This window comes from Marinomonas posidonica IVIA-Po-181, from assembly GCF_000214215.1.
GTDB lineage: Bacteria > Pseudomonadota > Gammaproteobacteria > Pseudomonadales > Marinomonadaceae > Marinomonas > Marinomonas posidonica.
On record NC_015559.1, the window covers coordinates 2,360,552 to 2,475,894 of the forward strand.

Below are 115,343 nucleotides of genomic sequence, written 5' to 3' on the forward strand. Positions count from 1 at the left end.
CAATAATCGCCCATAACGCCAAACTTAACTTCACTGATCTAGGTAAGGCAACCGCAACAATGTCACCCGATTGCACTCCTAATGATTGCAGTTTTTTAGCTAAGATAACGACTTCAAAACGCGCTTGTAAATAAGTTAACTGACAGTTTTCATCGGACAAACACGCCCTTTCTGGAGTCTCTAAGGCTTGCCTTATCAGTGCGTCTCTAAGCGTCAATTGAGGCAAAATTTTGGACGTTTCATTCAAACCTGTGATGACATTTTTTTCGCTTGGCAAACACAAATCCAATGCATGTTGCGGCTCAGTAGAATCCTTCAATAACGATTTCAATAGCCACTCAAATCGTGCGATTAGCGCCTGTATTTCTTCACCGCCTCGGTACTCAAACAGCAAATCCAATCGCTCGCTCGGCAACGCAAGCACCGTCAGCGGATAATGAGTAAACCCTCGATTGTAAACCTCGTTTAGTGATAGCCCTTGATAATTTTTATCAAACAAACTCGCCTGTTCAGGGAAGTTTTCGACCACAAGCAAGGTGTCAAATAAGTTATTATGTCCGCCTAACCTCTGTATCTCGGCTAAACCTAATCCATCGTATTCTAATAAGGCTATCTGTTCATTTTGCACCTGCTGCATTTGCTGCCAAAGGGTTAACTCTGGTTGCAATTGAACACGAACAGGGACGGTGTTACTGAACAAGCCTATGTGCTCTTCAATGCCTGTGACGCCACCAAAACGTCCAGATATTGGTGTACCAAACACCACATCAGAACGGCCAGTCATGGTAAATAACAGGTTAGCCCAAAGTGTTTGTAAGACACTGTTTAAAGTCAGGCCTTTACTTTGGAATATCGCTTTCAACTCGCTGAATTCAGCCTTTTCCATTGTTAATGTGTGTGTTGTCACCATGCCAGATGGCGGCGTTTCCGCATACAACAAGGTTGGTAATGCATCCTTCATGGCGTCTTTCCAGGCGACTCGCATAGCCTGCTTGTCTCGTGCCATTAATTGTTCAACCACCCATGCATAGGGAACCGATGTAGTCGCAAGCTTAATCTCTTCACTGCCATATGCGGTGACCAAATCACGCAACATAATCGGCGTTGACCAACCATCGACGACCAGATGATGCGCATTCAAAAATACATAATGCTGATGCTCTGACATGGTAACCAAGACAGCATTCAATAAAGGAATACCGGCCGATTGAAAGGACATAAAATCTCGACTCAATTCACCTTCCTCAATGGTTTTCAATTGTGTTTGCTGAGATTCCGTATCTTGATCACTCAAATCCACCACTTGCAGTGGCCACCAATTCTTTCGCTCACTACGGCGACGCCAAGGCAAAATTTGCAGCGCAGTATCGCCTTGAGAAAAATCAAATAAGGCACCAAGCTGTGGGTGCTTTTCAATAACCGCACCCAAGGACTCTTTTAAACGCGCTATATTCATTTTTCCCGAAAAGGATAACCGTGCTAATGAACTGTAACCTGCATCGTCAGCATGAGAATCTTGCTCAAATTGAGCATGAAACAACAAGCCTTCCTGCAAAGGCAACGCTGGCAATATGGTTTGCAAAGCACCATATTGACTACGAAGACTGTCAAGGTTTTGTTCTGTCAGCGCTAAGCCTTTCAAATCTTCTGTAACCATAGTATCGGCCGCAATCGCTTGATGTTTTTCTGCAAAACGTGCCATTTCCTTCGAAACATCAGCCAACCTATTCAATAGTGCTTCTACTTCTTGCGGGACAACTTGCTTTACATCGTGCCCAATATGAACCGCCAACTTTGATACACCCTGACTCTCTTTAATAAAAACATTGAATTCCAAAGTATAGGTGGGTGCCAATCGAGTCGATTGATGCACTTCGAAGGTATCTTTAAAGTACTGATCACCTCGCAATAGTAAGAGATCATTTTGCTGAAAGCGGCCAAGGTAATTAAAAAGAATCTGTGGTGACGAAGCCTTTTCTTGTTGAGCAAATGTGTCTCGCCATTCGTTATCTAAATAACGTAGCACGCCATACCCCACCCCCTCATCCGGCACATTCATCAAGGTACGACGTACCAATTGAACGACAGCTTCGAAAGGCACATCCTCTGTATTGAACCTGTTTAATTTAGACAATAAGGTCTTTTTACCTGTCATACGGACAGGGTATTCGGCCGTAAACCAACCCAAGGTACGTGTCAGATCAAGCTCACCGACTTCGGCTCGTCCATGAGACTCCAACATGATTGGGATATCCGTGGCTTGATATTGCTGAGCAAGTGCCAGGTACAGCACACTCAACAGTGCCTCTTGAGGTTGACATTGATACTGCGTCGGCAAGGTTTCTAGTAGCAAGGTCGAAATTGTTTCATCTAACGTTATTCGTTGATGTCCACGTTCCCTTGACGTCTCTCTGGGAAACAGTGATTGACCTTGTAATTGTGTTAACCAGTATTGACTTTGAGACTGCCAGCGAGCGGCTTGTTCCTGCAAGGTTGCTTGCCAGTCCAATAGCGTAGTAGAGCATGCTTGAAGCTTATGATTAGGGTTATTCAGAAGAAGGGATAACTCTGAAAAGATAATCCGCCACGATACCCCGTCGACAATCGTATGATGCAAAGCAATAATGGCAGCTTTCTGCTGCCCAGACTGCAAATAGCCAACACGCATAGCAGGAAACGTTTGGTTTGGTTTTACCTTGGATTGAACCTCTATGAGCTTTTCAAAAGCATGATCGGTTAATAATGGTAAAGGCCCATCATCGACAAAAGTCTGAATAGAGACAGTATGTTGACCTGCTATTCCGACATCAAGGTAGGACGAATTGACTTGTGAACTCAAAATACCATGAGCCGTCACCAGTTCAGCCACAACCTGTTCAAATTGAAATGGCGTCATGGTGTCTGGTAATGCGAAGCAAACGGCCTGAAAGTACGCTAAGTCTAATCCACCAGCACTCTTCATCCACTGATAGATAGGCAATTCAGACACATGGCCAGACTGAATACTTGGATTTCGTTTTCTGTTATCTAAAGGTGAAAGACACATGGCCATGACACTAATAATTCGGCTTTCAAACACGTCTTTTGCTCGTAACGAATAACCATTTTTACGAGCAAGGCTGCCGAGCGACATTGCCACAATACTGTCACCACCTAGCGCAAAAAAGTCATCGTCAGCATAAACCCTATCTAGATTTAACACTTGCTGAACTAACTGACACAGCAAAGCCTCTTTTTCACCTTTAGGCGCTAACCCTTCACGCCCCATAGACACAGGATCTGGTAATACCGTTCGGTCTACCTTGCCATTGGTATTCAATGGAAAACGTTCTAACACCGTCAGTGTGGCTGGCACCATGTAAGCTGGTAGCAGGTTAGATAAAGACAGTATGAGTTCATGTTCTAAAGATTTATCAGTAAAATCTATCAAACTAAAAAACAGCTTATCCACTACCACATACGCATCTAAACGATGGGTACTGCCTTGCTTTTTGGCAAGAACAATACTGCTTTTCACCCCATCTAGTGAATTCAGCGCGACTTCCACTTCACCCGGTTCAACTCGATGGCCACGTATTTGAACTTGATGATCGGTTCGGCCAATAAACTCCACCAAACCATTCTCTAACCACCTAGCCAAATCCCCCGTTCGATACATTCTTTCGCCACCCATAAATGGATTGGCGATAAATCGAGTTGAGGTCAATGACGGCTGATTTAAATACCCATGAGCAAGGCCTGGCCCTGAAACATAAAGCTCACCGGGAATGCCTATCGCAACAGGCGATAGACTAGAATCCAAAATATAGGCTTGAGTATTAGCAATGGGACGACCAATAATGACTTTTTCGCAATCATTCACAGACGCCCCTAAACTATCTACCGTATTTTCTGTTGGGCCATAATAGTTTCTTACCTTTAATTCAGGGTGGTTACGTGCTTGCTCCCACACCTTAGAAGAAGCGGCTTCTCCCCCCACATACACCAACTCGGGAAAGTGCTTTCCAGAGTCCGTCGCACCAATATCGAAAAGTTGCGCCAACACAGACGGCGGAAGATCGGTTGCGTGTATTTTATGCTGTTCACAATACTGTTGAATCAGTTCTGGGTCTTTACACACCTCTTCCTCAACAATATGCAAGGTGTGGCCGAAACAAAGCCAATACAGAATATCCCAGCTCGTATCGAATGAAAAAGAGGCCGTCAGCATCACATTCACTCGGGTTAATTGATCGGCTAAATCTTTTCCATCTCGCAACCAATGCGCAAGCGCTAAATTGAGCAATCCCTGATGGGAAATCACCACCCCCTTGGCTCTGCCGGTGGAGCCCGAAGTGTACATAATGTAAGCCACATCACTTGCTGAAGGGAGGTCAAACACCGCCATTAATGGATCTTTCTGATTCAAAAATTGAACAAAACGATCATCATCAACAGATACCACAGAGGTGATGTCTGGCACCTTAAAACCGAAACCTTCACTGGCGATTAAGACTTGCGGAGCAGAGTCTTCTAGCATCCAATTAATGCGTTCTTTCGGGTACGTAGGATCTATTGGCAAATAGTGCGCACCAAGCCCCATCGCCGCAAACATGGCAAACACCATGCGCTCATCTCTAGGTAACGCAAGCCCAACACAGGAACCTTTAACAACACCGTAATCAGCCAGTACTTGCATCCATTGTGCAATGTTCTGATGCAATTCACCGAATTGCACTTCTCGCCCCTGAACTACCAAGGCTGTTGTCGCTGCTAACCCAGGATGCTTATTTCCATAAAAACACTCAATCAAACTTGAATAAGAATGATCTAACACCTGCTCCGGAGAAACGACAACCCCACTTTGCCAACCTTGAATATCCGTTTCTTCTGATAAAACTAATGCTGACACCATATTCAAACGAGCACTGGGTGATGAAAGTAGATGCTGAGCAAATTGCTCAAATCGATCTACATGTATTTGCAGTGTCTCTAAGTCATATTTATGATCATTCGCCACCCACTCGATACAGAGATCACCTTTCTCAAAATGCATCCCAAAATCCAGATCTTCAACAGGTCCTGCAGCAAGGTGCTCTATCTTAGCGTTAGCATTTCCAAACGACAGATCATAGTCAAACAAACGTAGATTGAGAGTAGGCCCATATAACGCCTCCCCCACTCGACTAAGATCACGAGCAATTTGCTCGCCATTGTATTTTTGATGTTTTCGTATTTTTTTCAAATCTTGCTTGATACGCAGCGCAAGATCAAAAACATTGTCATCCAAACGCCCATCAACAATCATGGGCACGACATTGACAACAGGACCTAGCGAATTCAATGCAGCACTACCAACTCGCCCCATAAATGGAAATCCAACCGGCACTCGCCATTGACCACTGACACGAATCAAATAAGCTGACACTAAGCCCAAGGCCAAGTCAGCCGAAGTTAACTTTGAAAATGGAGATAAATTTAAACAAGACTGTAGTGCTTCGGCACGAACACGAGAATTTAACCTAATTAATCTTTGCGGTGATGGGTCTGCCTTCTCATTTTGCGAACTCGCCGTATTCGACAAGCTCATGACATGCGGTAAATCAGCACAATAAGATTGCCAAAATGCACCATCTAACCGATATTTTTCTGATGCTTTATATTGCTGTTCTTCCCTTACTACGTCATAGAATGATCGATAAGATGATTCAGCTATTTCTTTACCCTCGATAAGCGACTGATAAATACTCGCTACTCTTGCCGTAAACATATTAAAGCTGAATCCATCTAGCATGATGTGGTGAAAGCGCTGATACCAAACATAATGCTGAGCGGAGACTTTAACAAGAATTTGTCGAACCAGTGGTTTTTCAGAGGACAGTCTCAATTCAGCCTCCAAGTCCTCCTTAATTAACAGATTCATTGCCGATTCGCCGTGATCATCGTTCGATAAATCCAACCATTCTGGCGTAATACAAAAATTGCACTGATTCAGCGTTTGCGTTGGAATGCCTGCTTTCTCTTGATAAATAGCATTGATCGTATCCGCTTCTTTCAAACCCATTTCAATCGATTTCAGTAAATGACCTTCGTCTATAGAGCCATTAATGTGAACCTTATGAGCAATCGTAAAAACATTACACTGTGAAGAGATCTGATCAGCAAGCCAAATACCGGTTTGCACATCGGTAAGGTTTATAGAGTCAGTATTAAGGGTGCTGGGGTAATTAATTGGTTGTGCTGTATTGTTTTCCATATAAGACTTCTCTAAACACAATTAGCAGGAGTAGAAAGAGCTTGAGGACGAATGTCTGTCCAATTTTTTTCAATATACTCTAGACACTCGATACGAGAAGCGGGTCCATACGCAGAATGCCACCCTTTCGGTATGGTTTTAAAAACTGGCCATAAACTGTGTTGCTGCAAGGCATTTATTAAGACTAAAAACGCCAATGAATCATCATCAAATGGATTAATGGTTTCATTATTCATTTTTTACTCCCTATTCAATTCATTAAAATTAAGACGTTGCTGGTATTAAATGTCGTAAACCATCAATAAGACTTGAGCGCCATGAAAGCCAATCATGGCCACCGTAAACCTTGTCGTAATGCACGACACCTCCTCTTTGTTTTATCGCGTTACACATAACGTCATTGTAAAAATGCATATCGCCTTCACCGACCCCCACTGTCATAAAAACTTTTAAATGGGCCACTCCAAAGCGGTTTTGTAGGATCTGGTCTGCCAAGCTATTGACTACAATGTCATTAGATTCATTCGCTCTAGAATCACGCATTCGCTCTTCTTCCGGCCACCAGAATGATCCTGAAAGACTAATAACTTTTGAAAAATAATCCGGAAATACCAATCCGGCATAGAGTGCTGAAAGCCCTCCTAGGCTCTGACCAGCAACCACATAACTTGAAATAGATCGGCTAGAATTCGACAGCTGAATTTGAACGAGTGGAAATAAATTGTTTACCATCGCTTGCCAAAAAGAGTGATCACAGCCCAACTCTTTCCAACGAGTCTTACCATCAATAGAAGGAATTAAAAGATAATGTGCTGGCGCTATTGCTTTCGTCTCTGTCAAATATTGAAGCACTGAGAGCGTGCCACTGGCGGCACTCCATTTCTGCCCATCCAATAAAATCACCAATGGCGCATCACCTATCGCGGTAGAGAAAAGCCAACACGTCCGCTGATTTTCAAGCATTTCTTCTGCCCAATCCACGGTATGGACTTGATCGACTGGAATCGCTTTAAGACGTCCCTGCTCCCACTCTTTCCAACCCTCTTCCTTTTCTGCATAAGGGAGATGTAAAGGAGAACTCATCCCCCAGCCAGAAACCAAAGTAGGCAACAAATTTAAGTCGTCTGCTATTTGGTTACCTGCCACTTCCATCCACCATTTACGTTGTGATTCACGAGAATCTAACTGTGATTCTCGTGCCACCTCTGGTAACTGATGTTGTTTGATCGGAATAAAGGAGTAACTGCCACGCCATCTTGAATCCACTTCCAGTTGGCCTAACCAAACATCCGTTTCAGGCACGCGATGAAGACATTTTGGATACCAACTATGATGATCCGTTAAGGAATTCACATCCAATAGAACACTGGCGGTTGTGGATGTATGTTCATTCCCTTGAGGGTCTTGCCAGATAAAAAGTACCAGACTGGTCGATTCATTTATCGATTTTATAAAGGGGGTTCCACTACGCTGAATCACTTCCCACCACGCTTGACTTCCTGCCTGATGGTGAGCAATACCAATCCTGTCCAGCAATGTATAAAGCTCTGTTTTATCGGACAACTCGCCCTCCCTGTTTTAATAAAAAGAAAAGAAACATTAATATTTTTCAACAATAGTATTGCGAAGCATTCTCATTATCAATAACATTAACAAAATCTTTACTTAATCAATGAAAATAAGGAATAGCATGTCTCTCTCTAAGAATTCATCCACTCGCCATCCAAGTCATTTATCCGCCGTGGCTGTCGCTGTCATCAGTATTAACGCCGCTTTAATGTCAGCAAATTCATTCGCTGAAGACACAACACAGCTAGAAACATTGATTGTAACGGGTGAAAAGATTGATAAGGACATCAAGGATACGACCACCGCTGTGACTATCATCAGTGGCGAAGACATAGAAAAAGGTGATGTAAAGACTGCTAACGAAGTAGCCACAAAAACACCCAACGTAACTGGCGCTGGATTTGGTTCATTGAATATTCGTGGCGTTAGTGGGAACGGTGCTGCAACAGGTGGTTATGCTCTATTAACTGGCGCCCGTTCTCGAGTATCTACTGTCATTGATGGAACAACACAAGATTGGTCTGGTTATAATTTCACACCAAGCGGTGTATGGGATTCAGAGCAAGTTGAAGTACTGCGTGGACCACAATCAACCACTCAAGGCACTAGCTCCATGGCTGGCGCGGTTATCATTAAAACAAATGATCCAACTTTCGAACAAGAAAGTAAAATACGTGTCGGAATAGATAGATACAAAAATGGCAATCTAAATACCAATGCCGCAGCAATGAATTCAGGCCCAATTAATGAAGACCTCGCCTATCGCGTTGCCGTAGATGGGTCTAAAGGCGAAGGCTGGATGAACTACGCCCAAACAACTACAGAATTAGACGATAGCCCAGACGTTAATGACTCTAAAAGCCTAAACCTTCGCGGCAAGTTGTTATGGGAACCGGCTAATAATCCAAAATTAAGCTCTAAATTCACAGTAGAACATCATAAATATGAAGGTGAATATTTAAATTGGGCAAACGATTTCGATACTCAAACTCAAACATTGCTTTATAGAGATAGCGACGGCAATTCAGAAAATACTCGCCTACAAGACTCCGAAGTTAATATTATTGCAGCAGACATTGATTACGAACTATCTGAAGCGCTTAGCAACTCGCTTCACATTAGCTATTCAGAAGCAGATATTCATTTTGATCAGTACCCGAATGATACAGTTGTAGACATCAAAAAAGAGACATTTACTCTTGAAAACAGGGTTTTATTTACCCCAACAGATTCGAATTTATCTGGTGTAATTGGTGTATTTGCCTCATCTAAAGATAACAATATAGATGTAGAAGACGCTTTATTTAATATAGGTACAACCACAACTTCTGCTCTTTATGGTGAGGGAACATATACATTAAATCAAAAAACAAAATTAGTAACCGGTCTGCGAATTGAACACGAAAAAGTGGAACGAAATTCAGGCTATGATTACGATAACAGCAACATTGAACAAAACTTCAGTGACACCTACACCTTACCCAAAATAGGCATAATTTATGCTGCAACAGAAGCGACCACTTTAAATGCCTCTGTTCGTAAAGGCTACAGCCCTGGTGGTGTTGGTTTCACCTGGGATAGCAATCGCGACATTTATACCTATGACAGTGAAGAAGTTACGACCTATGAAGCCGGCACCAAAACTCGCCTTCAGAATGGATCAACCCTTAATACCAGCATTTTTTATAACGACTACACTGGCTATCAAGCTTTTATTGATGCTACTTACATTGACAACATAGAATCGGCACACACTTATGGAATTGAAGTTGAAGCGCTTACATGGGCGACGGAAAACTTAGAATTACGCAGTTCCATCGGCTTATTACAAAGCGAAGTTGATAGTTATACCAGCTATGAGGGCAACGAACTTCCAAGCGCTCCGGAAATGAACTTAAGCCTAGGTTTCACACAATATGTTGGTGACAACTGGTCTTTCGGTGCAGACGCTACCTATGTCGGAAAATATTATTCAGACCTAGATAACACAGAAGACTATAAAGCAGGTGATTATACTATACTGAATGCTAATATGGATTACGAAATTGGTAACCTATTAGTCAGTGGTTATATTAAAAATCTAACAGATGAAGATATCGTATATGTTACCAATGGTTCAGGATCACGAGCGGCCGTTGGCCAAACTCGCACTATCGGCCTAAGCGCGACTTACCGTATGTAGTTCGCTTAACGCCATTAATTGTATTAGCTCAAACAAAAAAGGCGAATCAGGCATGATTCGTCTTTTTTGTTTGCTTTCTTTTATTATTGGTTAACGCACTCGCCAAAAAGCATTTCTTGCTTATAACAAACGTCCAATCATTCCCCATACCTTACCAATAAGCAACAGACAATAAATTGGCATTCTGTATTCGAAACGTCGCTTTCACCAAAAAACCAGCAGGTACAGAGTCACTTAATGTCACTTTAGTTCGGACAATACAGCGATCCCCTTCAAGCTCGACTAATTCGGCGTCTAGAAAATCGAAATATCGCTTAACGCTTGGATAAAGTGCTTTGTAGACACTTTCCTTTAAAGAAAAAAGAATTAAAGCAGCCATGCTCTCATCAAAGCCCACCTTTTTAAGCAGGTCATATTCTTTTGATTCACCAATCAACCCCCTATCATAAAGTTGCGTCGAACATTGAACCTTCTCAATATCGATGCCGATACCCTTGATCGCCAACTCAGCAGGTTCAATAACGATCGCCACCGCTTCATTATCTGTGTGAGAAATACTCCCGATGTAATGTATCGGCCAGATTGGCGCACCATCATTGCCACGAATAACATCAAATAATGGAAAATTCTGAGTGGATTGAGCAAGTTGAACCGCAAGTCGACCTGCTAGATAAGTCTCTTTTCGCTTTGAGCGCCAACGAGGATATTCATTGGGCTTTTTAATGTTAAACGTATGCTCATTGGCAATCAGATTACCTTGCTCAAAACACACATGATGAATGAGAACATCACCCAATTCTTTAAAATGAACACAAGTTTGATTATTATTTTTCACTTAGTTACTGCCAATAAAAAATGCCCAACATAACAAATATATTGGGCATTTCAATCTGTTTTTGAAGAACCTTGTTAAACGTTCAAGGTTGCGCCGCCGTCAACAACCACATCTTGCATGGTGATATGGTTTGCCATTGATGATGCAAAGAACAAAACCACTTGAGCAATGTCACTTGGGGCAGCAATTTTCCCCAAAGGAATCCCCAACTTATATTGTTCAGGAAAACCTTTAATGGTATTTGCTTCAGCCTTCTCATCCTGCCAAAGCTGACGTTGCATTGGCGTATCCGTTGAACCAGGACACACCAAGTTACAACGTACACCATAAGGTGCCAGCTCTAACCCCGCTGTATGACTAATTGAACTCAAGGCGGCCTTTGAAGCACAATAGGCCATCATGTTTGTTCTTGGTACTTTTGCCGCATTTGAACTGACCGTGACAATGGCACCATGTCTTTGCTGCTTAAAACGTGCCATGGTGTGTTTAATCATTAAAAATGCACCACCCGCATTGACATTAATGCAGTCAGAAAAGTCTTGCCAGCTTGTCTCTTCCACACTTGCCATTCGCAGAATACCGGCCGCATTGACTAACACATCTAGTACCGGATGCTTTAACAATGCATGGTCAACAAGGCTTTTCACCCTTTGCTCATCACTGATGTCCAAAGTGATGCATTCAAACTCATAAGACGTTTCATCAAACGCAAGGTCAAAACCAATGACATTGGCTCCAAGACTTAGAAATTGATTGGCAACCTCCAACCCAATGCCTCGTCCAGCGCCCGTCACCCAAACCGTTTTCCCAGCAAAATCAAGTAGACTCATTCGACTAAGTCCACCTGTTTCGTTGTCATTTTGGTTTGCAGTAGATCCCACCACGCATTTAAAGTCGCCGCCGATGCCAACTCTTGGAAGGAAATCTCGACCCCCATTTCTTTCCATTGAGAAACCAAATTCATAATTTGAATCGAATCCAAACCATAATCAATCAACTCATCATCAGCCTGAAAATCGTCAAGATCCTCTTCATCTAATAAGCTTAGAATTTGTGTTTTAAATTGCTCGTAATGCAAACCACTCGTGCTAACACTGGTCGCAAGCAAAACCTCGTTGGTGGAAATGACTCTTCCCGCTCTTCCAGCGGTGTAAGTCAAGGCTTGGTAATGCTCACTTTCACTAAAGTCCGCCAATGCATCCCCTATCATAAAGGGTTGAATATCACGCATAAAAGCATCAACGGCAGTCATCATACAGCCAATATGAGCGTATATTCCGCCAATTAACAGCTGATCTCGCCCCCAGTTTGACATCAACTCTTGCAAGTTAGAACGGTGAAAAGCACTGTATCGCCATTTCACTAGCACCGTGTCTTGTTCACCTGGGGTCAATTCATCAACAACCTGCTGTAATTCCGGAAAATCATTTAAGCCACTTCCCCACATATCATTCAGTAATGCCCTGTCTTCTGGCTTCTGATCTTTCGGCTGTGCGGTATAAACAACAGGGATACCATGCGCATGACAATACGCCTTAATGGCCGATAAATTTTGTTTTAAGGTTTTTATTAATTCAGAATCCGCATCATAGAAACGCAAAAAATACGCTTGCATGTCATGAATTAAAAAAACGGCTCTGTTTGGTTCTAACGCCCATGTCACTTTTTGCTGCGGAAAGTGATCTGCCGTTGGCATGGGATAAGACGGTATTGTTGGAATGCTCATATTGATTCTCCTATGACACATTATTTAACTGAAGACGCTGACGAATAACCTCTCGCAACACAACTTTATTAGGCTTTCCTACTGGCGTGATAGGTAAAGCGTCGATAAATTCAAAACGATCTGGCACCTTATAATCCGCAATACCAAAGCCTCTTAAGTACTTTCTCAGTTGCACACTTTTTAGCTTTGATGAGTTATATCTAGGCACAACAAAGGCACAGATTTTTTCTCCCATAACCTGATCCGGCATGGCAACAAGCGCACTGTGCAGAATATGCTCATGCTTGAGTAATAGATTTTCTATTTCTTCCGCCGCTATCTTTTCACCACCACGATTAATTTGATCTTTATCTCGGCCAACAACAGTTAAATACCCTTTCTCATTTTGGCTAACCAAATCCCCTGTATGATAAAAACCTTCACTATCAAACACTTTGGCATTATGTTCTGGCGCCTTGTAATAACCTCGAATCGTGTAAGGCCCACGTGTCACCAACTCTCCTTCTTCACCTGGAGCCACTTGTTGACCGTTAACCCCTATCACTTTCACTTCATCCATCGAACACATAGGGTAACCCTGTGTTTTAACGATGCTTTCAAAATCATCATCTAATCTCGTGTAGTTCACTAACCCTTCGGCCATGCCTAAAATTTGTTGTAACTGACACCCTAATTTTTCAGGCACCTGCCTAGCGATACTTTCACTTAATTTAGCGCCTCCCACCTGAACCAAAGATAAGGACGCTAACGAGGGCTTCCGATCCACGGCAACTTGCATCCAAAGAGCCAATGCGGGTGGCACTAATGCCACAACCTTGACCTGATGACGCTCAATTAAATCAAAACAAACATTGGCCTCCGGATTAGGCGCCATCACTAGGCAACCACCAGCATGAAAAACACCGAAAGCCCCTGGCGAGCTCATGGGAAAATTATGAGCACAAGGTAAAGCACACAAATAAACAGTCGATGAAGAGAATTCACAAATTTCAACACTGCGTCTTATGCTAAAAAAGTAATCATTGTGCGTTCTGGGGATCAATTTTGGCGTCCCTGTACTACCACCTGAAAGCTGAAAAAAAGCCACTTGATCGGCGGCATTAGGATGTTCAACCAAGTTGGGAGATGAGATGGCCATCGCCTCAACTAATGATGCTCCCCAGCTACCTTCTGCTAATAAAATGTGCTTCAGACTAGGGTCTTGCTGCTGAAGCTTTAGCCAATATTGATCATTTTCGAATAATTTGTGTTGCTGGCTAGCAATGACAATGCTTGGTTGAATTTGCTTAACATAAGCCGACAGCTCATTTTCATTGTGGCTAAACAAGGCATTAACAGGCACAATTCCGAGCCGTATCAGTGCAAAAAAGACAACATAGAACTCGGCAACATTGGGCAATTGCACCAATGCCGTATCCCCCTTTTTAAGACCTAAGCGGTGTAAATAGCCTGCTAAATTCTGAGATTTTTGACATAAGTCAGCGTAGGTAAATTGACGCTCACCACACAAAATCGCGACACTCTCTTTGGGGGCATGATCGATCAAGTCAGTCAATGGACGATCCGTCCAATACCCTTTTTGTCGATAAATTTCTGCAAACTCGTTTGGCCAAGCCGTAAATTCAATCGTCATTGTTAAAATCCTTTATGCCAAAAGCATTAATCATGGTTTGCATTTTCGCACTGGTTTCCCGCCATTCACTTTCAGCGCATGAGTCAGGTACAACACCCGCCCCAGCGAATAGCCTCACCTTGTTACTGGCTACTTCAGCGCACCGTATAGCAATGGCCCATTCGCCATTTCCCTGGGCATCACACCAGCCAACCAAACCACTAAAGAAATCTCTTTGATGCGGTTCTAATGCCGCAATATGGTCATGTGCCAAACCTGTTGGCGTGCCACACATTGCCGGTGTAGGATGAAGCTGTTTAATCACATCAAAAATACTAAGCGATGAATCGATTGCTAACATGGCTTCAATTTCTGTCGATAAGTGCCACATAGTCGGCGTTGAAATGAGACTTGGCTGAACCTCTAATTTCATTGATTCGACCATGGGAATAAGCGCACTTCGAATCGCATCCACAACAATACGATGTTCATATTGATCCTTCTCAGATTGATTCAATGCCTGCGCTACTCGCTTATCTTCTTGCGGGTCTTTACAACGCTTAGCCGAACCCGCTAAAGGGTTAGAGAAAAGTATATTGCCCTCTTTTCTGATTAACAGCTCAGGGCTCGCGCCAATCAGAATGCCGGTATCAAGCGGCACACTAAAATGATAAGCATTGGGATTTTGCCCCATGATATTGGTTAACAATCGAGGTATGTCTACCGACTTATCCAGGCTCATTTCTAAGGTTTTGGACAATACGATTTTCTTTAAATCATCATGACGAAGCGTTATTAAGGCCTCCTCAATCATTGCCACAAAGTCATTATGATCTGGGGTAAAAGCGTGGTGGGTAATATGATGTGAGAAATCTTTATCTTTAAACGCAGGAAAATTAGCGGAAAAAGGCTTAACTCTCTCAGACCATTTAGGCGCGAAAAGTTGACAGGGTTGATCCAAATCAAATGGAATCGCACCCACTAATATTGGGTTATCAACCCCTTTGACTTTTTCAGCGTCAAAGACATTTTGCACATCATGCCGAAATGTAGCCGCAGATAATGGTGTGACCAGTTTTTGACTGACCCCTCTGGCTCGCACCAAATTTTGACTGGAATTGAATAAAAATAAATCGGTTTTATGCTGGTCTGATGACAACAATAACTCAGTATCATAATCATAGTCCGGGAAAGCAACGTCCATAAGAGCCTCCAATAATGAGAATCATTCCTACACATTTTGGCGAATGATAATCAATTGCATTTTATTAAGCCAGCAATTCTATGTAAAAAATCTGCAAGCAAAGATCGTTTGCTCAAGAAGCGTCATACAGCTTTCAATAACACCATCAAAATAGTATGAATAATTATCAATTTTATATTTGCAATGAATAGCGCTTGAAAAAAAATCGCGTTTGCGTAATATTCGCATGCGTAAATCATTCTCATAAATAAGGATCTCATTAATGAAGCTAGGTTCCCTTCTTGCCATGGCTCTTGGAATGTCCATTTTAACTGGTGCAGCCCAAGCAAAAGTAACCGTTATCGATGACGTATTAGGACGACAAGTCGAAGTCGACGTACCTGCCAAACGTGTTGTTCTCGGATTTTATGCCGAAGATTATATGGCGATAGGCACTGAAAAAGCCTTCGACCATGTCGTTGGCTTATCTCGCGATACCTGGGAAGGCTGGCGCCCTGCAAGCTGGAATCTATACACCAATTACCGTCCATCTCTAAAGGACATTCCAGACGTAGGCGAAGTCGAAGCTCAAACCTTTTCCATTGAAAAAGTATTGAGCCTTAAACCGAGTGTGGTCTTATTATCAGATTGGCAATACAAAGGTCTTGGCATGGACGTTGACCGTCTAGAAGAAGCCGGCATCCCTATTGTCGTTGTGGATTACAATGCACAAACCTTACAGCGCCATTTAAAAAGCACTCACATAATTGGCACCTTAACTGGCCAAGAGAAGCGTGCGAATCAAATTGCAAATGAGTACCAAGCGACCATTGACGCTACGTTATCTCGTATTCAAGCCGCCAACTTAGCAAAGCCTCGTGCTTATGTTGAATTTGGTAACAAGGGACCAAGTCAGTACAGCTTCACCTACGGCAAAAACATGTGGGGCGCTATGGTAACCATGTTGCAAGGGGATAATATTGCTGCGCCATTTGTTGAATGGTGGGGACCGATGAATCCAGAACAAGTTCTTGCTTCTAAACCACAGGTTGTGTTCATTGCTGGTACCGAATCTGGTGTCAAAGGTGACGCTATGCCGATGGGACAAGGTATCGAACGGACAATGGCAAAACAGCGCCTTGAAGGCTTTACCAATCGCCCTGGTTGGGCGCAAATGCCAGCGGTAGAAAATGGTCAAGTGTATGGTATCTACCAAGGCGCTTCGCGTACTATCCTAGACGCTTCAATGGCTCAGTTTATCGCCAAAGCCATGTACCCAAGCTTATTTAAGGATGTGAATCCAGAACAAGCGTACTTGGATTTCTATAAAAAATACTTACCTGTGACCCCTACAGGTACTTTTACCGTTCAAATTTCGGAGTAATATACCGCCTACACAGTTGAAGTCGGTATTCTAAATATGCAGTCATCAGATTTACTTTCTGATGCTATCTCAAACCAGCGACGTTCAGAACAACGTCGCTGGTTTGTTATTAGTATCCTATCCGTGGTGTTATTGACCTCCTTTATTTTGGATGTGGCCACTGGCCCTTCTCTTTTAAACATCAAAGACGTTGCAAACGCATTGCTTCATTTAATTGGCTTTAATACAGAAGTAGACCCAACCACTAAGGTCATTGTCGCCAACCTCAGATTACCCATCGCTATCATGGCTGTCATTGTTGGTGGTGTATTAGGTGTCGGCGGTGCTGAGATGCAAACCCTGTTGAATAATCCCATGGCCAGCCCATATACACTTGGCATGGCTGCAGCCGCAGGCTTCGGGGCCGCATTGACGCTTTATGTCGGCTCGTTAGGATTAAGTGCCAATGTGGCTGTACCACTTGGGGCGTTTATTTGTTGCATGTTAGCTGCGGCGTTTCTCTTTGCTCTAGCCACTATGCGTCACATCAGTTCTGGGCAACTGATCTTAGCAGGGATTGCGCTACTTTTTTTATTCCAGTCATTACTATCATTAGTGCAGTTCATATCCTCACCAGAGCTAAGTCAGCAAATTTTATTCTGGCTGTTTGGCAGTTTATCAAAAGCTTCTTGGAGCAACCTCGCCATAGTCGGCAGCATTACCTTAATATGCATGGTATTTCTCATGAAAGATGCTTGGCAGTTAACCGCCTTAAGATTGGGAGAAGAACGAGCAAAAAGTTTGGGTGTTAATGTCAGTCGATTAAGATTAAAAACGCTCTTCATTGTCGCCTTAATGACAGCTACTGTGACCAGTTTTGTCGGTATTATCGGTTTTATTGGCATTGTCGCGCCCAACATCGCCAAAATTCTGGTTGGCGAAGACCAACGCTTTTTTCTGCCTTTATCTTTTTTAATTGGCGCTTTTTTATTATCCAGTGCGTCGGTGCTTTCTAAGGTCATTGTTCCAGGGGCTTTATTCCCGATCGGGATAGTCACCGCGATCATAGGTGTGCCTTTCTTCTTTTGGCTGATTTTAGGGAAAAGGCGCTAAATTATGTTGCAAGTTAACAATCTCAATGTGTCTTTGGACACACTGGTACTCGCCAATAATATGTCATTCGCTCTCCAGCCAGGCAAAGTGAATGTCATCATTGGCCCAAACGGCACCGGAAAAAGTACGCTTCTGAAAACCCTGTTTGGCGACATTCAAGCCCAGTCTGGCGACATCTCGTTTTTTGACCAAACACTTCATTCGAAACAATTATCCCAATGGCGTAAGCAGTTTGGTTACATGCCCCAAGACATTCGCCTTGATGTTGAGCTGAGCGTGTTAGAAGTGGTTTTGCTTGGACAATTGGATGCCTTAAGTTTACGACTAGACGATTCACTCATAGAACAAGCGCTTAGCGCCTTGGAGACCATTGGTTTATTGCATTTAGCAAACCGCTCCGTGAATAAGCTCAGTGGTGGACAATGCCAGATGATTTTATTTGCTCAAGCGCTAATGAGGAACCCTAAAATCCTCATGTTGGATGAACCAGTGAGTGCCCTGGATCTGCATTTCCAACATGTCCTTTTAGATCATTTAGACCAGCAAACCAAACAGCAGGGCTGGGTTACCTTAATGGTACTACATGACTTAAATTTAGCGGCTCAATATGCCGATAACCTATTGGTCTTAAAAGACGGTCATGTGGTTGAAAGTGGTCATCCTAGTGATATCCTTACCCCACAACTCGTAGAGCAGGTATATGGAGTAAAAGCTGAGATATCAAAGGATTCACAAGGCATTCCATTTGTTCGCACTATTCGACAAGACAAACAAGCAAAAACATCCTCAGCTAAAAGCAAACAAACCAATGCAAACCCAGACCACACCATATCGTCCAAAGGAGTTGAACGTGTTTTCTAAACCTCTAATGTTGCTGTTATTGACTAGCCTAAGCAGTCTAGCTTTCGCAAAAGAATGGCAAGTACAAATGCTTAATTACGGTGCCGCGAATGAAGGCGGGATGATTTTCCAACCAGCCTATATCCATGCCGACATTGGCGATACGGTGACCTTTATTCCGACTCACTCAGGACACAATGCTCAATCCTATGTTGTCCCAAAAGAGGCGAAAAAATGGAAAACGCCGCTGGATAAAGAATACACTTTAAGGCTTGATCAAGAAGGCATCCACCTTTATTATTGCACGCCCCATTTAATGATGGGGATGGTTGGTATCATCCAAGTAGGCGAAGCCAAAAACTTAAGTGTGGTTCAACAAAAAGCGCCTAGGTTACGCTCCAAAATGGCGTTAAAGCCAGCACGCATCGATGACTTACTGGCCATGATTCAGGCACCTTAATCTCAATAAGAGTTACATGCTATTTAAGCACTTTATTAACGATTTTAACCTGCTGTCTCCAGCAGGTCGCGTCTTAGTCATTAATGGCTTTACCTTCAATCTTGGCTTTTACATGCTACTGCCCTACTTGGCAGACCATCTTGAACAGGATATAGGTCTTACTGGTTGGTATGTTGGTGCCATTATTGGCTTACGAGTACTCAGTCAGCAAGGTCTGTTTTTAGTGGGCGGCACGCTAGGCGATCGATTTGGGTATAAACGCTTAATATTAATGGGATGTGCTGTACGAATCCTGGGGTTTGCGCTATTAGGATTAGCGCAGAGTATGCCCGCTCTGCTATTGGGAGCATTTTGTTCTGGCTTTGCTGGTGCATTATTTACCCCCAGTAGCCAAGCCTATCTGGCCTCTGAACACCCTCATCAAAACCAAAGACAAAAAGTCTTCGCGCTACAGAGCCTGACCTCAGAAGCTGGCATGCTTCTCGGGCCACTACTTGGATTAGCTTTACTAAGGGTGGATTTTTCGCTCGTTGGCATCCTATCTGCCAGCTTATTCAGTTTACTCTTCATCATTCAATGGCGTTATTTACCAGAACTTGAATCACAGCAGAAAAACACCAACAAAAGTCCTGTTTTTTGGCGACAATGGTCCAGCATGCTAAGTCATAAAGCCTTCATGCTGTTTGTCTTTTGCTCCTCTGTCTATCAGTTATTATTCCACCAACTGTATATTGCAATTCCCCATGAAGTGCGCGTTATCACTCAAGACGTCACCATCATCACTTGGGTATTTGCCACCTCCTCCATTACCGGTGTTCTGATGCAAATGCCCGTCAGCCGTTTCGTTACAAAACATCTTGGAACCGCAAAAGGCATGGGGCTTGGTATGACCATCATGGGTGCCAGTTATTTATGGCTGAACCTAACCATTCCAGATGCTCCCGCTCTCCCCTTCATAATCTGCGCACTCTTTTTTAGTTTGGGCTCTATGTTGGTTTTCCCCTTACTCGGTGCTCATGTGCCAACCTTTTGTGAAGCAAAAGAATTGGGCAGTCATTATGGGTTATATTCTTGCATTGGCGGTATTTATGCCTTCTTAGGAAATATCTCAACAGGCTGGCTACTTGGCACAACAACGCTCTCCCACAACTGGATCTGGGCGGGTCTAGCAGGCTTTGGAATCGTTTCAGGGTTATTGCTTTATAACCAGGTTAAACAGTCACAGGCCCAAACGGCTTAATATTTTGAGCAGAGTCACGATATTACGAGTTCAGTCGTCATCAGGTCTTTAGACTTTCATTAGATTATGCCTATTGGCTTAAAGACTCCCTACAATCAACAAGATTATCTAAAAGCCAGCACCAACACAGTTTTCAAATAAAAAAAGCGAGGTCAACATCACCAGACATTGACCTCGCTTTTTCAGTTCTGAGCCAACTTAATGTTCAAGTTCATTCAGTAATTGGGCGTTAATAACGCAATTGCTCAAGGCCACAAAATGGATCAATGGCCGCCTCATGGTTCCACTCAAGTTGACCTGTAATGCCCTCTACCACCGCCTGTTGCACACTTTGAAGTGGACTATAAGCGTTAATATATACAGGCATATTCGGCGCATCGTATAAATGGTAAGGGTGACCAAAAGAGACCATTACTGCTGGTAAATCCACCCAAGGCCGATACATGGCATTGCCAAAACCATCGTGTAAACGCATCCAATCGATATAAATGTGAGATTTCACTAACATGGATTCGTCCGCAATGAGATACAACACCCAATCATACTCTTGAGGATCCAACTTCATTCCACTCGTAAACACGGTGACCTCAAACCCAGCCTTGGTGAGCATATCAGGCACGGCTAACGGAATAGGGTCAGGTACAAAGGTATGGCGGATACCAGTTGAAATCACCAGAACACGCTTTTTCTCATTGTGATCAATCGGTAATAGCTTGTTTCTATTTTTCACCAAATGCGGTGTACGACGATTCAACTCCGTTATCTTATCAGCATAGTCCGATGCCAATAAGGACTGAAATGCTTTTACTGTCAGTGTTTCCGCCGCTTGATGCAAACCCAATGAGGCTTTCATCCCTAAGACTCTGACCACTGCTTGCTCTAAACGTTGTTCAGATAAACGCCCTTCGCGTACTGCTTTAAGCATGTATGCGTAATCTTCCAAAGGCTCCTTACAAAACAGCAACATGTCACAGCCGTTTTCAATGGTATCGGCAACCACATTGGCTCTGTGATCCCAACTACTCACACCAGCCATCACAGAGGCATCAGACACAATCAAACCATTGAATCCTAGCTCGTCACGCAGCAATTGTTGATTTAACAATTTGCTGACACTGGCGGGACGCCACCACTCTTCCGGCGAGTCTTCAAACTGCTTAACGTACTCAGGTAATGCAATGTGAGCAGACATGATGGACATCACACCTTGGTCAATCATGCGTCGATACAATCTGCCATAGTGGGTATCCCACTCCGCTTTGCTAAGAGGGTTCACTGTGGTCACTAAATGCTGATCACGATCATCATAACCTTCTCCTGGCCAATGTTTTGCAGTCGCGGCAATACCATGTTGCTGGAAGGTATTAATGTTGGCCGCCCCCATATTTTCAACAATGTCTAAATCACTGCCGTAGGAGCGGGTTCCAACCACCGCACTGCGAAAAGTAGCATTGATGTCAACAACAGGCGTAAATGACCAATTAATGCCCAGCAACTTTGCTTCCTGAGCAATCACTTGTGTGCAATAGTTCACCGCTTGAGTCTCTTTTAGCCCTGCCAAACCAAGCTGGTTAGGCACTTGAGCACCAAACGGAAAACTCATTCCACCGCCTTCTAAATCCGCACTGACTAATAAAGGCAAATCCGTACAGGATTTCAACTGGTTCATGGTGTTGATTTCCGTGTCCAAATCAAATCCCACAAACTTAGTAATGGCACCGGGTTGAATGGATTTAACCAAGGCCAACTCGGCGTCCGAGTTCTCTCTAATCATTAAATTAAAAAGCTGCCCCACTTTCTGCTCTAAAGAGAGTCCTTCAAACGTCTTCTTTACCCATTCAACTTGGTTTGACTCTAGATTAAATGGGGCTTTTTTTAGATCTTCATACATATCAAATTAACCCTTATGTCCATCTGCATTCGCTTTACGGGCTTTTCTTAACCCCTCTTGCATAGTGACTTCCACCTCAGCATTAATGGGATAAAAGAATGCAATCACGACAATACATGCTGCTCCAAAAGCCGGTAATAAACTCATAAAGATGGTAATCATATTTTTTGCAGCATCGGTTTGCTCAACACCAGCTTGATAACCTGCATAGCTCAATCCTGCACCGACAATGGCACCGCTTAATCCCATTCCGAATTTATGAGAAAACGTCGCGGAGCTGGTCGACAAACCAACGACTCGACGACCCGATTTCCATTCAACGTAATCAGCCGTGTCCGCTACCACCCCCCAAAGACAGGATGCGGCCACGCCTTTGGTCAATTGATTGAAAAAGATAATCACGTATATCATGGTCAAATTAGCGGGATCCACCCAATACAAGCTACCAATAAAGCACATGCTCGAAAGAGCCGCAGCCATGATCAAACTGCGTTTCGCAAAACGCTTAACAAGCTGGGACATAATAATGGCACCAACAATCATGCCCAGAGTCGCACAGGTAAAGAAGGTACCTGCCGCACTCACGTCGCCCACATTGTAAGTGAAGTAGTACATACCTACGGCAAATGGCATCAAACCGAAAGTAAACATGGGCACACCCATTAAAATAGTGATCCACCAAGCTCGATTTTTCACCACCACCGCAAAGTCTTGTTTCACCGAAGAAGATTGCTTCACCATTGGAACGCGTTCTTTAACACGAGCAAAGCACAACCAAAACATCACCACCATGATGGCGCTTAACAGCATCATGGTGTATTGAAAGCCTTGTTGCTGATCTTCACCACCAAAGAATGTTACCAAGGGCAAAGTACCTGCGTTCACTAATAGCGCGCCACTGAAGGCCAATACCATTCTAAAGGACGCCATCTGGCCACGTTCGACTGGACTATCAGACATAGTGGCAGGAAGAGAAGAATATGGAATGTTAATGGCGGTATAGAGCGTCATTAATAGGATATACGTGGCAAACGCCCAGATGACCTTGTTTGACTCGCTCAAATCTGGCGTCGTAAATGTCAGAATAGCGACAATGGCTAACGGAATAGGAACATACAAAAGATAGGGGCGAAATTTACCAAATCGACTGCGAGTACGATCACCAATCATCCCCATAATTGGGTCTGATACTGCATCCCACATTCGCGTCACAAAGAACAAGGTGCCGACAACGGCGGCAGAAATACCAAAGACATCCGTATAAAAGAACATCAAATAGGTACCCACAGCAGTAAACACTACGTTACTGGCTAAGTCACCAAAGCCATAACTGACCTTATCGAAAAACGATAACTGTTTCATAATCACCTCTTTTATTTATTGTTATTTGGTCATTATGAGAATTATAAAAAAGAGCGCTATCCGATTTTTGACCTAGCCACTAGCCGATTTTTGACCTGCTCCCCTAATTAGCAATATGAAAACGCAGGTCATAAATACAAATATTGTTTGTTTAACCAAGGTAGGATCTTCTGCTTTAGCACGCCCAGATCAACTCCCGCATACGCTTCTCCAAACTGCACCAAATTGACATTTTGGCGGGTTAAACGAAACTCTGTTGGCGTACAGTTATATTCACGACGAAAGGCTGTATTAAAGGCCTTAACAGAAGGAAAACCATGATCGAAAGCGATGTCCGAAACGGATTTTTGCCCCTTTTGAGCTAAGTCCGTTAAGCTCTTTTCGAGACGATATAGGGTCAGATAACGCAGAAAAGTTTCCCCCACTTTGGCTTTAAAATAACGGCTTAAATAGGCTTCAGTCATGCCTTTTTCAGTGGCCAATAAAGATAACGAGAGATGTTCACGATAACGAGATGTGATCTGACTTAATAAATCATGAATCAACACCGCGGATTCGATGGATTCGGGTTGTAATTGCTCAGCTTGAGGGAAATATCGAGCCAGAATTAACGTCAGTTTTGATAAGTATACCTTTTGCGCCATCTGCCAATGTTCAGCTCGATGGTGAGACTCCCACCAAAGATGAGACAGTAGTTCTTTAATCTCGTTTGCCAAGCCTTTTTGAACCAGATTCCAATCATCAAACATTAATGTCGCGACAGAGACCTGTTCGAACTCATGCTGCAAACAAATGACCAGATTATCGTCGTCCAGCGTTTGGGTTGCATGGGGTAAGCCTTTATTAATAAATAACAGCTCACCTTCCTTGAGCATAATAACATCGTCCAATACTTGAACCCGTATACGCCCTTTTACCACCCACAAACACTCATGAGCATCATGGTGATGCAATTCACATTGAGTCACGCAATGGGCAAAGATGCGAGCATCTTCTTCTAATATCTCTGCTCGATTAGATAAATACATGGCAAGGTCAACTTCCTAATTTGCGACTTCACTCTCCTGCCACGCATCATAAGCAAGTTATTGACAAATGTCACAACGAAAAAAGCCCCGCAAATGCGAGGCTTCGATTCAATCAATGAATGATTAAGTACGTTTCATTGCAAATAAACCATAGCCAACGACAACAAGGAAACAAGCCGCTGGCACAACATATGACACGGTTGCATTGTAAGTATCAATGGTGGCACCCTGAACCAATGGCATAATCGCACCACCTAGGATCGCCATAACCAAACCCGCTGAACCGAACTTAGTGTCATTGCCTAAACCATTTAATGCCACCCCATAAATAGTAGGGAACATCAAAGACAAACAGGCTGAAATCGAAACAATGGCCCAAACACCGGACACATCAGGGGTCATCACAGCGTATAGGCAAAGCATCGTCCCAGCCGCCGCCAGAATGCTTAACAACACAGCAGGACGACAGAAGCCCATCAACCAAGTCATCACAAATCGAGAAATCAAAAAGATGATCAAGCTGTACTGCAAGTAATCCGCCGCACTGGCTTCGGTACCGCCAATTGCTTCTTGTACGTATTGAATGGTAAAGGTCCAAGTACAGGTTTGTGCTGCCACGTTAAAAAATTGTGCCACCACACCCCAACGATATTGGGGGTTAGACATCAAACGGCGGAAGGTCGCCGCAAAATCAATGTTAGTAGCATCTTCACGATAGCCGGCACCAGAAGCATTGGCTTTTGGCACTCGAATAAAGTACACCAATACCCAAATCAGCATCAGTACAAATGCCATACCAACATAAGGTGTCATCACGCCGGTTAGCTCTTCTGCTTGAATGCTTTGTAGCATGTCAGGTGTCATGCTGGCTCTTTGTTCTGCTGTTGCTGTATTCAATTTAGGCAAAATCAGTGTTGCCGCTAAGAAAACACCAATGTTGGTACCGACTGGATTAAATGCCTGAGCCAAGTTCAAACGACGTGTTGCTGTCTCTTCTGGTCCCATTGCCATGACAAATGGATTCGCCGACGTTTCCAAAATAGACATACCAGCAGCCATGATAAACAAAGCGGCTAAGAAAAAGCCGTAGGTCATAGAAACACTAGCAGGGTAAAAAGCGAATGCCCCAAGGATCGCCAAGCCTAAACCACTCAATACACCCGCTTTATAAGAATAACGTGCGTTAATGAACGCGGCTGGAATCGCTAAACAAAAATAAGCGCCATAATAAGCAAACTGAACTAATGCCGACTCAAAGGTACTCATTGTAAAGATCTTACTGAATACTTTAACCAAGGGGTCTGTCATGTTGGCGGCTACGCCCCATGCTGCAAAGCAAGTAATCAATAGAATGAAGGCCAATTTCATATTGCCGTAAACAAACTGGTTAGAAGTGTTTTCTTGGTTCACTGAATTTTGATTTTTCATAAAGCAACAACATCTGTAATTATAGTTGGATGACATGCTGCATAAAGAAGACCGAAATCGCTTCCGCAACAGTCAGACATTGATAATGATTTTCAACGGGTAAAACTCCGCCTAATTCTCTAATTAAAGGTGTTCTTTACGACATCCATTAATCACACAATAAAGCGACGTTTAATACTCGTCATCTCAGAATTTGGGGCAGGATCCTACCACCAAGTTTTACCAAAAATTACCTTATTGATCGAAACCCGCTCAAATCACGCCCAATTAACCTTTTCTTACCCATTTCATTAACATTAATGAAATATTCATGACAAAGAATTCATTTAATCAGTATTTTCATGCATAGAAAACGACAGGCTCGGTGCATTAAAATTGCCTTCATAAGCGTGCTAACATACCCTCTTTGTATTGACGACAGCGCTTCCGATTAAGCCCTGTATTGACCTGCAAACCAATGCTTTAGCAGGCCCTTCTCACTCAGTTAGGCGCAAACAAACATGACCACAAGCAACACCAAAAAACGCTACCCTCGTCCCGCCATTAGTCTAATAGCGACAGACATACCTAAATACGGTATTGATGTCTTTATAGGAGGGTCTCAAGGCGCGGCTGACAAGGCTTTTCATCAACAACACAATATCAAGGTAATCTTTAATTGTGCGGTGAATTTGGATATCGATCTGGCGACCAACACTGACCCAAAGCATCAATCATCACTGCTTAACTTCGGCTCAGGCCATGTGCGTTATTATAAAATTGGGTTAATTGACGGGCCAGGAAACCCAGCAGCCATGCTACTAGCTGGCTATCACTTAATGCGCTCATCTTTGCTGCAAACCATGCCTGAAAAAGCGTCTTATCCTGTCAAAGAAAAAGGCAACATACTGGTTCATTGTCGTGGCGGTCGTAGTCGCTCTGTGGCGTTAGTTGCGTTATTTCTGCACTTGGAATTCCCAGAGCAATTTCCAAGCTTAGACGCAGCCATTAATCTGATTCGAGAAAAGCGTGAATTGCATCCTGATGAGTGGTTTGAAACCCCAAAAGCCAGCTTAATTGAAGCCACACGACGCGCCGCTGAAATGGAACACTGCTTACGCCAAGCAGGGTTTGGTTCCTCATCCTGAATGTAAAATCCGTACTTTCCTGTCATTAAAATCAAGCGATTTTGTTATTTGCATCTCTTACCGCGCCCCTTACCCTTTGAATAAACAAAAATAAGAGGACGATCAGATGCAAGGTAAAGTGCAAATCAAGGTTCGAGGGTTTCATCTTGATATTTTTCAACACGTTAACAATGCTCGTTATTTGGAATTTTTAGAAGAAGGTCGCTGGGCATTTTTCGATGAATTTAACATTGGTGACGACCTGCTCAAACAAGGCATCATCTGGGCCATCGTCAACATTAATATCGACTTTAAGGCTGAAGCAAGCTTTGGGGATGTGTTGGAGATCGACACTCAATTCACCAAACTCGGCAACCGCAGCATTACCATGAAACAACGCATTGTAAACATCGCTAATGACAAACTGGTTGTTGAAGCTGACGTTACCTACGTGTGCTTTTCAAAAGAACACAATGGGGCCATTCCATTGCCAGACGACTACCGCAAAAAAATTGCACAAGCCATTGGTTGAAGCCTTGAAAAGGCTAAGTTGACGAGCGAACACTCAGGTTGGATGACGTTCGCTTTTCCTCGCGAACGCATAAAAAAACCCTTTGATCGCTCAAATGGGCTTTGCTATTGATGCTCATCGCACTTGGATCATTTTCACCAAGTCAATTTGACTTTCTCACCTGTGTCAAAGGATCTTTGTGCCGCGTCGGCCAAAATTTGAGCACGGCGACCGTCCTCAAAACTGGGGGATACCGGTCGTTTCGCCAAGACATTCTCAATGAACGCCGTTAGCTGTAGGTTATAAGCCGCGCCATAGCGATCAGTAAAGAAGTTAAACAATGGATCTTTCACACCTGTCGTATCCGTGTTGTAACGCACGACCGAGGTGGGTGTTTGATTGTCAGAAATCACCATACCTTCCGAACCAAACACTTCGACGCGTTGATCATAACCATAGCTTGCACGACGGGAACCATTGATGTGAATTAGGCGACCAGATTGGCTCCTCATATTGATCATGACACTATCAACGTCACCAATTTCAGTGATTTTTTCGTCCACCAAGGCACTACCAAAAGCTTGGATTTCAACGACTTCTTCAGCCAGAATAAAACGTGCCATGTCAAAATCATGAATGATCATGTCACGGAAAATACCACCAGAAGACTTCAGATACTCAACAGGTGCCATACCTGGGTCGCGGCTGCTGATGATGACTTGCTCTAGTTTTCCGACACTTCCGTCATGAGCCGCTTTTGCTGCTGTACTATGGCTTGGATCGAAACGACGGTTAAAACCAATTTGAATCGGCACATCGCAATCTTTGATCTCTTCCATACAAGCATTAACGGTAGCTGTATTCAAATCAATCGGCTTCTCACAGAGAATTGCTTTACCCGCTTTCGCCGCTTTGATAATCAGCTCCACATGCGTGTCTGTGCTGGTCGCAATCAACACCGCATCCACTTCTGGGTCCGCCAACGCATCGTCTACACTCTCCGCGACTTTGGCTCCTGTGGCTTTTGCGACTTCCTGTGCGGCCGGAGCATGCACATCATAAACGTATTTCAAATTTGAATGTACGAACGCCTGAAGGTTTTGCGCATGCATCTTGCCAATACGACCCGCACCAAATAAAGCAAAATTCAACATTGTGAAATCCTTATGTTATTTTTATTCAATCAACCATTGGTTACTTTTTTATCCCGTTCTATGATCCACTCATGGTCGGGGTCATTATGAAAGATCCAGTTACGACTGGGGCCGGCCATGACATTCAAATAGTAAGACTGATAGCCGTGAGGAACACCCACAGGATGGTAGCCCTCTGGCACCATAACCAAGTCCCCATCTTCCACCGCCATGGTTTCATCAATACTGCGATCATCTGTATAGACGCGCTGGAAAGCAAAACCTTGAGGCGGATCTATTTTGTGATAATAGGTTTCTTCCAACTGCGTTTCCGCTGGTGCTGCGTCAGTGTCGTGTTTGTGAGGCGGATAACTTGACCAGCCACCACTTGGAGTAATCACTTCACACACCAACAAACTGTCGGCAGGCTCATTACCAAACAAAATGTTGCACACGTGTCGAGTATTACTAGCGACGCCGCGGGTTTCGTACTGACACTGTTCAGGGCGAATCAACTTAGCCGCATGGCCACCCTTGCCTGGCGCTTTACAAAACGCCACTTCCACATCGGTCAACGCCTCAATACAAATTTCATCTTGAGCAGGCGCATACACCGCATAAGGGGCTTTTTGATCAAACACACTCATGCGATCGCCTATATCGTGCCAAGATGCTTGTTGTGTCTTAGCATTCGCTTTACCACTTAAAATGACCGCGCAGACTTCATCATCTTCCGTAGCAAGGGTGACCGTTTCACCTACGTTAAGCTGATGCGCCTCAAAGCCGACGTATTGCCAATTGGCACTGACTGGTGTCACTAACTGGGTTTGTGACTGTCCAGCTAGTTGGCGCTTTTTACTGAGTAAACGTGACATAGTGCTTCACCTCGAAAAACATTACTTCATGGTTGGCATAGAGAATTAGTGAATTGAACATAATGCCCCTCTCTTAAAATGGTCAATTTGCTAAACGGAACGCCCCATAAGGCGCGCTCCATTTTTCACATCGTATTTGTTTAAATCTTGAAACCAACTTGTTCTAAGTGACTCGACAAGTACTGATATCCCATGGTCGCGTAGGTCAATGGATGCGCAATCGCAGGATCCTGCTCCGCCTCCACGACAATCCAACCTTGATAATTGACCGCGTTTAACACGTCAAAAATCGGTGTGTAATCAATGCAGCCATCACCAGGTACGGTATAAACACCATCCAATACAGCGTTTAGAAACGCACTATCCCGATTTAAATTTTCTCGTAAAATGGTAGGACGGACATCTTTACAATGAACATGAACAATGCGTTTTGCGTGTTTCTTTGCCATTTCCAAAGGGTTACCACCCGCAAAGGTGATGTGCCCTGTATCCAATAAAAGCCCCACATTGTCGCTCGTCATGGCCATTAACTTGTCCACTTCTTCGGCCGTTTCAATCACGGTTCCCATATGGTGGTGGTAGGCTAATTTAACCCCCTGCTCCGCCATATAATCCGCCACTTGGGTGATACGCTGCGCGTATTCCGCCCATTGCGCTTCTGTCATACCGGGTCGCTGAGATAATGGCACTGACTGATCCCCGTGGATGCAATTAGTCACTTCGGCAAACACCATGACCTTGGCACCAAGGGTTTTCAATAAGGTCAAATGGTCTTGCATGGCGGCAATTTCTTCTTCCGCACTGCGCTTCATTAATCGCGCGCTGTACCAGCCAGAAACCAGATCCAAATCATGCTCTTTCAAAATGGGCCCGAGCACGGCAGGGTCTCGTGGAAATTTATTACCTAATTCGACGCCACTGTAGCCAGCTTGACGCGCTTCCGTCAGACACACTTCAAGAGGTGTATCGGCGCCTAAAGATGGCAGATCATCGTTGGTCCAAGTCAACGGATTAATGCCAATTCGAACCTTAGAAGCCGTGACTGCATTGTTATTTTTATTCATTTGATTACTTCCCGATTTGATTGCTTCCCAAACTGTCGCAATGAATTAATAAGGCTGTTTCCGCTTCGCTTCTTGATAGCCTTGATGTGCCTCCCACACCTGTTGTCGGCTAGATACTTCTGGCACAGCCACATCCCACCATGCACCACCCTCTTCCGTGCTAGGCATAGGATCCGTATCAATGGCGATCAGATAGGTTTTCTGACTGGCTCGAGCACGTTGTAATGCGGTTTCTAATTCGGCCAAACAAGCGACCTGCTCAGAGTCAGCCCCCAAGGCTTTGGCATGCGCCGCAAAATCAGTTTTTGGCGCCCCCGCTTCGACCGTATGACAGTCTTGTAGCAGGTTGTTAAAAGGTTCACCACCACAAGCATTTTGTAAACGATTGATGCAGGCATAACCACGATTATCCAAAACCACTATCGTGAGTTTTAGACCCAGCATTACCGACGTGGCGATTTCGGAATTCAGCATTAAATAACTACCGTCGCCTACCATAATGATGACATCTCGCTCTGGCGTGGCCATTTTTACGCCCAAACCACCAGCAATTTCATACCCCATGCAAGAAAATCCGTACTCTAGGTGATAACCCAAGTCATCTGAGGTACGCCACAATTTATGCAATTCTCCGGGTAGACCTCCTGCCGCTTGTACTATCGTCGTATTGGCTTGCGCTTGACGGTTAATCACCCCAATGACATTGGCATCGGTAGGCAAATAAGCCGAATCATTGGCTTGTGATGGCAAAGCTGTGGCCTTATCCACTGCAGCCAACCAAGCGTTATTCCATTTTGTAACCTGCGTTTGCCAAGCCGAATCGCTGTGCCATTGCGTCAACTGTGATTCAAGTTCCTGCAAGGTGGTTTTCGCGTCACCCACCAAGGGCAAAGCATTGTGCTTTTCGGCATCAAAGGGCGCACTATTGAGGCTCAACAAGGTACAATCTGGATTGGCAAACAAGGTACGTGATGCGGACGTAAAATCTTGCAAACGTGTCCCCACCGCCATCACCAAATCCGCTTCTTGCGCGGCAGCGTTGGCGGCACTGGAACCGGTTACTCCAACCGCCCCCAAATGCCACGGGTGATCCCAAGGCAAAGCTCCCTTACCGGCTTGAGTTTCACACGCTGGTATACAGTGCGTTTCCACAAAAGCTTGGATTTCTGGTAAAGCTTGGCTGTAATGCACGCCTCCCCCTAACACCATCAAGGGTTTCTTAGCTTGCTTAAGCGCCTCAATGGCCTCAGACAATTGTTGCAAGTCAGCGCGATTACGACGCAGACCATGTACCTTCTTAGTAAAAAAACTAACAGGATAATCGTACGCCATGGTCTGAACATCTTGTGGCAACGCCAGAGTGGCTGGGCCACAAGAAATGGGATCCAGCATGGTATTGATTGCCACGGGCAAACTGGTGATTAACTGTTCTGGCCGATTCATACGATCAAAGTAACGTGACACAGGACGAAAACAGTCATTCACTGACATGCTTGGATCATTAAAATGCTCCACCTGCTGAAGCACAGGATCTGGTGTTCGCGTCGCAAACACATCTCCAGGCAGTAACAACACTGGCAAACGATTCGCCATCGCCAACCCTGCGGCTGTCACCATGTTTAGAGCCCCCGGTCCAATCGACGTAGTGCAAGCCATTATCCGCTGACGTCTGTACTGTTTAGCAAAAGCACAGGCCGCCAATGCCATGCCTTGTTCGTTATGAGCACGAAAGGTGGTAAATTCCTCTTTCACTTGCGCTAATGCTTCACCGATGCCCGCCACATTACCGTGACCAAAAATCGCCCAAGCACCACCGAATAACGGCACTTCTTCACCGTCAATCAAGGTGTACTGCGCTTGCAAATGCTTTACCAAGGCCTGTGCCATGGTCAAACGAATTGTTTCCATTTTTTGCCTCCGTTAACAGGCGATTAAAGTGACTTTCCCGCTTCATTACGCTGACGCCAGTATTCGCTCATCTCAAGATAGTTACTCTTCACTTGAGCCACAAACTCGGCATCGTTAATGTCGTTTCTTAACCATGCCTTAGTGGGCGCCGAGAAAATCGTGCGGCCAATGGCAAACCCTTTACACACATCCTGACCGGCAGCGGCATTAAAGCCTGCTTTTAGCTCTTCTACCGGCGCATCCAACCCCAGTAGCACGACACCGCGACAATAAGGTGCACGTGCCTTGATGATGTCATCAATGTTTTGCCAAGCGGCTTTACTCGGTGAAGGTAACTTCCACCAATCGGGAAACACACCTAAATTGTAGAATCGTTCAATTGAACGAGACAAAGTCTCATCATCAAGATTCGAACCGGCCGGCGGAATAATTTCCAGTAAAAGTTCGTGGCCAGTGGTACAGCAAGCACGATAAAGATCCATGACTTTCTGTTCTTGCTCACTGCGCAAATTCACTTCGTCATCAGGGTGATAAAACACCAAGCATTTCACTATGTGATTGGCAGGCCATGTGGCAATCGCTTGACCCACATTGTTGCCTAACTCAAAGCGCAAGGGACGGCTGCTCGGCATCTCCACTGGGCGAGCAATCCAGTGATCTTTGCTGGTTATGTCATTCAAGACATCTTGTGCAAACGTGCCATCGGCTAAAATACCCGTGCCGCCAACCGTTTCGCCCAAGGTTTGTGAACCCTCACAAGCCGCCTGTAAAATCAGTTCTTTGGCTCTGCTAACACGCGAAATGGGCGCCCCAGCTTCACGACACATATCGACAAATTGACGTCTGTGATCAAATGCCAAAATACACATGTCTTGCCAATCTTTGCCTTCCCCTTGGCGTTCTATGCGCTGGGTGGTCACTCGATGCAGATAATTCAATACAGGGTCCAAATCAGGACGTGAAATGTCATCACGGTGAATCAGGTAATAATCCAATTCTTCCAGACTCGGCATGGCGGGCGCACAACCATGACGCGATACCACAATCGCCCCACATGCATTAGCATAATCACAAGCGTTTTCAGTACTTTCTTGATTGATCCAAGCTCGCAAATAACCACTCAAGAAAGCATCCCCCGCCCCCAATACATTGAGCACATCTACGGTCACGCCATAACGAGTAATGCCTTCATCCAAAGTATCCGGAATCTCACCTTTAAACACAGAACATCCCAAAGCACCGCGTTTCACGACGAGCTCAGCCGTCGAGACCTGACGAATTTGTTTCAAACACTCGATGGTATCTTCACAACCACCCGCAATGTGAAACTCCTCCTCAGTGCCAACAATCAAATCACACAAGGGTAGAATTGACATAATATGCTGCGTAACCGCTTCATCTGAGACAAAGCGATTCTCTCCTTCACCTCGGCCTGTTAAGCCCCAAAGCACAGGTCGATAGTCAATATCGATAATCACTTTGGTGTCATTGGCTTTAGCGTATTCAATGGCTTTACGAGCCGTTTTGTCCGTCGACTCTGTCGAAAAATGAGTGCCCGTAATCAGCAAGGCTTTTGCTGAGGCAATAAAGTCCTCATCAAAGTCCTCTTCTGAGATCGCCATATCGGCGCAATTTTCACGATAAAAAATAAGTGGGAAAGTATCTTGATCTTTAATGCCCAGTAATACCAAGCCAGTAAGGCGGTCCTGATCCGTGACCACATGCGAAACATCGACGCCAACACGTGATAATTCACTGCGAACAAAACGTCCCATATGCTCATCACCAACACGCGTTAACATGGCAGATTTCAGGCCCATTCTAGCGGCACCAAACGCGATATTGGCAGAAGAGCCGCCAAGGTATTTTTTGAAGCTGTTAACATCCTCAAGTGGTGCGCCGATCTGTTCCGAATATAAATCGACTGCCGCACGGCCTAAACAAATGACATCCAAAGTCTTAATTTTCATTACTGATCCCCATCATATTGTTCAATCTTGACCCAAGCATTCCTTCGATGTGATTCAATGACCTGATCCAAAATCACATTCACTTGAGTGGCCGCTCTAAAATCAGGCCATAATCTCCGTTTATTCACTAACCCTTCATACAAATCTCGAATCTCCACGGCTTTCATATCATTAAAGCCAAGCCCATGCCCTGCTGACACACAAAAAGCCTTGTAGTCAGGGTGCTCTGGTCCAACCAGAATACGTTTAAATCCCTGTCTATCTGGTTTATCGCCCGCTAAGTACAATGAAAACTCCGATAACCTTTCTTGATCGAATACGAGACTGCCTTTGGTACCGGTAATCTCAAATGACAAGCCATTTTTGCGTCCCCAAGCCACTCGAGAGGTTTCAAGCGTTCCCTGAGCACCATTCGCAAAGCGCACCATCATATGGGCTTGGTCCTCATTTTCGACCATTCCCATGTCTCTTCCTGACCTGTCATTGGAATCCATTAGCGGACGTTGCTTGTGCACAATTTTTACATCAGCACAGAGCTCTGTGATCGGTCCCATTAGGTGTAATGCCAGTTGCACTAGGTGCGATGCGAGATCATTTAAAGCACCACTACCAGCAAATTCTTGCTGTAAACGCCAACTAAAAGGTAGGTCGGCTTGCGCCAAGTAATCTTCATTAAACACACCTCGAAAATGCACCAGGTCGCCAATGTCGCCTTGTTCAATAAGCTGCTTAATAAATTGTAATGTGGGGTTTTTGATGTAGTTAAAACCAACCAGTGTACTGACACCGGCTAGAGACGCGGCTTCTGTCATGCGTTTCGCGTCAGCTGAGTTCAATGCCAAAGGCTTCTCACTGTAAACATGCTTGCCTGCGGCAATGGCAGCCAAAGCAATGTCTTTATGGAGAAAATTAGGAGCACAAATGTCGATCACGTCAATATCGGAGTCATTGATCATATCTCGCCAATCCCCCGTTGAACGACGAAAACCAAGTTCAAGGGCTTTTTGTTTGGCCAATTCTGGGGTTGCATCTGCCAACATGTCGCAAATAAGAGATTCAGAAGAAATCTCAAATGCGGCCATAGCATTTCGATATGCGATCGCATGAGCTTTGCCCATGTAACCTGAACCGACCATGCCAATTCGTAACGGTTTTGACATTGTTTATCACCTCTTCAAATCGACTGGACACAAACCGCCCCAGTTTTCTTCGATGCCTGTCTGACCCGTGAAGAGACACTTAATGGAATAGACAGAATCCGTGCATCAAAGACATTATTGTTTTTATTTTCTTATGCATTCACTTCAACAACAGAACAATAATAGAATATTTATTTCAAAAAATTCAACAAATAAAAAATATATTTTAATATTCACGTCAAATACACCTCTTTAGGAAAAATGACATTAACTCTTTATAAAACAATTGATTATGAAAACCACCAAAATGAAACATGAAAATCATGAAATTTGATTTTTTAGAATGTAAGTTCTAAGATCACTCAGATAATCATAAACACACCCGTGACATCACCCACGATTAGGAGCGACCTTGTCTGCACCAAACACCCTTGAACAACTTCAACAAACCATCAGTCGAAACTATGAAGGTTTAAGCAAACGTCTCCAACAGGTCGCACGATTCCTATTAGAACACCCTAATACAGTGGCGTTAGAAACGGTTGCCAGCCTAGCTGAGCAATGTGGTGTACCGCCTTCTACTCTAGTCCGTTTTGCCGCCGCCTTTGAATACAATGGTTTTAGTGAAATGCAGAACTTGTTTCGCCAATCATTAGTCGAGCAAACTTCTATTTCGAATTACAGTGAACGCGTCAAAATGAATCAAAACGCCACAGGCGCTGACATTCATGCTGATCAAATTCTAAGTGAATTCAGCCAACGCAACGCATTTTCCATGAGTCACATGCCCCATCAATTTTCACCTGAGATGCTCAGTTCGGCTGTGGATTTATTAGAAAATGCGGAAAACATTTACCTGATTGGGCTACGCCGCGCATTTCCCATTTCCAGCTATTTTGCTTATAGCTTGAGGCATTTAAATAAAACGACTCACCTCATAGACGGTGGCGGAGGCATGTTGGTTGAGCAAGCCAGTAATATTCGTAAAGACGATGTGATCATTGCCACAACCTTCAGCCCATATGCTCAAGAAACTGTGACGGTCAGTGAATACGCTTATGCTGCGGGGGCCAAGGTCATCGCCATTACCGACAGTAAGATCAGCCCTTTGGCCGGCATGTCGGATGTCTGTTTTGATATAAAAGAAGCTGAGGTGTTGGGGTTCCGCTCACTAACGTCTTCGATGACACTAGCGCAAACCTTATTAGTGTCACTTGCGTATCGACTTAATGCCGATGGACAAATGGGCGATACCAAACAAATTGCTTGGAACCACTAACCAATTTGCTTAATGATATTGGACTGACCTTGCGGCGAGGCATCCCGTTTTAAAACCCAGAAAAGGTAGCTCACCACCAGTAAATTGAATATCAGAATGAGCCAGTTCTGAAGGCTAGAATCTTGATAAATCGCATACAGCTCTAATGGGATGTACAAACATCCACTGATAAAAGCAAACCATTCCGTCCAGCGCAAACGGTTCCACAGCCCGTATGCCATGACAAACCGTAAACTGGCGTAGAGCAAGGCAACCAAGGTCACCATAGAAAGATTCTTATCTGACAGGCTCTCAGCCATGCCAATCAACCACTGAACATAATGCCCTTGCTGAGAAATAGACCAATGCGTCATTTGCTCTAATACAAGTTGATGCAAGTTTCGTCCTGATACAACATTCACCAGACAAGCTAGGCCTAAAGCCAATACGCCTTTGATGCCTTCCATTAAGGCCAGTGCGTTTAAACCTTCAAATTTCATCACATCAGCTTCGTTTAAAAAATATCAGCCTAAGACGCCAACATGACAATACTATGATTTGTATGCACTTTTATAAAAAAAGCCAAACACCTTTCCGAGTTTGGCTGATTGAGCACCTTCCTTGTTTTAAAGACAAAAGATCAACTGGCAAGCATCAAGGTTTTCCATGCCAGCATAGACTTATCTGCCATCGCTTTGGTCGTCATTAAATAGCTTTGATAACCCTGTGTAGGAAACACCGTATCCGTTGAATTCGTTGTGTCTGGGGCACCGTGTCCGGAATAGACCGCTTCATTCACCATAATGTCCTGCGCTAATGCATCGTCAAAACCCACTTGTGTCGTCAGCATAGTGTCTGACGTGGTGATGGTAAGATGAATGTGTACCGCACGACTTACATACCAACCAGGGAAGCAGGTCTCAAAATACACAAAACCATTTTGATCGGTTATTTGCACACCACGGAACCAATCATTGGCTTGATAGGTCTCATCACCGTTTGTACAGAAGTCGACCATTTGCATATCACTGCCACTGTAAACACCTAACGGATCACAATGCCAAATATCCACTTTCGCCCCGACTACTGGTTGACAGTCTTCATCCACCACTTTGAACCATAAGCGAACAGGCAAACCATCACGGCCTGCTGAAATATCTTTGCGAAAACGCGTGCGTGAATAACATGGTCCTTCTGTCGTACGCTCACTGACAAGACAAACATTCTCCTGATTGTCTTGTCTCAGAGGGTTTAAATACACCAAATTTGGGTCCATTGCCTGCGTGCCGCCAGTCAGCCATTTGGCATTAGCCGTCGCTTTGCCAGCCAAGAGTTCTCGTGACGGTGGCGTGCCTGGCATACCATTCGGTGGTGGCATACCGCCCGCACCATTGGGTGGCGGCATACCGCCCTCTCCCATAGGTGGACGACCAGGTCTGTGCATGCCTGAACTACGCTCAGATGAAGTACTTGCACATCCCAACAAGCCGATGAAAGGTAAGGTTAGCAAACTGCCTGTCGCATATTTGAGTACCTTGCGACGTGATATATCAGACGCAACAGAAGGTTTTTTAGCCATAATTCTACTCCCTAGGATAATGGCGCATAACATATCGCGATTCATCGTCTGAAGGTATTTTCTATACAGTTTTTTACATTGCTAAGCGCATTGCTTATGCCATAAAAAGCCTCGCGACTTTGCAGAAGCGAGGCTGTTGTTGGGTAACACAAAGGAAAGACAGCGCATGGTACACGCTGATTCCTAGGAGATTAAGCTAGATCAAAGCGATCTAGTTCCATCACTTTTGTCCATGCTGCTACGAAATCTTTCACAAAATCACCTTGTGAATCAGAGCAAGCATACACTTCAGCGATAGCTCGAAGTTGCGAATTTGATCCAAAGACCAAATCAGCACGAGTCGCAGTCCATTTAATGGCACCCGTATGGCGATCACGACCTTCAAATGCCATTTCATCTTCCGATGTTGGCAACCATTGAGTACCCATATCCAATAAGTTGATAAAGAAATCATTTGTTAGCCTTGCTGTGTTATCACTGAAAACACCGTCGGAGGATCCCCCAACATTGGCTCCCAACATACGAAGACCACCCACCAAAACCGTCATTTCTGGTGCCGATAAAGTCAACAACTGGGCTCTGTCTAACAACATTTCTTCTGATGATATTGTGAACTTAGCTTTCTGGTAATTTCTAAAACCATCGACCACTGGCTCCAATACAGAAAAAGAGTCAATGTCCGTTTGTTGCTGAGTAGCGTCACCACGACCGGGCGTAAACGGTACTTGAATATCATAACCTGCCGCTTTGGCGCCTTGCTCCACACCAACCGAGCCCGCTAAAACAATCAGATCAGCCATTGAAATCTGTTTACCACTGCTCTGCGCTTGATTGAATTTCGCTTGAATTGCTTCTAGCTTCGTCAAAACCAATGCCAACTGCTCAGGTTGATTAACGGCCCAATCTTTTTGTGGCGCTAAACGAATACGAGCGCCATTGGCTCCTCCTCGCATGTCAGAACCACGGTAAGTAGAAGCGGATGCCCAAGCCGTTGACACCATTTGCGAAACACTCAAACCGGACTCGGCAATGTTCGCTTTTAATATTGTAATATCATCGGCATCAATCACAGACTGGGTGCTTTCTGAAATAGGGTCTTGCCAAATCAACTCTTCTTTTGGCACTAAAGGTCCTAAATAACGCTCAACTGGCCCCATATCTCGGTGAGTCAACTTGTACCAAGCTCTTGCAAACGCATCCGCTAATTGATCGGGGTTTTCATGGAAGCGTTTTGAGATTTCAGCATAAATAGGGTCTACTTTTAATGCCATATCAGCCGTCGACATCATAGGCGCATGTCGTCTGCTCGCATCATGAGCATCTGGCACGGCGTCAGCTAGAGCACCGGCTTTGGGCTTCCATTGTGTGGCTCCTGCAGGACTCGTGGTTAATTCCCAATCATATCCTAGCAAGGTATCAAAGTATCCGTTGTCCCATTGAATAGGGTTTGGTGTCCAAGCACCTTCTAAACCACTTGAAATGGTATCAACGCCATGTCCAGCACCTTGACTGTTACGCCATCCGAAACCTTGTTCTGCCATCCCTGCGGCTTCTGGATCGACACCAACTTGAGCCGCATCACCTGCTCCATGGGTTTTACCAAAGGTATGCCCCCCCGCAACCAAGGCAACCGTTTCTTCATCGTTCATTGCCATACGAGCAAAGGTATCACGAATATCATGTGCTGATGCTAATGCATCAGGCTGACCATTTGGTCCTTCAGGGTTAACGTAAATCAGACCCATTTGGACGGCAGCAAGTGGGTTTTCTAGTTCACGATCTCCCGTGTAACGCTCGTCATCAAGCCAAGTTGTTTCGGTACCCCAGTAGATATCATCTTCTGGTTCCCACACATCCACTCGACCACCAGCAAAACCAAAGGTTTTGAATCCCATCGACTCTAAAGCACAGTTACCGGCTAGAATCATCAAATCGGCCCAAGAAATTTTACGGCCATATTTCTGTTTAATCGGCCAAAGTAAACGACGAGCCTTATCCAAGTTAACATTATCTGGCCAGCTGTTCAGTGGGGCAAAGCGCTGTGTTCCTGAGGTTGCACCACCACGACCGTCTGCCGTACGGTATGTACCTGCACTGTGCCATGCCATGCGGATAAAGAAAGGGCCATAATGCCCGTAATCGGCTGGCCACCAATCTTGAGAATCCGTCATTAAGGCATACAAATCTTGGCGCACAGCGTCCAAATCTAAACTATTGAAGGCTGCTGCGTAGTCAAAATCCCCCATTGGATTCGATTTTTTTGAATGTTGATGCAGTACTTTTATATTTAATTGGTTAGGCCACCAATCTTTATTGGAGGTACCGCGTCCAGCAGACTGTGTTGCACCAACGGCACCATGATTAAAAGGACATTTGCTTTCGTTCGACATAACCTTCTCCTGCTTGATATGTTCATCGGCATTGACTGACTCAAAGCCATATTGTTTCTTTATATTATTGGAGTAGAGATTGACTCTCTGTTAGGTATATTTATAAGACTATTGATAAATAACATCTAATAAATAAAAACTAACTCTCTGATAGTCTATGAGCAGACTTACCACTAAACTGGCCATAATTTAGTGCATTCAGTGAATCGTTTTTGTTCTTCTCATCAGCAAGATAGAACACAATGATACAAAGTGCATAACCCTAGGGAAGGTGCGAATAAGTCTTCTGAACGTCAGCCTTATCAGAGAAACTGCCTATCACTCTTAACACAGCGCGGCCGTTTCTCTGAAAGACCCGAAGGGCATGGGCTAAGCTCTCTTTATTCTTTGTTAAGCTTGTTGCCAATAGACTGTATTGGACGGCGAAACTTGCCTCGAATAAAAGAGCGTTATTCCCACGCTGCCCCCGACAGAGATGTAGAGGATTAGAGCAACGCAGGAGCGGTTGCCGAGGAACACGTTACCGTAGCCAGTGAACTTGTTCGTTCCTTCCCTAGCAGTCGATTTTTAGGTATTTCACCAACAAGTCATGATAGGTGAAAATTTAACCAAAACTGGTTCATAAGTTGCTTTGTAAATTAAGTAGACCTCACACGCAAAGTCAGAAAATAACGAAAGGAGAGAGTAATGAATCAATCTGATTATCCGTTGACAGAAGTTCCGCTAAAAGCACGTCGAGGGTTATTACCCATGACATTTCTATTACTTGGCTTCACTTTCTTTACCGCCACCATGTGGGCTGGCGGTACGTTAGGTAAGGCTTTTTCCTTCTCAGAACTGATACTGGTTGTTTTTGTTGGCAACCTATTGCTTGGGGTCTATGCATCCTTATTGGCCTTCATTGCTTTTAAAAGCGGTTTAAATAGTGTGCTTATGGGGCGCTTTTGTTTTGGTGAGATCGGCAGCAAATTAGCAGATTTTATTTTAGGATTTACGCAAATTGGCTGGTATGCATGGGGCACCGCCACGCTGGCCATTGTGTTAGTCAAGGTCACCGGCCTCCCTGAGGTTTGGCAAACCCCATTAATGGTTCTGTTTGGTATGGCTTTTTGTATTACCGCCATGATTGGCTTTAAAGGTATGGAGATACTGTCTCGTATCTCAGTCCCATTAATGCTGTTGTTCATTCTGATCAGTCTATACACAGGCTTAGTTGATGTGGGTGGTGTCGCAAATTTATTCGGCATGACCCCAAGCACTCAGCTGAACATTACCGCCGCGATGACCATCGTCATAGGCACCTTTGTCAGTGGTGCAACTCAAGCCACTAATTGGAGCCGCTTTGCGAACAGCAGCAAGGTGGCCATTTGGGCGACCATGGCCGCGTTTTTTATTGGTAATGGGTTAATGGTATTCACTGGCGCATTGGGGACCCTAATCTATCAACAAGCCGATATTGTTGATGTTATGTTGGCACAAGGGTTTGTGGTGTTAGCCGTGTTGATGCTGTTTCTCAACATTTGGACGACTCAAGACAATACCATTTACAACTTTGCTGTGGCTGGCTGCAATTTACTGAGAACCGATAAACGTCGCACTGTCACCTTGGTTGGCGCCGCGATTGGTACGGTACTGGCGGTATTTGGTATGTACCATTACCTCATCCCATTCCTTGTACTGTTGGGCACCTTTATTCCACCCATTGGCGGAGTCATCATGGCCGATTTCTGGGTACGCCACAAAGGACAATATCCATCATTGGAATCGGTTACCCTGCCCGCTTTTCATTGGCAAGGTCTGCTGGCCTATGCCATCGCATCGACGGCTGCTTATTCGTCTCCCATTCTGCCTCCTATTGTTGGCGTCATTAGCGCCATATCCATTTACGCTGTGTTAACCTTGATCACTCAAGGTCAATCTAAAGCCGCCATGAATAACCAATAAGAATGACAAGACCCCTTAATGGGGTCTTAACTGACAAAATGGGCTCCTAGATAGAGCAAATACGCTGTTACCATCATCCTATTGATGGGCTGATAGATAATCACTGCCACAACACGTGACTAAGGACTTTTATGCAGATCATCAATGCGCGTTTACGCCAACGACCAGAACTATTTTCCATTCAAATTGAACAGGGTGTGTTTCACAAAATTGAAGTACAACGTCAAGTAATCAAGGCCACAGCACAACAAATTGATGCCGAACAGAATTTAGTCTGCGCCCCTTTTGTTGAACCCCACATACATCTGGATGCGGCTCTTACCGCTGGCGAGCCTGAGTGGAACCAAAGCGGCACATTATTCGAAGGCATAGAACGTTGGCGACAGCGTAAACCCATGCTGGATGAAGCGGACATTCGCCGCCGCGTATTAGCCACCATTGAATTGCTGGTACAGAATGGCGTTCAGGCGATTCGTACTCATGCGGATACGACCGACCCTACGCTAATTGGCATAAAAACACTGTGTGCCATTCGAGATGAACTGAAAGACAAAATAGACATACAAGTCGTGGCCTTTCCTCAGGATGGCATGTTGTCTTATCCAAATGGGCTGGCGTTAATGGAGCAAGCACTTGAAATTGGTGCCGATGTTGTGGGCGGCATTCCTCATTTTGAATACACCCGAGAATTGGGCGAAGAATCGGTTAAAACCATCATCTCTTTAGCGCGTAAATATGATCGTTTAATCGATGTTCATTGCGATGAAATTGATGACCCTAATTCACGTTTTTTAGAGTTTCTTGCCTACCAAGCGCTACGCTTCGATATGGGAGACAAGGTCACAGCCAGTCACACAACGGCCATGCATTCCTATGACAACGCCTACTGCTCAAAACTCTTCCGATTACTTAAAAATTCCAGCATCAATTTCATTTCTTGTCCGACAGAAAGCATTCACCTTCAAGGTCGTTTTGACACCTTCCCCAAACGTCGAGGCGTCACCAGAGTAAAAGAACTATTAGAAGCCGGCATGAATGTCTGTTTAGGGCAAGATTCCATTTTTGACCCTTGGTATTCATTAGGCAACGGAAAATTATTGCGAACATTGGATTTTGCTCTGCACATCTGCCAAATGATGGGCTATCAGGACTATCGTCAAGCGCTCGATTTGATTACGGATAACAGTGCCAAAACCCTATGCTTAGAAAACTATGGCATCAAAGAAGGCCACCCGGCTAACTTTATTTTGTTAGAAGGCGAAGACGATTACAGCGTCATTCGACGTCAAGGAGAAGTTCTATTATCCATTCGTGAAGGCAAAATCATCATGCAACGACAAGCATCAAAAATAGTAACATTGGATTATCTGATGGATTAAAACAACTCATTACTCATGGCTAAAGAATTGTATAAGCCTTTATTTTTACTAAAATTTACAAATTAAATGAATACAAATTTGGCGTAATACTTCCCTGTTAACCTAGACTATTTTTCGTACAGTCTAAATTTGAAAGTAAAGGGAATCACAATGCGTATTCATTCAATTCGACTAAAAGTTATGATGCCTATCATATCTCTTGCCCTCATTTTAGTGGCGTTATTTCTATTCATGATGTTTATGAGTAATTTTCAAAAACACTCAATGATGGTGCAAACAGAGCATTACTTCGAAGCGATTTCTGAAGTTCTCAATGCCGACCGTGATATATATCAAGCTCGTTTGGCACAAGAGAAATTATATGCAAACGATGGTAACCGAGAAGAAAACTTACAAGATTATGAAGACAACGCCCAGCAAGTTTATGATCGTTTTCAGTTGTATCTAAAACATCTCGAAGACGAGCCAGATGAATTAACCAAGCCTTTCGACACGTTTGAAGCTCTTTATAATCAATGGCTGTCTGCCAGCAATCAATTGGTCGTTACATCACGGGCTCAGGTTACCATCTCACAAGAGTTCCTAGAGCTTGATGAGAAATTCATGGTCATCCGAAACATGTTGGATGAAGCAGGTGAAAATCTAAGAGATCACACTCATGCAATGGAAGAAAAGCATGGCGCTGATCTGGATTTGCAGAATTATATTGAAGCAATAGGCGAAGTACTAAATGCCGACAGGGATCTATATCAGGCGAGACTGAGTCAGCAAAAAATCATTAATGGCGTTGGTAACTTTGAAGAAAACAAACAATTTTTCCGTGAAAATACCCAACAAGCCTTACAGCGTTTCAATACCTACCGTAGCGTTTTAGTCAAAGAGCCTTTTCTCACCAACCCATATCGTGAATTCGATACCTTATTTAATGAGTGGTTACAAGCAAGTGAGACACTTATTGACTCTCCTAATATTGAAACCAAAATTATGCTCTCAGACAGTTTTATGGTAGCGGACAAGACATTTACCGACATTCGAAACCTGCTAGATAATGCCGGCGAAGCGGTCAGAAATTACTCTAGAACGGTTGAAGATGCCACCCAAGAGAAGGTTAAGTTTTACCAAGATATTGCCATGGTTGTCATTGTCATCGCCTTTTTAATTGCCATGGGATTTGGCTACTTCATCCCGCTTAAATTAACAAGAAATATCACGAACATGACCCAGCGCATAAAAGAGATTGCAGAAGGCGATGGTGATTTAACCCAAAAAATTAATTCAGCCTCAAAAGATGAATTAGGAGATTTAGCAGGGGAATTCGATGGGTTTGTGGAACAACTTCGCCTGATTATTGCCAGCATTCATAAACAATCTACCTCACTAGGTAAAATGACTCATGATTTAAAAAGCGCATCAGACGATACCACTCAAATCACCAATACCCTAGCCAACGTTTCGGATTCTATTGTCAGTGCGGGTCACGAAATGAATATGGCCAATCAGCAGATGGAAGATGTCGCTACCGAAACCGCCGCGGAAGCCACAACGTCAACCAACCTGATTCAACAAGGCATTGGAGCCGTCAAAACCTCTCACGATGCGATTGCTGGTTTGATCGGCGATATAGAGGAATCATTAACAAGGGCCAAGGAACTAGAAGAAAGCTCGGAAGCCATTGCATCGGTACTGGAAGTGATTCGCAATATTGCCGAACAAACCAATCTCTTAGCATTGAATGCCGCCATTGAAGCCGCTCGCGCTGGGGAACAAGGAAGAGGCTTTGCCGTGGTTGCCGATGAAGTTCGTACCCTTGCTACCCGTACCCAAGACAGTACCGACGAAATAGAAACCACCATCGATCAACTAAAAGTCAATGTCAAAAAATCCTTGAGTGTCACACAAAGCAGCCGTTCTAATGTGAACAACACGGCCTCTAACTTTGATGAGGTCATTCAAACCTTTGATTCTTTAAAAGAGTCTTTTGATAAGGTTCAAAACATGGCCGCTCAAACCGCACAAGCCACACAGGAGCAATCCACCGTTGCGAATAGCATTAACGAGAATCTCGTGTCATTAAAAGAACAAACAGAAAAAGCGGAAGACATTTCCTCTCTCGTCAGAAACCAGTCAGAGCAAATTTCCAAACTTTATCAGGGGCTCAATAAACAAGTTGGCAGCTTTAAAGTCTAGCCTTCTACCCCATTGCACGACGGACAAGTTGCTGTGGTTTTCCAGCCGCGAACGCCACAGCATTGTCAAAAGCAGCGTTGAAATACAATTCATAGCTGTTTTGCTCAACATAACCAAGATGAGGCGAGCACAATACATTTGGTAAGGTTAACAGGGGTTCATTGTTTTTGTTGGCAGGCTCTTGTTCGTACACATCAAGCGCGGCTTGTTTAGTGGGTGTGGTTGATAACACATCGTATAGAGCACCAGACTCAACCAATTCAGCCCGACTGATATTGACAAACAAGGCGTCGGATTTCATCCTCGCTAAATCGGCTTTTGTGACACAATGCTTAGTAGCATCATGCAAACGCAGATGCAGTGACACTATGTCAGCGGTTTGGAAAAACTCCGCTTTGGTCTGAGCCGCCAACAAGCCGTCGTCTAACGCTTTTTGGCGTGACGATTCACTGCCCCATACCATCACTTGCATGCCAAACACCTTACCAAATTGAGCAATCCTCTGACCGATTTTTCCATAGCCCCAAATACCTAACATTTTGCCATTGAGCACACGCCCTAAGCCCAGCTCTTTGGAAGATTGCCAAACACCCTGCTGGAGTTGACTCACATAAGTCGGTATACGGCGACTCGCTGCCATAATCAACGCCCAACAGAGCTCGGCAGGGGCAACAGGAGAGCCGACACCTTCCGCCACTTCGACGCCATACTGGTGACACAATGCTGGGTCTAAATGATTGCTGACCTTGCCTGTCTGACTAATGAGTTTCAAATTAGGCAAACGCGACAACAGTGTTTCGGTAATAGGCGTTCGCTCACGAATCAACACTAAGATATCCACATCGATCAATTTCGCGACCAACTCGTCTTCATTGAAGGTGTCATTGAAAACCACCACCTGATGATCTTTTAACAAGGCGAAACAGGCCAGATGTTTCACACTGTCTTGATAGTCATCCAATACGGCCATCTTCATACTTAACTCCTTGGTACAAATGTGAACAGACATTTTAATTGGTTATCATGATACAGAAACGCTATAGAGTCACGATGGCGGACCCGTTTACAGGCCAAAAAAAGCCCCACTCAAGGTGGGGCAAAAGACAGAAGTTAGAGATAGATCTTATCGAAGTAGCATTCGATAAGTTATCAGCATCACACTCGCTCGAAGACGGTTGCGATGCCCTGCCCCATGCCGATGCACATGGTAGCAAGCCCGAGTGTTGCGTCTTTATCACGCATCACGTTAAGCAGAGTAGTGGAAATACGTGTACCCGAGCACCCTAGAGGGTGCCCAAGGGCAATCGCACCACCGTTTAGATTGACTTTATCATCAACCAAATCAATCAATTTAAGGTCTTTCAAGACAGGGATAGACTGGGCGGCAAAGGCTTCATTCAATTCCACCATATCGATATCATCGATGGTCAAACCAGCGCGCTTCAGTGCTTTTTTAGTCGCTGGTACTGGGCCATAACCCATGATCGCCGGATCACAACCCGCCACCGCCATGCTACGTACTTTGGCAATTGGCGTTAGACCCAAGTCTTGTGCTTTTTGTGCGGACATCATCAACATAGCCGATGCCCCATCCGACAAAGCGGAAGAAGTACCCGCGGTTACCGTACCCACTTTCGGCATGAATACAGGCTTCAACCCGCCAAGAGATTCCATCGAGGTTTCTGGACGGATCACCTCATCTACCTCGACTAAGATTTTATTGCCATCCGCGTCATGACCTTCAATGGCGACAAGCTCATTGTCAAAACGTCCTTGCAAGGTGGCCTCGTGCGCCAATCGATGTGAACGGACCGCAAATGCATCTTGCGCTTCGCGGCTCACACCGTGCATTTTACCCAACATTTCCGCTGTCACACCCATCATCATGGACGCTTTCGCCATGTGCTTAGACAGAGCCGGGTTCACATCGACACCATGCATCATGCCAACATGACCCATGTGCTCAACACCCCCCACAACAAACACATCACCTTGGCCCGTCATAATCGCTTGAGCCGCCGTGTGAATTGCAGACATTGATGAACCACACAAACGGTTAACAGTTTGTGCCGCTGACGTAATCGGCAAACCCGCTAACAAAGATACCGCTCGGGCCATGTTAAAACCTTGCTCTAGGGTCTGGTTGACACACCCCCAAATTAAATCTTCAACGTCTTTTGGGTCCACGTTAGGGTTACGCTTGAACAAAGCTTTTACTAAGCCTGCAGATAAATTTTCAGCTCGCACATTACGAAATACACCATTTTTGGATTTACCCATAGGTGATCGAACTGCGTCGATGATGACGACATCGTTTGGATTCAGTTTCATGGAAATTCTCCTCTATCCTTTGGGCAATTAAGCGCTGTAGTAAGTTTCGTTGTTTTTCGCCATTTCACGCATGTTTGCGGTTGGCTCGTACAACTTACCTAAGTGGCTGTATTTATCTGCAAGGTCACAAAATGCTTGCAGTCCCATTTGATCCAAGTAGTGCATAGCACCACCCAAGTATGGAGGGAACCCGATACCATAAATTAAGCCCATGTCCGCTTCTGCGGCAGAGGACACAATGTTTTCTTCTACACAACGAACCGTTTCAATACACAGCGGAATCATCATGCGAGCAATAATATCTTCTTCTGTTAACTCAGTTTTTGAGGCCACGATTGGGGCCAACAAAGCATTAATGTCATCGTTAAAGATTTTCTTTGGTTTGCCTTTACGGTCCGGCTCATAGGTGTAGAAACCTTTGCTATTTTTCTGACCGAATCGCTCAAGTTCAAACAAACGATCAACCGCATTCTTACCGTCATGTTTCATACGATCAGGGAAGCCTTCTGCCATCACTTGATCTGCATGAAAAGCAGTATCCACTCCAACGACGTCCAACAGATATGCAGGGCCCATAGGCCAACCGAAACGCTCCATTGTCTTATCGACAACTTGGAAATCGGCCCCTTCCTGCATCATCAAAGAGAATCCAGCGAAGTAAGGGAATAAGACACGGTTCACAAGGAAACCAGGGCAATCATTAACCACTACTGGGGTTTTCCCCATGGCTTGCGCGTAAGCAACTGTCTGAGCGATTGCTTTATCGCTGGTTTTTTCACCGCGAATCACTTCCACTAACGGCATACGGTGAACTGGGTTAAAGAAGTGCATGCCACAGAAGTTTTCTGGGCGTTTAAGATCCTTCGCTAATTCAGTAATGGAAATGGTCGACGTGTTCGAGGTCAAAATAGCCTCATCCGTAATCTTGGATTCCACTTCGGCCAACACAGATTTCTTGATGTTGACGTTTTCGACAACCGCTTCCACCACCAAATCAACCTGTTCAAATTCACCATAGCTTAACGCTGGCACGATGCCATTCATGGCTTTAAAGGCTTTGTCAGCCGTCAGGCGACCACGTTCTACTTGACCATTGAAAAGTTTATTGGCTTCGCTCAAACCAAGATCAAGAGCATCTTGGCGAATGTCTTTCATGATAATGGGCGTACCTTTCGAAGCGGATTGATACGCCACACCGCCTCCCATGATACCGGCACCCAACACGGCGGCTTGCTTAACCGGTGTGGCATGTTTCGAGACCTTGCCAGCCACTTTCTTAATGGCTTGATCGCTCAAGAATAGAGTCACCAAAGATTTCGCAACAGGCCCTTTAGCCAACTTGATAAAGCCTTTGATTTCAATCTCAAGGGCTTTTTCCATGCTTTGGCTAATGCCTTTCTCAATGGTTTTAATGGCTGCCATTGGCGCTGGATAATGCTTACCAGCTTTTGCTCCGACCACCCCACGAACCGATTCGAAAATCATCATTTTCTCGATTGGGGTAAATTCCATCGGCGCACGCAATTCATCACGACGCGCTTTGTAATCCAGTTTGCCCTCTATCACCTGCTGTACTAGGTGACGAGCAGACGCCTGTACTTTATCTGCAGCAACGACCGCATCAACAGCACCGTCTTTGAGAGCGTCAGCACTGCGTTTTTGAGCACCGCCACAAATCCACTCACATGCGTTATCCACCCCAATTAGACGTGGTAAACGAACCGTACCACCCCAACCTGGGTAAATACCTAACTGAGTTTCAGGAAGACCGATTTTCGCGGAATCGGCCATCACACGATAGTCACAGGACAGCACCAACTCCATACCGCCCCCTAACGCGATGCCATTGATGGCGGCAACCGTTGGGCAAGCTAAATTTGAGATATCATTAAAGATGTTATGAACATCACGCAATTTGTCAGTCAAATCGTCATCGTTCAACTTAAACCAAGAAGTAAATTCTGTGATGTCCGCGCCCACCACGAAAACGTCTTTTGCACTGGCAAACACCACGCCTTTTAGATCATCTATCTGCTTAACTGTATCAACCGCAGTTGCCAATTCACTCAATGTCAGACTGTTAAATTTATTAACCGACTCACCGGCTAAATCCAGAGTGACCGTAGCCACACCGGCATCATCGACTGCAACCTTGACTGCTTGTCCTTCGAAAATCATGCTGGTCTCCAATTATTTTTATTATGACCACGAGGCGCAGCGCACCTCATAGCCCGATTTAATACGTTACCTATGGCGCCAATGCTTATAGGTTAGTTTCTAGTTCAGGAACGGCTTCAAATAAATCGGCCACCAGACCGTAATCCGCCACCTGAAAAATTGGCGCTTCTTCGTCTTTATTGATCGCGACAATGACTTTCGAGTCTTTCATGCCCGCCAAATGCTGAATCGCACCGGAAATACCCACAGCAATGTATAGGTCTGGCGCGACCGTTTTACCCGTTTGACCAACTTGCAAGTCATTGGGTACAAAGCCAGCATCAACCGCCGCACGAGAGGCACCAACGGCGGCGCCAAGTTTGTCAGCAACCCCATCAAGTAGCTTGAAGTTATCGCCATTCCCCATGCCTCGACCACCAGAAATCACCACTTTCGCAGCGGTTAACTCAGGACGATCAGACTCGGCTAATTCTTCTTTTACAAAACGACTTTTGTCTGCGGCAATAACCTGAGACAGTACTTCTCGTTCAGCACTGCCACCTTCAGCTGCGACCGCATCAAACCCAGTCGCACGAACTGTCATGACTTTGACGGAATCAGACGATTTAACCGTGGCGATGGCATTACCTGCATATATAGGACGAACGAAAGTATCTGCCGATTCCACTTTAATCACATCCGACAACTGAGCCACATCAAGCAAGGCGGCAACACGAGGTAAGGTATTTTTGCCCGTTGTTGTCGCTGGCGCCAAGATGTGCGTGTAACCGGCTGCCACTTCAACGATTAATTTAGACGTGTTTTCCGCCAATTGGTGCTCATAAACTTGATTGTCTGCAACCAAGACATTTGCCACACCTGCTACCGCAGCCGCTTGTTCAACCACAGTCTGGCATTCAAACCCTGCGACTAAAATATGTACGTCCCCACCAATTTGCGAAGCCGCTGATACCGTATTCAATGTAGCTGGCTTCAAAGATTGATTGTCGTGTTCTGCGATCACTAAAATACTCATGACACCACCTTCGCTTCATTCTTCAGTTTGTCGACCAACTCAGAGACAGAGCCCACTTTGATACCGCCCGCTCGTTCTGCTGGCGGTGTCACAGAAACCACACTGACATTAGACACAAGCTCAATGCCTAAATCCGCAGGCGTTTTAACATCCAACGGCTTTCTTTTTGCTTTCATAATATTTGGCAGTGAAGCAAAACGTGGCTCATTCAAGCGTAAATCTGTCGTCACTACAGCAGGCAAGGTAACCGCCAATGTTTGTAGACCACCGTCAATTTCACGAGTAACTTGCGCCTCACCGTTTTCAATCACCACCTCAGATGCGAAAGTCGCTTGTGGATAATCCAATAGTGCCGCTAACATTTGACCGGTCTGATTATTATCAGAATCGATCGCTTGCTTACCCATAATAATCAAATCCGCTTCTTCTTGTTGCGCCACTTTAGACAATAGCTTGGCAACAGAAAGTGAATCTACATCCTCTTCAGCTTCCACTTGAATCGCACGATCAGCACCCAGTGCTAAAGCTGTTCGTAACGTTTCTTGGCAAGCTTTCGAACCGATAGAAACCGCCACAACTTCCGTTGCAATTCCTTTCTCTTTCAGGCGAATGGCTTCTTCCACGGCAATTTCACAGAAGGGATTCATAGACATTTTGACATTTGTCAGATCGACCGCTGTATGGTCGGCTTTGACACGAACTTTGACGTTGTAGTCAATGACTCGTTTAACAGATACTAGGATTTTCATAAGTCCCTCATATTTATTATTTTCTTGCTATCTATAGTAGTTTGAGAGCAATTTTCATCAATAACAAAAAAGCGCCAGTTAACTAACAAAAATATTCAAGAGGATAATTTTAAAGCGTTTCCAGTTGTTTACGCCCTTTGAGTTTAGACCGAATTTAGCAAAACAAATGGCAAATACTGTAGAAACAAAAAAGCCCCACCAAAAGGTGAGGCTCATAGACACACAAATAACCGTTTATTTATTGCGCGATAAGAAAGATGAGAACGCTTGATAAGCTTCTTTTGATTTTAATCTATCCTTGAAAATCCGTCCTTCTCGCATCAAAGCCATTTGCACATTATCTTGCGCTTTATGCTTAAGCAAGTCTTTACTAAGAGACACGGCTTCCACTGGTAACGCGGCAATTTTCTGGACATAGCGTTGCGCCACTTTAAAGGCTTCACCAGGTTCACATAAATGATTGATCAAGCCCATAGCTTTGGCTTCTTCAGACTCAACAAAATCCCCTAAGATCAAAATTTCAAAGGCTTTTTGGTGTCCAACTAATTGTGGCAAAAGATAACTTGATGCCGCCTCAGGCACCAACCCCAACTGCACAAATGGAAATTGCAATTTAGCATGCCGTGACGCCACCACCATATCACAATGCAATAACATGGTAGCGCCGACACCGACAGCTCGTCCTTCAACCCCGGCAATTAAAGGTTTTTGATAACGCGTCAACATTTGCAAAAACGCCATAATGGCTTCCATCTTATCTGGTGTTTGTGCAATGTGAAGAAACTCATTAATGTCATTACCCGAGGAAAAATCTGGACCAGCCCCATAAATCATGCTGGCTTTTATCTCAGCATTGCTCTGAGCAGACTGCAAAGCGTGCGTTAATGCTTGATACATCTCAAGGGTAATGGCGTTTTTCTTATCCACTCGATTTAAACAGATGTATTGAATACCGGATTCAATGCTTTCAGTAACAAATTCACTCATGACTGAACCTCCTCAGAAGGCAATGTTAACACTTGTTCATCTACAAGCTTTTGCACCATAGGGCCATCATCTGACCAACCCTGACATGTATTAACCAATTGCTTAACAGCCATGGGCACTTTACTTGGGTATTTTTCACTGAGTGGTTGCCACATAGTTTGAAAAGCCGTTGTCGCCGCAACAGGAAACAATTCAAGCACATGAGTACAGCCCACTTTGCCATTAAAGGTTTGTTTCAACCAACGATTCCAACCTGCACCAATGCGAGTGCCTTTAATCACATCAAAGCTTGGCACTGCCCCACCACAACCGGGAAAAGGAAACGCATCCATCGACACTGAGACGTCTTTTATTAAAAAGCTGTCGTCCAATGTCAAACGAACACTGATATCATGAAATGGACTACCCTGTAGCACAATACTGCCATCAAATTCACGGAAAACGTCTTGGGTTTTGAGGTCTTGCATATTCGCCTCAACCTCCCATAAACCATCATCACGTAAAAAACCAAAAGACTCGATACGACGTCGATGTACTAACTGGCGTTTCATCTGCGTCATGGTTCTCTCCTAGGAAAGACAATTGGAAAGGCTTTGACGGTGACTTTCTATTAGAGCTTGTAAACTATTAGAACTTGCAAACAGACACTAATAAAAAGTCCGAATCCAAAAACACAGATTTAAATGTGTTCTTGTGCGCGAATTTACCCACAAAGATTTCGAGGAAAATACGCACTCAACCGTCAAAGGTAGCTAAATTAGCTTGCCATTTCTTCTTCTCGAAGGGCGCGGCGCAATACTTTACCGACATTGGTTTTCGGCAGCTCGGTACGTACTTCAATGTGTTTCGGCACCTTGTAAGCAGCTAAATGCTCTTTGCAGAACACTCGCAGGGCATTAATGTCAATCGACTCACCAGCTTTCATCACCACATAGGCTTTCACCGCCTCACCTGTTTTATCATCTGGCACACCAATCGCAGCGGATTCCAAGATAGCGGGATGAGACGAAATACAATCTTCGACTTCGGTTGGGTAAACGTTAAAACCAGACACTATGATCATGTCTTTGGCACGGTCCACAATCTGCAAGTAACCATCTTCATGCTGCATCGCAATGTCGCCGGTAATCAAGAAACCATCTTCGGTCATCACTTCACGTGTTGCTTCTTCGCGATTCCAATAGCCCTTCATCACCTGAGGTCCACGCACGCACAACATACCAGATTCACCTTGTGGTAAAGCTTCGCCATTGTCACCTTGAATCTTGATATCAGTCTCACCAACAGGCAAACCGATCGTGCCAATTCGCTCTTCTCCAATTGGGTTAAATGACACAACCGGTGAGGTTTCTGTCAAACCATAACCTTCCACCACTTGGCAACCTGTCATACGCTTCCATTCATCGGCAGCAGCATGCGTCAGAGGCATACCACCAGAACAGGTAAGTTTCAGATTAGAAAAGTCCAAAGCACGGAAATCATCACGATTACACAGACCAACAAAAAGCGTGTTAAGCCCAACAAAACCTGTAAATTTCCACTTCTTAAGCTCAGACACAAACCCAGGTAAATCACGCGGATTGGGGATCAATACACTGTGGGCACCGCTCTGTAACAAGGTCAAGCCATGAATCAAAAAGGCGTAAATATGATACAAAGGCAAAGGGGCAATATAGGTCTCAACTCGCTCCTCAACGATCGACTCTAAGCGCGAACCCAGCTGATACATGTTGGCGATGAGGTTGGCGTTGGTTAACATCGCGCCTTTCGCAACCCCTGTGGTACCACCGGTATATTGCAGAACCGCAATGTGTTGCGGCGTCACCGGCACTTTTGAAACTGGTTTACCATGACCTTTCGCCAACACCTCATTCAATGAGAGCGCGGATGGAATATCGTAAGCTGGAACCATTTTTTTGACGTATTTAACAATGGAATTCACCAACACCCGCTTAATCGGTGAATGTAAATCGGCAATTTCGGTAATGATGACGTGCTTGATAGAGGTTTTTGCAAGAATTTTTTCAACGTTGCTTGCCACATTGGCACACAAAACTAAGGCTTTCACACCCGCATCATTAAACTGGTGTTCTAGTTCTTTTGGCGTGTATAAAGGATTGGTGTTTACCACAACCAAACCCGCTTTCATTGCGCCAAATAGCACAATTGGGTATTGGATGATGTTAGGTAATTGGATGGCAATTCGATCACCAGGAGACAAGTCGGTATCGTTTTGCAGATACGCCGCGAACGCATCCGACTTTTCATTCAACTCTCGGTAAGTAATGGTGCGACCGACACTTGTGAAAGCGGGTAAGTCCGAATATTTATCAACCGCTAGGGCCAATACATCGGTGAGGCCTTGATAGCCATTAGGATTAAGCGAGTCTGGTAAATAACTACCTGGCACTTTCTCGTTATCTGCGTTGTTATCTAGAGAAGTATCCATTGTCATAAAAAGCTCCAGTTGTTTTTTTTATGTTGGAGAGTAATCAAATGCAAAAGCCCAACTACAGTCTAGCAGTTGAGCCTTAAGAAGGTTCCGCAAAGTTTCGACTTACTGAGGAAATATTTGCGTCAACTTAGTGGCTAGCATGATGTCTCCATCTGCACGAATTTTACCCTGCATAAAGGCTTGCATGCCATCTAATTCACCACTCATTACATCTTTCAGAGTTTCCAGATCCATGCTCAAGGTCACGGTTGGATCGTCATGTTCGCCTTCACCCATTTCACACTTTCCATCTTCAACACTTAAGTGATAGTTGTCCGCATCATCTAAGTCAAATTGAAAGACCGCTTCCATATCATCCGCTTCATCCGCATCAAAACGGCCCAACATGGAATCAAAAACAGCTTTAGCTTCGCTCATAACACACCTCGTTCAACATTCTATTTATCAGGCGCACCACACTTCATGGTGCGCCATTTTGTTATTCATTAAGCATTTAGGAATAAGAAATTATCTTCTTCCATCGCCAGTAGATTGTCAGCACCTGACAACATGGCTTCAGCATGCGCTTTGGTACGTGGCAAAATACGTTCGTAGTAGAAGGTCGCCGTTTGCAATTTTGCGGTGTAGAAACCCACCTCGTCCGTACCTTCTGCTAGTTTGGTTCTCGCTGTAACAGCCATACGCGCCCAGAAGTAAGCTAAAACAACGTAACCAGAGAACATTAAATAATCCACTGACGCGGCCCCCACTTCTTCTTTGTTACGCATCGCTTTCATACCAATCTTCATGGTGACATCACCCCACTCACTGTTGAGTTTATCCAATGCCGTGATGTAAGACTTAAAGCGTTTGTCACCTTTGTGCTCTTTACAGAACTTATGAACTATCTTAGTAAATCGACGAAGAGTTGCACCTTGAGTCATCAAAACTTTTCGACCTAAAAGATCCAACGCCTGAATACCGGTTGTGCCTTCATAAAGCATAGAGATACGGCAATCACGTACATTTTGCTCCATCCCCCATTCAGCAATAAAACCATGACCACCGAACACTTGTAGACCCTGGTTAGCCGCCTCGAAACCCGTTTCCGTTAGGAAGGCTTTCGCAATCGGCGTCAACAAAGACATTAGTTCATCGGCTTCCGCTTTTTCGTCGTCGGTACCATGTTTGGTGCTATCAACCAACATAGAACAGTAATGAATCAACGCTCGTCCACCTTCTGCGAAGGCTTTCTGAGTTAACAGCATACGACGTACATCTGGGTGAACAATAATCGGATCAGCCGCTTTTTCCGGCGCTTTAGGGCCAGACAAAGAACGCATTTGCAAACGATCTTTAGCATAGGCTACGGAATTCTGTAGCGCCCATTCAGAATGTGCCAAACCTTGCATGGCCGTACCAAGACGAGCCGTATTCATAAAGGTAAACATGCAGTTCAGGCCACGGTTTGGTGGCCCAATTAGGAAACCGGTCGCTCCATCAAAGTTCATCACACAAGTGGCATTACCATGAATCCCCATTTTGTGTTCAATGGAACCACAAGATACTTGGTTTTTATCGGCTTTCTCGCCAGATGCATCAACATTGAATTTCGGCACGATGAATAAAGAGATACCTTTCGTGCCGGCAGGTGCATCAGGCAAACGAGCCAATACAATATGGACTATATTGTCTGCCATATCGTGCTCACCCGCTGAGATAAAGATTTTTGTGCCACTGATGGCGTAACTGCCATCTTCTTTTGGTTCCGCTTTGGTTTTCAACATGCCAAGATCTGTACCACAATGTGGTTCAGTCAAACACATGGTACCTGTCCATTCACCTGATACCAGTTTGCTTAAATAGGTTTGTCTTTGCTCTTCTGTGCCATGTTGCTCAATGGTATTCATCGCACCATGACTCAAGCCTGGGTACATGCCCCAAGACCAGTTCGCTGTGGCAATCATTTCCGTTACCAACATACCTAAAGAATCAGGCAAACCTTGACCACCCATGTCTTCAGGGTGAGACAAAGATGGCCAACCACCTTCAACGTATTGCTGGTATGCTTCTTTGAAACCTTCTGGTGTGGTGACGTCACCATCATTGAATTGACAACCTTGCTGATCACCAACACGGTTTAAAGGAGAGAGAACACGCTCCGCAAACTTAGCACCTTCTTCAAGAATCGCTGACACCATATCCGGCGTCGCCTCTTCGGCACCAGGCAATTTTGCGTAATGTCCGTAAATATCCAGAACTTCTTCTGTCACAAATTTGATGTCGCGCAAGGGCGCTTTATATTCAGGCATGGCCTATGACCTCTTATTGTTTTTGTTGGAACAGTTCCAAAATGAACTCTTTCTATACTAGAAAGAGTCGTCTATAACGCCCATTCTCTCAATAACAAAAGATGCCAAAGTTAATGACAAAATACACCAAGTCATGATTTGTGGATTATTCCTATCTTATCAAACAGGCTTACAACCCATAAAAAATTAAAATAAACAGATAATTTTCAATAGGTTAAAGACACCTCCCAGTAATAAAAGAACGAACATTCAAAGTAAAAAGCAATAGAGAGAGTCTCCGCCCCAACACTAACATTGATCACCACACCTTACCGCCACTCGATACTTTGTTATCGGTTTATCATCAGTGTCATCCCATAAAAACAACGAATGAAGGAATAAGGAAACACCAAGATGAAACTTTCCCCCACTACTCTATACTGTAAAATTCGCGTATTAAGGAAGGTGCGAATAAGCCTTCTGAACGTCAGTCTTATCAGAGAAACTGTCTATCAAGGCAAGAGTGAGCAGGAAGGTAAATACCTTCCCTAGATGGTGACCTGAAGTTCAGCAGACTTATTCGTATCCCCCTTCACCTTAAAGACAGATCAGACATGCTATGAACACCTTAAAACACAGTACTCTAACCTTATTAGCCACGCTTGGATTACAGGCAGAAGCGGCTTCCGTTTGGAAAGTATCCAATGCGACCAACAGCCTCTATTTAGGTGGAACGATTCATGTGTTAAGTGCCTCAGATTATCCATTGCCAGTGGCTTATGACCAAGCTTACACGGCATCCGATCAGGTCGTATTTGAAACTGACATAATGGCATTAAGCCAACCCAGTTTTCAGCAAAAACTTCAATATACAATGACCTATTCTGATGACACAAAAATTCACCATGTTCTAGACAAGCCAACCTATCTCAACCTCTTTCAATATCTCCAATCAAGAGGCATTCAAAGCGAAACCATTGAACATTTTAAACCCAGCGGCCTCTCTCTTTTACTCAGTATGCAAGAATTACAGCGACTTGGTATGAACAGTATAGGGGTCGATGCGTTTTATGCCGAAAAAGCCCAACAGGATAATAAAATACAAGCTTGGCTAGAAACACCGGACGAGCAAATTCGCATTCTCAGCAGCCTCAATCAAATTGACCCAAATGACTTGATCAATTACACCCTTGAGGACATAGGAGGCATGGCAGAATCACTGCAAGCTCTAAAACAAAGCTGGCGCGATGGTCACTTAGAGAAACTTGCGAAACTGGAATTGATCGAACTTCAACAAGATTATCCTGCCATTTATCACACCCTCATAACCGAACGAAATCGGGGTTGGCTAACTCAGATAGAACACCTGATCAGCACACCGGAAACTGAATTTATCATGGTCGGCGCTTTGCATTTAGCAGGACCTGACAGCCTATTATTGAGCTTAAGAAATAAAGGCTATCGGATCGAACAGCTCTGACTATCCGCAACAGAAGGAATAAGATTGTATCCCGCTGCAGGGTTAGGGATAATAACCGTTTAAAATAAAAACTGTGGACCGCAACAACTATGACAGCCAATAACAAAAAGCCGATCTTAATCGCCGGAGGCGGCATTGGCGGCTTAAGCCTTGCCCTAACACTTCACCAAATTGGCGTACCTTGCCTAGTACTTGAATCCGTGGCGGAACTCAAACCACTCGGCGTCGGCATTAACATACAGCCCAACGCCGTACGTGAACTCTATGACATGGGCTTAGATCAAAGTTTACTGGATACCATAGGTATACCAACAAAAGAATGGGCCCTAGTAGGATTAAACGGCAAACAAGTCTACAGCGAGCCACGAGGCATCGAGGCTGGATATCATTGGCCTCAATACTCAGTGCATAGAGGCGAACTGCAAATGTTGCTCTATCGCTCAGTGCTAGAACGATTGGGTGAAGACGCTGTCCTAACGGGACATAAAGTAACGTCTTATCAAAATACCCAAGACGGCGTGGTTGCTACTATTAGCACGTCTTCTGGTGAACAAATTGAAATGGAAGGCGCCCTATTAATCGCCGCGGATGGTCTACACTCTGCCGTCAGAGCTCAAATGTATCCGCAACAACCGCCCATACATTGGGGCGGCGCAGTAATGTGGCGCGGAACCACTCAGGCCAAACCAATCCGAACTGGTGCTTCTTTCGTTGGTTTGGGAACACACCACCACCGCGTTGTCTTTTACCCCATCACGCCCGCCGACCCCATTACCGGACTGGCAACCATTAATTGGATTGCCGAAGTGACCATGGACAATTCTGAGGGTTGGACCAGTGGGGATTGGAATAAGAAAGTCGAATTGCAAGACTTTATCCATCACTTCGAGGGTTGGGATTATGATTGGGTGGACATTCAGGGACTATTACGTGGCGCTAAAGAAGTATTTGAATACCCAATGATCGACAGAGACCCAGTACCGAGTTGGGTCGATCAACACGTCGTATTAATGGGCGATGCCGCACACATCATGTACCCAACAGGCTCAAATGGTGCCAGCCAAGCCATTGTTGATGCGCGTGAACTCGGCGCTTCCATCTTACAATTTGGTGTCACCCCTGCTGCGTTAAGTGATTTCAATGACCGTTTGTGTGCTGATATTTCAGCCGTCGTTTTGCGTAACCGTGGCGCTGGCCCATTTGTCATTCTGAATGAGCTAGACAAGCGTTGTGCAGGTCACTTCGATAATATAGAAGACGTCTTCCCTGCCGCAGAACGCCAAGAACTGATGGCGAAATACAAAGCCGCCGCAGGTTACGCCATGGAAGCCCTTAACACAGCGCCACCAACCATTAACTTAAGCCAAAAAGCGTCTTAATCTAGGAGCCTAATACATCATGCTGCAGCATCATGTTTTCATCAAATATCAAGAAGGTACCAGCGCGGAACACATCGACACCTTTCAACAGAAAATGTTGGCATTAAAAGATTGTATTGCCGAAATTCAGCAATTAGAAATTGGCGTTGATGAACTTCACCAAGCTCGTAGTTGGGATCTGATTCTAAACATGCAATTTCAGTCCATTGAAGATTTACAAGTCTATCAAAAGCACCCTGAGCACCAAGCGGTTATGGCGTTTAATGGCCCTAAAGTAGCTGAAGTGGGTGCCATCGACTTCCATAAATAGTCTTTTACCTCTTGTGCAGCCAATATTTTTTCAATATTGACTGCACAAGTCGGCCTTATTTTTTTATACTAGCGCCGTTTTCAAACCCTCAAATCTATAAACTACAATTAAGGCAAATCAATGCTTGAACGTTTATTTCAACTAAAAGCACATAATACAAGCGTGCGTAACGAAGTCGTTGGCGGTATTACCACCTTCCTAACCATGGCTTACATTATCTTTGTAAACCCATCAATTCTAGCGCAAGCTGGCATGGACCAAGGCGCCGTTTTCGTGGCTACCTGTCTGGCGGCGGCGATTGGCTGTCTGATCATGGGCCTATATGCAAACTACCCCATCGCGATGGCACCTGGCATGGGGCTAAACGCGTTCTTCACTTATGGTGTTGTGTTAGGCATGGGATACTCTTGGGAACAAGCACTGGGTGCCGTCTTCCTATCAGGTGTGTTATTCATCATCATCAGTATATTCCGAATTCGTGAATGGGTGATCAATGCGATTCCGTCTTCACTAAAACTCGGCATTGCGGCTGGTATTGGCCTTTTCTTAGCGATGATCGCTTTGCAAAACTCTGGCATCATCATCAAAAACCCAGCAACAATGGTTTCCTTGGGTGACCTCGCCTCACCATCGGCTATTTATGGTCTACTTGGCTTCTTCGTAATCTGTGCTTTGTCCTACTTAAATGTCACTGGTGCGGTCATGATTGGCATTTTGCTGGTGACCATCTTATCCATGCTGTTCGGCCAAAACGAATTTGGTGGATTAGTTTCTGCTCCACCATCCATTGCGCCAACTTTCCTAGCGATGGACATTGAAGGCGCATTCCAAATCAGCATGTTAAGTGTGATTTTCGCTTTCTTCTTCGTCGATCTTTTTGACACATCAGGCACACTCATTGGCGTTGGTCAACGTGGTGGACTGCTAAACAAAGATGGTAATCTACCCCGTCTAAAGAAAGCCCTATTGGCTGACTCAACGGCCACAGTCGCTGGTGCTGCTTTGGGTACATCATCCACAACCAGTTACATTGAAAGTGCATCTGGTGTCGCCGCTGGTGGCCGTACAGGCCTTACTGCTGTTGTGGTCGCGGCACTCTTCCTACTGAGCTTATTCTTTGCTCCTTTAGCAGGCTCAATTCCAGCCTATGCAACGGCAGGGGCTTTAATGTACGTTGCTGTGCTTATGACAAGCAGTCTCGCGCACGTTGAATGGGATGACATTTCTGAGGCGGCTCCAGTTCTAATCGCAGCCTTCACTATGCCACTCACCTACTCCATCGCTGACGGCATTGCTTTGTCTTTCATCAGTTACGCTGTGATCAAGTTACTATCCGGTCAAGGCAAGCAAGTCAGCTTGGCCGTGTATGCACTGGCTGCTTTGTTTATCGCTAAGTTTTTTATCTTCGTATAAAGCTAACGACGACATACAAAAATGGGAAGCCAATTGGCTTCCCATTTTTTGTTTCGAAGCATGAATAAAGCCCTAAGCCAGCGGCAACACCACTTCAATCAATAAACCACCCAATTCACTGCGTTCTGCATTGATACGGCCATTATGCTGACGTACTGCATTTTCAGTGATAGCCAGCCCTAATCCAGTTCCACCAGAATGACGATCACGAGCTGTCGACACCCGATAAAAAGGACGAAAAATGGAGCTCAGCTCTTCTTCAGATACCCCTTCACCATCGTCTTCAACACGTATGGTGACTTCTCCAGCCTCAACCCATATGGACACTTGGATTTGATGTTGACCATAACAAATTGCGTTACGAATAATATTTTCTAGGGCACTCATTAACAGCTGCGGATAACAATATATTTCTTGTTTCGGTATGTCTGGCAGTATCATCTGTTTATTCATCTGTTGAGCTTCAAATTGGCAGTCAGCAAACAGGTCTTCCAACAAACTGGACAAAGGCTGACACTCCCGAGTTAAGTGACTGTCTACTTGTAAACTCGACAATTCCAGTAACTTACCAATCATCTGCTCTAGACGCTGAGCTTCAAGGTCAATGCGATTTAGCTCATTGCTCTCCCCCTGTTTACGTGAAGCCAAGGCTTGTGCCATACGCAAACGAGCCAATGGTGATCTTAGCTCATGAGAAATATCCGATAACAGCCGTTGTTGACGACGGATCATCATGTTCACCGCTTCCACCATCTGATTAAAGCTGGCACCCGCTTGACGGAACTCGCTGGTCCCCTTTTCAAGCTCAGGGTCCATTTCAAACACACCTTGCGACACACGCTTGGCGGCTTCTTCCAATCGCCTTGCAGGTTGGCTCAAAGCCCAGGCTAACCAAAGAAGGAATGGCGTACTCACCAACATCACCACTAATAACAAACGAATGGGGTGATCAAACAACTGCAATAAAAAGTGTGGCGGCTCGTGCCATTTTGTCGCAATGATTAAGAAGTAGTCTTGCCCCGCTAGATAGATAGGCAGTGGCCCTGTAAACATGGTTTTGCCATACAAACGCTGACGCGGCACTTCAGGGTTATCAATACTGGAGACAAAGTTTCGTAGCGACCTAAACATAAATTCGGGACGCTTATCCTGCGCGATAATGCGGCCATCTAAGTCCGTTAAAAATAGACGAAGACGACGATCGTCCTTGTCTTTTTCTCTCGATGGACGTTCTTCAAAAGCTTTTAATATAGGTTCGAGCGTATCAGCAAACGCAAAATTCTCTTCCACCCGGTCACGTACTTTCAGCATGACATCATGATGGTGCGGCGAAATAGCTCGGCTATTTCTGGGGTCAAAACTTGGTAATGACAAAACCACCATAACAATCAAAAACATGGTAAACCAAAAAATGGCAAAGATGCGCCCATACAAGCTGGTGATTTTCGGTAAACGCATTAATCCCCCTCGACAAACAAATAACCACGGCCGCGCAAGGTTTTAATTCTAGCTTTACCATTTGCCCAATCAGGCAGCTTTTTACGTAGATTAGAAACATGCATATCAACCGCACGGTCAAACGCCGATAATCGCTTGCTTAATACTTCTAAACTCAGATCCTCTTTGGTTAACACCTGCCCTGGGTGTTGTACAAAGTAATGTAACAGGGCGAATTCAGTGCTTGTTAGATCCAATAACTGCCCAGCACAGTAGGCTTCTAAGCGGCCAGGAAATAGTTTTAAGTCATGGAACAAAACCCCATCCAGAGTTTTTTCAGAGCTGGGAGCCATCTGAGTTCGGCGCAAAATAGCGCGGATTCGAGCCAGTAATTCTCGCTCACTAAAAGGCTTAGGCAAATAATCGTCCGCACCTAATTCCAACCCCACCACGCGGTCGATCTCGTCTCCTTTGGCGGTCAACATTAGTACCGGCACATCCCACTTTTCTCGCAACTGTTTTAAGGTGTCAACACCATTTAGTTTAGGCATCATGACATCCAACAGAACCAGATCCACAGCCTCACTCATCGCCGCTAATCCAGCCAAACCGTCATAAGCGGTCGATACCTGAAAATTTTCAAACGACAACACCTCTTTAAGCAAATCACTTAATTCAACATCGTCATCAATAATTAAAATATGTGTCATATTATTCTCAAACCTTACTGATCCTAAAGTCTATTTTACGTTGAAACCTTGTTGAGATTTTATCTTTTACGATACTTTACCATGCTTAGACCGCGCTTTACCTAGTAGATCCTATTCTAGGGAAGGTATGAACAAGTCCACTGGCTACGGCAACGTGCTCCTCGGCAACCGCTCATGCGTTGCCCTACTACACCACATCCTTGTGGTTATGCGTTGCTCTAATCCCCTACATCCATGTAGGGGTCAGCGTGTAGATGACTCACCTTTATTCGAGGCAGGTTTCACCGTCCAATATTAAATATATTGGCAACAAGCTTAACAAAGAATACAGAGAGTTTAGCTCACGCCTTTCGGATCTTTCCTACCCCCATGCAGTCGAACGCTGCCATGCGAGTAACATTTAATTATATTGAGGATCAGACTATGACATTCAGCAAAAAACTTATCATCGCTTCCCTTGTTTTACCCTTAACCCTAGGTGCAACAAGCAGCTTTGCTCATGGTGATAAAGACCGTAAAGGCCCACGTGGACCACAACAAGAATGCCGTATGGGGGATTTTGACCGCGGTATGATGAAAGAATTGGCACTAACAGACAACCAAAAAGAACAACTAAAAGAGCTGCGCAAAGCCAACCACGATAGCATGAAAGCTGAGTTTAAAAAAGCACCTAAGCCTGATATGGACGCTCGCGAAGCACACATGAAAGCGCTAAAAGACTTGATGATGGCAGACAATTTCAACTCTGCAAAAGCGACTGAGCTGGCACAAGAGATGAGCGAAAAACGCATTGAGCGTCAAGTAAACATGCTGAGCCAACAGCACAAAATGCTCAGTGTATTAACGGCCGATCAAAAGGCAAAATTCTTTGAGCTGCAACAAGAGCGCGCGCAAGACTGCGCAGACAAGCCTCGCAAAGGCAAACGTCATTAATCCCAACTTTTAAGCATAAGAAAGGCAGCATCCGCTGCCTTTCTTATCTTCGAACATCAGGCCATGATGCTTATTTAGTGACGCTTCCAAATACGCGCAACAGCACGATCACTGCCCAATAATCCGACCACTTCACACACCAAACCAGTACCACAGAACAATACAATTGGAATCATGCCAGCGAATTGTCCCGTTATAAAAGTAACATAAATCGAAATAGCACCAATCACCAGGCACAACGCCCCTAAAGTAATTAACACTTTACGGTGAGATGGTTTGTAATCATACGCCCCTTCACCAACCTCAAAGAGGTTTAAAATAGGTGAACACAACTTTTCCAATACCGCCTTCATCACAAAATCCCAATCTCTTAATCAATATTATGCACCTCGTATCATCAATGAAAAGAAACAAACTGTCATTAAAATAAAACCAAATTCTGATTAAACTTATGCGATGAATAGCCGATAAGTACTTTACATAAATTAACAATTCTCATTTATTAGGATGGAGAAGATGATGAAGAAAGTGTTACTAACAGGCCTGACAGCGACGGCGTGCTTTTTATCAACTAATGTTTTAGCTGAGTCTTTGTTTACTTTTATTGAGTACAGTAAAGGTACGGTAGATGTTGATTCTTCTGATGACGAATACACTTCCCTTTCTGGTGCATTTGAAACCTCTGGCGGCCCTTACGTGGCATTCGAATCAACTGAATATGGCAGTCTAGATGTGATGGCCGTTGGGGCGGGTGTGTATTCAAGTGTTGGCAGTCAATCCAACCTATTTGGTCAATTACAATATGTTGAAGTGGATCTTGGGAGCACTGAAGAAACAGGCTTCCGTTTAACGGCAGGTCTTCGCACCACCATCTCAGATCGCGTGGAATTAGAAGGCAAGGTCAAATACGATGATGTCTTCTCTGAGACCGATTCCAGTTTTGCGGTTGCAGCTCGCTACTATGTGACAAAAAACTTTTCCATTGCCGCCAACTATGACACAGCTGAAATTGCTGATTATAACTTCGATGCCATGTTTGTATCACTGCGCTTAAGTTTCTAAAAGTAAGGTTTCAAAGAAAAAGTATTTATAAGCTAAACGTAAAAACGCCCGATGGCATACACTCATCAGGCGTTTTTTGTATCACAGCTAACTGGCTTAAACGACTTTTGTTAACCAGTTATTCTTGTCTTCCGCTTTCCCCCATTGAATATCATTCAATGCCTGACGCAGTTTTTGAGCAATCGGACCCGGTTCACCATTTCCGACAGTGTAATCTTTGCCATTATGAATGAATGTCCCAACAGACGTTAATACTGCTGCAGTACCAGATAGCACGGCTTCGACTTCTGGCTTAGCGGCACGTTCCAATAGCTCATCAACCGTAATATCACGCTCAGATATTGTCATACCCAAGTCTTTCGCTAGCGTCAAAATAGAAGAACGTGTCACACCATGTAAGAAGCACGTGTCCAAACCTTTGGTGATGATTTCATTACCGTCAATCAACAAAAAGTTAGCGGCTCCCGTTTCCTGAACATCCCCATTTGGACAAAACAAGATTTGATCCGCTTGTACCGATTCTTGTGCTTGGAAAATCGGCCCGAGTGCACTGGCATAGTTAGCACCGCTTTTTACCATCCCCATGTGGGGTGCACAACGCATACCCGTTTCTTCAAGCAGCAAGCGTAGCGCTTTTGCGCCACCGGTAAAATAGTCGCCAACAGGCGATAACAAAACATACAACATAGAGGTCGCCGTTGGTGCAGCCGCTTTACCAATGGCCGCTTCCGTACCAATATGAGTTGGACGAATGTACATAGAACCAGGAGGTGTTGGCACATCCTCAGCGTATTCTGCTACCACATCCAAAATCATTTTCGACACCGCCGCCTCATCCAATTCCGGCAAAGATAACAAACGGCTACTTTGCGCCAAACGTTTGACGTTTTGGTCCATTCGAAATACATGCACACTGCCGTCTTCATGGCGAAATGCCTTCAAACCTTCAAAGCAGGTACTAGAGTAATGTAAGACGTGCGCACCTGGATGCAATTGAATGCTGTCCGCCGCTACTATGCTTGCTTCACTCCACTGATTATTTTCGAATGTCGCTAATGCCATCTTAGGCATAAAAACGCTACCAAAAGCCGCCATTACTGTTTCCTAATTTAGTTGAAAAAAGATGAATTACTTGAGCTAAACAAGCCACAGAACGAGCCTTTTTTAGCATGACTGATTCCGTCCACAAATATTAAAACGGAACACAGTTTGAAGAAAGCAAATCTGAGGTCAGGAAGGAAATAAAATGAAATTCTCAATATTTTTTGCCATATTGGTTACAGAAAAGCCAACCACTGACTTAATACCAAGACCAATCCTAATAAATTGACAAACACACTGCCCCAAAATACCAGCATAAACCGTTTCTTACTCAGCTTGTGGCGAAATACCCCTTGCGCCATTAACGCCCCTATCCAGCCGCCCAACACAGACAGTAAATGCAAAGTAGACTCTTGCACTCGCCAGTGACCTCGTATTGCGGCGTATTTATCAAAACCGTAAGCTAAAATAGCCAGAAGGCTGAAAAAACCATACCAAGCCACAACCAAGCTAAACATTATAATTGTGCTCGAATGGCTTCCATTCGTTTGCGATTCACCCCCATGTCCGAATAACCGACTCTGGAAGCAGAACGAATATGAATGCTCGTTAAGTTGGGGGAATCCTCTAAAAAATAGAACTCGACATCATCAACAAAGCGAAACACGGCCGACGTAAATTCAGCGTGTAGATAATTTTTTTCATCAGTAACCAAGTTGACGCGTTTGGTTTTCTCTAGGATGGCCAGAACAGCCTCCCGCGCGTTAACCAAATCACCAGTAAACAACAAGGGATCAATGTAATGTTGCCTGTCTTCTGCTTGACTACTGACACAATTTGGCTTGTTTGAACACACTGCAAGTTGGCCATTATTAACCCCTAACTTCGTCATGATAACGCCCCTCTTTTGTGGTCATGAAATCGCCTTCTAACCACCATAATTTTCAGTAAAAGACAGCAAACTAATCAAGCGGATGACACCAACTCAGTTAGCAGCAACGTCCAGATCAACAAAACATCTATCATGCCTGCCCAGAACAACAGCATACGATGAAACACATTGTTATAGGTTAAATGCACCAAGGCTTGTAGGGCGCGTAATAGAACAAACAACCAGGCCAATAGCAGCGCAATTGCACTGTTCAGTTGAAGGCTCACAAAAAGCACGCCTACCACGTAAAAAAGTACCGGCACTTCAAACAGATTGTTAAAACAGCGAGTAGTATTCATCACATAATCAGGCGCGGTCTGACCAGACATGGCGCGGTAATACTTGATCTTCACCTGCCCTGTTAACACACTCCTAACCCGTGCCGTGACAGCAACAATACCAACCAAAAATGTCAATAACACCAAAGCAAACATGACATAGATCATTTAGGACAGCCTCTTATAAATGAAATGCTGGACGTCAACTCAGCCCAATCAATTCAGCTTACTCAATAGCGATATAGATCTCGATTTCGCGGTCACTTTTATAACATTCAAAATCCGTTGTAAAAGCACGTTTATAAGCACAGTGATCGGAACTAAAATAGCGCCAAACCTCGCCCCATAAATCAATCACCGCTTTTGGCATTTCACCTGAGCCACGAAAGACCAGATAAGATCCTGCGACAATCGAATAATCCTTCACTTCTGCCACATCACCTTGAGCCAAACTATCCGTACAGGCCACCACATCAAACCAACCATTATGATCAGACTCATAATGAGTATACAAACCAAATACCTGAGCATTGGACGATAACTTGGGCATTAACTGACTGTAAAAGCGCCCCCACAAATCACCAATTTTGGCGGTTTCAGGCTGCATTTCATCCACATTTCGGGTACGCACCCCAATGCCGCGAACGGCCATTTCTTCAATTACGCTAACGTCCATTTGTCTGTCCTCAGTCCTTAACCTTTACTAAATAAAATTAAAAAAATCATACCCGTTAAACCGATGTGATACTAAAGCATTTACTGTTTATAGCGTTATTCGACTATCAAAAACGGGATATCTGTCACACCATAATCTATGTCGTATTGACTTAAGATTGTCGTAAGCTGACCTCTATGATGGGTTCCATGATTGAATAAATGAGAAACCAATAACCATGCAGGGCGAGTTCTTGTTGACTGATCCACTTTACTGGTAAACGTAAAATCGCTGGCTAACCATTCATGCTCAACCGTAGCAGACCAGTCCAAGAGTTTTTGATCCCACTCCTTTCGAGCTTGCCAAAGGTCATAATAATCTGAATAGAGTTCTTGACCAATGTCTGGTATTTCATTTTCCTTCTGAAGGAAACGTGAAAGCCACGCTATGTCCCCAAATAAAAGATGGTTCAAGGTTCCGTGAATCGATTTAAAAAAGAGCTTATTGTCTTCTTTTCTTTCGTTATCCGATAATTTTTCACAAGCGGAATACAATTGCTGATTCATTAAGGAATGATAGACGGCTAACTTTTGACAATATTCTTGAGAAATCATAATGCGCCTTACTAAAACATAACAGTTAGTGAGAACAAGCGTATTTGACCAAGCTGACAATTAAAAAATGATCATTCGCCCTACTTCTTTAAGAATAACAAGATCATCACTCTTTATACTAGAGAAGGTTAAGATGCGAATGCCTTATCAGAAAAACGGCCTATCAAGCTATCAAGGCAAGAGAAGCAGGAATGTTAATACCGCATCTTGAAAGAAGAGAAGAGAAAGCAAAATCACGGCTCTGTTTTAAGGAAGGTGCGAACAAGTCCTCTAGCCTCGGCAACCGCTCCTGCGTTGCCCTACTGCACCACATCCCTGTGGTTATGCATTGCCCCAATAACCTACCTCCATATAGGTATCAGCATGTGGATAAAAGCCTGTTTTTCGAGGCGAGTGCCGAATGTGAATAGCTGGCCTATTGTCGAGGTGCTCAACAAAGAAGACAGGCTTTTAGAGCTTGCCCTATGGGTCTTCCAGAGAAAACGTCTACTGCGTTGCGACTCTTTGAAAGGTACCTACATTCCTTCAGGGTCGCGCCTTATTTGACGATTTCTCTGAAAGACTGAGGCTTAGTAGACTTATTCGTACCTTCCTTAACCACTTCGAATAATACATCACTCTTAACGAAGAGAAGACGTTTCGTTGGAAGAAACGAAAAAGACCTACACGAAGGTAGGTCATGAGGGCAACACTGATCCAATATGCCTAGTCTTTAATAGACTATAAGCAAATTGCTTTCTACGCTGCGCGGGTTTTAATACGATTAACCAGTATATGAACCAACAAAAGCAATAAAATGATTGCAGGAATGCCATTCGCGATGGTTTCGTAGACAGTATGAAAATACAATGCCCCAAGCATGATGATTGCTAAACCACTCGCCGCATAAAGACGTAGTTTTTTGAACCAAATGCCAATCGCACCCGCTAGCTCACACGCTCCAATAAAATAACCAAACCAAGCTGGTAAGCCCATTAATGCAAAGGACAAATGCATTTGCTCAACACCTGCAAGCTTTGCCGCACCTGCCGCGCCAAATGCAAACGTACACAAAGCCAACGATACATAGACTAAATAATTCATTACTTTTTTGTTCATAACGTCTCCGATTCACCTAAACCAAAACTAAGCCATTGCTTAACGATAAGCGGTAGATTAAAGTAGTCAAATCCAAAAAAATATTGAATAAATTCTATATAGACATAAATTTTTAGTTTACCAGTTAGAGTAAAGTATGAAGCTTGATCAGCTCAAAATGTTTGTCACCGTGGCTAAACTAGGCTCTTTGAGCCAAGCAAGCGCGCGCCTACACAAGACTCAGCCAGCCATTAGTCAAAGCATTCGCCAGTTAGAAAAAGGCTTTAATTTACCTTTATTTAATCGCTCAGGTTATCGTTTAGAATTAACGGAAGCGGGAAAGACTCTGTATCAGAAAGCGTCCAACCTATTAGACGAGGCGTCGAATTTACAACAAGCCGCTGACCACATCGCCCTCGGAAATGAATTAAGCATTACCATTGCCATTGAAGCCTCTTTTGATTTAAAAGGCATTTTACCCCTGCTAGAAAACTTACAAAGGCAATTCCCAAACACTCAAATCATCATAGAACAGGAATATCTAAGCGGAGCCTTAGAGGCCCTTCAAAATGAAACGGCTACTCTCTGTATCACACCATCAATCGACCTCTTAGAAACGGAATTAAAAACAGAAAAACATCGATTAACAGGCGGCTTCTTAGTCAATGTGGCTTCGCCTAAACTGATCAACCGAAATGACACACTTAAAAACCGCCAAGACCTTTTAAAAGAATGCCAAATTATCGTAAAAGACTCTGGAAGTGCCTCTAAAAACCTAGAATGGGGAGTCATAGAAGGGCAAAATAGATGGTATGTGAACGATTACCACACTAAAAAGATGTTAATCGAAAATGGCATGGGCTGGGGGAAACTCCCGAGCTACTTAGTTGAAGATAGTCTAAGAAATGGCACTTTAATTATGCTTTCCCTGAATGACATCCAAAACAAAACCCCCATGGACTATTTCATTATGAAAGATAAATCAAAACCCTTAGGACCCGTTGCGCAAGCCACTTGGGAACAGTTCGAACGCTATTCGTTTGATTGATGCCGTCCTGATGAGCACAGCCATTCCTTAGACAAATTTCTAGCTATCTCGCCTGTCAGCAATGTAATTATTTGCTTCCTTAGCCGCTTTCAAAAATGATTTAATGATTGGCTGCGGCTTTCCTAAAAAAGCCGATCGCTCAGGCTGAAATGCTGTCCCAATAAAAAAATGATTACACCTCAGCTCCAAAGAACGTGGATCACCATTATCATCAAAACCGGTAAACTGCATACCACCTCCAGCAAAAATATCTAGGGAAGGTGCGAATAAGCTTTTCTTAGCAGTTAAACGAATCTCTTCTAAAATTTACCATCTACCTGATACTGACACATATCTCGATACGCATTACATTGGTAACTCGACAAAGAATAATCAGCAGGATCTTTCACCATATTTTTTATATCATGCTTCAACCAACCCTCTGATAAATCGAGGGATATTTCTCCCCAAGTTGGTCGCATTTTATTAAGAATAAAGTTTATTGGTATGTTTCTTAGCATGACTTCTATTTCACCGCTTATTATCTGAATATGCGAATTATTTCTATCCTGTTATATTCTTTTAGTTCTAAATTACCTCACATTAGACCTTTATCAATAAATAACTTACCTGCACTTTTTCTGGCATAAGTACTTTCGTACTAAAAGGATAGAACAAACTCATTGAATGACAGTCAATGAAAATAATATTTTCTATATCTATAGATATTATTTCCTTATTCATAACAATCTGTTCATTTATAGTGCACACCTTAATATATTAAGATCATCAAAACTCACAAATTAAAACCTTCTATTATCTCGATAGTTTCTTTCTTCTGTTCTTTATCACGCCCAACCGTAAGATGAAATGATGTTCGCTTTGAAAACTCATTTAATCTTATAGGAGGTGAATAATGAGTACAGCTAACCCCTTGAATGAAGAAAACGCTCTCTCTAGCGAATCCATAAATGAGCCACCTCAAACAGCAAAGACTTTTATTGCAAAACACCATGACCACTCAAGTCTGGATACTTGGTTTACTAACTTACTAAGCAAAGCTGACATCACAGTCAACGGACCTAATCCTTGGGATCCACAACTGCATAACCCGAACCTTTGGAGTAGAGTATTAAAACAAGGTTCCTTAGGGTTGGGTGAAGCCTATATGGATGGATGGTGGGACTGCCAACAAATTGACGAATTTATTCGACGTATTATCAACGCGGAATTAGACAAAATCATTACTGGTCGTTGGACTCTGATAAGACATTGGTTAAAAGCCACATTATTTAATCGCCAATCCGTAAAACGTGCCTATCAGGTTGGCGAACAACATTATGATGTCGGTAACGATCTCTATCAAGCCATGCTTGACGAGAGCATGGCTTATTCCTGCGGTTACTGGAAAGAAGCTGATACCCTTCATCAGGCACAGCTTAATAAATTACGTCTAATCTGCGAAAAAGCACAATTAAACAAAGCAGAATCCGTTGTTGAAATTGGTTGCGGTTGGGGCAGCTTTGCGGAGATTGCCGCCAGAGAATATGAGGTCAATGTTACTGGTGTAACCATATCGAAAGAACAAGAGAAACTTGCAAAGGAACGCTGTAAAGGACTGCCTGTCGATATTAAATTGATGGATTATCGCAGTTTAGAAGGGCAATACGACAAAGCCGTTTCAATTGGTATGTTTGAACACGTAGGTCCCAAAAATTACGGTACCTATATGCAAACAGCCCATAATCTCATAAAAGAGGATGGTATTTTCGTATTACACACCATAGGCAGCGACAAAAGTGCCACAGGAACCGACCCTTGGATAGACAAATACATTTTTCCTAACGGCGTTATTCCTACACTAACCCAAATAAGTGAATCAGCCGAGCCTTATTTCGTGATCGAAGACGTTCATAATTTTGGGCAAGACTACGCCACCACACTGCTTGCATGGCATAGCAATTTTGAAAAAGCTTGGCCGCAACTGCAAAACCAATACAGTGAGCGATTTTATAGAATGTGGACATATTATCTGAAAGTCTGCGCTGCAGCGTTCCAAAGTCGCTCACTGCAGCTATATCAAGTCGTATTGAGAAAACGTCTTACACCACTAGAAAGATACCACAGCCCTCGATGAGACTGCTGGTATCATTGTAATTAGAACACTCTAAATTCACATAATAAACACGACGGAGCATGGAAGCTCCTTTCTTGTTAGCTTGCTGTCTGGTGATGACGAAATGGAATAAAGGGGAATAAAGGGGTCAGACCCCTTTGAATCCTTCGACACTGTCAAGAACACGATTTATGTATATTGATTATTAACACCATGCATTTCTAATAGCTTAAGTGGCATCTCAATACTTTTTTTAGGCTCTTTTTCATAAAGAGGGAAAATACAGCGTTTTCAATCTCTCATTCCCTACCACTTAACTAACATTAAAACTCATGTATTGAACATCGAAAGGGAGGTGCTGAAAGCCTCTTATCTCACCTTCGACAAAACCAAGCTTCAGATACCAGTTCTTGAGTTTTATATGATTTGCAATAACCCCAATACTGACTCTTTGAATGTTCTTTAACTTAGCGTACTTGAAAATATGCCTTACAAGCTCTTCCCCTACCCCATTTTGACGATATTCAGGTAATACAGAAAGGCGATTTAAGTAGGCTACGCCAGGCTTTGGATTTTCAAAAGCAACACATCCAACACCAACAGCGCCATTTTTATATATAAAATATTCTTCTCCTCGCTCAAAATCGGACAACACCCAATCTTCCTTGCAAAAAGAAGGATGTTTGGGGTTATTGGCGAGGTTCAATCCAAATTCTTCCGCGACATCTTTATTTGATCTAGAGATAATGTCTGCAATCACTCTAGCATCATCAATGGTCGCCTCACCTATACTCATTTGCTCTCCCTATCTTGTTACATAATGACGTGAACAACCGGTTTCTTTATTCGGAATGATGAAACTGCACTAAGCCTATTGTTCCATCCATAATAAAACAAACGTCACACCTACTGATGATTTCTTATCAGCTCTTTTAGTAAACATAGTCGTTTTCATATCATCCTTAAAAACGAATCTATATGATTAATACCGCTAACGCTTCTTATGTTAAGGCAACTCACTGACTTTCTTGGACATATTGAAACCTGTAATCTCAAAACCGACCTTTTTATATAACTTAAGCGCACGATCATTATGGTACGCCACTCTAAGTTTTATTTGGTTAATGCCAATAGCCTGTAGCTGAGTTTCCAGTGCTAAAATGGATTCAGTGCCATAACCTAAACCTCGATATTCACTGAAAATAAAGAAGTCATAAACGAAGGTAGAGTTATCACTAATGTTTACGCAGTGCCAAAGGTAACCCACAAGCTTACATTCACCATCGACTTCTGCCTCAATACATAACAATGAATGCGCATTGTCTTCCAATCCGTTGGGGAAACTCCGATGCAGATCTTTCTTGGCTAATTCGACTGAAACTTCTAACGAATGCCCATAATTCTTAGCAATTTCCTGACTATAATCATCAATAAAATATTGACTGTAAGCTGGGAATTCCTCTTGGCGCATATCTCTAAGTAGGATCATATTTATCCTTATTCTCTGTCGCTCAACTCAGCGACAATGTCGTTAATCATGGCTCTGACAATTGGCTTTTGTGCTGATGACGGTTTCCAAACCAAATACAGCATGGCGTTATCTTGCTCAGTCAGTGAGGCCTGCCAATTGGGTAATAACTCAACCAAGTTGCCATTTTTAAGATCCTCTTCAATGAAAAGCTTACTCACCAAGGTGATGCCTTGGTGCGCTTTAGCCCACATCAACAAGGGGGTTCCACCTTCTGACGAAAGCGTTGGGTCAATGCGAATTTTTCGATGTTCTGAGCCCTTTTTGAAATGCCACCAAGTGTATTGGCGAGATCGATAAAAAGCCAAACAAGCGTGGAATTTCAAATCCTCTGGCGATTCAAGTGGCGCCGACTGTTGAAGATAAGACGGTGAGGCAACAAGAACATTTGGCATATTTCTTAGCGGTCGAAAAAGCAAACTTGAGTCATCAGGACGCCCATATCGAATGGCCAAATCAAATGGACCTTTATGAAGATCAGACAAATTATTATCCAGACTGATCGCAATCTTGGTCTCTGGGTGTTTCGCTCTAAATTGAGCAATAAGCGGTACAAGAACGCCTCGCCCTACGGTGTCAAATGTGGCGATACCCAAACTGCCATCAACCCTAGCATCGTCTTTTACGAAGCTGTGCTTGGCGGTATCAACAGACTGCAAGATTTGTTTACATTGATTATAAAACTGCTCCCCATCTGGCGTCAGGTCCAGCCGACGAGTCGAGCGAATCAGCAATTTGGTTTTCACTTCATGCTCAAGTTGATTGACCTTTCTGGTGATGGAACTCGGCTTTTTCCCTAACGACTCCGCCGCCGCGCTAAATGAGCCTAATTCAACCACTCGCACAAATTGCTCCATAGCCTCAAACACAACACCTATCCTCAGTTTATCAGTGTAAAACAGTATTCCTTATTGTTGCGCGTAACGCAAAAATAGAAATTCGATCTAGGCAGTTTATGCATTGATAAAAAATCCGCACCATGTCCCTATTCACTTTAAATGCATAGGAACGAATTATGAGTGTATTCAACCTAATCGAGAAAAGACGTTCAATTAAGCATTTTGATCCAGACCATAAAATGTCGGACCAAGCCTTCCATAAACTCATCAACGCATCGATTCTGGCACCCACTTCCTTCAACATTCAGCATTGGCGCTTTGTCCGCGTGGTCGATAGCCAACAGCGGCAAAAAATTCAGCATGCAGCGTGGAACCAAGAACAAATCAGTTCCGCGTCTGAACTCGTCATCATAGTCGCGAATACCCAAGCTTGGTCCGACAACCCGAGAAGATACTGGAAGAATACCCCAAATGAAGTTCAAGACATGCTGGTGTCCATGCTAGAAAACTTCTATCAGGACAAAGCATGGCTACAAAGAGACGAAGCCATTCGATCCGGTGCCATGGCAGGGCAGAACCTAATGCTGGCCGCCGAAGAAATGGGCTACAACACCAGCCCAATGATCGGCATCGAATTCGACAAGGTGGCCGATCTCATTAAACTGCCGAAAGACCATGTCATCGTCATGATGCTGGCCATCGGCAAAGGTACCAAACCCGCACAGCCACGTGGTGGACAACTTCCGGTAGAAGAACTGGTGATCGAAGACGCGTTTTAAAAGAGTTTGGAAGAAGTAAAGGGACTGGGGCAGATAAGATGATTAGTCTGCTTCCAATCCCTATTTTCATAAAATCCGTTAATAATTGGGGGCAGAGTAAAATTAAACCACTAGGATTAACAACACCGTTATTTTTTACGCTAAGCCTTTATTGGCAGTTAAACGAATACCTTCTAATAATTTACCATCTACCTGATACTGACACATATCTCGATACGCATTACACCACTCTTCTTTTGTTTCTCCCAATGGTTGGTAGAGTTCATGGGGTATCAGTAGATCACTATTGATACCTAAACCGTTGCATTGATAGCTCGACCAAGAATAATCTGCAGGATCTTTCACCATATCCGCCCTAACTGGGTTGAGCTCAATATAAGGGTACAAATGGAAAAGGTAGTCTTGATTTTGTACTAAGCAAGATCGAAAACGCCCTTCCCATAAGGAACCAGTTCGCTGATAGGTATAATTAAAATATCGAACGTATTGTCTGCCCAGCAACGGCATCATTTTTGAAACGCAAGTCGTACTTGATATGACTGGCTTTGAGAGGTGGGTGTCTTGGTAAATTTGTTGGAAATTTATATTCTTAAACATCAACAATTCACTAGTCTATATTATTAAATAAAAACTCCAATGTTAGGGTGAGGTCATTCCCTTAAAGCCAGTTGATTTTGCAGAATCTAAAAATACCTTCATCCAATCATCTGCTTTTATATCATCACTCTCCTCCCCGCTTAGGATCGTATCGATCCCTAATGTCAAAGAATTACCCGCTACATCTTTTACATAGTCTGCTGTAGCGTTTGGCGCCCGAACCCTAGATAAAAATATATTACTCATAATATTACTCCCAACATCAATAACAACCCCTTTCGCGGTATCTGCATCAGACGTTAGAAAAGCTTCTGCGGCCCCCTTTACAACATCTGCAGCTGTAGAGGCGCTCACAAAAACGGTACTAAGTATATCGGTACCAATTTTAGCGTGCGCGTCATAGTAAGCATCAGTTTTTATAATCGCCTTAGCCTCAGAATACACTTTCGCACTTTTTGGCTTATTTCTATCAGTACTAAATGTGAGATGGTCCCACAAACTTGGACTATATCTATCTATTGCACTTTCTTTTGCCTCTGAGCCAGCTGGCAACGCAAATGGAATCTGATAATCTAGAATAGCATTCTCCCATTTTGGGGTATTAGAAAACTCAAGGGCTAACATCTTTTTAACTGTCTTTACGTCCCCATCATATTTTTTCATATTTTCATTCACAAAAGCCTCTAAGTAAAAGCCTAGTTCCTCTAACTCCTTACTAGACATACTATCAGGGTCGTTCTGATACTTATTTTTTAACTCATCACTTCGTTGATGAACGAATTGAAGATCGACATAACGCTGAGCATTATTCGACTCATGTAAATTTTCAGCAGCAGCTATGGTTTCCTCTTCTGAGTAAGGACCTAAGAAATTATTATCCACCGCATTCTCGGCTAGTTGCCCTGTACTCACGGTATCCGCGCCATTGCCTGTAGTGGCACCAACAGCGGTGGACGCCGCGCCAATGACGGCGGTAAGGGTTTGTTTTTGTTCGGCGGTCAGATCATTTGGATCACTGCTGCCATACAGCCATTGAGCTAAGGCTGGAGCGGCGGCTTCTGATCCGGCGGCCGCAATGCCTGCGGTAGTGGCATCATTGCCTCCTTCTGCGGCGACGGCGGCGGCGAGAATGCCATGTGCTAAGACGTGAGCCGTTTCTTGTCCAGCATTCAGCTGACCATTGTCATTCTCAGCGGCCAACCCTTTGAAGTATTGCCCTATGCCATAAGCAACAGTAGGCGACGCGGCCGCAGCCAATTGACCTGAGACGCTGTCCGTCGGAGCGGTCAAGCCGGCACCAATGGTGCTGGCTAATAAGCCATAAGCCGTCAAAGCTTTACTTTGATCCTCGTATTCCTCTGGACTCATCTGATCTTTGTTTTTCTCTAATGCTTCTTGCTTGGACAGGATCATGCCTTTGATCTGAGAGACAGTCCCATCAAAGTTTTTCTTCGCATCACGTTCGCTGTTCACCAGCGCTTCCACTTCCGCTTGGTTAAAGTTGTTTTGCAAAGCGCCGCTGTTGAGGTCTGCGTTGTCAGTATTGGTGGTGGTTTTCACGTCAGCCACGGCGGCGGCGACGCTTTTGCCTGTTAGCTCGGTTTGTTGGTCCTCATCGGTAATGACAAGGCTCGCAGTGTTAATGCCACTTTGGGTGGTACTCTTTCGATGGTCGCTAATCGAGCCATAGCCCATATTTTTAGAGAAATTGACTTTAGATTCTGCATTTCCTGCGCCACCACTAGTGTCTGAGGCGCTAAGGCTCATGTCGATACCAAAAGACGAACCACCAAATTCAGCGTGGTTTTCTAGGTCACGTTGGGTCAGAGTGCCCGTACTAAAACGGTTATTGCCCGCTTCTTCTGCGGCATCGGTTGAGGTAATGAGACCACCAACTAGGTTGGTGTTGCCCGCGACATTAATTTGATATCCCTGATCCCCTGAGGTGATGCTGCTTTGTTGGGTCACACTGGCATAATCGGAATGGGTTTTAGAACGGTTGTAGTTAATACCTCCGGTGAGTGTGTCGGTGGTTGTTACAGTTTGGTCTGGGCCTGTGCTAGTGCTACTGCCCATACTAAGGGAGAGACCGCCCCCTTCGCTTTTACTGGTGCTTTTAGCGGTATCTTGCAGGCTAATGACGTCCAGCTCTTGGGTATTAATGGCGACTTTATCACCATGAAGGTTACCGCCCTCTAGAGTGAGTTTTTCACTGTTACTCTTTAGTGAACCAGCGCTTAAACTACTATTGGTGTATTGTGTACTCTGGCTATGACTGCTGCTTTTGCTGGTATTCACGCCAGCGGATCCAGAAACACTCCCCATATCAAAACCACTACTAAAATCACCGCCCAAACCAACAGTAACACTGGCACTCACGCCTTTACTCGTGCTGCTGGTTTCTTCTGTGTAAGTGTTTTTACCGGCTTTGATGTCGATGTTTTTCGCGTTGGCTTCTAATGTGCCTTGCGCCGCAATCGCGGAGCCTTCTACGGTGAGGTTATTATCGCTGTTCAATGAGGCGTTATTGCCAACACGAATGCTTGAGCCATTCCAAGTGCCTTGGGTGGCAGTGAGACTACTGCTGCTTTCTTGTATGCTCGCGCCTGCGGAGGCGGTAAATCCCATAGTCCCTGAATTGGCAGCGGCACTGGCAATGGCCGTTACCACAGCAAGCTCGGCCGTTTTAACCGACTTTTTGGCCATTTTCAATTTGATGTCATAAGCATCTAAATCGCCTTTTGGCATTTTGCCGTCTTCAACTTGTTGCTTCGCCTCGTCATACGCTCTTTGGGCTTTTCTCTCTTGTGACTTGGCGTAATCTAATGTTTCCCCTGCTGTATAGGCATCCGCATACGCGTTTCGAATCCCAACCGTCAGTGTCTCAACTTTCTTTTTATTGGTCTGCGTCGTTATGGTTTCATCCTCACGACCGCCCACCAAGATATTGTCGGCTTTGATATTGGCGTCGTTCTGGACCGTCACGTCACTGGCAATAATCCCGACGTTTTTCTTCGCGGTAATGTTGAGGTTGCCCACTTGGACATTAGAACCACGCCAAGTGTTAGATTGCGTGGTGGTTTCTTTGGTTAGATCAACAACAGACACTTCGGCGACGGTCAGTTCTAGTCCTTCTGGTGGCTTTTCCTCTTTTTCCTTTTCTTCTGCACTATCATCGTCATTTGACGCACTGTCTTGCTCGCTATTTTTCGCCAGCATAGGACTGGCTTCGACAGAAACCGCTTCGTTTCCAACATTAGAGCCATCTCCCGAGGCAACCGTTGTGGTGGTATAAGATTCCGTCACGATCACTTGATTTTGCGCCGCATCAAAGGTGACATTGTTTGCACTGATGTTGGCCGTGTCCGCGACCGAAATGTCGGTCCCGATAAACGTGACGTCTTGTAACGCATCAATATTGAGATCATTAGACGCTAACGTAGAGGTTTGATGTGTTTTAGAGTCGGTTCGTTTCGAGCGGGCTTCGCCAATTTTTATTTGAACGCCGTCCCCGCCCCCAATAGAAGAAACAACAGAACCGACAACCGCAATCCCTTTCGCAAGGTCTTTCAACACGCCACGGTAACTTGAGGAAGATTCATCCCATTCGCTGCTTTGCAAGACTTTCGTGCCAACCGTGATGTTCCCTGCTTGTTCGCCGTCGGCGTTCACGTATTGCCCTTGGGCGTTCTGCGTTACCGCCTCGGTGCCAATGGACAAGGTATCATTGGCTGCCAGAGTCGATCCTTCTAAGGTGATGTTGCTGCCGCTGTTTAAGCTGACATTGCCAGCGCCAATAAGATCACTGGTGACCGCCGTTTGTTTGATCGCGCCTTGGTCTTTGGTTTTGACTTTAAAAGTGCCTTTTTTCTGTTCCTGGTAACGGTTGGACGTTTGATCTACGGCACTCAGCAGCTGGATATCACCGCCCGCTTGCAAGCTAATGTTGCCATCCGCGCTGGCTTTGGAACCCGACAACACCAGATCATTCCCGCTGGAGATGCTTATGTTTCCAGCAGAAGCGAGGTTGGTGCCTTGATTGGACAGGCTTTCCGACGTCGTGGTCGTGGTGGAACGTTTAGACCCAAACATACCTGACTTTTTCTTCTTCACTTGCTCATAGGATGAGTTGCGCGCCGTCTCCGTGGCCAACACCACATCGCCGCCTGCGACTAATGCAATGCCCTCATCACCGCTCAAGTTAGAGCCTTTGGAGATGATGTCGTTCTGGCTTACCAGAGTCAAAGCACCGCCAGCAATCAAATCCGTGCCGATGATGCTTTCATTATGACTGCGTTTTTCAGTGGAATTACCACCGCCGCCCACAAAGCTGTGGTTATCCTTGGTGTCTTTTACTGCTAATAGATCGATGTTGTCAGCGGATAAGGTCAGATCTTCTTGCGCATTCAGCTGAGCGCCTTCACTGGTTAACGTGTTACCCGCGCTGAGCTGGATGTTAGCGCCAGCCAAGCTGTTGACTTGGTGATTAACAGAAGCTTTGCTTGTTTGGCGCTGATCACTACTTTGTGAATAACTTGAGCTGTCAGCCACACTACTCAATACTAAATCGTTACCGGCACTGATGCTTAAGGTATCTTCGGCACTTAATTGAGACGCTTCACTGGTAACGTCATTGCCTGCAATAAGTTGAATGTTGTTGGCAGATAGTGTGTTTGTTTGATGTTGTGTCGTGGCTTGCTGATAATAGTTTCCAACACCTTCAGTCTCAGTCACCGCTATGCTGGAAAGCGTCAGGTCATTACCCGCTTGTAATGATAGTTGCTCTTCAGCATTAAGGTCATTGGCTATTAAATTAATGTCATTGCCAGCGTTCAAGATAACATTACTACCTTTTAAACTGGCCGTTTGACCCACTAAGGTTTTCGTACCAAAAACCGACTGAACCTCTTCTTGTTGGGTCTCACTGGAGATATCACCGCCAGCCGCCAAACTGAGCGTGCCCTTGGACTGCATACTGCCTGAGTTACTGATGTCGCCTGTCGCTTTCAGGTTGGCACTTGCACCAGCACTAATAGCACCACTGTTGGTAAGATTATCACCACTTAGGGATAAGTTGGATTTAGCAACGATACTGCCAGAGTTAGCAAGATCACCGTCTACTTGGATGTCTATATTATTGGCCGCGACTAAGGCTCCATCCGGCCTTAAGGTCATATCAGTGGAATTGGAAAAATAAACTTTAGGCACTAACACATCTTGCGGGCCAGATGGTGTTTGTACCGTCTCGGTGACCATCCAAACGATCGGCTGTTTCAATTTAGCGACTTGACCATCGGTGAGTTCAACCCCTGTACTCAATTTAAGGTCTTTATATTCCTTTAAGGCATTATTCATCAAGGTGGCATAAGTCGACTCAATATCTACTTGATCAGGCAAACTTTGAAGTCCTGTATAAGACAGAATCTGATCACGAACTAATTGTTGTTCTAAAAAACCATCCCCAAGACGAGAGGCGGTTTTGCCGGTTCTACCTTGGCCATCGCCTATCGTCTTATTCAACAAGTAATCGGAGGAAATGAAGGTCTTATAGTTAGTAAATAATGAATTGGTTTCAATTAGATAACCTGAATCAGGCCGTTGGGAGGAAGCAAACTGCGCACTTCGAATGAAGTCTTCTACCGAAAGATCGCCAAAGATGGCGTTTTGACGCTGTTCTATGATTTCCGAACGACTCAGTTCTTTCGATACCGTATCGGCAGAACCAACATTCTGCAAACTGCCGCCTTTGCCTGTGAGGTTTTCTCCGGCACTAATAATAGAAGACTCGAGTAAAATATCATTAGTATTGCTTGCTTTATAAGGTTTTGAACTGCTTTCAATTATATCGGAGACATATTTATAACTAGTGCTTCTATTACCTCCATCAATATCTTTTTTTTCCCTAACCCCAAAAGAAAATGGTGAATAACGCTTTTCAGTTTCTTCCTCCCCTAAATCAGTAACAGTTTGTATTAAAATAAGCGGTATATTCTTTTGCTCTCCTGTAATATTTACATCAATAATGCCATTTATTACGGACGCGTTATTTTCTAAATCACCGATAATATCGATGATACCGGACGAATAGATTTCGCCTTCTGAAGAGATAGACCGAATATAAGGCGTTACAATTGTTCTCTCGAAGTCATAATGCTTTTGGCCGACTAATCTAACATTACTATTATCTTTAAATCTATTAACAGCTGATTCATATTTATATCCAGTTTGAGATGTCCGCCCGGCATAATAATAAGAGACTCCTTCATGCTTTTTTTTAGATCCCCCCCCCTCACGAATCACATAAACCTTACCGGACTCCGTTTTATCCTTGGTCTCAGTTCGATAACCAATCTCCCACGAGGTTCTTTTATTAATTAATTTACTCGCATCAATGGTTAAATCCCCGCCACGAGCTTCAATACTGGCCGAGCTGTTGGTCAAGTTTCCTTTTGCATACAATTTGCCACCGCCCAAGCTAAACAAGGACGCCCCGTCGTAGTTATTGAGGTTACTATTAGACGAGAGATCGAGGTGTTTATTGGCCAGAATCAAGCCACTGCTGCCCTTATTTAATAGGCTATTGGTATTCAAGGTAACCCGATTAGCCCCAATAGATCCGTAGTTAGTGAGGTTACCTAGGGTCAGGTTGAGAGTGCCATTTTGTGCGGTAATCAACCCAGTGCTGGCATTGGTCAAGCTACCAGAACGAGGATTCGATGCCTCATCCGTGCTTTGAGTGGTGTGAATGTTGTTTTGCGCTTCTATTTTGGCGTTGTTATTGGTTAACGCACCATGCCAGTCTAGGGTGATACTGTCGTTCGCTCGTATCAACGCGTTTTCGGTATTTTTTAGGTTTTGACTGGATAAGCTGATGTCTTGTGCCGATTCGATGTTCGCGCCGGTGTTGATCAAGTCGGTAGCGGCGGCAATGGTCAGGGTATTATTAGCACTCAGGCTGGCCCCATTGGTATTACTCACCTTACCTTGTGTCGCGGTGAGGGTCAGATCGCCCGTTGCCGCCATCTTACTGGTGCTCTTGTCATTATGAATGGCCGTTGCTGTGACCTTCACCTGCTGCCCCTTCAAGGCACCATGGTTGTTCAGTGGTCCGGTAGCGGAAAACACACCGTCACCATCCAAGCTGCCAACCTGGATGTCTAAAGTGCCGTTTTCGGCCAACATTAGGCTGTTGGCCGTGTTGCTAAAGCCTTTGAATAACAAGGTCGTGTTATTGACGGCTTCAAGGGTACTGTCCGTGTTGGTCAGTTTTCCCTCCGTCTCTAAGGTCATGTTGCTGTCGGCGTGAACTAAAGCGCCGTCTTTATTTGTAACGTCACCTGTGATGTTGAGATCGAGTTTGTCCGTTGAGTAGACTTTCCCGTTTGCTGTGCTGTTGGTCAGAGCATTGGCGTTAACAATGATGCCTTTGCCCGCTAAGATGCCTTGGTTATCCACTTGCCCTGTCGTGAGAGTCAAGGCGCCATTTTGTGTTGAGAGGCTCCCTGTATTGGTGAGGCTTTGTGCTTCGATGTTCAAGGTCTCTAAGGACTCAATGGCCCCGGTGAGGTTGGTCAGCTGCCCTTGTGCTGTTATGGTTAATTGATCATCGGACGCGATGGTAGCGCCATCCTGATTGGTTAGGTCCCCCGTGGTGGTGAGCGTCAATTGATCCACAGCGAAAATCTGGCTGCTTTCCCCAGTATTGTTTAGGGTGCTGGTGTCGACCTTAAGTGTCTTCCCTGCGACTGTGCCTTGGTTCTCAAAATGGTGGCTGGTTAGGCCCACGTCTCCGTTTTGACTAAGCAGTTTGGCACCATCAAGATTCTGTAAGGTTTGTGTTTTCAGGGTTATCGCACTGGTGGCTTGGATGGAGGCATCCGCCCCCTTGTTGGTCATTTCTTCTGTACTGTCTATGGTGAGACGATTGGCCAGAATGGCCCCTGTGTTCTCGATGTTATTGGCCTGAATCTTAACCGCATCAGCACTTAAGGTGGCACTGTGAACAAGGTTGCCTTGGGTATCCAACACCATGTCGTCGACGGCTTTGACTTCACCGCCCAAATTGACCCCTAAGCCTTTTTCGGTGCCAATCAAGCGAATGCGGTTGGCGTACATGCCGCCAATCGCAGCAACGTCCAACGCGAATTCTTCCCGTTCCCCATTGGATCGAGCGGTGACGGACTTGTCTTGGTAGTTAATGCGGTTGTCACCGGTAATGATGGTGACGTTATCGGCCCAGAGTTTGGCATTGAGTTTGACACTGCGCGCCAAGATATCCAATTCGTCCGTGTTGGTATCGTTTAGCCCCTGACCGGTAATGGCGATGTCGCCACGGGACACATCAAAGCCCGACAAGCCACCCGCACCATCAAACAAGGCTTGCCCTGTGGTCAAGGTGCCACGGGTAGTATTGATGAAACCACAGCCATTACAGGTGATGCCATTTTGGTTGGCGATGATCAGCTCTGCGGACTTCCCTGCGATTTCCATGTAGCCGTTCAAGGCACTGCGACTGTTGCCGGTCACTTCATTGAGAATGATGCTGGCGCTCTTGCCCCCTAAACGGGCATTGCCGTCTATGTAACCAGCGAGTTCGGTTTTGGCGATGTCGGTGGCGTTGTTAAAGATCAGACCTTTGCTTTCGACATTGAGTGTTTCATATTCGTTACGAGACACCCCTTTTGAAGAAGGCGCATTGATGTTGACGATTGGAATGCCGCTGGCTGAAGTATCAAATGCTGGTGCATGTGCGCTGTTTGAGGCAGCAGTCGCACCCTGTGCCAACAAGACACCAGGCGCAGACAAGTAAGCCGACAACATAATCTGAGCGATGTATTTTTGGTTTCGTCGGCAAGACGACAAAAGTGAAACATGAGAAGAGGATGAAACAAGCTTTAGGGGCCGTGTTTTATAAGAAGCACGGCGAACAGGCTTTTTTGGCCATGGAACAACATCAGAAATGCAATGTTTGATGACTCGCCGTAACGTCAACATAAATCTCTTCCCTAAGTTTATACTTTCTTTCAATACAGTATGATTTCAGCAACATCAACCATGTTATCTGCTCAAAATTGAGCAGATAACATGGCACTGACTTTATAATCATGCGCTTTAACGTATGGAAATTTCGATAAGGCTCAGCAACAGAGATTGATCTCCCTCACCTGCAAAGAGGGGAAGACGAGCAAGGCTAAAAAATACTATGCACTTGGTCAAATGACAAAAATCCGCTTTTTTACCTAAAAGCCCACATTACTTACTTTAACTTACAGTATTTTACATAAAAATAGGAAGAGAACAATTTCTATTATGAAATTAAAAGTAATACTTATAGTTTTTACCTTTGTAACATTTGAGCCCGAACCAAACACATTTCCTCACAATGTGTGGCGTGAGCAAAGGTAAATGACCATTAGAATTCGGCTAACCGTCTTTTACCTTTGCCCTGCCAGACATTATTTTTCAGGAATAGAAAAGCCCTAAATGCCTCGTTAAATACAATTACTTAGCTGGGTGCCATACGTGCAATTTGGACTTGCGCATGCGATCTTTTTCGGCAGCAGTAGCCCCCCAATTTCCGTTATAGACCTTGCCTTCCCAATCCCCATAAGCAGGGTTCGGTAAAACGATAAACCTGGTACCAAATAGCGCCTTATTCTTTTCTACCGCCGCATCACTCTCGGCAAGGCTTTTGGTTCTAAAGTCATTGGAGAAATCATTCAGGTTATCCCCCATGAACAGGGCAATATCATAGTTTTTCGCCACAGCGTCACGGCGCGGCTCTTTATTACTGGTATCGGTTCTTAGCATCAAATGTTTGTCATCTACATTAGGAAAGCCCAGCGCCTTTAGGTTTTTACGTGTGCCCTCTAGCCCCACTATTTTTCGGTTGGTTACGTAAAATACCTCGGCGCCCTTGCTTGCCACGTAATTCAGAAAATCCGTCGCGCCCGGCATGGCCTTCGCATCTGCGGCTGCCATCCACTTGCTCCAGGTTTTACTTGAATAACCAAAATCCTTACCAATTAACCAGGCTTGATAATCGCTGTTGTCGATGACCGTTTCATCAGCATCCACCACCACAGCCACTTTTTTATTGCCTTTATGCTTATCAAGATAATGATCAAACTGCATTTTAGCCAAGTTAAAAGCTTGATAAGACATGGCTTTATATTCAGCCGATGCCTGCATCCACAAGGTCGACATCACCAACTGTTCATTTAAATCTTTGGTGTTGTAATCTGAGTCGTGTGCTAAGGCTGGCAGGGAAACACTGCCCGCTAATAGGACAGTAGATAGCATAACAGTACGAAAATTCGTAAAAAACATGCAAAACTCCTTGGTTATATGAATCTTTCGAGAAATAGATAACGCCTCAAAAAAATACACCTTATCGCAAAATCTGTCTTCATCTTTACACTTATCAAAAGGCACTTTATAGGCTCCAAACAACCAACCTCGACAAAAGAAGTTTACCTTTTGGATCAATCAAAAAGCCCGATGAGAGATTAAAAAAATTGGAGGATTACTAGAAAAAAGTGAAAGGCTTGCTCAATGGCAAGCGGCTTATGTTAAAAGCGGTTTATTTTAAAAGCACCTTATAGAGCCTCAGCCCATCTTGGTGCTGGATGCCATTTTCAAAAATGGGCTCAGGATAGTGAAGTAAGAAGTAGTCTTTCAGTACGGCGTCCACGCGAAAACCAAGACGCTGGTAAAATGTCAGTTGGTGGCCAAATGTGCCAGTGCAAAGCACTACATGCTTGATTCCCTTACTCGCTAGTTGAGATAGAACAAAGGTTAACAGGGCTGTACCAACACCTTGACCTTGATACTCTGGATACACGGAAATATTGCATATTTCAGCAAGATGATCGGCTTGAGGTTGAGGCTTCACCACACACGCAGCCAATAGGCGTTCATTATCGGATGCCGTAAAGCACCATGATTCCGATAAATAGGATGAAACACTCGCTTCTGAAGGATCGGCTTCAAGCAATAAATTAAGCGGAATCTGGCGGCGTTTAACTTCGATGCATTCCATTTTATCCCCCAAACTCAAACACACATGAGTCAGGCTAAAACATGATGATTAGGTGAAAAGCGGTTTAATTGTGCTCTTACCCTTTTATTTACCCCATTTCATGATATATGTATCTATCCGAAGAATGATTATCAACTACACTCAGTAACAGCCTCATCAAGATTTGAACTGCGTGAGTAAAAATCAATGCATTACCTAAGGACAGTGTAAGCAAGTCTACCAGTCATGCAATGAGTAGCGGGTGAATAAGGCTTCATTGTTTGAGGCAAGTTCCTATGTCTAATATGACTATATTGGCAGGGAAGATAACAAGAAATAAAGACAACTTAGGCCATTTTTTGGGGTCTTTATTAAACAAAAAACATGAACATTGTTACGGAGGATTTATGTTTTGGACCGATTATAAGGTATCTCATCTGCCCCCTTTGATGACCCAAAAATGGGATGACATACACACGCCCACTCAGCTCATCCGCAGCATGTTTATTTTGCTGTCTATCTTGGGCAGTGCCATTCTAATTTTTTCCGCCATCACCATTTACTTGGTCTCAAAAACCTACATTCTTGATCGGGCTGAAGCCGAAGCCATCAGCATGAGCCGGTCCTTTACCAACAACCACTATGAATTATTATTAGCTAATGAAAATGCCCAAATTGATATTAGCAACATATCAGAAGACAAATTAGACACTTCATTTCACCAAACATTAGACCCCTTCCATATGATCAAGGTAAAGGTCTTTACACCCGATAGAACCATTGCCTACAGCACAGACAAAACCGTTATCGGCACCATGAATATTGGCAATGAATCCCTTGAAAAAGCATTAACAGGTATACATGTTTCTAAAATGTACAACAAAGAAAGCGAGATGGATTTAGCCTTTGAGAAACATTTTGATATCGATGTGGTTGCGACTTACACCGCCATTTATAACCAATCAGGGCAGATCGCTGGAGCCATTGAAATCTATCAAGATGTCACTCGTTTCCGCGATGACATAAACTTTGCCGTGCTGACTGGCACCCTTATTGTCCTTACCAACCTATTAATTATTTTTTTCATCGCCTATCGATTAATGAAACTTCCTTTGTCGGCCCTGAAAATAGCCCATAATAAATTACAAAAAATGGCAACAAAAGACGGGTTAACGCAGATAAATAACCGCTCTCAAGCCCTATCATTTTTTGAGAAAGAAATAGAACGCTTGAATCAGTTTGGCGGCAAGCTCAGCATTCTTTTAATGGATTTGGATAAGTTTAAATCCGTTAATGATACCTATGGACACCCCGCTGGGGATGAAGTGATCAAACAGACCGCAAAAGCCATTCGAGCAAGCCTGCGCCAAGGAGATTGTGTGGGCCGTTATGGAGGCGAAGAGTTTATCGTTATCTTACCGAATGCAGATGAAAAGCAAGCCTTCGATGTGGCTGAGCGAATCCGTAACGCCATCGAAAACCTTAAGATAGTCTACGATGAAAACACCATTCCAGTTTCAATCAGTGCAGGAATAACGGAGGTGTTCCCAACAGCAGAGGAAGAGGAGCCGGATAGCTTTATTAAGCAAGCCGATATTGCCCTATATGAAGCCAAAGCAAGAGGTCGAAATTGTGCCATCCGGTCCTCTCTTTTAGAGTAAGGTTACGATATAATTTCGAACCTTATTTAAATCATCAAAACGCTCTGTTTTATTTAGCAATACAGGGCGTTTGTCGTGTTAGAGCCACCCATTTTCAATACCACTCCCCCATTCGATGCGTGTTGTTAACAAGATTGCTTGTCAAACAAAATACAACTTATGCTGTTATGGCGCAAAAAGCGATCATCAGCAGACCAAAGCCAATAAGTTAAGGTTAAAAGAACAATGCTTTCTCAATGAGGTGTTTCACTTCTGATAAGGCCTCTTCACTGTCCACAAGGCATTCAATCTTAGATTGCTTGACTTTATCTTGGCGAACAAAATGCTGCTCTGTTTGGGTGATATTACACTCAATGGTGTTGTCGGCATCCAGCTTAAGTCGCCCTTTAAGCCGCCAAAAACCTGAGTGGTTTTTCAGTACAGTGGCAAGGTTTTCTAAAGCAGCTTGTTGAAACAGAACGTCTCCTGCAATCACCCAGCCTATGCTACAAAGCGTTTGATCGCGCTTTTCAAAGACGGTGACCTTGTCATGCTGGATGATGTTGACATCATGCTGATGATCGTGGATATAACCATTTTCATGCTCATGACTGTCTTTATGCTCATGGCTGTCTTTATGCTCATGGCTGTCTTCATGCTCATGGCGGCTTTCATGGTGATGATGTGAATGGTCATGTGCATTGACGTTAATGGAGCCGACCCTTGAATAATCGAGCCACGACAATGAAATCTTACCCTGCACAGAGAAAGCGTATTTTTTCGGATCTTTGAGCTGCGCGACGAAAGCAAGAAATTGATCTTGCTGAGCCTCCGTGTATTGGTCAGCTTTTGACGCGATAAGCACATCGGCTTAGTCGATCTGGTCAAAGAATGCCGGATGGCCTAAGTATCTTGGATCTTGCAGGTTGCGAACATCCAACAAGCAAACTGAGGCTTTGACATCCAGCACACCATGGTAATGTTCGGCTTGTAGTTGCGCCATGATTTGCGCGGGATGGCCAATGCCTGTGGGTTCGATGAGAATGCGATCAGGATTCACCTGTTTAATGAGTGCGTTCAAACCTGTGCTAAACGCCGCCGAAGTCACGCAACATAAACAACCGCCCGGCACTTCTTTGATGCTAGCGCCACTGTCTGCCAGTAACACTCCGTCTATGCCCACTTCACCAAATTCATTGACCAATACCGCCCAGTGCTCACCAGCAGGCACCTTGCTAAGAAGATGGCGAATGAGCGTGGTTTTACCGGCGCCTAAAAATCCGCTAATGATGTTCACTGGAATGTTTTGATAGGTCATGGCGTTTGCTTAGGAATAAATAACCTTTATTGCGATTTATCGCCACTGATGCGACTGCCAACCGCGGATTTCTGATCCTTGTATTTGGCGTTGTCACGTTTGTTGTAAGGACGCTCGGCAGGGCCAGACAAGGTTTCAAAGTTGATCGCCCCTATGGTCATGCCTGGACTCAAGGCAATCGGCAATTTACCCCCATTGAGAAACTCCAATACAATACCGCCACTCCAACCTGGATCAATACGATGAGCCGTCACGTGCACCATGAGACCCAAGCGTGCTAAGGAAGAACGGCCGTCTAACCAACCGACCAAGTCGTCTGGAATTGTGACCGACTCTTTGGTCACGCCTAATACCAATTCACCCGGATGGATGAAAAACGGCTGACCGTCGTCTACCAGAATTTCATCACTCATCACAGACTCAATGACTTTACCTAGATCATCTTTGGAACTGCTCAGGTCAAGATAAGGCGCTGGGTGACCTTGAAACACACGAAATGAATTGCCCAAACGCAAGTCCACCGACACGCCACTGATCACGCTGTTGTCTGGGCGTGGTTCAATCACTATGTCGCCTTGGTCTAGGGCTTTGATTATATCTCGGTCACACAAACGCATGTTACTTCCTCAATCGTCGCTCATGCCAATGGTTGGCATGACAAATTGCTGTTCTTGTTGGTGGGCAAGGGTAGCACCCAACTGACGAGCAATCGACTGATAAATGCCTGTCACCTCGCTGTCGGGGGAATTTACCACAATCGGCTTACCTAAATCACTCTGTTCACGGATCGATAAACTCAATGGCAGCTTGCCCAACACATTCACACCGTACTCTTTTGCCAAGCTGGCACCGCCCTCATCACCAAAGATGGCTTCATGATGACCACAGTTAGAGCAAATGTGCGTTGACATGTTTTCCACCACACCCAAGACCGGAATCTTCACCTTATTGAACATTTCAATGCCACGACGGGCATCCAACAAGGCAATGTCTTGTGGTGTGGTAACAATCACAGAACCTGCCACTGGCACTTTTTGCGACAAGGTCAGCTGGATGTCGCCAGTGCCCGGTGGCATGTCGACAAACAAGTAATCCAAGTCATCCCAATCGGTCTGGGTAAGAATTTGCATCAAAGCACCAGTGACCATAGGACCACGCCATGCTACTGGCGTGTCTTTGGTAGTCAGAAAGGCCATCGACATAACTTGCACACCATGAGCGCTCGGTGGAATAAAGAATTTTTCATCACGTACTTGTGGGCGAGTGCCATCGGCGAAGCCCAACATCATGCCCTGGCTTGGACCATAAATATCCGCGTCCAGAATGCCGACTCGCGCCCCTTCGCGCGCCATGGCCAAAGCCAAATTTACAGTGGTGGTGGATTTCCCCACCCCACCTTTACCCGACGCCACCGCAATCACGTTCTTCACGCCCTTTAAACCAGGCAAGTTAGCTTGTGTCGCGTGTTGTTCGATAGTGTGTTCTATGTCTAAGGTGAGTTCACGAGGGTCGTTTAACGCTTCTTTAATTCGGACTTCCAACGAAGCTTGCTCTTGCGCCGCCGCATAAGGTAACGCTAAGTGAACATGCAATCGGCTGTCGTCGGCGGTGATCTGCCAAACATCACCATAAGCTTGCTGGGTATTGTCATCGATCAGCTTGGCCAGAATAGACATTAGCGTCTGTTGATGGTCGGCTTGGTTTGGCATATTGGCTCCTAACAGCATAGGCAAAAATTGGCTTTTCGATCTAACAGAAAGGCGCAATTCGAAATTAAGTGAGTCTAGGGAAGATAAGGGCAAATCGTGGAAAAGCAAGGCTTAGACTTGCACAGAATAAGTGGCGACTTATAATGTCGCCTTTCAACATGCTATCCCTTATTTAGACTAGGGCTTTTTTCGTCCTTCACGTCTATCCATCATGTCTAAATAAGAGATAGAATATTCGACCTTTTTTAATCCAATAGGCTTATCAAAAATGGCACAAACGCAACGTAAAATACTCGTCACCAGCGCCCTACCTTATGCTAATGGTCCAATCCATTTGGGTCATATGCTGGAACACATCCAAACTGACATCTGGGTGCGTTTTCAGAAAATGCGCGGTCACTTGTGTACAGCGGTTTGTGCGGACGATGCTCATGGCACCGCCATCATGATCAAGGCCGAACAACAAGGCATCACTTCAGAAGAGTTGATTGACGGTGTGCGCAAAGAGCACATGGCGGACTTTAATGACTTCTTGATTGGTTACGATAACTATTACTCAACTCACTCAGACGAAAACCGCGAGATCTCCACCAGTATTTATAAAGCGTTGCGTGATAACGGCAAAATTTCAGTGCGTTCCATCGTGCAAGCCTATGATCCAGAAAAAGAAATGTTTCTTGCAGATCGTTTCATCAAGGGCACCTGCCCTAAGTGTAAAGCAGAAGATCAATACGGCGACAACTGTGAGGTCTGTTCTGCGACTTACACGCCAATGGAAATGATCAACCCTCGCTCTGTTTATTCTGGTGCGACGCCGATTGAAAAAGACTCTGAGCATTATTTCTTCAAATTGCCAGATTTCCAAGATTTCCTAGCAGAATGGACGCGCAGCGGCACCTTGCAAGACCAAGTCGCGAACAAGCTATCTGAATGGTTAGATTCTGGATTAAAAGAATGGGACATCAGTCGTGATGCGCCTTACTTCGGCTTTGAAATCCCAGACGCCCCGGGCAAGTACTTCTACGTTTGGCTAGACGCGCCAATTGGTTACATGGCGAGCTTTAAAAACTTATGTGATCGCACTGAAGGTTTAGAATTTGATGATTACTGGGCAAAAGACTCAGACGCTGAGCTATATCACTTCATCGGTAAAGACATCATTAACTTCCACGCCTTGTTCTGGCCAGCTATGTTGGATTGCGCTGGCTATCGTACGCCAACAGGCGTTAATGCACACGGTTACGTAACCGTAGACGGCGAAAAAATGTCTAAATCGCGCGGTACTTTTATTAAAGCTCGTACTTACTTGAAGCATTTAGACCCACAATACTTACGTTACTACTATGCCGCTAAACTAAACTCTCGTGTTGATGATATCGACCTTAACCTAGGCGATTTCTTGCAACGTGTAAACTCAGACGTGGTTGGCAAGGTGGTTAACATTGCCAGCCGTACCGCCAGCTTCATTAACAAAAAGTTCGATGGTCAATTAGCGACTGACGTTAGCGAAGCGGACATGATTCAATCCTTCATCGACGCTGGCGAGGTGATTGCTGAGCATTTCGAGAGCCGCGAATACGGTAAAGCCATTCGTGAAATCATGCGCCTTGCTGACGTAGCAAACGAATACATTGCAGTTCAAGCGCCTTGGGTGTTAGCAAAAGACGAAGCAACTTTGCCGAAAGTTCAAGACGTTTGTACGGTTGCCTTGAACTTGTTTAGCATTTTAGCAACTTACCTGAAACCAGTAATGCCAAACTTGGTTACCGACGCCGAAGCCTTCCTTGGCAAAGAGCTAACTTGGGATAACCGCAGCGAATTATTGTTTGGCAACACGGTGAACAAATTCAAGCCGCTAATGGGTCGTATTGAGCAAAAGCAAATTGATGACATGATTGAAGAAGGCAAAGCAGAGGCCGCAGTCGAAGCCGCCGCAAAAGAAGCGACGCAACCGGCCCAAGCAGTAACAGAACTAAGCAAAGAACCAATCGAAGCCGAAATCAATTTTGATGACTTCGCCAAAGTAGATTTGCGCATTGCTTTGATCGTTAAAGCTGAGCATGTTGAGAAAGCCAATAAGCTACTAAAATTAACCTTAGACATCGGCGGTGAAACTCGTACCGTATTCTCTGGTATCAAGTCAGCTTATAAGCCTGAAGATTTAGAAGGCAAATATACGGTCATGGTCGCAAACTTAGCGCCACGTAAGATGAAGTTTGGTTTATCTGAAGGCATGGTATTAGCGGCAGGCCCTGGTGGTGAAGAGATCTATTTACTAGAACCACACGCTGGCGCGAAACCTGGCCAACGCGTTATGTAAGTGTGATCCGCTATTGTTTAATCTAGATGAGAAAGATTCTTAATAGGTTGAGCAATAGCATAGTTATAGATGCATAAATCCAACTTATATAATCGTAACTTATTATCTATATACTAAATCAGACTATATATCTGGCATTTTTAGCTTTGTTAGTTATAAGCAGATTGGTATAGTGACGCTCGCAGGAAGTGCTCGGGCAAGCACGGTTAGTTTCGATGAATTTACCTTTTTTTTGGACGTGAGATGACTGAATATCTGTTGATACTAGTCAGCACCATTTTGGTGAACAATTTTGTCTTGGTACAGTTTTTAGGACTCTGCCCTTTCATGGGCGTGTCTGGCAAGCTGGAGACGTCTATTGGTATGGCCATGGCCACCACCTTTGTACTGACACTTTCCAGTCTGTGCAGTTATCTTACCTTTACCTATATCCTCCAACCATTCGGGTTAGAGTATCTACAAACCATTTCCTTTATCTTGGTCATCGCCGTTGTGGTGCAATTTACTGAGATGGTGGTACATAAAACCAGCCCACTGTTATATCGTGTTTTGGGTATTTTCCTACCTCTTATTACCACCAACTGTGCGGTTTTAGGGGTCGCATTGCAAAACATCAGCAAGCAAAACGATTTTGTTGAATCCATTTTATATGGCTTCGGGGCGGCGGTTGGTTTCTCATTTGTTTTGGTGTTATTTGCTGCGATGCGTGAACGCATCAATGTGGCCGACGTACCCAGTGTTTTCAAAGGCTCCGCAATCGGCATGATTACAGCAGGACTCATGGCTTTGGCATTCATGGGCTTTACTGCCCTAGTGCAAATTTAGGAGCCGTCGCATGACCACTGTTTTACTTGCCATCGGTATTCTTGTTCTCCTAGCCTTAGTCTTTGGCGGCATCTTAGGTTACGCCAACGTGCGCTTTCATGTAGAAGGCGATCCAATTGTCGACCAAATCGATGCCTTGCTTCCGCAAACCCAATGCGGTCAATGTGGTCACCCAGGTTGCCGCCCTTATGCCGAAGCCATTGCCAATGGCGAAGCCATCAACCATTGCCCGCCAGGCGGACAAGCCACCATTCAAGCTCTTGCTGATTTGCTCGACGTGGAAGCCATTCCATTGGATGGCGATCACGGTACAGAAAGCGCCAAACGCGTGGCTGTCATTCGCGAAGACGAATGCATTGGTTGTACAAAGTGCATTCAAGCCTGCCCTGTTGATGCGATTCTAGGGGCCGCGAAGCAAATGCACACAGTGATTTCTGATGAATGCACAGGTTGTGACCTGTGTGTGGAACCTTGTCCAGTAGATTGTATTGATATGGTAGAAGTTGGCGTGAACACCAAAACCTGGTCTTGGGATAAACCTCAAGGCATTGCCGCCACCTCGTTGAATATTATTGCGACAGATCGTCAGACGGAGGCCGCACACTAATGCAGGCGTTTGATATTTTCTCTTTTCATGGCGGCATTCATCCACCGGAAAACAAGGCACAATCTCTGCAATTGCCTTTAGGCCGTCCGAGCTTGCCACAAGAATTGATTTTGCCATTGGGCCAACACATTGGCCAAAGTTCACGTCCACTTGTCAATGTCGGTGACAAGGTTCTCAAAGGCCAAACCATTGCCATCAACAATGGATTCTTGAGTAGTTTTTTGCACGCGCCAACCTCTGGCACCATCACAGCCATTGAAGAACGTTTGATTGCCCACCCTTCAGGCTTAAGTGACCTGTGCGTCATTATACAGCCAGATGGTTTAGAAGAATGGCAAGCCCTTGAGCCTTTGGTCGATTGGCAAACCCAGAACCGCACAGATGTGTTGGCGTATTTATCTGAAATGGGCATCGTCGGTATGGGCGGCGCTGGCTTTCCAACACAGGTCAAATTGCAAGGTGCGAACAAATCACCACTGACCCATTTCATTATCAATGCGGCCGAATGTGAGCCTTACATTACCGCCGATGACATGTTAATTCGTGAAAAAACCTTAGAACTCATTCTCGGTATTGAAGTCTTACAACATCTCGTCAATGCCAGCCAAGTCGTGATTGGCATTGAAGACAACAAGCCCACGGCGATTAAGATGTTGAACGACTTACTGAACGAGCGTAACAGCACCATTAAAGTCGCCGTGGTACCAACTAAATACCCATCTGGCGGTGAAAAGCAGCTCATTCAACTGCTAACAGGCAAAGAAGTACCAAGCGGCCAACACCCAGCAGACATAGGCATATTGTGTCAAAACGTCGGCACCTGTGTTGCTGTTCACGATGCCATTCATCTAGGTCGACCATTAATTTCCCGTTTCACCACGTTAACGGGGGATGCATTAAACGCACCACAGAATGTTGAAGTCTTACTCGGCACACCCGTTTCTCATTTATTGACATACGCAGACGCTCAACAAAGCAAACTTCACCGTTTGGTAATGGGCGGCCCTATGATGGGCTTCACATTGGATTCTATGGACGTTCCCGTCGTCAAAACCAGTAACTGTATTTTGGCGGCCACCAAACAAGAATTGCCACCACCAGCACCAGAACAAGCCTGTATTCGTTGCGGTATGTGTGAACAGGCCTGCCCGGTCAGTCTGCTACCGCAGCAATTGCTCTGGTTCAGCAAGAGCCAAGAACACGAAAAAGCCGAACATCACAACTTATTCGATTGCATCGAGTGTGGCGCGTGTTCCTATGTCTGCCCTAGCAGCATCCCTCTTGTTCAATATTATCGTCACTCGAAGAGCAGCATTCGTGAAGCTCGTGAGTCTGCGGTAAAAGCCGATCTAGCTAAGCAACGCTTTGAAGCCCGCAAAGCCCGTCAGGAAGCCGAAGCGGCAGAGAAAGAAGCCAAGCGTTTGGCCCGTCAGAAACCTGCGCCAGCAAAAGACACAAGCCAAGCCACTGCCAAGGCCGCCCCTGCGGCAGCGCCAGCAGCAAATGACGAATCGAAGAAACTCAAAGTGGATTTGGCCATTGCCAAAACCAAACTCAAGAAACTTGAGAAACAATTGCTCAGTGCACAAGAAAACGAGCACCTTGAAGAGATCAACAGCTTACAATTACAGGTTACGGATCAAGCCAACCAAGTAAAAGACTTAGACGCGCAAATGGCCAAGCTTGCCGCCACGGCTTCCACCGCTAAAGCTTCTCCTGCCGTTGCCCAAGATAAGGCTGGCGATGAGCTGAAAAAAGCCAAAGTCGATCTTGCTCTGGCGAGTGTGAAGCTGAAAAAAGCCCAAAAGCAATTAGACGAGTCCCCTGATGACGCTGACCTAAAGCAAAAAGTGGCGTCGTTAATCGCAGAACAACAAGCGGCACAAGCTAAGCTGGATCAAGCCAATGCGGCACCTAAAGCCACAGTGGAGACAGCGGCGAAGACGGCCGTGAAGCCAGCTGTCAATGACGAGATCAAAAAAGCTAAGGTAGATCTCGCTCTGGCAGGCGTAAAACTGAAAAAAGTGCAAAAACAACTCGACGAGTCGCCTGATGACAGTGAGCTAAAACGAAAAGTAGCCGACCTGCAAGCCCAACAAGCCGCAGCACAAGCTAAGCTTGATCAAGCCACTGCTAATGACAGCCAAGCAGCACCAAACATCGGCGCTAAACCCGCAATCAAGGATGAGTTGAAAAAGCTCAAAATAGACGCCGCCATTGCCAAAGCGGCGGTAAAGAAAGTCGAAAAAGCTCTGAAAAAAGCCGAAGAAATACAAGCGCCAGAGATCGACACTCTACGTCAGCAACTAAAAGACGCTCAACAACGAGCCGATGACTTGGAGCATGCTCTAGCCAACCCAAATGCACAACAGGCCACAGCGACAACCAAATCAGCTGAAAACAATTTCGGCACAGCAGACGAAGATAAAAAGCGCAAAGTGGACCTTGCCATCGCCAAAGCTGGCATTAAAAAAGCCGAAAAGAACCTTGCCCTATTAAAAGAGCAAGGTAAGAGCGAGGAAGAGATCCAAGCTTCTGAATGGCCGCAGAAGCTAAATGAAGCTCAGCAAAAATTGGCGCAATTAGAAACGCTAGAACCTGCAGCGCAAAAAGCCTCAGATCAAGAAGCTTCCACAGCAGCTCAAGCACAGCCAGCCGCACCAACGAATGCGGACGATGACAAAAAACGCAAGATCGACCTTGCCATCGCCAAAGCTGGCATTAAAAAAGCCGAAAAGAACCTTGCCCTATTAAAAGAGCAAGGTAAGAGCGAGGAAGAGATCCAAGCTTCCGAGTGGCCGCAAAAATTGCTTGAAGCTCAGCAGAAACTGGCTCAATTGGAATCGAATGAAGCACCGCAACCGTCAAAAGCTGAGCCATCGAACGCCGAACAAGCGAATGACGAAGCCCCTCAAGTCAGTCTGGCTGAGCAAATCAAGCAACAAAAAATTGCCGTTGCATTGGCCAAAGCCCAAGCCAACAAGCTGACAAAGAAGTTAGGACTTGAGCCCGACAATGCAGAGCAAGTGCAAATTGAAATTGCACAACTGAACGATAAGCAAGCGCAAGCGCAACATTTGCTTGAGCAACTGATGAAACAGCAAGAGAGTCAATAAATGGCATTATTGAGAATATCGTCTCCCCATGCTCAACGAGCCGGTCATCGTACCTCGTGGGTCATGCAAATGGTCATTTTAGCGACCGTTCCGGGCATTCTTGTGCAAACTTGGCTGTTCGGTTTTGGCACCTTGATCAACATCATGATCGCCAGTGTGACAGCATTGGCCTGTGAAGCTGCGATTCTCTCCATTCGCCGTCGCTCTGTGGCCTTTTTCCTAAAAGATTACAGCGCGCTACTGACCGCTGTGTTATTGGGTATCGCGTTACCTCCCGTGGTCCCTTGGTGGGTAACGGTCACTGCCGTTGGCTTTGCCATCATTTTTGCCAAGCAACTCTATGGTGGCTTAGGCAATAACCCCTTTAATCCAGCCATGGTCGGTTATGCCATCGTACTGGTGTCTTTCCCTGTACCCATGAGCCAATGGCTTGGCCACACTGGCCTAACCACTTCAGGGGAAACCTTATCCTTTGCGCAAAGTCTACAAGCCATTTTCCATCATTTGCCCAGCATTGATGGTTACACCATGGCAACACCTTTGGATGGCTTTAAGCATAAAGATTTGCTTGATAGTGAAGCCGCTTTCAGCAGCATCCCTGCACTACAATCGGCCAGCTTAAACAGCTGGTTATGGATCAATCTGGCTTACTTAGTCGGTGGTCTTGGCTTACTTTGGTTGCGCGTTATTACTTGGCACACACCCGTTGCCCTGCTCGCGGCCTTACTGGCGATGTCTGGTGTTTTCTATGCCATTGACCCCAGCCAGTTTGCGTCACCATGGTTTCATCTTATGACGGGGGCCACCATGTTTGGCGCCTTTTTCATTGCCACAGATCCCGTGTCTTCTTGTACCAGTAACCGAGGCAAACTCATTTACGGTGCGGGCATTGGCATCTTGATTTACATTATTCGCAGTTGGGGCGGCTACCCAGACGGGGTTGCGTTTGCGGTTCTCTTGATGAATTTCACCGCCCCCTTGATTGATTACTACACTCAACCAAGAAGTTACGGTCACAAAAAAGCGAAAAAAGGCTTAAAGATTGGGGAGGATAACTAATGGAATTATTGTCTTCTATTCGCCGCAACAGCCTTGGTCTTGGCATTTTTGCAGTACTGACAGCAGGTTTAATTGCCGTAACACATCAGCTGACTGACCATACGATTAAAGAGAATATCTTGCATGCACAGATTTCAGCGTTTAATGAAATCTTACCAGCTGATCTGTATGACAATGACCTAACCAAGGACATCGCCGTCTTACCGGTTGACCCTCTTTTAGGCAGTGAAAATGGCACCAAAATTCACATTGCCCGTAAAGGGAGTCAGGTAACAGGGATTATTTTCGAAACCACCGCGACTCGAGGCTACAATGGCAATTTAGACATGTTGGTCGCCATTAATCGTGATGGCGTCGTCACCGGAAGCCGTGTCATTAGCCATAAAGAAACACCAGGTTTAGGCGACAAAGTGGATTTGAAAAAATCCGATTGGATTCTCAGTTTCGCCGATAAGTCACTTACTAACCCAGATCTGAAAGGCTGGGGTGTAAAAAAAGACGGTGGCGACTTTGACCAATTTACTGGCGCAACCATTACCCCAAGAGCGGTTGTTAGAGCGGTAAAAAACACTCTGTTATACTTTGATCAAAACAAAGCAACGCTACTAGCGCGATAGGAAAGGTAATCACAATGAGCGCAGAAACAACCGTCGCAGAAGACATTCAAGAAGACAAGCCCAGCGCCAATTATGCTGAGATCATTTATAACGGCATCTGGAAAAACAACCCGGCATTAGTTCAACTGCTGGGCTTGTGCCCTATGCTCGCGGTAACCAGTACCGTGGTCAACGCCCTCGGCCTTGGCTTAGCCACTCTAGTGGTTTTGGTGGGTTCTAACATAGCCGTTTCGATTATTCGAAACTATGTGGCAGACGCTGTTCGCTTACCCGCTTTTGTGATGATCATTGCTTCTTTTACCACCTCAATTGAACTGATTATGCAGGCTTACACCTATGAGCTGTATCAGATTCTAGGCATCTTTATTCCATTGATTGTAACCAACTGTGCCATTCTGGGCCGTGCCGATGCCTTTGCCAGCCGTAATCCGATTTTGCCATCGGCACTTGATGGGCTGATGATGGGCTTAGGCTTTATGGTCATTCTAGTGGCGTTGGGGGCAATGCGTGAATTGATTGGTCAAGGCACACTCTTTTCTGATATGCATTTGTTGTTTGGTGACATGGCATTGCATTGGAAGATTACCCTCTTCGAAGATTACCCAAATGTGTTGTTTGCGATTCTGCCACCAGGCGCCTTTATTGGTTTGGGCTTGTTAATCGCCGGCAAAAATTACTTTGATGACAAAGAGCAGAAACGCGTCGCAGCAGCCAAGGCCAAAGCAGGTCCTGCTGAGTCAAAACGTGTGCGTGTTACTGGGCAAGCAGGTTAATTTAAGGTTCATCAATGAATAAAGCCAAACGCTACGAAATCTTTTCCCGATTACGAGCCGAAAACCCCAATCCCGTCACAGAGCTGGAATACAATTCGCCGTTTGAACTGCTGATTGCGGTCTTGCTCTCAGCCCAAGCCACCGACGTCAGTGTCAATAAAGCCACGCGCAAACTCTTCCCTGTCGCCAATACACCAGAAAGCATGCTGGCATTGGGTGTTGAGGGTCTAAAAGAGTACATCAAGACCATTGGCTTGTTTAATGCGAAAGCCGAAAACGCCATTAAAACCTGTAGGATCTTGATCGAACAACACAATAGTCAGGTGCCTGAAAACCGTGAAGCACTTGAGGCTCTGCCAGGTGTGGGTCGAAAAACCGCCAACGTGGTACTTAATACCGCCTTTCGACAGATCGCCATGGCCGTCGATACGCATATTTTTCGCTTTGGTAACCGCACCAAAGTCGCACCAGGAAAAAACGTCTTAGAAGTGGAAATGAAGCTTTTGAAATTCGTACCAAAAGAATTTCTGTTAGACGCCCATCACTGGATGATTCTACATGGCCGCTATATATGTGTTGCTCGAAAACCCAAGTGTGACGCCTGCATCATCGAAGACCTTTGTGAGTTCAAAGACAAAACCTCTAGTTAATTTCCCTCTCAACCAGCCTAGTAAGGCGAAACATCGTTAAAGACAATGCTGTTAGGCAAATCATTGTCTTAGTCGTCTGACTGTAATAGCATGACCCTCTGTACAATAAACACACAAAACCTTCTATCTATTGGCTCAATCAGAACAAAACAACCACTAGCTTATTAAGTTGACTGTGTTTCAAGGAGGAATAAGAGTGCAAGCCATGAAAATACGGTTTTCTGCTGTCTATAGTCACATCTGTCGATCACTCTCTGAGAGTGCTGAGTATTTCCTACCACACACCCTTTATATTAGTTTAATTGGTGTAATAGGTTTTCCCTCATACTACCTGCTGTGGACTTATGTGTTTCCACAACCCTATGAAAACCTAACCTTACGATTATTAGGTGCTCTTTTATTTGGAGGCCTAACCTTACTTCGAATCTGGCCAGCTTCTATGCGCCCCTATATCAATTTCTATTGGCTAGTTACTATGATCTATACTTTGCCCTTCTTCTTTACCTATATGTTACTAATGAATGGCGGCAATCTTGTGTGGGCTATGTCTATGATAGCAGGACTAGCGGTACTAATATTGCTAGCCTATAGCTGGATACTATTCATCTTTACGCTTCTTGTCGGTTCTTTATTGGCTTTATTGGCCTATGCCTTAACGGTAGATAAAGTAATGTTAACCAATTACCTCATTCAGCTACCGATTTACGCCTTTTTAGTTGTTACAACCAGCATCATTTTTTACTACCCCTATCGACTTAAGCAGGAAAAGCTCAAGGTATTGGCCTCAATAGGAGCGGAAATTTCTCATGAGTTGAGAACACCACTGATGACCATTCACAACCACGCCTACGGCCTAAATAGAAACCTACCAACCCTACTTCAAGCCTATGAATTAGCAAAAAATCATAACCTAATCAAAGCATCTATCAGGCCGGACATATTTAAAACCCTAGAACTCTCAATAGAGCAAATCCAAAACGAGGTCAGGCACTCCAATACCATTATTGACATGTTATTAATGAACCTGGGGAAATCGAAAGTAGATGCAGAAGAATTTAAATATTTTTCTATGGCAGAGATTATTACCCAAGCGATTGATCGCTATCCGTTTGACTCCAATAGAGAACGTGAAATTGTAAAAATAAATCTCAAAAAAGACTTTCAGTTTTTGGGCTCAGACCTCCTCATGGTACATGTGGTTTTTAATCTGATTAAAAATGCCCTAGTATTTACAAATGGGATTCCAGAGCCCAGTATTGAAATCACTTTAGATAAAGCGCCTAATATGAACCAGGTCTATTTTAGAGACAATGGCAGAGGGATTTCTCTACAGGATAGAGACTCGATTTTTGAGAACTTTTATTCTTCCGGCAATCAGGATAAGGGCGCAGGAACAGGGATTGGTTTGGCATTTTGCAAAAAAATATTAGTGAGCTTTCATGCCAATATCAAATGCGATTCTGAACTTGGGGAATACACAGAGTTTGTATTAAGTTTTCCCATAACCAAGAAAAAGACACAAAAATAGCGACTAAGAAGATGGAATTTGAATGATGCTTAAACCAAACCAGAAAATAATTAATGCCTATTATCATCCTACTAGCGTGGTTTTTCTAGATGACCATCAGGCGTTTTTAGACAGTGTCCCCCTAGCATTGGAAGCGAACGTCGCCTATCAGTCTTTTGTCGACCCCCAAAAAGCCATTGCTTACATCAATGGCCATACACAATACCGCCCTTTACTCGAACAAGACCTACAGTTGACAGACTCAGGGCAGTCTTACCACTATAAACTTGATAGCGAATCTATTCTGCATAAAACACTCGACAACAAGCGTTTTTCAGAACCTTCTGTGCTGATCACTGACTATGCCATGCCAGGGTCGAATTATAATGGCTTGGATGTCTGTAACGCCATTGATAACCCTTATGTTAAAAAAATTCTACTGACTGGCGTAGCGGATGAACAAATCGCCATAGAAGCCTTAAACAATAAAGTCATTGATTATTATCTAAAGAAAAATTCCCAAGACATTCTTCCCAAAATCAATGAGCTAATTCAGCAATATCAACAAGACTACTTTAATGATATGACACGGGTAGTCAGAGAAGGTTTAAAAGTCAGTTCTCCCTTAATTGATGACCCAGCCGTGGTGGGGTATTTTTTTGATTTTATTGAGCAAAAAAACATTGTGGAATACCACTTATACACAGAATCAAGCCCAGCATCACTAGATTTTTTACTGCTAGACGAACAGGGGAAACGCCATAGACTACTGTTACTAAACAAAGAAGATATAAAGGCTCATAGGGACGTGGCTGCAGATGCAGGGGCGCCAGACGCCTTGCTTAAAACATTAGACAGCTTATCGAGCATCCCTTTATTTCCAAGTTTAGACGGTTTTTATCATCCTGATATGACATCAGACTGGCAAAATCATTTCTACCCAAGCACCAAAATCCATGGACAGGAAGACTACCTAGCCACCTTTATTCAGGAAACAGCCCCCTTCCCCAAACAAACAGAACAAAGCGTTTCTCTGCAAGAATATTTACAAGGCAATATGGCTACAACCAGTAGCAGTACCAGCTGAAAATAAGGGGGCCAATAGCCCCCGAAGTAAAGGATCAAGCAGAACAAAATCCTTTGTGAAACATTATTTTACAATACCTAATCAATATCAAACTATGAGACCTGCTGAAAAGACAAAGATGATTTGTAGGTAGAACGCCACTTGTTCAATCCTACCTCCTCTCTAATCCCCTTAAACACCTCAACAACCTGTTCTAATTGACTACCTGTTAGGCCTGCATTGACAGATAAGCGTACCAAGGCTCGATTTTTAGCGGTTGCAGGCGCACAGAATACCGAGCCAAACACATCCCTCGACTCTAAGGCATCTTTTAACACTGTGGTTTGCCTCTCTGACCCTGCTTCAAGGCCAATGATTTGGGATTGGGATGCATCGACGTTGTACCCCAAATTGCTTAATGCTTGCCTAAGGTAGTCCGCATTACGCCACAATTGATCGCGCCTATCGTCTGCACGGATAATCAAATCTAAGGTGGCATTCAAGCCAGCAATTTCATAAGACAATAGGCCAGAACTAAAAATAGAGGGATTGGCTGTGCATTTAAAATAGTCCGCAAAGCCTTTAGGGCAGGTAATGATACCGGCACGACCAGCAAAGGCCTTGGCCAAGCTAGCAGTACGGAACATCACCTTATCCTGCAAACCGTACTCCACCACCAAACCTCTGCCCTGAGGTCCAAGCGTCCCCAAAGAATGGGACTCATCCACCAACAGCAGACAACCCTTCTCATAGGCCGCATCCACCAACGCCTTTAAAGGACAGACACTACCATTCGTACTATAAACAGAATCCACCATAACCAAACCTGGACCATGACGTTCAATCAGTGACATTAGATGGTCGATATTATTATGACGAAATGAATAAACGGCCGCCTTACTAAAGTGTGTACCATCCCGCATAGACATATGTGCCATCATATCAAGGTAAATAGGCACATCAGCTCCTTGTACAATTGCTTGTACCAAGCCTATATTAGCGTTATACCCAGATTGACACAGCACTGCCTCTTCAGAGCCCATAAAATCCGCCATGCGCTGTTCAAAATTGAGCTGCGCATTATCGCCGTGCAGATAAACAGAAGACATTATTATCATATTATCGAAGCTTGCTAACTCCTTCCTTTGGGCAGCAAGAATCTTAGAATGATTCGCTAAGGCAAGGTAGTCATTACTAATCAACTTAAGCGACGATGATGTAGGATTAAGACCATGTAAAGGATTTCGTCCTCCTAATTGCTCACAGCGTTGCACATGTGCATTCACTTTTTCGGCTAGGTAATGGGGATAATTATTGCGTTTGAATATCATGAATTTTCTCCTAATGCCGTTTGGCATCAATGTTTTGAATGGCTCAAAAAAGAGAAAAAAAGCCTTCATAAAATTGCAAAACCACATCGCGATTTTCTCATCAAAATTCAGATGAACAACGAATCAAATTGCCATATTTATCACTCAATATCCGTAAATTTTCATCCTGACCTCTTGTTACCAAAAGCAATAAGAAAACATATTAAGACTGGCTAGCACGGTCTGAATACTCCTTTCCAATTTTCCGAGAGATCATGATCTCCATAAGAGACCACGATTTCATTGTAAGGAAAAATGGACATAGGCAATGAGAAGACTTGTAACAAAATTTTATAGAACGGGTACTTCTATCACGCGATAAAGCACACCTACGATACGGCCTGTCAATAACCGGTTTGAAAGACAGACATTAGTTAACTAAAAGGTTACGTAAAATTAAATAACATCAAATTTATTAAACCTTTTCGGCTCGGCATTCTCTGTTTATCTGTATCTATTTTTAAGAGAGAATGCCATGAGCCATATCGCTAAAACCAACCTAACTCAAGCTCAGCTTGATGCCCATTGGATGGCCTACACAGGCAACCGTGAATTTAAAAAAGATCCTCGCATTATTAGCACAGCATCAGGCCACTATTACACCGATGCCGATGGCCGCCAGATCTTTGATGGCCTGTCTGGCCTTTGGACCTGTGGATTAGGACACAGCGTACCGGCCATCAACGAGGCGGTAGCCAATCAAGTCAAAACGCTAGACTACTCCCCTGCGTTTCAATTTGGCCACGAAAAATCTTTCCAATTGGCGGAGAAAATCAGCGATTTTATGCCTGCAGGTTTGAACCGTGTTTTCTTTACAGGGTCAGGTTCAGAGTCCGTGGATACGGCGCTAAAAGTAGCGCGAGCCTATTGGCGTAAGAAGGGCTTGGGTACGAAAACGAAGTTCATCGGACGTGCCAAAGGCTACCATGGTGCTGGTATTTCCGGTTTCAGTGTCGGTGGCATTCCGGCAAACCGAATTTTATATGGACAAGGATTAGAATCTTATCATTTGCCGCATACTCAAGTGCCTGGCACAGAATTTAGCAAAGGCATGGCAGACACGGGTAAGGAACGAGCAGAAGACCTGCTAAACATGATTGCCATGCATGATGCCTCTAACATCGCCGCCGTCATTGTCGAGCCTATGTCTGGTTCAGCTGGTGTGATCGTACCACCAAAAGGCTATCTACAACGTTTGAGAGAAATTTGTGACCAACACAACATCCTTTTGATTTTTGATGAAGTCATTACCGCATTCGGCCGTATGGGCGCGCAATCTGGCTCTGAAGCTTTTGGCGTCACCCCGGATGTCATTACCATGGCGAAACAGGTTACCAATGGTGTGATTCCCATGGGGGCAGCGGTATTTAAACAGGAAATTTACGACACCTTCATGGACACGGGTGGAGCGGATTACATGTTGGAAATTCCCCATGGCTACACTTATTCCGCTCATCCTATTGCCTGTGCGGCGGGTTTAGCGTCTTTAGAAACCATTCGTTCTCAAGGGCTGATTGAAAGAGTCAATCAAATGAGTCCAGTATGGGAAAAATACGTTCACTCCCTAAAAGGCGCAAGCGATGCCATTACGGACATTCGTAACTATGGTTTTGCCGCAGGTATTACCCTAGCCGCTGTTGACGGAGAACCTGCCAAGCGCCCTTACCAAATCGCCATGTCCATGTGGGATAAAGGCTATTATGTGCGCTATGGTGGCGACACTATTCAACTGGCTCCTCCCTTTACAACAGAGGAATCCGAAATGAGCAGTCTAATTGACGCGCTAGGAGAAAGTATAAAGAAATTCGGCTAAATTCGCTGAAATCGCATCAAAAAATCAATAGGTTGAATATTCTAACCTTCTTTCAATCTATTGATTTCGACTCCTTCCTTCCTGAAATCACATGCATTATACTGTTGGTAATAGCATCACTGGCGACATCTCATAGTTAAGAAAGGAATGACCCATGTCTATTACCCAATCACCTTATGTCCGCTGTTTTTGGACGGGTTCTTTATACCTTACCAATGGTAAGGTTATGCCAATTCATTGCACCCACATTTCAACCAACATGATTGAAGTGGAAGCCCCGACCGGGCTGGAAGGTTCAAAAATGGTAAAACTGGAACTCAAGGCCATGCACGAAGGAGATCGAAAGCTGATTAAGGTTTTATGCGATCCGGATCTCGATATTTTCAACGAACACAATAAACACTACATCAAACTCAAGTACCACACTATTTCTGACCAAGATGTGGCTTTTATTAGAGAGTTTGTTGATGCACACGATTAACGAATCAGAAAAAGCAAATCACTCAGCCGACTTCCCTCATAAAAAGCTCACAAAAAAACCACAAAGGCCAATGCCTTTGTGGTTTATTCAACGACCAGCTTACCGCTAATATCCTATCACTTTCGTTATCAAGATAACGTGGTTTCAAACAATTTTAATAATTTGTCACTGTCCACTTCCATGCACACTTGCGTCATGGGTACATCTGTCCAATGTGGCTCAGGAAAGGTCATGCCTTCAGGTGCAAAGATGGTTTGACCAATACCAATGCCTTCACAAGCAACGCGCACTGCACCCAGCTCAACACCGAAGATACTCGGCTCCATAAGGTAGGCTATGGTAGAAGCATCGTGGAAGTAACAACCTTCCATATCAAACCGGCTACTGTAGAAGTTAATGTAATGTTGTGCACAGTCGTACAAGAACCCCCCCTCAGTTGGATTGGCTTCACGAATACGCTCTAGTACCGTATTACCCAATAGCACTTGATGTGTCACATCCAAGCCAATCATGGTCACTTGCCAAGACGCTGTGAAAACCTTATCCGCCGCATGTGGGTCGTTCATGATGTTCGCTTCTGCAACAGGTGATACATTACCGTATTCAATCGCAGTTCCCCCCATCAACACCACTTCATCCACTAGATTAGCGACTTCAGGGTCTAACTCTAAGGCTTTCGCTAAATTCCCTAAAGGACCAAGTGCCACAATGGTCACTTCACCTGGGTTGGCTCGTACTGCGTCAACAATAAACTGCGCTGCACTTTGCTCAACGGCTTGACCTTGTGGTGCTGGCCAATCGATATTACCAAACCCATCCGCACCATGAACAAAGTCAGGGTGGGGACGAGGCGCGATCACGCTCGGTACCGCAACGCCTTTTGCTACCGGTACATCAACCTTAGCAATTTCCGTGAGTGTGATGGCATTTTGTGTTGCCAGATCCACTGATACATTACCAAAGGTTGTGGTCAACCCAAGCACCTCTAACTGTGGCGCTTGGAAAGCAAAGAAAATCGCCATAGCGTCATCAATGCCAGGATCCGTATCAATAATAATTTTACGAGCCATATCGCCTGTTCCTCTTTTTAAACTAGTCATGCTGAGCAAGAAATGCTGTGACTTCCTGCTGAGTTGGTATGGATGAAGCCGCTCCTAAACGGGTAACGCATATTGCCGAAGCAGCACAAGCACGTCGGATGGACTCAGCCATGCCTTGGCCTTGCATCATGGCCGACAAACAAAAACCAATAAAGGTATCGCCAGCCGCCGTGGTATCAACGGCATTCACGGAAAATGCCGCAACTTGGAGGCGTTCTTCACCATTGAAATAACATACACCCGCCTTGCCTAATGTCATCAGTACCGCCAAATCAGGGTAAGCTTTCGGAAAAGCAGCAAGGGTACTGTCGATGTCAGGTGTGCCAATTAAGTCCATCGCCTCAACTTCATTAACGATCAGTAAATCTACTAGGCCAAGCAATTTTTTGGTCAGAGCAATGTTCATTGGCGCTGGATTAAAGGCGACTTTCACTCCCTGCTGCTGCGCTTTCTTCATCACATATTCAATGAGATTGGTCTCATTTTGCAACAACACCCAATCACCCTGCTGAGCATTCTCCAACACCTGATCCACCTGCTCTTCTGTTAAAGCATGGTTCGCACCTTGGTAAAGAATAATCGAATTTTCTGCTTCTTTCGTCAGCTGAATAATCGCGTGCCCCGTCGGCACATCAATTTGTCGGATCAAACTGGTGTCGACCCCCAAAGACTGCAACTGTGTCACCACACTTTGATCGGTATGGTGAATCGCCCCTACGTGTTTTACCTCAGCACCCGCTTTTGCCAAGGCAACGGACTGATTCGCGCCCTTCCCCCCGAGCAAACACTGGTAATGGTCTGAAGCCATGGTTTCACCAGGTCGAACGAAATGGTCTAACTGATAGAGGTGGTCGAGATTAATCGAACCAACATTATAAATTGTCATATTGCCCATCCTTCTGGGTGGCACAAAGCCAAACACTTGGCCCATTTTTTATTCGCTGCCAAGAGTGTACGATAAAAAGCGTCACTCGTCGGCGTTATCAATGGATAAATTAACAAATTTTGACCGATTGGACAAAACATAAAAAAACGCTCAATCCGAATTGGAAGGAGCGTTTCTTAGAAACACTAATAAAACAATATTAGTCTTTACTTTTTATCTAAAAAGCCACGGCCTTTTTGTGCCGCGATGCGCATGCGCAACGCATTCAATTTAATGAAGCCAGCCGCATCTTTCTGGTCGTATGCACCGGCATCGTCTTCGAATGTGGCCACAGAGCTATCGAACAAGCTGTTTGGTGATTGACGACCAACCACTTCAACATTGCCTTTGTACAATTTCAGACGCACGGTACCGTTAACGTGTTCTTGAGATGTGTCGATCAAGGCTTGCATCATACGACGCTCTTCAGACCACCAAAAACCGTTGTAAATGATCTTAGCGTAACGAGGCATCATTTCATCTTTCAAATGCGCTGCTTCACGGTCAAGGGTAATGGACTCAATCGCACGGTGTGCTTTCATCATGATGGTGCCACCAGGTGTTTCGTAACAGCCACGGGCTTTCATACCAACAAAACGGTTTTCAACGATATCAACACGGCCAATGCCGTTCTCGCCACCAATCTTGTTCAACGTTGCCAAGATTGTCGCAGGTGACATGGCTTCGCCATTGATAGAAATTGGGTCGCCTTTTTCGTAACCGATTTCCAAGTAAGTCGCTTCGTTTGGAGCTTCTTCAGGAGACACAGACCAGCGCCACATGTCCGCTTCGGCTTCGGCCCAAGGATCTTCCAGCATGTCACCTTCATAAGAAATGTGAAGCAGGTTAGCATCCATTGAGTATGGGGATTTTTTCTTTTTGTTAGAAAAATCAACTGGGATTTTGTGCTCTTCACAATACGCCATTAGGGTTTCACGAGACGTTAAGTCCCACTCACGCCAAGGTGCAATCACTTTAACACCTGGTTTAAGAGCATAAGCGCCTAATTCAAAACGAACTTGGTCATTACCTTTACCCGTCGCACCGTGAGAAATCGCATCAGCACCGGTTTCGTTAGCAATTTCAATCAAACGTTTTGCGATCAAAGGACGAGCAATTGACGTACCTAGTAGGTATTCGCCTTCATAAATGGTGTTTGCTCGGAACATAGGGAATACGAAGTCACGGACAAATTCTTCACGCAAATCTTCGATGTAGATTTCTTTAATACCCAACGCTTGAGCTTTCGCGCGAGCTGGTTCAACTTCTTCACCCTGCCCTAAGTCAGCGGTAAAGGTCACCACTTCACAGTTATACTCTTCTTGAAGCCACTTCACGATTACGGAAGTATCCAGGCCGCCTGAATAGGCAAGCACTACCTTCTTCACGTCAGACATTATTTCTATTCTCCTCAACGAGCTCGCGCTCCCACGCCAATACTTTCAATCCAGTACACGGCGGCGCAAATAATTAAAAAAAGGGCTGTAAGTTTAAATTTTCGCTACTGGCTTAGCAAGTAAAAAGCCTTATTTCACGAGAAAATAAGGCTTTTAGAAGAGAAATCGAATGACGCCATAATGCGGCTGACTAATTGATGTCGTTTTTTTCCAAACGAATGGTCACCCGTCGGTTACGCTCACGACCTTGTGCATTATTATTGCTGGTCGATGGGTAACGCTCGCCGTGATAACGAGAAATAATCTTACCCGCGGCAACGCCTTTTTCTAATAAATAGGCGGTGACTTTTTCCGCTCGAATTTTCGACAGCTCACGGTTATCTCGACGTGAGCCTATGTTGTCGGTATGGCCATCGATGTAGATGTATTCAACACTAGGGTCAGACGACACATACAGAGCCACCAAATCCAAACGAGCTTTAATTCGCTCTGTTAAATTGACACCATTTAAAGGGAATAAAGCCGCAGTACGGGCAATTTGATCGTAATTCACCGGCAACAGAGTGGATAAACAACGGCGAAATTCATTATAAGCCGGAGCAAAATTGATGTTTGATAAGCCGACTTCAACGGTTTCTTTGCTGTTTTCCCAAGCACGTCCCGCCACAACAGGATGACGTCCACGGTCCAAACTGGTCAACATACGTTCTGCAACTTTACCGCCCACTTCCACCGTCAGTCCATAACCCGGATAGGGCAAAATATCCAATGTTTCAGGATTACTACCTGGAGACCAATCTGGCGCTTGCGAAATGATGTACACCTGACCCGGACCGAGTTTTTCATTTTTTGGCTGCAACACAAACTTCATCGGTTCGCCCGCTTCTTTAATAAATTGGCCTTCTCCATAATGCGGCACAGGATGTGTCAAACTACAGGAAAAAATATCCCCTGATAGTAGCCATTCAGAATCGGTTATTCCGGACTGGTAATGAGTCAATGCCTGTGCCTGGTTAAAACTTAACCCGGCCGTCAGCAGAAACGTTGTACGAATTAGCAGTTGTTGGGCAATTCCCATTGAGACATCTCGTTCAAGCGTAATCAGTTGTGTTATCATCCAATCCTATTGTACCGTTAATCTTATACAAGCGGCAGAATTAAGGACCTTCTTTTGTCAAACCATGAAATCAAAGATCGATTCCGCGGCTTCCTACCCGTAGTTATCGACGTCGAAACCGCAGGCTTTAATCAAAAAACCGATGCATTGTTAGAAATGGCCGCCAGCATCCTCAGAATGGATGAAAATGGCGATCTCTACATACACGAAAC

The 115,343-nt window shown here is 44.6% G+C and carries 93 protein-coding genes (2 of these 93 running past the window's edge); 35 read left to right on the plus strand and 58 right to left on the minus strand.

The genetic code is table 11. The features are described from left to right. The 3 genes in view from MAR181_RS11030 to fes are tightly spaced (at most 28 nt apart) and all read right to left on the minus strand, a layout consistent with a single transcriptional unit that may run on beyond the window. Positions 1-6,235: the 5' portion of a non-ribosomal peptide synthetase gene (locus MAR181_RS11030; protein WP_013796670.1), read on the minus strand. 2,339 nt of this gene lie to the left of the window's left edge; 6,235 of the gene's 8,574 nt are visible here — the first part of the coding sequence; the start codon lies at positions 6,233-6,235; the stop codon falls past the left edge of the window. Between the two features lie 11 nt (positions 6,236-6,246). Continuing rightward, positions 6,247-6,471 carry an MbtH family protein gene (locus tag MAR181_RS11035; RefSeq protein WP_013796671.1) on the minus strand — a complete coding sequence of 75 codons (225 nt, stop codon included), beginning with the start codon at positions 6,469-6,471 and terminating at the stop codon, positions 6,247-6,249. Between the two features lie 28 nt (positions 6,472-6,499). Beyond that, a complete protein-coding gene (gene fes, locus MAR181_RS11040; protein ID WP_013796672.1) occupies positions 6,500-7,798 on the minus strand; it encodes an enterochelin esterase in 1,299 nt (432 codons plus the stop codon). Positions 7,799-7,925: 127 nt separating this feature from the next. Here fes and MAR181_RS11045 point away from each other — a divergent pair, with 127 nt between their 5' ends. Next, a complete protein-coding gene (locus tag MAR181_RS11045; protein WP_013796673.1) occupies positions 7,926-9,986 on the plus strand; it encodes a TonB-dependent receptor in 2,061 nt (686 codons plus the stop codon). A 151-nt stretch (positions 9,987-10,137) separates the two neighbouring features. Here MAR181_RS11045 and MAR181_RS18090 read toward each other — a convergent pair whose 3' ends face one another. The 5 genes from MAR181_RS18090 to MAR181_RS11070 all read right to left on the minus strand — a co-directional run bounded on the left by MAR181_RS18090 (position 10,138) and on the right by MAR181_RS11070 (position 15,363). Continuing rightward, positions 10,138-10,821: a 4'-phosphopantetheinyl transferase family protein gene (locus tag MAR181_RS18090; RefSeq protein WP_013796674.1), complete on the minus strand. Its 684-nt coding sequence runs from the start codon at positions 10,819-10,821 to the stop codon at positions 10,138-10,140. A 74-nt stretch (positions 10,822-10,895) separates the two neighbouring features. Continuing rightward, entirely contained in the window at positions 10,896-11,651 is a 756-nt protein-coding gene (dhbA, locus tag MAR181_RS11055) for a 2,3-dihydro-2,3-dihydroxybenzoate dehydrogenase (RefSeq protein WP_013796675.1), read from the minus strand. After that, positions 11,648-12,547 (minus strand): isochorismatase, encoded by a 900-nt coding sequence (locus MAR181_RS11060; protein ID WP_013796676.1) that lies wholly within the window; start codon positions 12,545-12,547, stop codon positions 11,648-11,650. The genes dhbA and MAR181_RS11060 overlap by 4 nt, the downstream gene beginning before the upstream one ends. A 10-nt stretch (positions 12,548-12,557) precedes the next feature. Beyond that, positions 12,558-14,180 (minus strand): (2,3-dihydroxybenzoyl)adenylate synthase, encoded by a 1,623-nt coding sequence (locus tag MAR181_RS11065; protein ID WP_013796677.1) that lies wholly within the window; start codon positions 14,178-14,180, stop codon positions 12,558-12,560. Next, complete coding sequence (locus tag MAR181_RS11070; RefSeq protein ID WP_013796678.1) at positions 14,170-15,363, minus strand: isochorismate synthase; 1,194 nt, start codon at positions 15,361-15,363, stop codon at positions 14,170-14,172. Before MAR181_RS11070 ends, MAR181_RS11065 begins: the two co-directional genes overlap by 11 nt. A 262-nt stretch (positions 15,364-15,625) precedes the next feature. On the opposite strand from MAR181_RS11070, the gene MAR181_RS11075 reads away from it, so the two are divergent. The 5 genes from MAR181_RS11075 to MAR181_RS11095 are packed head-to-tail and all read left to right on the plus strand — an operon-like array spanning position 15,626 to position 20,358. Then, positions 15,626-16,726, plus strand: coding sequence for an ABC transporter substrate-binding protein (locus MAR181_RS11075; RefSeq protein ID WP_013796679.1), 1,101 nt, complete (start codon positions 15,626-15,628; stop codon positions 16,724-16,726). Between the two features lie 36 nt (positions 16,727-16,762). Next, complete coding sequence (locus tag MAR181_RS11080; protein ID WP_013796680.1) at positions 16,763-17,818, plus strand: FecCD family ABC transporter permease; 1,056 nt, start codon at positions 16,763-16,765, stop codon at positions 17,816-17,818. Positions 17,819-17,821: 3 nt separating this feature from the next. Beyond that, positions 17,822-18,679 (plus strand): ABC transporter ATP-binding protein, encoded by an 858-nt coding sequence (locus tag MAR181_RS11085; RefSeq protein ID WP_013796681.1) that lies wholly within the window; start codon positions 17,822-17,824, stop codon positions 18,677-18,679. Further along, positions 18,669-19,118, plus strand: coding sequence for a pseudoazurin (locus MAR181_RS11090; RefSeq protein ID WP_013796682.1), 450 nt, complete (start codon positions 18,669-18,671; stop codon positions 19,116-19,118). The genes MAR181_RS11085 and MAR181_RS11090 overlap by 11 nt, the downstream gene beginning before the upstream one ends. A 16-nt stretch (positions 19,119-19,134) precedes the next feature. Continuing rightward, positions 19,135-20,358, plus strand: a complete 1,224-nt coding sequence (locus MAR181_RS11095) for an MFS transporter (RefSeq protein WP_013796683.1) — start codon at positions 19,135-19,137, stop codon at positions 20,356-20,358. A gap of 229 nt (positions 20,359-20,587) precedes the next feature. Here MAR181_RS11095 and MAR181_RS11100 read toward each other — a convergent pair whose 3' ends face one another. From MAR181_RS11100 to fucP, 4 genes are all read right to left on the minus strand, one after another. After that, positions 20,588-22,249, minus strand: a complete 1,662-nt coding sequence (locus MAR181_RS11100) for a glycoside hydrolase family 3 protein (protein ID WP_013796684.1) — start codon at positions 22,247-22,249, stop codon at positions 20,588-20,590. A 6-nt stretch (positions 22,250-22,255) separates the two neighbouring features. Next, entirely contained in the window at positions 22,256-23,611 is a 1,356-nt protein-coding gene (locus MAR181_RS11105; protein ID WP_013796685.1) for an MFS transporter, read from the minus strand. 128 nt (positions 23,612-23,739) lie between these two features. Next, on the minus strand, positions 23,740-24,639 hold the full coding sequence (locus MAR181_RS11110; RefSeq protein WP_013796686.1) for an AraC family transcriptional regulator: 900 nt from the start codon (positions 24,637-24,639) through the stop codon (positions 23,740-23,742). 123 nt (positions 24,640-24,762) lie between these two features. Further along, complete coding sequence (fucP, locus tag MAR181_RS11115) at positions 24,763-26,067, minus strand: L-fucose:H+ symporter permease (protein WP_013796687.1); 1,305 nt, start codon at positions 26,065-26,067, stop codon at positions 24,763-24,765. A 500-nt stretch (positions 26,068-26,567) separates the two neighbouring features. On the opposite strand from fucP, the gene MAR181_RS11120 reads away from it, so the two are divergent. Both MAR181_RS11120 and MAR181_RS11125 read left to right on the plus strand, forming a co-directional pair. Next, positions 26,568-27,194, plus strand: a complete 627-nt coding sequence (locus MAR181_RS11120; protein WP_013796688.1) for a dual specificity protein phosphatase family protein — start codon at positions 26,568-26,570, stop codon at positions 27,192-27,194. Between the two features lie 106 nt (positions 27,195-27,300). Beyond that, entirely contained in the window at positions 27,301-27,705 is a 405-nt protein-coding gene (locus tag MAR181_RS11125; RefSeq protein WP_013796689.1) for an acyl-CoA thioesterase, read from the plus strand. 134 nt (positions 27,706-27,839) lie between these two features. Here the strand turns inward: MAR181_RS11125 and iolG are convergent, their stop codons facing one another. The 6 genes from iolG to MAR181_RS11155 all read right to left on the minus strand — a co-directional run bounded on the left by iolG (position 27,840) and on the right by MAR181_RS11155 (position 35,794). Beyond that, positions 27,840-28,838: an inositol 2-dehydrogenase gene (gene iolG, locus MAR181_RS11130; protein WP_013796690.1), complete on the minus strand. Its 999-nt coding sequence runs from the start codon at positions 28,836-28,838 to the stop codon at positions 27,840-27,842. Between the two features lie 29 nt (positions 28,839-28,867). Then, complete coding sequence (gene iolB, locus MAR181_RS11135) at positions 28,868-29,692, minus strand: 5-deoxy-glucuronate isomerase (RefSeq protein WP_013796691.1); 825 nt, start codon at positions 29,690-29,692, stop codon at positions 28,868-28,870. 140 nt (positions 29,693-29,832) lie between these two features. Continuing rightward, the gene (gene iolE, locus MAR181_RS11140; protein WP_013796692.1) at positions 29,833-30,756 is read right to left on the minus strand and encodes a myo-inosose-2 dehydratase; all 924 of its coding nucleotides are present in this window, start codon (positions 30,754-30,756) and stop codon (positions 29,833-29,835) included. Between the two features lie 45 nt (positions 30,757-30,801). Then, positions 30,802-32,664 carry a 3D-(3,5/4)-trihydroxycyclohexane-1,2-dione acylhydrolase (decyclizing) gene (gene iolD / locus MAR181_RS11145; RefSeq protein WP_013796693.1) on the minus strand — a complete coding sequence of 621 codons (1,863 nt, stop codon included), beginning with the start codon at positions 32,662-32,664 and terminating at the stop codon, positions 30,802-30,804. Positions 32,665-32,687: 23 nt separating this feature from the next. Further along, the gene (locus tag MAR181_RS11150; RefSeq protein WP_013796694.1) at positions 32,688-34,634 is read right to left on the minus strand and encodes a bifunctional 5-dehydro-2-deoxygluconokinase/5-dehydro-2-deoxyphosphogluconate aldolase; all 1,947 of its coding nucleotides are present in this window, start codon (positions 34,632-34,634) and stop codon (positions 32,688-32,690) included. Further along, the gene (locus tag MAR181_RS11155; RefSeq protein WP_013796695.1) at positions 34,634-35,794 is read right to left on the minus strand and encodes a Gfo/Idh/MocA family protein; all 1,161 of its coding nucleotides are present in this window, start codon (positions 35,792-35,794) and stop codon (positions 34,634-34,636) included. The genes MAR181_RS11150 and MAR181_RS11155 overlap by 1 nt, the downstream gene beginning before the upstream one ends. Before the next feature lie 391 nt (positions 35,795-36,185). Between MAR181_RS11155 and MAR181_RS11160 the strand changes: the two genes are divergently transcribed. After that, entirely contained in the window at positions 36,186-37,052 is an 867-nt protein-coding gene (locus tag MAR181_RS11160; protein ID WP_013796696.1) for a MurR/RpiR family transcriptional regulator, read from the plus strand. Here the strand turns inward: MAR181_RS11160 and MAR181_RS11165 are convergent. The 3 genes from MAR181_RS11165 to katG all read right to left on the minus strand — a co-directional run bounded on the left by MAR181_RS11165 (position 37,049) and on the right by katG (position 41,000). After that, positions 37,049-37,531 (minus strand): DUF2127 domain-containing protein, encoded by a 483-nt coding sequence (locus MAR181_RS11165; protein WP_013796697.1) that lies wholly within the window; start codon positions 37,529-37,531, stop codon positions 37,049-37,051. The genes MAR181_RS11160 and MAR181_RS11165 overlap by 4 nt on opposite strands. Before the next feature lie 140 nt (positions 37,532-37,671). Beyond that, positions 37,672-38,610: a dioxygenase family protein gene (locus tag MAR181_RS18095; protein WP_013796698.1), complete on the minus strand. Its 939-nt coding sequence runs from the start codon at positions 38,608-38,610 to the stop codon at positions 37,672-37,674. A 191-nt stretch (positions 38,611-38,801) separates the two neighbouring features. Beyond that, the gene (gene katG, locus MAR181_RS11175; protein WP_013796699.1) at positions 38,802-41,000 is read right to left on the minus strand and encodes a catalase/peroxidase HPI; all 2,199 of its coding nucleotides are present in this window, start codon (positions 40,998-41,000) and stop codon (positions 38,802-38,804) included. A 687-nt stretch (positions 41,001-41,687) separates the two neighbouring features. Between katG and codB the strand changes: the two genes are divergently transcribed. From codB to MAR181_RS11190, 3 genes are all read left to right on the plus strand, one after another. Continuing rightward, on the plus strand, positions 41,688-42,944 hold the full coding sequence (codB, locus tag MAR181_RS11180) for a cytosine permease (protein ID WP_013796700.1): 1,257 nt from the start codon (positions 41,688-41,690) through the stop codon (positions 42,942-42,944). Positions 42,945-43,075: 131 nt separating this feature from the next. Then, a complete protein-coding gene (gene codA, locus MAR181_RS11185; RefSeq protein ID WP_013796701.1) occupies positions 43,076-44,323 on the plus strand; it encodes a cytosine deaminase in 1,248 nt (415 codons plus the stop codon). Between the two features lie 150 nt (positions 44,324-44,473). Beyond that, complete coding sequence (locus MAR181_RS11190) at positions 44,474-46,510, plus strand: methyl-accepting chemotaxis protein (protein WP_013796702.1); 2,037 nt, start codon at positions 44,474-44,476, stop codon at positions 46,508-46,510. Between the two features lie 4 nt (positions 46,511-46,514). Here MAR181_RS11190 and MAR181_RS11195 read toward each other — a convergent pair whose 3' ends face one another. The 10 genes from MAR181_RS11195 to MAR181_RS11240 all read right to left on the minus strand — a co-directional run bounded on the left by MAR181_RS11195 (position 46,515) and on the right by MAR181_RS11240 (position 58,516). Continuing rightward, positions 46,515-47,486, minus strand: a complete 972-nt coding sequence (locus MAR181_RS11195; RefSeq protein WP_013796703.1) for a D-2-hydroxyacid dehydrogenase family protein — start codon at positions 47,484-47,486, stop codon at positions 46,515-46,517. Positions 47,487-47,665: 179 nt separating this feature from the next. Continuing rightward, entirely contained in the window at positions 47,666-48,841 is a 1,176-nt protein-coding gene (gene fadA / locus MAR181_RS11200; RefSeq protein ID WP_013796704.1) for an acetyl-CoA C-acyltransferase FadA, read from the minus strand. Between the two features lie 27 nt (positions 48,842-48,868). After that, positions 48,869-51,019: a fatty acid oxidation complex subunit alpha FadB gene (gene fadB / locus MAR181_RS11205; RefSeq protein ID WP_013796705.1), complete on the minus strand. Its 2,151-nt coding sequence runs from the start codon at positions 51,017-51,019 to the stop codon at positions 48,869-48,871. Positions 51,020-51,104: 85 nt separating this feature from the next. Continuing rightward, a complete protein-coding gene (locus MAR181_RS11210; RefSeq protein ID WP_013796706.1) occupies positions 51,105-52,034 on the minus strand; it encodes an electron transfer flavoprotein subunit alpha/FixB family protein in 930 nt (309 codons plus the stop codon). Continuing rightward, positions 52,031-52,783 (minus strand): electron transfer flavoprotein subunit beta/FixA family protein, encoded by a 753-nt coding sequence (locus MAR181_RS11215; protein WP_013796707.1) that lies wholly within the window; start codon positions 52,781-52,783, stop codon positions 52,031-52,033. Before MAR181_RS11215 ends, MAR181_RS11210 begins: the two co-directional genes overlap by 4 nt. Positions 52,784-53,017: 234 nt before the next feature. Further along, the gene (locus MAR181_RS11220; RefSeq protein WP_013796708.1) at positions 53,018-53,770 is read right to left on the minus strand and encodes an enoyl-CoA hydratase-related protein; all 753 of its coding nucleotides are present in this window, start codon (positions 53,768-53,770) and stop codon (positions 53,018-53,020) included. Then, positions 53,767-54,330 (minus strand): DUF2889 domain-containing protein, encoded by a 564-nt coding sequence (locus tag MAR181_RS11225; protein ID WP_013796709.1) that lies wholly within the window; start codon positions 54,328-54,330, stop codon positions 53,767-53,769. Before MAR181_RS11225 ends, MAR181_RS11220 begins: the two co-directional genes overlap by 4 nt. Before the next feature lie 197 nt (positions 54,331-54,527). Further along, positions 54,528-56,225 (minus strand): AMP-binding protein, encoded by a 1,698-nt coding sequence (locus tag MAR181_RS11230; protein WP_013796710.1) that lies wholly within the window; start codon positions 56,223-56,225, stop codon positions 54,528-54,530. A gap of 102 nt (positions 56,226-56,327) precedes the next feature. After that, positions 56,328-56,642, minus strand: a complete 315-nt coding sequence (locus MAR181_RS11235) for an SCP2 sterol-binding domain-containing protein (protein ID WP_013796711.1) — start codon at positions 56,640-56,642, stop codon at positions 56,328-56,330. A 68-nt stretch (positions 56,643-56,710) separates the two neighbouring features. Then, entirely contained in the window at positions 56,711-58,516 is a 1,806-nt protein-coding gene (locus MAR181_RS11240) for an acyl-CoA dehydrogenase C-terminal domain-containing protein (RefSeq protein ID WP_013796712.1), read from the minus strand. 598 nt (positions 58,517-59,114) lie between these two features. Here MAR181_RS11240 and MAR181_RS11245 point away from each other — a divergent pair. The 4 genes from MAR181_RS11245 to MAR181_RS11260 all read left to right on the plus strand — a co-directional run bounded on the left by MAR181_RS11245 (position 59,115) and on the right by MAR181_RS11260 (position 63,077). Further along, positions 59,115-59,975, plus strand: a complete 861-nt coding sequence (locus tag MAR181_RS11245) for a TraB/GumN family protein (RefSeq protein WP_013796713.1) — start codon at positions 59,115-59,117, stop codon at positions 59,973-59,975. A gap of 89 nt (positions 59,976-60,064) precedes the next feature. Further along, a complete protein-coding gene (locus tag MAR181_RS11250) occupies positions 60,065-61,354 on the plus strand; it encodes a flavin-dependent oxidoreductase (RefSeq protein ID WP_013796714.1) in 1,290 nt (429 codons plus the stop codon). A 19-nt stretch (positions 61,355-61,373) separates the two neighbouring features. Further along, complete coding sequence (locus MAR181_RS11255) at positions 61,374-61,664, plus strand: Dabb family protein (protein ID WP_013796715.1); 291 nt, start codon at positions 61,374-61,376, stop codon at positions 61,662-61,664. Between the two features lie 120 nt (positions 61,665-61,784). Next, on the plus strand, positions 61,785-63,077 hold the full coding sequence (locus MAR181_RS11260; protein WP_013796716.1) for an NCS2 family permease: 1,293 nt from the start codon (positions 61,785-61,787) through the stop codon (positions 63,075-63,077). A gap of 72 nt (positions 63,078-63,149) precedes the next feature. Here MAR181_RS11260 and cpxA read toward each other — a convergent pair whose 3' ends face one another. Beyond that, positions 63,150-64,535, minus strand: coding sequence for an envelope stress sensor histidine kinase CpxA (gene cpxA, locus MAR181_RS11265; protein WP_013796717.1), 1,386 nt, complete (start codon positions 64,533-64,535; stop codon positions 63,150-63,152). Next, on the minus strand, positions 64,535-65,224 hold the full coding sequence (locus tag MAR181_RS11270) for a response regulator (protein WP_013796718.1): 690 nt from the start codon (positions 65,222-65,224) through the stop codon (positions 64,535-64,537). The genes cpxA and MAR181_RS11270 overlap by 1 nt, the downstream gene beginning before the upstream one ends. 423 nt (positions 65,225-65,647) lie before the next feature. Between MAR181_RS11270 and MAR181_RS11275 the strand changes: the two genes are divergently transcribed. Further along, a complete protein-coding gene (locus MAR181_RS11275) occupies positions 65,648-66,157 on the plus strand; it encodes a CpxP family protein (protein WP_013796719.1) in 510 nt (169 codons plus the stop codon). A gap of 74 nt (positions 66,158-66,231) precedes the next feature. Here MAR181_RS11275 and MAR181_RS11280 read toward each other — a convergent pair whose 3' ends face one another. Then, positions 66,232-66,510 carry a hypothetical protein gene (locus MAR181_RS11280; protein ID WP_013796720.1) on the minus strand — a complete coding sequence of 93 codons (279 nt, stop codon included), beginning with the start codon at positions 66,508-66,510 and terminating at the stop codon, positions 66,232-66,234. Positions 66,511-66,673: 163 nt separating this feature from the next. Between MAR181_RS11280 and MAR181_RS11285 the strand changes: the two genes are divergently transcribed. Continuing rightward, complete coding sequence (locus tag MAR181_RS11285) at positions 66,674-67,219, plus strand: hypothetical protein (protein WP_013796721.1); 546 nt, start codon at positions 66,674-66,676, stop codon at positions 67,217-67,219. Between the two features lie 96 nt (positions 67,220-67,315). Here MAR181_RS11285 and MAR181_RS11290 read toward each other — a convergent pair whose 3' ends face one another. The 7 genes from MAR181_RS11290 to MAR181_RS11320 all read right to left on the minus strand — a co-directional run bounded on the left by MAR181_RS11290 (position 67,316) and on the right by MAR181_RS11320 (position 71,836). After that, positions 67,316-68,314, minus strand: a complete 999-nt coding sequence (locus MAR181_RS11290; RefSeq protein WP_013796722.1) for a branched-chain amino acid aminotransferase — start codon at positions 68,312-68,314, stop codon at positions 67,316-67,318. A 182-nt stretch (positions 68,315-68,496) separates the two neighbouring features. Beyond that, positions 68,497-68,778 carry a DUF1294 domain-containing protein gene (locus MAR181_RS11295; protein WP_013796723.1) on the minus strand — a complete coding sequence of 94 codons (282 nt, stop codon included), beginning with the start codon at positions 68,776-68,778 and terminating at the stop codon, positions 68,497-68,499. Further along, positions 68,778-69,152, minus strand: coding sequence for a DUF1499 domain-containing protein (locus MAR181_RS11300; RefSeq protein WP_013796724.1), 375 nt, complete (start codon positions 69,150-69,152; stop codon positions 68,778-68,780). Before MAR181_RS11300 ends, MAR181_RS11295 begins: the two co-directional genes overlap by 1 nt. A 74-nt stretch (positions 69,153-69,226) precedes the next feature. After that, positions 69,227-69,637: an MAPEG family protein gene (locus MAR181_RS11305; protein ID WP_013796725.1), complete on the minus strand. Its 411-nt coding sequence runs from the start codon at positions 69,635-69,637 to the stop codon at positions 69,227-69,229. Positions 69,638-69,695: 58 nt separating this feature from the next. Then, positions 69,696-70,145, minus strand: a complete 450-nt coding sequence (locus MAR181_RS11310) for a GyrI-like domain-containing protein (RefSeq protein ID WP_013796726.1) — start codon at positions 70,143-70,145, stop codon at positions 69,696-69,698. A gap of 95 nt (positions 70,146-70,240) precedes the next feature. After that, a complete protein-coding gene (locus MAR181_RS11315; RefSeq protein ID WP_013796727.1) occupies positions 70,241-70,738 on the minus strand; it encodes a DinB family protein in 498 nt (165 codons plus the stop codon). Positions 70,739-71,476: 738 nt separating this feature from the next. Continuing rightward, entirely contained in the window at positions 71,477-71,836 is a 360-nt protein-coding gene (locus MAR181_RS11320; RefSeq protein ID WP_013796728.1) for a DoxX family protein, read from the minus strand. Positions 71,837-71,972: 136 nt separating this feature from the next. On the opposite strand from MAR181_RS11320, the gene MAR181_RS11325 reads away from it, so the two are divergent. Further along, a complete protein-coding gene (locus tag MAR181_RS11325; protein ID WP_013796729.1) occupies positions 71,973-72,863 on the plus strand; it encodes a LysR family transcriptional regulator in 891 nt (296 codons plus the stop codon). 39 nt (positions 72,864-72,902) lie between these two features. Here the strand turns inward: MAR181_RS11325 and MAR181_RS18490 are convergent, their stop codons facing one another. Next, on the minus strand, positions 72,903-73,094 hold the full coding sequence (locus MAR181_RS18490) for a CTP synthase (RefSeq protein WP_041651308.1): 192 nt from the start codon (positions 73,092-73,094) through the stop codon (positions 72,903-72,905). A 664-nt stretch (positions 73,095-73,758) separates the two neighbouring features. Here MAR181_RS18490 and cfa point away from each other — a divergent pair. Then, entirely contained in the window at positions 73,759-74,979 is a 1,221-nt protein-coding gene (gene cfa, locus MAR181_RS11335) for a cyclopropane fatty acyl phospholipid synthase (protein WP_013796730.1), read from the plus strand. Positions 74,980-75,271: 292 nt separating this feature from the next. Here the strand turns inward: cfa and MAR181_RS11340 are convergent, their stop codons facing one another. The 3 genes from MAR181_RS11340 to MAR181_RS11350 form a co-directional block, all read right to left on the minus strand. Next, on the minus strand, positions 75,272-75,754 hold the full coding sequence (locus MAR181_RS11340) for a GNAT family N-acetyltransferase (protein WP_013796732.1): 483 nt from the start codon (positions 75,752-75,754) through the stop codon (positions 75,272-75,274). 210 nt (positions 75,755-75,964) lie between these two features. Next, complete coding sequence (locus MAR181_RS11345) at positions 75,965-76,447, minus strand: GNAT family N-acetyltransferase (protein WP_013796733.1); 483 nt, start codon at positions 76,445-76,447, stop codon at positions 75,965-75,967. A gap of 8 nt (positions 76,448-76,455) precedes the next feature. Continuing rightward, entirely contained in the window at positions 76,456-77,355 is a 900-nt protein-coding gene (locus MAR181_RS11350) for a LysR family transcriptional regulator (protein ID WP_013796734.1), read from the minus strand. Positions 77,356-77,501: 146 nt separating this feature from the next. Here MAR181_RS11350 and MAR181_RS11355 point away from each other — a divergent pair, with 146 nt between their 5' ends. Beyond that, on the plus strand, positions 77,502-78,104 hold the full coding sequence (locus MAR181_RS11355) for a nitroreductase family protein (RefSeq protein ID WP_013796735.1): 603 nt from the start codon (positions 77,502-77,504) through the stop codon (positions 78,102-78,104). Between the two features lie 135 nt (positions 78,105-78,239). Here the strand turns inward: MAR181_RS11355 and MAR181_RS11360 are convergent, their stop codons facing one another. From MAR181_RS11360 to MAR181_RS11375, 4 genes are all read right to left on the minus strand, one after another. Next, a complete protein-coding gene (locus tag MAR181_RS11360; RefSeq protein ID WP_144011237.1) occupies positions 78,240-78,614 on the minus strand; it encodes a transposase in 375 nt (124 codons plus the stop codon). Positions 78,615-78,743: 129 nt separating this feature from the next. Then, positions 78,744-87,695, minus strand: coding sequence for a two-partner secretion domain-containing protein (locus MAR181_RS11365; RefSeq protein WP_013796737.1), 8,952 nt, complete (start codon positions 87,693-87,695; stop codon positions 78,744-78,746). Positions 87,696-88,202: 507 nt separating this feature from the next. Then, on the minus strand, positions 88,203-89,030 hold the full coding sequence (locus tag MAR181_RS11370; RefSeq protein WP_013796738.1) for a 5'-nucleotidase, lipoprotein e(P4) family: 828 nt from the start codon (positions 89,028-89,030) through the stop codon (positions 88,203-88,205). A gap of 253 nt (positions 89,031-89,283) precedes the next feature. Next, positions 89,284-89,742, minus strand: coding sequence for a GNAT family N-acetyltransferase (locus MAR181_RS11375; protein WP_013796739.1), 459 nt, complete (start codon positions 89,740-89,742; stop codon positions 89,284-89,286). Positions 89,743-90,128: 386 nt separating this feature from the next. Between MAR181_RS11375 and MAR181_RS18100 the strand changes: the two genes are divergently transcribed. After that, positions 90,129-91,382 carry a GGDEF domain-containing protein gene (locus tag MAR181_RS18100; RefSeq protein ID WP_013796740.1) on the plus strand — a complete coding sequence of 418 codons (1,254 nt, stop codon included), beginning with the start codon at positions 90,129-90,131 and terminating at the stop codon, positions 91,380-91,382. A 214-nt stretch (positions 91,383-91,596) separates the two neighbouring features. Here MAR181_RS18100 and MAR181_RS18105 read toward each other — a convergent pair whose 3' ends face one another. From MAR181_RS18105 to apbC, 4 genes are read right to left on the minus strand one after another with little or no spacing between them, the layout of a single operon-like run. Then, the gene (locus tag MAR181_RS18105; RefSeq protein ID WP_049782724.1) at positions 91,597-92,226 is read right to left on the minus strand and encodes a hypothetical protein; all 630 of its coding nucleotides are present in this window, start codon (positions 92,224-92,226) and stop codon (positions 91,597-91,599) included. A 6-nt stretch (positions 92,227-92,232) separates the two neighbouring features. Continuing rightward, positions 92,233-92,679, minus strand: a complete 447-nt coding sequence (locus tag MAR181_RS18110) for a CobW family GTP-binding protein (protein WP_049782725.1) — start codon at positions 92,677-92,679, stop codon at positions 92,233-92,235. Between the two features lie 26 nt (positions 92,680-92,705). Continuing rightward, the gene (gene dcd, locus MAR181_RS11390; protein ID WP_013796741.1) at positions 92,706-93,296 is read right to left on the minus strand and encodes a dCTP deaminase; all 591 of its coding nucleotides are present in this window, start codon (positions 93,294-93,296) and stop codon (positions 92,706-92,708) included. Between the two features lie 9 nt (positions 93,297-93,305). Next, complete coding sequence (apbC, locus tag MAR181_RS11395; RefSeq protein ID WP_013796742.1) at positions 93,306-94,388, minus strand: iron-sulfur cluster carrier protein ApbC; 1,083 nt, start codon at positions 94,386-94,388, stop codon at positions 93,306-93,308. A 268-nt stretch (positions 94,389-94,656) separates the two neighbouring features. On the opposite strand from apbC, the gene metG reads away from it, so the two are divergent. From metG to MAR181_RS11445, 10 genes are all read left to right on the plus strand, one after another. Beyond that, positions 94,657-96,708 (plus strand): methionine--tRNA ligase, encoded by a 2,052-nt coding sequence (gene metG / locus MAR181_RS11400; RefSeq protein ID WP_013796743.1) that lies wholly within the window; start codon positions 94,657-94,659, stop codon positions 96,706-96,708. A 243-nt stretch (positions 96,709-96,951) separates the two neighbouring features. After that, positions 96,952-97,533 carry an electron transport complex subunit RsxA gene (gene rsxA / locus MAR181_RS11405; RefSeq protein ID WP_013796744.1) on the plus strand — a complete coding sequence of 194 codons (582 nt, stop codon included), beginning with the start codon at positions 96,952-96,954 and terminating at the stop codon, positions 97,531-97,533. A 10-nt stretch (positions 97,534-97,543) separates the two neighbouring features. After that, positions 97,544-98,140, plus strand: coding sequence for an electron transport complex subunit RsxB (gene rsxB / locus MAR181_RS11410; RefSeq protein WP_013796745.1), 597 nt, complete (start codon positions 97,544-97,546; stop codon positions 98,138-98,140). Continuing rightward, the gene (rsxC, locus tag MAR181_RS11415; protein WP_013796746.1) at positions 98,140-101,256 is read left to right on the plus strand and encodes an electron transport complex subunit RsxC; all 3,117 of its coding nucleotides are present in this window, start codon (positions 98,140-98,142) and stop codon (positions 101,254-101,256) included. The genes rsxB and rsxC overlap by 1 nt, the downstream gene beginning before the upstream one ends. Further along, a complete protein-coding gene (gene rsxD, locus MAR181_RS11420; protein ID WP_013796747.1) occupies positions 101,257-102,315 on the plus strand; it encodes an electron transport complex subunit RsxD in 1,059 nt (352 codons plus the stop codon). It begins immediately after the preceding gene. Then, the gene (rsxG, locus tag MAR181_RS11425; RefSeq protein WP_013796748.1) at positions 102,315-102,932 is read left to right on the plus strand and encodes an electron transport complex subunit RsxG; all 618 of its coding nucleotides are present in this window, start codon (positions 102,315-102,317) and stop codon (positions 102,930-102,932) included. Before rsxD ends, rsxG begins: the two co-directional genes overlap by 1 nt. A 14-nt stretch (positions 102,933-102,946) precedes the next feature. After that, on the plus strand, positions 102,947-103,705 hold the full coding sequence (locus MAR181_RS11430; protein ID WP_013796749.1) for an electron transport complex subunit E: 759 nt from the start codon (positions 102,947-102,949) through the stop codon (positions 103,703-103,705). A gap of 14 nt (positions 103,706-103,719) precedes the next feature. After that, positions 103,720-104,355: an endonuclease III gene (nth, locus tag MAR181_RS11435; RefSeq protein ID WP_013796750.1), complete on the plus strand. Its 636-nt coding sequence runs from the start codon at positions 103,720-103,722 to the stop codon at positions 104,353-104,355. Between the two features lie 205 nt (positions 104,356-104,560). Next, a complete protein-coding gene (locus MAR181_RS11440) occupies positions 104,561-105,883 on the plus strand; it encodes a sensor histidine kinase (RefSeq protein WP_245546244.1) in 1,323 nt (440 codons plus the stop codon). A gap of 22 nt (positions 105,884-105,905) precedes the next feature. Next, positions 105,906-106,949, plus strand: a complete 1,044-nt coding sequence (locus MAR181_RS11445) for a response regulator transcription factor (RefSeq protein ID WP_013796752.1) — start codon at positions 105,906-105,908, stop codon at positions 106,947-106,949. Positions 106,950-107,041: 92 nt separating this feature from the next. Here MAR181_RS11445 and cqsA read toward each other — a convergent pair whose 3' ends face one another. Next, positions 107,042-108,259, minus strand: a complete 1,218-nt coding sequence (gene cqsA, locus MAR181_RS11450) for an alpha-hydroxyketone-type quorum-sensing autoinducer synthase (RefSeq protein ID WP_013796753.1) — start codon at positions 108,257-108,259, stop codon at positions 107,042-107,044. A 514-nt stretch (positions 108,260-108,773) separates the two neighbouring features. Here cqsA and aptA point away from each other — a divergent pair. Continuing rightward, the gene (gene aptA, locus MAR181_RS11455; RefSeq protein ID WP_013796754.1) at positions 108,774-110,111 is read left to right on the plus strand and encodes an omega-aminotransferase AptA; all 1,338 of its coding nucleotides are present in this window, start codon (positions 108,774-108,776) and stop codon (positions 110,109-110,111) included. Positions 110,112-110,265: 154 nt separating this feature from the next. Then, positions 110,266-110,592 (plus strand): hypothetical protein, encoded by a 327-nt coding sequence (locus MAR181_RS11460; protein ID WP_013796755.1) that lies wholly within the window; start codon positions 110,266-110,268, stop codon positions 110,590-110,592. 128 nt (positions 110,593-110,720) lie between these two features. Here MAR181_RS11460 and MAR181_RS11465 read toward each other — a convergent pair whose 3' ends face one another. The 4 genes from MAR181_RS11465 to MAR181_RS11480 form a co-directional block, all read right to left on the minus strand. Beyond that, positions 110,721-111,662, minus strand: coding sequence for a nucleoside hydrolase (locus MAR181_RS11465; protein WP_013796756.1), 942 nt, complete (start codon positions 111,660-111,662; stop codon positions 110,721-110,723). Positions 111,663-111,684: 22 nt separating this feature from the next. Continuing rightward, a complete protein-coding gene (locus tag MAR181_RS11470; RefSeq protein WP_013796757.1) occupies positions 111,685-112,578 on the minus strand; it encodes a ribokinase in 894 nt (297 codons plus the stop codon). Positions 112,579-112,784: 206 nt separating this feature from the next. Continuing rightward, a complete protein-coding gene (locus MAR181_RS11475; RefSeq protein ID WP_013796758.1) occupies positions 112,785-114,014 on the minus strand; it encodes an argininosuccinate synthase in 1,230 nt (409 codons plus the stop codon). A gap of 190 nt (positions 114,015-114,204) precedes the next feature. Further along, entirely contained in the window at positions 114,205-115,131 is a 927-nt protein-coding gene (locus MAR181_RS11480; RefSeq protein ID WP_013796759.1) for a flagellar protein MotY, read from the minus strand. Between the two features lie 54 nt (positions 115,132-115,185). On the opposite strand from MAR181_RS11480, the gene rnt reads away from it, so the two are divergent. Further along, positions 115,186-115,343, plus strand: the start of a protein-coding gene (rnt, locus tag MAR181_RS11485) for a ribonuclease T (RefSeq protein ID WP_013796760.1). The gene runs 511 nt beyond the window's last position; only the first 158 of its 669 coding nucleotides appear in the window; it begins with the start codon at positions 115,186-115,188; its stop codon lies beyond the right edge, outside the window.

What these genes read in the sequence shown, in the direction of transcription:
- MAR181_RS11035 (WP_013796671.1), bottom strand. Translation starts at nt 6,471, where the DNA reads ATGAATAATGAAACCATTAATCCATTTGATGATGATTCATTGGCGTTT.
- MAR181_RS11045 (WP_013796673.1), top strand. Translation starts at nt 7,926, where the DNA reads ATGTCTCTCTCTAAGAATTCATCCACTCGCCATCCAAGTCATTTATCC.
- dhbA (WP_013796675.1), bottom strand. Translation starts at nt 11,651, where the DNA reads ATGAGTCTACTTGATTTTGCTGGGAAAACGGTTTGGGTGACGGGCGCT.
- MAR181_RS11060 (WP_013796676.1), bottom strand. Translation starts at nt 12,547, where the DNA reads ATGAGCATTCCAACAATACCGTCTTATCCCATGCCAACGGCAGATCAC.
- MAR181_RS11065 (WP_013796677.1), bottom strand. Translation starts at nt 14,180, where the DNA reads ATGACGATTGAATTTACGGCTTGGCCAAACGAGTTTGCAGAAATTTAT.
- MAR181_RS11070 (WP_013796678.1), bottom strand. Translation starts at nt 15,363, where the DNA reads ATGGACGTTGCTTTCCCGGACTATGATTATGATACTGAGTTATTGTTG.
- MAR181_RS11075 (WP_013796679.1), top strand. Translation starts at nt 15,626, where the DNA reads ATGAAGCTAGGTTCCCTTCTTGCCATGGCTCTTGGAATGTCCATTTTA.
- MAR181_RS11080 (WP_013796680.1), top strand. Translation starts at nt 16,763, where the DNA reads ATGCAGTCATCAGATTTACTTTCTGATGCTATCTCAAACCAGCGACGT.
- MAR181_RS11085 (WP_013796681.1), top strand. Translation starts at nt 17,822, where the DNA reads ATGTTGCAAGTTAACAATCTCAATGTGTCTTTGGACACACTGGTACTC.
- MAR181_RS11095 (WP_013796683.1), top strand. Translation starts at nt 19,135, where the DNA reads ATGCTATTTAAGCACTTTATTAACGATTTTAACCTGCTGTCTCCAGCA.
- MAR181_RS11100 (WP_013796684.1), bottom strand. Translation starts at nt 22,249, where the DNA reads ATGTATGAAGATCTAAAAAAAGCCCCATTTAATCTAGAGTCAAACCAA.
- MAR181_RS11105 (WP_013796685.1), bottom strand. Translation starts at nt 23,611, where the DNA reads ATGAAACAGTTATCGTTTTTCGATAAGGTCAGTTATGGCTTTGGTGAC.
- MAR181_RS11110 (WP_013796686.1), bottom strand. Translation starts at nt 24,639, where the DNA reads ATGTATTTATCTAATCGAGCAGAGATATTAGAAGAAGATGCTCGCATC.
- fucP (WP_013796687.1), bottom strand. Translation starts at nt 26,067, where the DNA reads ATGAAAAATCAAAATTCAGTGAACCAAGAAAACACTTCTAACCAGTTT.
- MAR181_RS11120 (WP_013796688.1), top strand. Translation starts at nt 26,568, where the DNA reads ATGACCACAAGCAACACCAAAAAACGCTACCCTCGTCCCGCCATTAGT.
- MAR181_RS11125 (WP_013796689.1), top strand. Translation starts at nt 27,301, where the DNA reads ATGCAAGGTAAAGTGCAAATCAAGGTTCGAGGGTTTCATCTTGATATT.
- iolG (WP_013796690.1), bottom strand. Translation starts at nt 28,838, where the DNA reads ATGTTGAATTTTGCTTTATTTGGTGCGGGTCGTATTGGCAAGATGCAT.
- iolB (WP_013796691.1), bottom strand. Translation starts at nt 29,692, where the DNA reads ATGTCACGTTTACTCAGTAAAAAGCGCCAACTAGCTGGACAGTCACAA.
- iolE (WP_013796692.1), bottom strand. Translation starts at nt 30,756, where the DNA reads ATGAATAAAAATAACAATGCAGTCACGGCTTCTAAGGTTCGAATTGGC.
- iolD (WP_013796693.1), bottom strand. Translation starts at nt 32,664, where the DNA reads ATGGAAACAATTCGTTTGACCATGGCACAGGCCTTGGTAAAGCATTTG.
- MAR181_RS11150 (WP_013796694.1), bottom strand. Translation starts at nt 34,634, where the DNA reads ATGAAAATTAAGACTTTGGATGTCATTTGTTTAGGCCGTGCGGCAGTC.
- MAR181_RS11155 (WP_013796695.1), bottom strand. Translation starts at nt 35,794, where the DNA reads ATGTCAAAACCGTTACGAATTGGCATGGTCGGTTCAGGTTACATGGGC.
- MAR181_RS11165 (WP_013796697.1), bottom strand. Translation starts at nt 37,531, where the DNA reads ATGAAATTTGAAGGTTTAAACGCACTGGCCTTAATGGAAGGCATCAAA.
- MAR181_RS18095 (WP_013796698.1), bottom strand. Translation starts at nt 38,610, where the DNA reads ATGGCTAAAAAACCTTCTGTTGCGTCTGATATATCACGTCGCAAGGTA.
- katG (WP_013796699.1), bottom strand. Translation starts at nt 41,000, where the DNA reads ATGTCGAACGAAAGCAAATGTCCTTTTAATCATGGTGCCGTTGGTGCA.
- codB (WP_013796700.1), top strand. Translation starts at nt 41,688, where the DNA reads ATGAATCAATCTGATTATCCGTTGACAGAAGTTCCGCTAAAAGCACGT.
- codA (WP_013796701.1), top strand. Translation starts at nt 43,076, where the DNA reads ATGCAGATCATCAATGCGCGTTTACGCCAACGACCAGAACTATTTTCC.
- MAR181_RS11190 (WP_013796702.1), top strand. Translation starts at nt 44,474, where the DNA reads ATGCGTATTCATTCAATTCGACTAAAAGTTATGATGCCTATCATATCT.
- MAR181_RS11195 (WP_013796703.1), bottom strand. Translation starts at nt 47,486, where the DNA reads ATGAAGATGGCCGTATTGGATGACTATCAAGACAGTGTGAAACATCTG.
- fadA (WP_013796704.1), bottom strand. Translation starts at nt 48,841, where the DNA reads ATGAAACTGAATCCAAACGATGTCGTCATCATCGACGCAGTTCGATCA.
- fadB (WP_013796705.1), bottom strand. Translation starts at nt 51,019, where the DNA reads ATGATTTTCGAAGGACAAGCAGTCAAGGTTGCAGTCGATGATGCCGGT.
- MAR181_RS11210 (WP_013796706.1), bottom strand. Translation starts at nt 52,034, where the DNA reads ATGAGTATTTTAGTGATCGCAGAACACGACAATCAATCTTTGAAGCCA.
- MAR181_RS11215 (WP_013796707.1), bottom strand. Translation starts at nt 52,783, where the DNA reads ATGAAAATCCTAGTATCTGTTAAACGAGTCATTGACTACAACGTCAAA.
- MAR181_RS11220 (WP_013796708.1), bottom strand. Translation starts at nt 53,770, where the DNA reads ATGAGTGAATTTGTTACTGAAAGCATTGAATCCGGTATTCAATACATC.
- MAR181_RS11225 (WP_013796709.1), bottom strand. Translation starts at nt 54,330, where the DNA reads ATGACGCAGATGAAACGCCAGTTAGTACATCGACGTCGTATCGAGTCT.
- MAR181_RS11230 (WP_013796710.1), bottom strand. Translation starts at nt 56,225, where the DNA reads ATGACAATGGATACTTCTCTAGATAACAACGCAGATAACGAGAAAGTG.
- MAR181_RS11235 (WP_013796711.1), bottom strand. Translation starts at nt 56,642, where the DNA reads ATGAGCGAAGCTAAAGCTGTTTTTGATTCCATGTTGGGCCGTTTTGAT.
- MAR181_RS11240 (WP_013796712.1), bottom strand. Translation starts at nt 58,516, where the DNA reads ATGCCTGAATATAAAGCGCCCTTGCGCGACATCAAATTTGTGACAGAA.
- MAR181_RS11245 (WP_013796713.1), top strand. Translation starts at nt 59,115, where the DNA reads ATGAACACCTTAAAACACAGTACTCTAACCTTATTAGCCACGCTTGGA.
- MAR181_RS11250 (WP_013796714.1), top strand. Translation starts at nt 60,065, where the DNA reads ATGACAGCCAATAACAAAAAGCCGATCTTAATCGCCGGAGGCGGCATT.
- MAR181_RS11255 (WP_013796715.1), top strand. Translation starts at nt 61,374, where the DNA reads ATGCTGCAGCATCATGTTTTCATCAAATATCAAGAAGGTACCAGCGCG.
- MAR181_RS11260 (WP_013796716.1), top strand. Translation starts at nt 61,785, where the DNA reads ATGCTTGAACGTTTATTTCAACTAAAAGCACATAATACAAGCGTGCGT.
- cpxA (WP_013796717.1), bottom strand. Translation starts at nt 64,535, where the DNA reads ATGCGTTTACCGAAAATCACCAGCTTGTATGGGCGCATCTTTGCCATT.
- MAR181_RS11270 (WP_013796718.1), bottom strand. Translation starts at nt 65,224, where the DNA reads ATGACACATATTTTAATTATTGATGACGATGTTGAATTAAGTGATTTG.
- MAR181_RS11275 (WP_013796719.1), top strand. Translation starts at nt 65,648, where the DNA reads ATGACATTCAGCAAAAAACTTATCATCGCTTCCCTTGTTTTACCCTTA.
- MAR181_RS11280 (WP_013796720.1), bottom strand. Translation starts at nt 66,510, where the DNA reads ATGAAGGCGGTATTGGAAAAGTTGTGTTCACCTATTTTAAACCTCTTT.
- MAR181_RS11285 (WP_013796721.1), top strand. Translation starts at nt 66,674, where the DNA reads ATGATGAAGAAAGTGTTACTAACAGGCCTGACAGCGACGGCGTGCTTT.
- MAR181_RS11290 (WP_013796722.1), bottom strand. Translation starts at nt 68,314, where the DNA reads ATGGCGGCTTTTGGTAGCGTTTTTATGCCTAAGATGGCATTAGCGACA.
- MAR181_RS11295 (WP_013796723.1), bottom strand. Translation starts at nt 68,778, where the DNA reads ATGTTTAGCTTGGTTGTGGCTTGGTATGGTTTTTTCAGCCTTCTGGCT.
- MAR181_RS11300 (WP_013796724.1), bottom strand. Translation starts at nt 69,152, where the DNA reads ATGACGAAGTTAGGGGTTAATAATGGCCAACTTGCAGTGTGTTCAAAC.
- MAR181_RS11305 (WP_013796725.1), bottom strand. Translation starts at nt 69,637, where the DNA reads ATGATCTATGTCATGTTTGCTTTGGTGTTATTGACATTTTTGGTTGGT.
- MAR181_RS11310 (WP_013796726.1), bottom strand. Translation starts at nt 70,145, where the DNA reads ATGGACGTTAGCGTAATTGAAGAAATGGCCGTTCGCGGCATTGGGGTG.
- MAR181_RS11315 (WP_013796727.1), bottom strand. Translation starts at nt 70,738, where the DNA reads ATGATTTCTCAAGAATATTGTCAAAAGTTAGCCGTCTATCATTCCTTA.
- MAR181_RS11320 (WP_013796728.1), bottom strand. Translation starts at nt 71,836, where the DNA reads ATGAACAAAAAAGTAATGAATTATTTAGTCTATGTATCGTTGGCTTTG.
- MAR181_RS11325 (WP_013796729.1), top strand. Translation starts at nt 71,973, where the DNA reads ATGAAGCTTGATCAGCTCAAAATGTTTGTCACCGTGGCTAAACTAGGC.
- MAR181_RS18490 (WP_041651308.1), bottom strand. Translation starts at nt 73,094, where the DNA reads ATGCAGTTTACCGGTTTTGATGATAATGGTGATCCACGTTCTTTGGAG.
- cfa (WP_013796730.1), top strand. Translation starts at nt 73,759, where the DNA reads ATGAGTACAGCTAACCCCTTGAATGAAGAAAACGCTCTCTCTAGCGAA.
- MAR181_RS11340 (WP_013796732.1), bottom strand. Translation starts at nt 75,754, where the DNA reads ATGAGTATAGGTGAGGCGACCATTGATGATGCTAGAGTGATTGCAGAC.
- MAR181_RS11345 (WP_013796733.1), bottom strand. Translation starts at nt 76,447, where the DNA reads ATGATCCTACTTAGAGATATGCGCCAAGAGGAATTCCCAGCTTACAGT.
- MAR181_RS11355 (WP_013796735.1), top strand. Translation starts at nt 77,502, where the DNA reads ATGAGTGTATTCAACCTAATCGAGAAAAGACGTTCAATTAAGCATTTT.
- MAR181_RS11360 (WP_144011237.1), bottom strand. Translation starts at nt 78,614, where the DNA reads ATGATGCCGTTGCTGGGCAGACAATACGTTCGATATTTTAATTATACC.
- MAR181_RS11365 (WP_013796737.1), bottom strand. Translation starts at nt 87,695, where the DNA reads ATGTTGACGTTACGGCGAGTCATCAAACATTGCATTTCTGATGTTGTT.
- MAR181_RS11370 (WP_013796738.1), bottom strand. Translation starts at nt 89,030, where the DNA reads ATGTTTTTTACGAATTTTCGTACTGTTATGCTATCTACTGTCCTATTA.
- MAR181_RS11375 (WP_013796739.1), bottom strand. Translation starts at nt 89,742, where the DNA reads ATGGAATGCATCGAAGTTAAACGCCGCCAGATTCCGCTTAATTTATTG.
- MAR181_RS18100 (WP_013796740.1), top strand. Translation starts at nt 90,129, where the DNA reads ATGTTTTGGACCGATTATAAGGTATCTCATCTGCCCCCTTTGATGACC.
- MAR181_RS18110 (WP_049782725.1), bottom strand. Translation starts at nt 92,679, where the DNA reads ATGACCTATCAAAACATTCCAGTGAACATCATTAGCGGATTTTTAGGC.
- dcd (WP_013796741.1), bottom strand. Translation starts at nt 93,296, where the DNA reads ATGCGTTTGTGTGACCGAGATATAATCAAAGCCCTAGACCAAGGCGAC.
- apbC (WP_013796742.1), bottom strand. Translation starts at nt 94,388, where the DNA reads ATGCCAAACCAAGCCGACCATCAACAGACGCTAATGTCTATTCTGGCC.
- metG (WP_013796743.1), top strand. Translation starts at nt 94,657, where the DNA reads ATGGCACAAACGCAACGTAAAATACTCGTCACCAGCGCCCTACCTTAT.
- rsxA (WP_013796744.1), top strand. Translation starts at nt 96,952, where the DNA reads ATGACTGAATATCTGTTGATACTAGTCAGCACCATTTTGGTGAACAAT.
- rsxB (WP_013796745.1), top strand. Translation starts at nt 97,544, where the DNA reads ATGACCACTGTTTTACTTGCCATCGGTATTCTTGTTCTCCTAGCCTTA.
- rsxC (WP_013796746.1), top strand. Translation starts at nt 98,140, where the DNA reads ATGCAGGCGTTTGATATTTTCTCTTTTCATGGCGGCATTCATCCACCG.
- rsxD (WP_013796747.1), top strand. Translation starts at nt 101,257, where the DNA reads ATGGCATTATTGAGAATATCGTCTCCCCATGCTCAACGAGCCGGTCAT.
- rsxG (WP_013796748.1), top strand. Translation starts at nt 102,315, where the DNA reads ATGGAATTATTGTCTTCTATTCGCCGCAACAGCCTTGGTCTTGGCATT.
- MAR181_RS11430 (WP_013796749.1), top strand. Translation starts at nt 102,947, where the DNA reads ATGAGCGCAGAAACAACCGTCGCAGAAGACATTCAAGAAGACAAGCCC.
- nth (WP_013796750.1), top strand. Translation starts at nt 103,720, where the DNA reads ATGAATAAAGCCAAACGCTACGAAATCTTTTCCCGATTACGAGCCGAA.
- MAR181_RS11440 (WP_245546244.1), top strand. Translation starts at nt 104,561, where the DNA reads ATGAAAATACGGTTTTCTGCTGTCTATAGTCACATCTGTCGATCACTC.
- MAR181_RS11445 (WP_013796752.1), top strand. Translation starts at nt 105,906, where the DNA reads ATGATGCTTAAACCAAACCAGAAAATAATTAATGCCTATTATCATCCT.
- cqsA (WP_013796753.1), bottom strand. Translation starts at nt 108,259, where the DNA reads ATGATATTCAAACGCAATAATTATCCCCATTACCTAGCCGAAAAAGTG.
- aptA (WP_013796754.1), top strand. Translation starts at nt 108,774, where the DNA reads ATGAGCCATATCGCTAAAACCAACCTAACTCAAGCTCAGCTTGATGCC.
- MAR181_RS11460 (WP_013796755.1), top strand. Translation starts at nt 110,266, where the DNA reads ATGTCTATTACCCAATCACCTTATGTCCGCTGTTTTTGGACGGGTTCT.
- MAR181_RS11465 (WP_013796756.1), bottom strand. Translation starts at nt 111,662, where the DNA reads ATGGCTCGTAAAATTATTATTGATACGGATCCTGGCATTGATGACGCT.
- MAR181_RS11470 (WP_013796757.1), bottom strand. Translation starts at nt 112,578, where the DNA reads ATGACAATTTATAATGTTGGTTCGATTAATCTCGACCACCTCTATCAG.
- MAR181_RS11475 (WP_013796758.1), bottom strand. Translation starts at nt 114,014, where the DNA reads ATGTCTGACGTGAAGAAGGTAGTGCTTGCCTATTCAGGCGGCCTGGAT.
- MAR181_RS11480 (WP_013796759.1), bottom strand. Translation starts at nt 115,131, where the DNA reads ATGATAACACAACTGATTACGCTTGAACGAGATGTCTCAATGGGAATT.